The organism is Amycolatopsis sp. CFH S0740, from assembly GCF_004522315.1.
In the GTDB taxonomy this organism is placed as follows: domain Bacteria; phylum Actinomycetota; class Actinomycetes; order Mycobacteriales; family Pseudonocardiaceae; genus Amycolatopsis; species Amycolatopsis nivea.
On sequence record NZ_SDLS01000006.1, the window covers coordinates 276,809 to 392,151 of the forward strand.

At 69.1% G+C, this 115,343-nt stretch carries 88 protein-coding genes and 1 tRNA gene (2 of these 89 running past the window's edge); 55 read left to right on the top strand and 34 right to left on the bottom strand.

The window, feature by feature from the left end; translation table 11 throughout:
- The 10 genes from EIZ45_RS13755 to EIZ45_RS13800 all read left to right on the top strand — a co-directional run.
- A protein-coding gene (locus EIZ45_RS13755) for an ABC transporter permease (protein WP_134663260.1) crosses the window boundary here: on the top strand, window positions 1–2,141 show its 3' portion. The gene continues 433 nt to the left of window position 1, outside the view; only the last 2,141 of its 2,574 coding nucleotides appear in the window; the start codon falls outside the window, past its left edge; it ends in the stop codon at window positions 2,139–2,141.
- A gap of 91 nt (window positions 2,142–2,232) precedes the next feature.
- On the top strand, window positions 2,233–3,909 hold the full coding sequence (locus EIZ45_RS13760) for an NAD(P)/FAD-dependent oxidoreductase (protein ID WP_134663259.1): 1,677 nt from the start codon (window positions 2,233–2,235) through the stop codon (window positions 3,907–3,909).
- 25 nt (window positions 3,910–3,934) lie between these two features.
- Window positions 3,935–4,213, top strand: a complete 279-nt coding sequence (locus tag EIZ45_RS13765) for an acyl carrier protein (RefSeq protein WP_134663258.1) — start codon at window positions 3,935–3,937, stop codon at window positions 4,211–4,213.
- Window positions 4,206–4,775 carry a DUF2786 domain-containing protein gene (locus EIZ45_RS13770; RefSeq protein WP_134663257.1) on the top strand — a complete coding sequence of 190 codons (570 nt, stop codon included), beginning with the start codon at window positions 4,206–4,208 and terminating at the stop codon, window positions 4,773–4,775. Before EIZ45_RS13765 ends, EIZ45_RS13770 begins: the two co-directional genes overlap by 8 nt.
- Window positions 4,772–5,980 (top strand): acyl-CoA dehydrogenase family protein, encoded by a 1,209-nt coding sequence (locus tag EIZ45_RS13775; RefSeq protein WP_134663256.1) that lies wholly within the window; start codon window positions 4,772–4,774, stop codon window positions 5,978–5,980. Before EIZ45_RS13770 ends, EIZ45_RS13775 begins: the two co-directional genes overlap by 4 nt.
- A complete protein-coding gene (gene sbnA, locus EIZ45_RS13780) occupies window positions 5,971–6,951 on the top strand; it encodes a 2,3-diaminopropionate biosynthesis protein SbnA (protein ID WP_051728886.1) in 981 nt (326 codons plus the stop codon). The genes EIZ45_RS13775 and sbnA (EIZ45_RS13780) overlap by 10 nt, the downstream gene beginning before the upstream one ends.
- Window positions 6,948–16,628, top strand: a complete 9,681-nt coding sequence (locus tag EIZ45_RS13785; RefSeq protein WP_134663255.1) for a non-ribosomal peptide synthetase — start codon at window positions 6,948–6,950, stop codon at window positions 16,626–16,628. The genes sbnA (EIZ45_RS13780) and EIZ45_RS13785 overlap by 4 nt, the downstream gene beginning before the upstream one ends.
- Window positions 16,629–16,633: 5 nt before the next feature.
- Complete coding sequence (locus EIZ45_RS13790) at window positions 16,634–17,437, top strand: ABC transporter permease (protein WP_043839323.1); 804 nt, start codon at window positions 16,634–16,636, stop codon at window positions 17,435–17,437.
- A gap of 17 nt (window positions 17,438–17,454) precedes the next feature.
- Window positions 17,455–17,658 carry an MbtH family protein gene (locus tag EIZ45_RS13795; protein ID WP_037812019.1) on the top strand — a complete coding sequence of 68 codons (204 nt, stop codon included), beginning with the start codon at window positions 17,455–17,457 and terminating at the stop codon, window positions 17,656–17,658.
- A gap of 1 nt (window position 17,659) precedes the next feature.
- Complete coding sequence (locus tag EIZ45_RS13800; RefSeq protein WP_134663254.1) at window positions 17,660–18,616, top strand: ATP-binding cassette domain-containing protein; 957 nt, start codon at window positions 17,660–17,662, stop codon at window positions 18,614–18,616.
- Window positions 18,617–18,625: 9 nt separating this feature from the next.
- On the opposite strand, the gene EIZ45_RS13805 is transcribed toward EIZ45_RS13800, so the two are convergent.
- From EIZ45_RS13805 to EIZ45_RS13850, 10 genes are all read right to left on the bottom strand, one after another.
- Window positions 18,626–19,912, bottom strand: a complete 1,287-nt coding sequence (locus EIZ45_RS13805) for an MMPL family transporter (protein ID WP_134663253.1) — start codon at window positions 19,910–19,912, stop codon at window positions 18,626–18,628.
- Window positions 19,913–20,031: 119 nt separating this feature from the next.
- Window positions 20,032–21,009 (bottom strand): 2,3-diaminopropionate biosynthesis protein SbnA, encoded by a 978-nt coding sequence (sbnA, locus tag EIZ45_RS13810; RefSeq protein ID WP_134663252.1) that lies wholly within the window; start codon window positions 21,007–21,009, stop codon window positions 20,032–20,034.
- A complete protein-coding gene (gene sbnB, locus EIZ45_RS13815) occupies window positions 21,009–22,046 on the bottom strand; it encodes a 2,3-diaminopropionate biosynthesis protein SbnB (RefSeq protein ID WP_037812013.1) in 1,038 nt (345 codons plus the stop codon). Before sbnB ends, sbnA (EIZ45_RS13810) begins: the two co-directional genes overlap by 1 nt.
- A 106-nt stretch (window positions 22,047–22,152) precedes the next feature.
- Window positions 22,153–23,523 carry an ATP-grasp domain-containing protein gene (locus tag EIZ45_RS13820; RefSeq protein WP_134663251.1) on the bottom strand — a complete coding sequence of 457 codons (1,371 nt, stop codon included), beginning with the start codon at window positions 23,521–23,523 and terminating at the stop codon, window positions 22,153–22,155.
- A 68-nt stretch (window positions 23,524–23,591) separates the two neighbouring features.
- Entirely contained in the window at window positions 23,592–24,326 is a 735-nt protein-coding gene (fabG, locus tag EIZ45_RS13825; RefSeq protein WP_134663250.1) for a 3-oxoacyl-[acyl-carrier-protein] reductase, read from the bottom strand.
- Entirely contained in the window at window positions 24,323–25,399 is a 1,077-nt protein-coding gene (locus EIZ45_RS13830; RefSeq protein WP_134663249.1) for a beta-ketoacyl synthase N-terminal-like domain-containing protein, read from the bottom strand. Before EIZ45_RS13830 ends, fabG begins: the two co-directional genes overlap by 4 nt.
- On the bottom strand, window positions 25,396–26,649 hold the full coding sequence (locus tag EIZ45_RS13835; protein ID WP_134663248.1) for a beta-ketoacyl synthase: 1,254 nt from the start codon (window positions 26,647–26,649) through the stop codon (window positions 25,396–25,398). Before EIZ45_RS13835 ends, EIZ45_RS13830 begins: the two co-directional genes overlap by 4 nt.
- 5 nt (window positions 26,650–26,654) lie before the next feature.
- Window positions 26,655–26,906 carry an acyl carrier protein gene (locus tag EIZ45_RS13840; RefSeq protein ID WP_037812007.1) on the bottom strand — a complete coding sequence of 84 codons (252 nt, stop codon included), beginning with the start codon at window positions 26,904–26,906 and terminating at the stop codon, window positions 26,655–26,657.
- Between the two features lie 171 nt (window positions 26,907–27,077).
- Entirely contained in the window at window positions 27,078–27,758 is a 681-nt protein-coding gene (locus EIZ45_RS13845; protein WP_235147136.1) for an AfsR/SARP family transcriptional regulator, read from the bottom strand.
- Window positions 27,759–29,449: 1,691 nt separating this feature from the next.
- Window positions 29,450–29,522, bottom strand: a tRNA-Ala gene (locus tag EIZ45_RS13850).
- A gap of 910 nt (window positions 29,523–30,432) precedes the next feature.
- Here EIZ45_RS13850 and EIZ45_RS13855 point away from each other — a divergent pair.
- From EIZ45_RS13855 to EIZ45_RS13865, 3 genes are all read left to right on the top strand, one after another.
- On the top strand, window positions 30,433–32,040 hold the full coding sequence (locus EIZ45_RS13855; RefSeq protein WP_205669943.1) for a coagulation factor 5/8 type domain-containing protein: 1,608 nt from the start codon (window positions 30,433–30,435) through the stop codon (window positions 32,038–32,040).
- A 108-nt stretch (window positions 32,041–32,148) separates the two neighbouring features.
- Window positions 32,149–33,801, top strand: coding sequence for an FAD-dependent oxidoreductase (locus EIZ45_RS13860; RefSeq protein WP_037812004.1), 1,653 nt, complete (start codon window positions 32,149–32,151; stop codon window positions 33,799–33,801).
- Window positions 33,798–35,225 (top strand): ATP-binding protein, encoded by a 1,428-nt coding sequence (locus tag EIZ45_RS13865; protein WP_037812003.1) that lies wholly within the window; start codon window positions 33,798–33,800, stop codon window positions 35,223–35,225. The genes EIZ45_RS13860 and EIZ45_RS13865 overlap by 4 nt, the downstream gene beginning before the upstream one ends.
- Window positions 35,226–35,525: 300 nt before the next feature.
- Here the strand turns inward: EIZ45_RS13865 and EIZ45_RS46800 are convergent, their stop codons facing one another.
- Entirely contained in the window at window positions 35,526–36,839 is a 1,314-nt protein-coding gene (locus EIZ45_RS46800) for a hypothetical protein (protein WP_238607995.1), read from the bottom strand.
- Window positions 36,840–37,063: 224 nt separating this feature from the next.
- On the opposite strand from EIZ45_RS46800, the gene EIZ45_RS13880 reads away from it, so the two are divergent.
- The 3 genes from EIZ45_RS13880 to EIZ45_RS13890 are packed head-to-tail and all read left to right on the top strand — an operon-like array spanning window position 37,064 to window position 39,048.
- Window positions 37,064–37,687 carry a pentapeptide repeat-containing protein gene (locus EIZ45_RS13880; RefSeq protein ID WP_134663246.1) on the top strand — a complete coding sequence of 208 codons (624 nt, stop codon included), beginning with the start codon at window positions 37,064–37,066 and terminating at the stop codon, window positions 37,685–37,687.
- Window positions 37,688–37,735: 48 nt separating this feature from the next.
- Window positions 37,736–38,335, top strand: a complete 600-nt coding sequence (locus EIZ45_RS13885) for a sulfite oxidase-like oxidoreductase (RefSeq protein ID WP_134663245.1) — start codon at window positions 37,736–37,738, stop codon at window positions 38,333–38,335.
- Window positions 38,305–39,048: a ferredoxin reductase gene (locus EIZ45_RS13890; RefSeq protein WP_134663244.1), complete on the top strand. Its 744-nt coding sequence runs from the start codon at window positions 38,305–38,307 to the stop codon at window positions 39,046–39,048. The genes EIZ45_RS13885 and EIZ45_RS13890 overlap by 31 nt, the downstream gene beginning before the upstream one ends.
- Before the next feature lie 13 nt (window positions 39,049–39,061).
- On the opposite strand, the gene EIZ45_RS13895 is transcribed toward EIZ45_RS13890, so the two are convergent.
- Window positions 39,062–41,275, bottom strand: coding sequence for a helix-turn-helix transcriptional regulator (locus EIZ45_RS13895; protein ID WP_240690644.1), 2,214 nt, complete (start codon window positions 41,273–41,275; stop codon window positions 39,062–39,064).
- A 27-nt stretch (window positions 41,276–41,302) separates the two neighbouring features.
- Here EIZ45_RS13895 and EIZ45_RS46805 point away from each other — a divergent pair, with 27 nt between their 5' ends.
- Window positions 41,303–41,722, top strand: coding sequence for a hypothetical protein (locus EIZ45_RS46805; protein WP_240690643.1), 420 nt, complete (start codon window positions 41,303–41,305; stop codon window positions 41,720–41,722).
- Here EIZ45_RS46805 and EIZ45_RS13900 read toward each other — a convergent pair.
- Window positions 41,713–42,855 (bottom strand): molecular chaperone DnaK, encoded by a 1,143-nt coding sequence (locus tag EIZ45_RS13900; RefSeq protein ID WP_037811993.1) that lies wholly within the window; start codon window positions 42,853–42,855, stop codon window positions 41,713–41,715. The genes EIZ45_RS46805 and EIZ45_RS13900 overlap by 10 nt on opposite strands.
- Before the next feature lie 303 nt (window positions 42,856–43,158).
- Here EIZ45_RS13900 and EIZ45_RS13905 point away from each other — a divergent pair, with 303 nt between their 5' ends.
- The 3 genes from EIZ45_RS13905 to EIZ45_RS13915 all read left to right on the top strand — a co-directional run bounded on the left by EIZ45_RS13905 (window position 43,159) and on the right by EIZ45_RS13915 (window position 48,334).
- Entirely contained in the window at window positions 43,159–44,532 is a 1,374-nt protein-coding gene (locus tag EIZ45_RS13905; RefSeq protein WP_037811991.1) for an IniB N-terminal domain-containing protein, read from the top strand.
- A 97-nt stretch (window positions 44,533–44,629) separates the two neighbouring features.
- Window positions 44,630–46,402: a dynamin family protein gene (locus tag EIZ45_RS13910; protein ID WP_037811989.1), complete on the top strand. Its 1,773-nt coding sequence runs from the start codon at window positions 44,630–44,632 to the stop codon at window positions 46,400–46,402.
- 732 nt (window positions 46,403–47,134) lie between these two features.
- Window positions 47,135–48,334, top strand: coding sequence for a GTPase (locus tag EIZ45_RS13915; protein ID WP_167756432.1), 1,200 nt, complete (start codon window positions 47,135–47,137; stop codon window positions 48,332–48,334).
- A gap of 421 nt (window positions 48,335–48,755) precedes the next feature.
- On the opposite strand, the gene EIZ45_RS13920 is transcribed toward EIZ45_RS13915, so the two are convergent.
- Window positions 48,756–49,142, bottom strand: coding sequence for a pyridoxamine 5'-phosphate oxidase family protein (locus tag EIZ45_RS13920; RefSeq protein WP_134663241.1), 387 nt, complete (start codon window positions 49,140–49,142; stop codon window positions 48,756–48,758).
- Window positions 49,143–49,241: 99 nt separating this feature from the next.
- On the opposite strand from EIZ45_RS13920, the gene EIZ45_RS13925 reads away from it, so the two are divergent.
- From EIZ45_RS13925 to EIZ45_RS47365, 6 genes are read left to right on the top strand one after another with little or no spacing between them, the layout of a single operon-like run.
- Window positions 49,242–50,189, top strand: a complete 948-nt coding sequence (locus tag EIZ45_RS13925) for an ABC transporter substrate-binding protein (RefSeq protein ID WP_134663240.1) — start codon at window positions 49,242–49,244, stop codon at window positions 50,187–50,189.
- Window positions 50,176–51,069: an amino acid ABC transporter permease gene (locus EIZ45_RS13930; protein WP_134663239.1), complete on the top strand. Its 894-nt coding sequence runs from the start codon at window positions 50,176–50,178 to the stop codon at window positions 51,067–51,069. Before EIZ45_RS13925 ends, EIZ45_RS13930 begins: the two co-directional genes overlap by 14 nt.
- Window positions 51,062–51,829, top strand: coding sequence for an amino acid ABC transporter ATP-binding protein (locus EIZ45_RS13935; RefSeq protein WP_134663238.1), 768 nt, complete (start codon window positions 51,062–51,064; stop codon window positions 51,827–51,829). The genes EIZ45_RS13930 and EIZ45_RS13935 overlap by 8 nt, the downstream gene beginning before the upstream one ends.
- Window positions 51,826–53,550, top strand: a complete 1,725-nt coding sequence (locus EIZ45_RS13940) for an aminotransferase class V-fold PLP-dependent enzyme (RefSeq protein WP_134663237.1) — start codon at window positions 51,826–51,828, stop codon at window positions 53,548–53,550. The genes EIZ45_RS13935 and EIZ45_RS13940 overlap by 4 nt, the downstream gene beginning before the upstream one ends.
- The gene (locus EIZ45_RS47360; protein WP_134663236.1) at window positions 53,547–54,074 is read left to right on the top strand and encodes an aminoglycoside phosphotransferase family protein; all 528 of its coding nucleotides are present in this window, start codon (window positions 53,547–53,549) and stop codon (window positions 54,072–54,074) included. Before EIZ45_RS13940 ends, EIZ45_RS47360 begins: the two co-directional genes overlap by 4 nt.
- Window positions 54,038–54,436 (top strand): aminoglycoside phosphotransferase family protein, encoded by a 399-nt coding sequence (locus EIZ45_RS47365; protein ID WP_134663235.1) that lies wholly within the window; start codon window positions 54,038–54,040, stop codon window positions 54,434–54,436. Before EIZ45_RS47360 ends, EIZ45_RS47365 begins: the two co-directional genes overlap by 37 nt.
- On the opposite strand, the gene EIZ45_RS13955 is transcribed toward EIZ45_RS47365, so the two are convergent.
- Window positions 54,396–55,562, bottom strand: coding sequence for a macrolide family glycosyltransferase (locus EIZ45_RS13955; RefSeq protein ID WP_134663234.1), 1,167 nt, complete (start codon window positions 55,560–55,562; stop codon window positions 54,396–54,398). The genes EIZ45_RS47365 and EIZ45_RS13955 overlap by 41 nt on opposite strands.
- Before the next feature lie 275 nt (window positions 55,563–55,837).
- On the opposite strand from EIZ45_RS13955, the gene EIZ45_RS13960 reads away from it, so the two are divergent.
- The 6 genes from EIZ45_RS13960 (at window position 55,838) to EIZ45_RS13985 (ending at window position 60,993) form a co-directional block, all read left to right on the top strand.
- The gene (locus EIZ45_RS13960) at window positions 55,838–56,740 is read left to right on the top strand and encodes an ABC transporter ATP-binding protein (RefSeq protein WP_134663233.1); all 903 of its coding nucleotides are present in this window, start codon (window positions 55,838–55,840) and stop codon (window positions 56,738–56,740) included.
- The gene (locus EIZ45_RS13965) at window positions 56,737–57,471 is read left to right on the top strand and encodes an ABC transporter permease (protein WP_134663232.1); all 735 of its coding nucleotides are present in this window, start codon (window positions 56,737–56,739) and stop codon (window positions 57,469–57,471) included. The genes EIZ45_RS13960 and EIZ45_RS13965 overlap by 4 nt, the downstream gene beginning before the upstream one ends.
- A gap of 54 nt (window positions 57,472–57,525) precedes the next feature.
- The gene (locus tag EIZ45_RS13970; protein WP_037811976.1) at window positions 57,526–58,173 is read left to right on the top strand and encodes a hypothetical protein; all 648 of its coding nucleotides are present in this window, start codon (window positions 57,526–57,528) and stop codon (window positions 58,171–58,173) included.
- Window positions 58,166–58,471, top strand: coding sequence for a transcriptional regulator (locus tag EIZ45_RS13975; protein ID WP_037811975.1), 306 nt, complete (start codon window positions 58,166–58,168; stop codon window positions 58,469–58,471). Before EIZ45_RS13970 ends, EIZ45_RS13975 begins: the two co-directional genes overlap by 8 nt.
- 1 nt (window position 58,472) lies before the next feature.
- A complete protein-coding gene (locus EIZ45_RS13980) occupies window positions 58,473–59,792 on the top strand; it encodes a DNA polymerase IV (RefSeq protein WP_134663231.1) in 1,320 nt (439 codons plus the stop codon).
- A gap of 79 nt (window positions 59,793–59,871) precedes the next feature.
- Window positions 59,872–60,993: a CapA family protein gene (locus tag EIZ45_RS13985; RefSeq protein ID WP_370318138.1), complete on the top strand. Its 1,122-nt coding sequence runs from the start codon at window positions 59,872–59,874 to the stop codon at window positions 60,991–60,993.
- 13 nt (window positions 60,994–61,006) lie between these two features.
- Here EIZ45_RS13985 and EIZ45_RS13990 read toward each other — a convergent pair whose 3' ends face one another.
- Window positions 61,007–62,152, bottom strand: coding sequence for an MFS transporter (locus tag EIZ45_RS13990; protein ID WP_134663229.1), 1,146 nt, complete (start codon window positions 62,150–62,152; stop codon window positions 61,007–61,009).
- A 125-nt stretch (window positions 62,153–62,277) separates the two neighbouring features.
- A complete protein-coding gene (locus EIZ45_RS13995) occupies window positions 62,278–63,300 on the bottom strand; it encodes a family 2 encapsulin nanocompartment cargo protein polyprenyl transferase (protein ID WP_134663228.1) in 1,023 nt (340 codons plus the stop codon).
- Between the two features lie 515 nt (window positions 63,301–63,815).
- Between EIZ45_RS13995 and EIZ45_RS14000 the strand changes: the two genes are divergently transcribed.
- From EIZ45_RS14000 to EIZ45_RS14010, 3 genes are all read left to right on the top strand, one after another.
- Complete coding sequence (locus EIZ45_RS14000; RefSeq protein WP_134663227.1) at window positions 63,816–64,577, top strand: DUF4239 domain-containing protein; 762 nt, start codon at window positions 63,816–63,818, stop codon at window positions 64,575–64,577.
- A 3-nt stretch (window positions 64,578–64,580) separates the two neighbouring features.
- A complete protein-coding gene (locus EIZ45_RS47370; protein WP_134663226.1) occupies window positions 64,581–65,840 on the top strand; it encodes a hypothetical protein in 1,260 nt (419 codons plus the stop codon).
- Window positions 65,841–65,931: 91 nt separating this feature from the next.
- On the top strand, window positions 65,932–67,491 hold the full coding sequence (locus EIZ45_RS14010) for an esterase-like activity of phytase family protein (protein WP_134663225.1): 1,560 nt from the start codon (window positions 65,932–65,934) through the stop codon (window positions 67,489–67,491).
- Between the two features lie 6 nt (window positions 67,492–67,497).
- Here EIZ45_RS14010 and EIZ45_RS14015 read toward each other — a convergent pair whose 3' ends face one another.
- Window positions 67,498–68,502 (bottom strand): autoinducer 2 ABC transporter substrate-binding protein, encoded by a 1,005-nt coding sequence (locus EIZ45_RS14015; RefSeq protein WP_134663224.1) that lies wholly within the window; start codon window positions 68,500–68,502, stop codon window positions 67,498–67,500.
- A 222-nt stretch (window positions 68,503–68,724) separates the two neighbouring features.
- Between EIZ45_RS14015 and EIZ45_RS14020 the strand changes: the two genes are divergently transcribed.
- Window positions 68,725–69,183: a DUF4396 domain-containing protein gene (locus EIZ45_RS14020; protein WP_037811965.1), complete on the top strand. Its 459-nt coding sequence runs from the start codon at window positions 68,725–68,727 to the stop codon at window positions 69,181–69,183.
- A gap of 3 nt (window positions 69,184–69,186) precedes the next feature.
- Here EIZ45_RS14020 and EIZ45_RS14025 read toward each other — a convergent pair whose 3' ends face one another.
- Both EIZ45_RS14025 and EIZ45_RS14030 read right to left on the bottom strand, forming a co-directional pair.
- Complete coding sequence (locus EIZ45_RS14025) at window positions 69,187–69,975, bottom strand: hypothetical protein (protein ID WP_240690642.1); 789 nt, start codon at window positions 69,973–69,975, stop codon at window positions 69,187–69,189.
- Window positions 69,976–70,027: 52 nt separating this feature from the next.
- Window positions 70,028–72,904, bottom strand: coding sequence for a BTAD domain-containing putative transcriptional regulator (locus tag EIZ45_RS14030; protein WP_134663222.1), 2,877 nt, complete (start codon window positions 72,902–72,904; stop codon window positions 70,028–70,030).
- Between the two features lie 894 nt (window positions 72,905–73,798).
- Between EIZ45_RS14030 and EIZ45_RS14035 the strand changes: the two genes are divergently transcribed.
- Complete coding sequence (locus EIZ45_RS14035) at window positions 73,799–75,760, top strand: protease pro-enzyme activation domain-containing protein (RefSeq protein WP_240690641.1); 1,962 nt, start codon at window positions 73,799–73,801, stop codon at window positions 75,758–75,760.
- A gap of 54 nt (window positions 75,761–75,814) precedes the next feature.
- On the opposite strand, the gene EIZ45_RS14040 is transcribed toward EIZ45_RS14035, so the two are convergent.
- Window positions 75,815–77,035, bottom strand: coding sequence for an MFS transporter (locus EIZ45_RS14040; protein WP_134663220.1), 1,221 nt, complete (start codon window positions 77,033–77,035; stop codon window positions 75,815–75,817).
- Window positions 77,036–77,136: 101 nt separating this feature from the next.
- Between EIZ45_RS14040 and EIZ45_RS14045 the strand changes: the two genes are divergently transcribed.
- The 7 genes from EIZ45_RS14045 to EIZ45_RS14075 all read left to right on the top strand — a co-directional run bounded on the left by EIZ45_RS14045 (window position 77,137) and on the right by EIZ45_RS14075 (window position 84,130).
- Window positions 77,137–78,510, top strand: coding sequence for a cytosine permease (locus tag EIZ45_RS14045; RefSeq protein ID WP_134663219.1), 1,374 nt, complete (start codon window positions 77,137–77,139; stop codon window positions 78,508–78,510).
- A 43-nt stretch (window positions 78,511–78,553) separates the two neighbouring features.
- Window positions 78,554–79,228: an SDR family oxidoreductase gene (locus EIZ45_RS14050; RefSeq protein WP_134663218.1), complete on the top strand. Its 675-nt coding sequence runs from the start codon at window positions 78,554–78,556 to the stop codon at window positions 79,226–79,228.
- Window positions 79,225–80,250 (top strand): S-adenosylmethionine:tRNA ribosyltransferase-isomerase, encoded by a 1,026-nt coding sequence (locus EIZ45_RS14055; protein WP_134663217.1) that lies wholly within the window; start codon window positions 79,225–79,227, stop codon window positions 80,248–80,250. Before EIZ45_RS14050 ends, EIZ45_RS14055 begins: the two co-directional genes overlap by 4 nt.
- 114 nt (window positions 80,251–80,364) lie before the next feature.
- Window positions 80,365–81,420: an ABC transporter substrate-binding protein gene (locus tag EIZ45_RS14060; protein ID WP_134663216.1), complete on the top strand. Its 1,056-nt coding sequence runs from the start codon at window positions 80,365–80,367 to the stop codon at window positions 81,418–81,420.
- A 25-nt stretch (window positions 81,421–81,445) separates the two neighbouring features.
- Entirely contained in the window at window positions 81,446–82,222 is a 777-nt protein-coding gene (locus tag EIZ45_RS14065) for an ABC transporter ATP-binding protein (RefSeq protein ID WP_037811954.1), read from the top strand.
- A complete protein-coding gene (locus EIZ45_RS14070) occupies window positions 82,209–83,093 on the top strand; it encodes an ABC transporter permease (protein WP_134663215.1) in 885 nt (294 codons plus the stop codon). The genes EIZ45_RS14065 and EIZ45_RS14070 overlap by 14 nt, the downstream gene beginning before the upstream one ends.
- 47 nt (window positions 83,094–83,140) lie before the next feature.
- Window positions 83,141–84,130 carry a YdcF family protein gene (locus tag EIZ45_RS14075; protein ID WP_134663214.1) on the top strand — a complete coding sequence of 330 codons (990 nt, stop codon included), beginning with the start codon at window positions 83,141–83,143 and terminating at the stop codon, window positions 84,128–84,130.
- Window positions 84,131–84,409: 279 nt separating this feature from the next.
- Here EIZ45_RS14075 and EIZ45_RS14085 read toward each other — a convergent pair whose 3' ends face one another.
- Together EIZ45_RS14085 and EIZ45_RS14090 are read right to left on the bottom strand one after the other, a co-directional pair.
- Entirely contained in the window at window positions 84,410–85,864 is a 1,455-nt protein-coding gene (locus EIZ45_RS14085; RefSeq protein WP_134663213.1) for a tachylectin-related carbohydrate-binding protein, read from the bottom strand.
- A gap of 127 nt (window positions 85,865–85,991) precedes the next feature.
- Complete coding sequence (locus tag EIZ45_RS14090; RefSeq protein ID WP_051728879.1) at window positions 85,992–86,528, bottom strand: hypothetical protein; 537 nt, start codon at window positions 86,526–86,528, stop codon at window positions 85,992–85,994.
- 347 nt (window positions 86,529–86,875) lie between these two features.
- Here EIZ45_RS14090 and EIZ45_RS14095 point away from each other — a divergent pair, with 347 nt between their 5' ends.
- From EIZ45_RS14095 to EIZ45_RS14110, 4 genes are read left to right on the top strand one after another with little or no spacing between them, the layout of a single operon-like run.
- Entirely contained in the window at window positions 86,876–91,108 is a 4,233-nt protein-coding gene (locus EIZ45_RS14095) for a hypothetical protein (protein WP_134663212.1), read from the top strand.
- Window positions 91,109–91,155: 47 nt separating this feature from the next.
- Window positions 91,156–91,557, top strand: coding sequence for a hypothetical protein (locus EIZ45_RS14100; RefSeq protein WP_134663211.1), 402 nt, complete (start codon window positions 91,156–91,158; stop codon window positions 91,555–91,557).
- Window positions 91,554–91,946, top strand: coding sequence for a hypothetical protein (locus tag EIZ45_RS14105; protein ID WP_134663210.1), 393 nt, complete (start codon window positions 91,554–91,556; stop codon window positions 91,944–91,946). Before EIZ45_RS14100 ends, EIZ45_RS14105 begins: the two co-directional genes overlap by 4 nt.
- 41 nt (window positions 91,947–91,987) lie before the next feature.
- On the top strand, window positions 91,988–92,269 hold the full coding sequence (locus EIZ45_RS14110; protein WP_134663209.1) for a hypothetical protein: 282 nt from the start codon (window positions 91,988–91,990) through the stop codon (window positions 92,267–92,269).
- 67 nt (window positions 92,270–92,336) lie between these two features.
- Here the strand turns inward: EIZ45_RS14110 and EIZ45_RS14115 are convergent, their stop codons facing one another.
- Complete coding sequence (locus EIZ45_RS14115; protein WP_134663208.1) at window positions 92,337–93,869, bottom strand: DEAD/DEAH box helicase; 1,533 nt, start codon at window positions 93,867–93,869, stop codon at window positions 92,337–92,339.
- A 278-nt stretch (window positions 93,870–94,147) separates the two neighbouring features.
- Here EIZ45_RS14115 and EIZ45_RS14120 point away from each other — a divergent pair, with 278 nt between their 5' ends.
- Window positions 94,148–95,476, top strand: coding sequence for a serine hydrolase (locus EIZ45_RS14120; protein ID WP_167756433.1), 1,329 nt, complete (start codon window positions 94,148–94,150; stop codon window positions 95,474–95,476).
- A 12-nt stretch (window positions 95,477–95,488) separates the two neighbouring features.
- On the top strand, window positions 95,489–97,216 hold the full coding sequence (locus EIZ45_RS14125; RefSeq protein ID WP_134663206.1) for an acyl-CoA dehydrogenase: 1,728 nt from the start codon (window positions 95,489–95,491) through the stop codon (window positions 97,214–97,216).
- A gap of 55 nt (window positions 97,217–97,271) precedes the next feature.
- On the opposite strand, the gene EIZ45_RS14130 is transcribed toward EIZ45_RS14125, so the two are convergent.
- Window positions 97,272–99,650: a Tex family protein gene (locus EIZ45_RS14130; protein WP_134663205.1), complete on the bottom strand. Its 2,379-nt coding sequence runs from the start codon at window positions 99,648–99,650 to the stop codon at window positions 97,272–97,274.
- Window positions 99,651–99,818: 168 nt separating this feature from the next.
- Here EIZ45_RS14130 and EIZ45_RS14135 point away from each other — a divergent pair, with 168 nt between their 5' ends.
- Window positions 99,819–101,315, top strand: a complete 1,497-nt coding sequence (locus EIZ45_RS14135; protein WP_205669931.1) for a chitinase — start codon at window positions 99,819–99,821, stop codon at window positions 101,313–101,315.
- Here the strand turns inward: EIZ45_RS14135 and EIZ45_RS14140 are convergent.
- Both EIZ45_RS14140 and EIZ45_RS14145 read right to left on the bottom strand, forming a co-directional pair.
- Window positions 101,287–102,762: an NAD(P)/FAD-dependent oxidoreductase gene (locus EIZ45_RS14140; RefSeq protein ID WP_134663204.1), complete on the bottom strand. Its 1,476-nt coding sequence runs from the start codon at window positions 102,760–102,762 to the stop codon at window positions 101,287–101,289. The two genes, EIZ45_RS14135 and EIZ45_RS14140, sit on opposite strands and share 29 nt — an antisense overlap.
- An 80-nt stretch (window positions 102,763–102,842) precedes the next feature.
- Window positions 102,843–103,934: a winged helix DNA-binding domain-containing protein gene (locus EIZ45_RS14145; protein WP_134663203.1), complete on the bottom strand. Its 1,092-nt coding sequence runs from the start codon at window positions 103,932–103,934 to the stop codon at window positions 102,843–102,845.
- A 79-nt stretch (window positions 103,935–104,013) separates the two neighbouring features.
- Between EIZ45_RS14145 and EIZ45_RS14150 the strand changes: the two genes are divergently transcribed.
- The gene (locus tag EIZ45_RS14150) at window positions 104,014–105,030 is read left to right on the top strand and encodes an AraC family transcriptional regulator (protein ID WP_134663202.1); all 1,017 of its coding nucleotides are present in this window, start codon (window positions 104,014–104,016) and stop codon (window positions 105,028–105,030) included.
- On the opposite strand, the gene EIZ45_RS14155 is transcribed toward EIZ45_RS14150, so the two are convergent.
- Window positions 105,027–105,629 (bottom strand): TetR/AcrR family transcriptional regulator, encoded by a 603-nt coding sequence (locus tag EIZ45_RS14155; RefSeq protein ID WP_200864558.1) that lies wholly within the window; start codon window positions 105,627–105,629, stop codon window positions 105,027–105,029. The two genes, EIZ45_RS14150 and EIZ45_RS14155, sit on opposite strands and share 4 nt — an antisense overlap.
- A gap of 163 nt (window positions 105,630–105,792) precedes the next feature.
- Here EIZ45_RS14155 and EIZ45_RS14160 point away from each other — a divergent pair, with 163 nt between their 5' ends.
- A complete protein-coding gene (locus tag EIZ45_RS14160; RefSeq protein ID WP_037811929.1) occupies window positions 105,793–106,083 on the top strand; it encodes a hypothetical protein in 291 nt (96 codons plus the stop codon).
- A gap of 78 nt (window positions 106,084–106,161) precedes the next feature.
- Here the strand turns inward: EIZ45_RS14160 and EIZ45_RS14165 are convergent, their stop codons facing one another.
- Together EIZ45_RS14165 and EIZ45_RS14170 are read right to left on the bottom strand one after the other, a co-directional pair.
- Complete coding sequence (locus EIZ45_RS14165; protein ID WP_134663201.1) at window positions 106,162–107,475, bottom strand: MFS transporter; 1,314 nt, start codon at window positions 107,473–107,475, stop codon at window positions 106,162–106,164.
- Window positions 107,472–108,698, bottom strand: a complete 1,227-nt coding sequence (locus tag EIZ45_RS14170) for a M20 family metallopeptidase (RefSeq protein ID WP_037811925.1) — start codon at window positions 108,696–108,698, stop codon at window positions 107,472–107,474. Before EIZ45_RS14170 ends, EIZ45_RS14165 begins: the two co-directional genes overlap by 4 nt.
- 119 nt (window positions 108,699–108,817) lie before the next feature.
- Here EIZ45_RS14170 and EIZ45_RS14175 point away from each other — a divergent pair, with 119 nt between their 5' ends.
- Complete coding sequence (locus EIZ45_RS14175) at window positions 108,818–109,849, top strand: Lrp/AsnC family transcriptional regulator (protein WP_134663200.1); 1,032 nt, start codon at window positions 108,818–108,820, stop codon at window positions 109,847–109,849.
- Here EIZ45_RS14175 and EIZ45_RS14180 read toward each other — a convergent pair.
- From EIZ45_RS14180 to paaI, 4 genes are all read right to left on the bottom strand, one after another.
- Complete coding sequence (locus tag EIZ45_RS14180) at window positions 109,818–110,870, bottom strand: SMI1/KNR4 family protein (protein WP_167756434.1); 1,053 nt, start codon at window positions 110,868–110,870, stop codon at window positions 109,818–109,820. The genes EIZ45_RS14175 and EIZ45_RS14180 overlap by 32 nt on opposite strands.
- A 587-nt stretch (window positions 110,871–111,457) precedes the next feature.
- Entirely contained in the window at window positions 111,458–112,048 is a 591-nt protein-coding gene (locus EIZ45_RS14190; protein ID WP_037811921.1) for a TetR/AcrR family transcriptional regulator, read from the bottom strand.
- Window positions 112,045–113,325: a phenylacetate--CoA ligase PaaK gene (gene paaK / locus EIZ45_RS14195; protein ID WP_134663197.1), complete on the bottom strand. Its 1,281-nt coding sequence runs from the start codon at window positions 113,323–113,325 to the stop codon at window positions 112,045–112,047. The genes EIZ45_RS14190 and paaK overlap by 4 nt, the downstream gene beginning before the upstream one ends.
- Window positions 113,322–113,717: a hydroxyphenylacetyl-CoA thioesterase PaaI gene (gene paaI, locus EIZ45_RS14200; protein WP_037812143.1), complete on the bottom strand. Its 396-nt coding sequence runs from the start codon at window positions 113,715–113,717 to the stop codon at window positions 113,322–113,324. The genes paaK and paaI overlap by 4 nt, the downstream gene beginning before the upstream one ends.
- Window positions 113,718–113,917: 200 nt before the next feature.
- Between paaI and paaZ the strand changes: the two genes are divergently transcribed.
- A protein-coding gene (gene paaZ / locus EIZ45_RS14205; protein WP_134663196.1) for a phenylacetic acid degradation bifunctional protein PaaZ crosses the window boundary here: on the top strand, window positions 113,918–115,343 show its 5' portion. The gene runs 602 nt beyond the window's last position; 1,426 of the gene's 2,028 nt are visible here — the first part of the coding sequence; its start codon is at window positions 113,918–113,920; its stop codon lies beyond the right edge, outside the window.

The following is a 115,343-nucleotide window of genomic DNA, read 5'->3' on the forward strand; positions in this document are numbered from 1 at the left end:
ACGGGCGGGCACCGCAGCGCAGCGGCGAAGTCGTGCTCGACCAGTCGACGGCCGCGGCCACCGGGGTCGCCTCGGGCGGTTCGGTGCAGATCGCCGTGCGCGGCGGGGTCCGGTCCTTCCAGGTGGTCGGAATCGCTGTCGCGGGCGGGAAAATAGCGTCCGACGCGGTGTTCTTCTCCCACGAAGACGCCCTTGCGCTGACACCCGCGACCGGTCAGGTCGACGCGTTCGGCGTGCTTCCCGCCGCAGGCACGGATCCGGCCGCGCTGAGCACCCAGATCGCGAACGTGGTCCGCGACCAGCACGCGGTCGCGCTGACCGGAGTAGCGCGCGGGACGGCCGAGTTCGCGCAGGCGAGCGACGGCGGCGAAATCCTGGTGATCCTGGCCGCGGTGTTCGGCGGGCTGGCCGTGCAGGTCGCGTTGTTCGTGGTGGCCAGCACGCTGGGTCTGTCGGTGCAGCAGCGGCGGCGCGAGGTCGCGTTGCTGCGTGCGGTCGGCGCGACGCCCAAACAGGTGAGCCGGATGATCACCGCGGAGTCGATGGTGATCGGGATCCTCGCGACCGTGCTGGCCGCTTTCCCCGGCGAACTGCTCGGGAACTGGCTGTTCGACCGGCTGTCCGGGTTCGGCGTCTTCGAACCGGTGCTGGCGTATCACCAGGACTGGATTCCGACCGCCGCCGGCGTTCTCGTGGGCCTGCTGTCCGCGTGGGGCGCGGGATTCGTCGCGGCACGGTACGCCGGGCGGACGCGTCCGGTGGAGGCGATGCAGGAACTGGTCTCGCCGAAGCGCTGGCTGACGTCGTTCCGGCTGTGGTGGGGCATTGGCAGCCTGATCGGCGGCGTGGCGCTCGCGTACCTGACGATCACCGTGATGGACGGACCGCTCGCCGCCAGTACGGCCGGACCGGCGGTCACGCTAGTCGCGGCGGCGGTCGCGCTCTTCGCGCCGGGGATCACCCGGGTGATGGTCGCGGTGCTGCGGGTTCCGGTGCGGGCGGTGAGCGGGCTGTCCGGCTATCTCGCGATGGCCAACGCCCGGGTGCGCTGGCTGCCGATGTCCGGTGCGGTCGTGCCGGTCATGCTCGCCACGACGCTGGCCGTGTTCATGCTCTACTTCCAGACCACGCAGGTGGAATCGGCGAAGCAGAAGTACGCGTCGAACCTTTCGGCGGACGCGGTCGTCACTTCGTCGACCGGCGACGTCGGCACCGGGTTGCTCGACAAGGTCCGGGCGCTGCCCGGGGTCGGCACCGCTTCGGCGTACGTGACCAGCAAGGGCTACAACGAGAAGCCGTCGGACTCGAGCCAGGACGAGGACGGGCTGGCGCTGACCGGGGTCACCGGTGACGCGGTCGCGAAGACCCGGGCGTCCGAGGTCGCGACCGGTTCGCTGGATGCGTTGCAGGGCAACACCATCGCGCTCCCGGTCGACAACGCGACCCGGCTGCACGTCAAGGTCGGCGACGAGATCAGCCTGCGGCTCGGCGACGGTGCGCAGGTGCGGTTGCGCGTGGTGGCGACGCTGCGCTCGGCGGCGGAGTTCGCGACGGCGTTGCTGCCCGCGGGCACGCTGGCTCCGCACACGACCGACGGGATCGCGTCGCAGGTGCTCGTCACCGCGGCGGCGGGCACGAGCGTCTCCCAGCTGATGAGCACGCTCGACGGGCTGGCGCAGTCCTCGCCCGGCGTGCAGGTCGCGAACCGGGACACGCTCACCGCCAAGTTCGTGCAGGAGCAGGAAGCGAACGCCTGGGTCAACTACCTCGTGGTCGGCATGATCCTGCTCTACGCGGCGATCTCGGTGGTGAACACGCTCGTGCTCTCGACCGCGCACCGGCGGCGCGAGTTCGGCCTGCAACGGCTGGCCGGGTCGAGCCGGGGCCAGGTGCTCGGCGTGATGGCCGTGGAGGGGATCGTCGTCGCGATCATCGGCGTGGTTCTCGGCACCGTCGTCTCGCTCGCGATGCTGGTCCCGTTCAGCCAGGCGGTGTCCGACAGCTGGCTGCCGTATGGTCCATTGTGGATTTATGGGGTGGTGGTCGTGCTCGCGGTCGTGGTAAGCATGGTCGCCACGCTCTTCCCGACGTGGCTCGCGGTGCGCGGCAAGACCTCGATCGCCATGCTCTCTCCTGAATAGGTGACCCCTGGGCGGCCGCCCGCCGCTGACTGCCCCCAGCTGTCAGCGCGCGGTCAGCCCGGGGTCACCGCCCCGCCGTAGCGTCACCGGCATGAGTCCGAACGAGGCGGGAAGCCCTTCCTGGGACGCGATCGTGATCGGGTCCGGGATCGGCGGCCTCGTCTGCGCCGGCTACCTCGCCGCCTTCGGCCGCCGGGTCCTGGTGCTCGAACAGCACGACGTCGCGGGCGGCAACTGCCACATGTTCCGGCGGCGGCGCTCCTACGAGTTCGACATCGGCGTGCACTACCTCGGCGACTGCGGGCCCGGCGGGCTGCTCCCGTCGCTGCTGGCCGGGCTCGGCGTCGGCGACCGGGTGCGGTTCCGCAGGCTCGACCCGGACGGCTTCGACCGGATCGTGCTGCCGGGCGTGCGTTTCGACGTGCCGGAAGGCTGGTCCCGGTACGGGGACCGGCTGCTCGAGACCTTTCCCGCGGAGGCCGCCGCGCTTCAGGAGTACCTGGCGATCTGCGGCGAGATCGCCGCGTCGGCCCGGTACTCGGCGAGCGCCCGGCCGGTCTTGGGCGGTTCGCCCGCGGTGGTGCGCTGGAGCCGGCGCAGCCTGAGCCGCCTGTTCGACCATTGTGGACTGTCCGCGGCCGCTCGCACGGTGCTGGCCGCGCAGTCCGGCAACTACGCCTCCTCGCCCGCGAACACCGTTGTCGCGGCGCACATTCGCATGCTCGACGATTACCTGACCGGCGGCGCGTACTACCCGGTCGGCGGCGGGCAGATGCTGGCGGCCGCGCTGGTGGAACAGCTCGAAGCGCACGGTGGCCAGCTGCGCACCAAAGCCCGCGCCGCGCGGATCCTGATCGAGGACGGTCGCGCGGCCGGCGTGGAGCTGACTGACGGAGACGTGCTGCGCGCGCCGCTTGTCGTGTCCAATGCGGACTATCGGCGCACCGTGCTGGAGTTGTGCGGCGGCCGGGAAAACTTCCCCGAAGGCGTCGTCCGGCGAACCGAAGACGCGGTCATGCGGCTGCCGCTGGTCACCAGTTATGCGGTGGTGGCCGCGGAACTGCCCGAAGCGTCCGAGGCCAACATCTGGTACTGGCCGAGCGGTGACGTCGAACGTGCTTACGCCCGAACGGAAGCGGGTCAGTTCGACGAGCTGCCGTTCGTGTTCATCTCGTCCGCGTCGCACAAGGATCCCGGCAACACCGCGGTCTGCCCGCCCGGACACACGAACCTCCAGATCATGACCGCGTGCCCGCCCGGCTACGCGCCGTGGGGCGTCACCGATGGACCGGCGTCCGGGCTCCGCTACCGACGCGTCGCCGAATACCGCGCGGCCAAAGAGAAACTCGCCGCCTGTCTGCTCGACCGCGCCGAAGAGGTGCTCGGCCCGTTCCGGGACCGCATCGTCTACCTCGAATCCGCTACCCCGCTCACGCAGGAGCGCTACACGCTCGCCACCGGCGGAGCCGCGTACGGACTGCAGTCCTGGGGCCCGCACGGACGGCGCCCGGACGTGCGGACCGCGGTGGAAGGACTGTTCGTCGCCGGACAGGACGTCCACGGCGGGGGAGTCGTCGGAGCCGCGGTCGGCGGTGCGCAATGCGCCGAAGCGATTCTCGACCGGCCGGTGCTGGCCGAAGCCTACGACGGCGCGGTCTTCGCCGACCGCGCCCTGTTGCCCGAACGCGGCCACGACTGGGATCCGCTGCGGATTTCCCGCGGCCAGGCCCGCCGCGACGCCCGCGGATTCGCTCCGACGGCGCGCTGAACCCCGTGTAAGGAGAAGGAGAGCCATGACTGAGACAACCCAGACCACGCAGACCTTGACGGAGGACCGGGTCGTCGAGGGCATCACCGGCGCGCTGGGCGCGGTGCTCGAACGCGACGTCGCCGACCTGTCGGAGGACACCCGGCTGTCCGACGCCGGCCTCGACTCGACCGGCGTGCTGGAACTGCTGATGCAGCTCGAGGACACGTTCGGCATCGAGTTCGACACCGAGAACCTGGAGATGCAGCACTTCGAATCGGTGCGTTCGCTCGCCGCGTTCGTCATCGCGGAAATCCGTGCCTGACCAGGCGTCGTGGCAGGAGTGCCGCCGCGTCGCCCGGGAGCAGGGCGTCGCGCCCGCACTCAAGCTGCTGCGGACGGGGCCCCGGAACACCGCGATCGCGGCCGTCCCGGCGGGAGAACTGCCCGCCGGGACGGAGATCCTGCGGGAAGCCGATCTTCCCGGCGGCGCGGTCGCGTTCGCCCGGGGACTGCCGGGCGCGCCCGCGGGGCCGGACCTGGTGTGGGTGCGGCTGGGGCTTTCCCAGGCGCTGCTCGACGAGTGTCTCCGGTACTTGGGCGAGCGGCGTTCGGGGGAAGAGTCGTTGCTGCGCAAGCAGATGATCCAGGACTGCCTCGCCACGGCGCTCAACGGCCAGCTCTCGGTCGAAGCGGATCTGCTGGCCGCGGGCGGGACGCTGGCTCCCGCGCGGGTGCGGTATCTGCACCACTTGCTGTCCGATGTGGACCGGAAACTGCTCGGCTTGCTGGGGGCGAAGGGTTTCCTGGCCGGTGGACCGGGTGAGGTCGCCGACGTCTCGGAGCTGCTCGCGAGCGTCCACGAAATGGCCGAGGGGACGACGTGACGGGCACTGTGCTGACCGAACCCTTGCTGGCGCTGCGAGAGCTCGCCGCCGAGTGGGCGACCGGCCTGCGTGCCGCCGGTGCGGTGCTAGACCGCGATCCCGAGGCCGTCGACCAGTTCGCTGACCTGCCCGCGGTGCGCTGCATGGCGCAGCTGCTGGTCCCGGGGGAGTACGGCTCGGAGGGCATCAACGTCGCCGGGCACCGGTTCCACGGGATGACCGCGCTGGAACGGACGGTGCTGCTGGAGGAGTTCGCCCGGGGCGACGCGGGCGCGACGCTCGCCGCACCGGGCGCGTCCATGTCCGGCGTGCTGCTCGACGTTCTCGGCGACGACGAGCAGAAAGCCTGGTTCTACGGCAGGCTCGTCGACCGTCCAACGTGGACTTTCTTCGCGCTCACCGAACCGGACGCCGGTTCCGACGCGAACGCGCTGACCACGAGCCTGACTCCGGGACCGGACGGCGACTTCGTGCTGAACGGCCGGAAACGGTATGTCGGCAACGCTTCCCGCGCAGGCATGGGCGTCGTCTTCGCCCGCACCGCGCCCGGCCCGCTCGGCGTCCGGGCGGTCCTCGTGGACACCGCTTCCCCCGGCTTCCACGCCGAACCGCTGGGCATGCTCGGATTGCGCGGCGCACGATTCTGCGCCCTCGAGTTCGACAACGTGCGGATCCCCGCGAACCGGGTCCTGGGCCGCCATCTTTCCCCGGCCAGGCGCGGGATGTGGGCCGCCACGCTGACGTTCAACCGCCTCCGCCCCGGCGTCGCGGCGATCGCCATCGGCATCGCGCGAGCGGCGCACGAGTACGTCCGGACCGAAGGCGGCCTGCTCACCGGCGGCGCGGCGGCCGAATGGGACCAGCTTGGCTACCGGATCGAGAGCGTCCGGAACCTGGTGCAGCTCGCGGCGATGGAGGTGGACGCGGGCGGCAGCCGCGGCGGGCACCTCGCCTCGTCCGCCAAAGCCGAAGCGAGCAGGCTCGCCGAGGACGCGACCAGGGCGGCCTGCCGGTTCTTCGGGCCGGGCGCGCGCTGGACGCATCCCTTGCTGGACAAGCTGATTCGCGACGCACGCGGCGTCGAATTCATGGAAGGCGCCGCGAACATCCAGAAACTCATCGTCTTCACCGGGCTGCTCGCCGGCAAAGTCGGCCAGGGCGAGTCGTTCCCGGCGCTGAACCGCGGAGGTTTGCCGTGCGGGTGATATCCGCCCCTCAGGAGTTCACCGTCCCGGATCTTTACGTCGACCTGCGCCGGTTCGTCGGCCGCGACCTGTTCGTCAAGTGCGAGGGGTTCAACTTCGCCGGGTCGATCAAGCTCAAGGCCGCGCTGGAGATCGTCGAGCGCGCCGAACGCGACGGCAGGCTGCGCCCTGGGCAGACGATCGTCGAGAGCTCGTCCGGAAACATCGGTGTCGCGCTCGCGATGGTGGCGGCCAGCCGCGGCTACCGGTTCATCTGCGTGACCGACGACCACTGCACGCTGTCCGCGCGGCAGCTGATGCAGAACTACGGCGCCGAGGTCCGCGTGCTGACCGAACCGCATCCGGTCGACGGGCTGGTCGGCGCGCGGCAGCGGCTGGTGGAGAGCCTCTGCGCGGAGCACGAGGACTACGTCTGGCTCGACCAGCACACCAACCCGGGCAACTGGACCGCGCACTACCGGACCACCGGCCCGGAGATCCTGCGCATGTTCCCCGGCCTCGACGTGCTGTTCGTCGGCACCGGCACGGCCGGGACGCTGATGGGCTGCGCCCGGTACCTGCGCGAGGCGCGCCGGTCGATCCGGGTGGTCGCGGTGGACAGCGTCGGCTCGGTGAGCTTCGGCGGCCCGCCCGGACCGCGGCAGATTCCCGGGCTCGGCTCCGCGATCCGCCCGGCGCTGCTCGACGAGTCCTTGGTGGACGACGTGGTGCACGTCGAGGAAACCGAAACCGTGGAGATGTGCCGGACGCTGGTGGGGCACGGGTTCCTGTTCGGCGGCTCGACCGGCACCGTCGTCGCCGGAGCGCTTTCCTGGCTCGCCCGCGAGGACCGCGACCTGACCGCCGTGGCCATTTCCCCGGATCTGGGCGACCACTACCTGGACACGGTCTACCGGGACCACTGGGCCGCCGACGCGCTCGGTCGCGTGCCCGGGCAGACCACCGACCGACTTTCCGAGGTGCCGCGATGACCGCTGTCGAGACCAGCCTGCCCCTGTCCACGGCCCAGACCGACGTCTGGTTCGACGAGCAGCTGTCCGGAGGCGGTCTCGCCTACGCGATGGCCGACTACCTGGACATCACCGGCGACCTGGACGTGCCGGTGTTCGTCGAGGCGTTCCGCCTGCTCACCGACGAGGCCGAATGCTTCCGCGCGCGCTTCTTCGAGGTCGACGGCGAACCGCGCCAGGTGGTCGAGCCGCTGACCGAACTGCCGGTCAGCTTCCTGGACCTGTCCGGCGAACCGGACCCCGAGGCGGCCGCGCTCGCGTGGATGCACGAGGACCTGGCCCGGCCGTTCTCGGTCAGCGATTTCCCGCTGTTCCGCGCCGCGCTGCTCACGCTCGGCCCGCGCCGGCGGTTCTGGTATCTCACCACCCACCACCTGGTGGGCGACGGGTTCAGCGCCGCGATCTGCCACCGCCGGATGGGCGAGCTGTACACGGCGGTGCTGACCGGCAAGGAGCCCGAGGGCCGTCCGCTGCCGCCGTTCCGGGACCTGCTGGAGTCCGAACTCGCCTACCAGAACTCGACGCACCTCGGCCGTGACCGCGAGTTCTGGAGCAGCCACTTCAGCACGGTCCCCGACCTGATCAGCCTGTCCGGCAAGGAACCCGCGCCTGCTCGCGGATTCCTTCGCCGCACGCTCGCCCTGCCCGCCGACGCGGCCGCCGCGGCGCGCAAGGCGGTGGCACAGGCCGGGGTGACCCTGCCGACCTTCCTGCTCGCCGCGATGGCCGCCTACACCGAGCGTCTTTCCGGGATCCAGGACCTGATGCTGACCGTCCCGGTCGCCGCCCGCGCGGGGGTCCGGACGCGGACGATCCCGGGGATGATGGCGAACTACCTGCCATTGAAAATGCAGGTCACGCCCGCGATGACGCCGCAGCTGCTGCTGAAGCAAGCTTCGCGGGAGCTCGCCCGCACGCTGAAGCACCAGCGGTATCACGTCAACCAGATCCGCCGTGACATCGGCGTGCGCAGCGACGAGCGGCGGCCGTTCGGCGGGCCCTTCGTCAACGTGCTGCCCGCGGACCCCGGGTTGCGGCTGGGCGACTGCGTGACCCGGGTGCGGAATCTGTCGACCGGGATCACGAACGACCTGTCGATCACCGTCCTCGACGAGCCCGGCGGCGGGATCGAACTGCACCTCAACGGAAATCCGGACCTCTACGACGAGTCCGGAGTGGACACTCACCTGCACCGGTTCGCCGGGTTCTTGGACCGCTTCGCGCGCGCCGATCCGGACGCGCCGCTCGCCCGCATCGATGTCGCCGACGCGCGGGAGCGCGAGGAACTGCTCGCCGCCGGGCTGGGTGCCAGTGGCCCGGTGGGTGCGGGCGTGGTGGAGCGAGTGCGCGCGCAGGCTCCGGACGCGGTGGCGGTGGTCGATGCTGCTGGTGCGGTCAGCTATGCGGACTTGGTCGGGATGGCCTCGGCGTTGTCGCGGCGGTTGTCTACCGGACGCGTGGTCGGCGTGCTCGCTGGACCGGGGAGTGGCTTCATCTCAGCGGTTCTTGGCGTGCTCGGTGCCGGTGGTGCTTACGTGCCGCTGGATCCGACGCTTCCGTTGGCGCGGTTGCGCGACCTGGTGGCGGACAGCGGCGCGGCCTGCGTGCTCGCGGCCCCGGAATTCCAGGAGCTTGCGGCAGAGCTGCCGGTGGACGTCGTGGAGCTGGACGGCACGGTCGACCCCGAGTTGGTACCGGTGGTCGGCGAGGACGACGACGTCGCGTACGTGATCTTCACGTCGGGTTCGACCGGTCGTCCGAAGGGCGCGATGGTTTCGCGGCTCGGGATGATGAACCACCTGCTGGCGAAGGTCGAAGACCTCAGGCTGGGCGCGTCGGACGTGGTCGTGCAGAACGCGCCGCTGACGTTCGACGTGTCGGTGTGGCAGATGCTCGCGCCGCTGGTGGTCGGCGGTCAGGTCCGCGTGGTGGACCGGCAGATCGCGGCGGATCCGGAGACGCTGTTCGGCTTGGGCATGTCGGTGCTGGAAGTTGTTCCGTCATTGCTCCGGGCGGCGTTGGACTTCTGGGATGCTGGTGGTCCGCCGGAGCTGGCCGGTTTGCGGTGGCTGGTGGTGACAGGCGAGGCGTTGCCGCCGGACCTGTGCGTGCGGTGGTTCGGGTACTTCCCGCAGATCCCGCTGGTGAACGCCTACGGTCCGACGGAGTGCTCGGACGACGTGACGCACGCGGTTCTGTCCAGTGTGGACGATGTGCGTGGGCTGCGGACGCCGATCGGTCTTCCGGTGCGGAACACCCGGCTGTACGTGCTGAGCGACGAACTGCGTCCGGTCCCGGCCGGTGCGGCTGGCGAACTGTACGTCGGCGGTTTGGTGGTCGGTCGCGGTTACGTGGGCGATCCGGGCAAGACGGGGTCGGTGTTCGTCGCGGACCCGTTCGGCGAGCCGGGCACGCGGATGTACCGGACCGGCGACCGCGTGGTGCGCCGCGCGGACGGGGCGCTGGAGTTTATCGAGCGCCGCGACTTCCAGGTCAAGATCCGCGGTCACCGCATCGAACTCGGCGAGATCGAGGCGACCCTGCGCGAGCTGCCCGAGATCGCGGACGCGGTCGTGGTGGTGCGCGACGACGCCGGGACCAAACGGCTCGCCGCGTACCTGGTCGGCACGGAGCCGGTCGACGTCCCGTCCGTGCGCAGCGAACTGCAGCAGCGGCTGCCGGACTACCTGGTGCCGCCCGCGATGGTCGTGCTCGACGCGATGCCGCTGACCGTCCACGGCAAGGTCGACCGGGACGCGCTGCCCGAGCCGGATTTCGCCGCCGAAGCGGTCGGCCGGTCGCCGCGCAACGCCGTCGAGGCCATCCTGTGCGACGTGCTGGCCGAGGTGCTGACGGTGCCGAAGGTCTACATCGACGACAACTTCTTCGCGCTCGGCGGCGACAGCGTCAGCTCGATCCAGGTGGTCAGCCGCGCGCGCAAGGCCGGGCTGGTCATCACCCCGCGCGACCTGCTGGAAGCCCGGACCCCGGCGGCGATCGCGGAAAACGCGGTTCCGATCGGGGACGACGTCGCTCCGGAACCCGCTGCGGCACTGGTCGAACTCGAACCGGGAGAACTTGACGAGCTGCGGGCCGGGCCGGTCGAGGAAGTGCTTCCGCTCGCGCCGTTGCAGCAGGGCATGCTTTTCCACACCGAACTCGATGCCGAGGGCGTCGATTTCTATGCCGTGCAAGCGATCGCGGACCTCGAAGGCCCCTTGGACACCGCAGCCGTCCGAGACGCCTGCGCCACGCTGCTGACCCGCCACACCGCCCTGCGCGGATATTTCCGGCGACGCCGCAACGGGGAACCGGTGCAGCTAGTCGCCGAATCGGTCGAGCTGCCGTGGACCGAAATCGACCTGACCGTGCTGCCGGAGCAGGATCGCGAGGCGGAACTGCAGCGACTGGTCGACCAGGACCGGTTGCAGCGCTTCGATTTGGCGCACCCGCCGCTGGTCCGCTTCACGCTGATCCGGGTCGCGGCCGAGCGATACCGGTTCCTGTGGAGCGCACACCACATCGCCACCGACGGCTGGTCGGTCCCCATCCTCATCGACGAACTGGCCCAGCTCTACGCGGGCGGCGCGACGACCGCGCTGCCCGAGGTGCCGCAGATGCGCGACTACCTCGCCTGGCTGTCCCGCCAGGACGAGGAGGCCGGGCGGAAAGCCTGGCAGGACCTGCTCGACGGCCTGCCCGGCCCGACTCGCGTCGCACCAGACCTGCCCGCCGCCGCGAACCTGCCCGCGACTGTCGAGTTAGCACTGTCCGAAAGCGACACTGCGCACCTCTACGCCTGGGCACGGGAACATGAGCTGACCGTCAGCACGATCGTGCAAGCCTGCTGGGCGATTCTGGTCGGCCGCTTGGCCGGGCAGCAGGACGTGGTCTTCGGCGCGGTGGCCTCCGGACGTCCCGCGGAACTGCCGGGCGTCGAAACGATGGTCGGCATGTTCGTGAACACCGTGCCGGTCCGGGCCCGTCTCGACCCGGCCCGCCCGGTCCGCGAACTGCTCGCCGAACTGGGCCAGCAACAAGCCGCCATGGTGTCCTACCAGCACATCGGGCAAGCGCAACTGAGCGGGGCCATCCCGGACAGCGGCGAACTCTTCGACACCGCAGTGGTGTTCGAGAACGTCCCCGCCGGCGACGGCGGCCCGCTGGTGATGCTCGGCGAGGACGTCCGCGTAGTCGACGCGGTCACGCTCGACTCCCGGCACTACCCGCTCAGCCTCGTCGTGGAACCGCACGCCTCGCTCGTCTTCCGCTTCGACTACCTCCGCGAGGCCTTCGGCGACGACCGCGTCCGCGATTTGGCGCAGCAGTTCCGGGCGCTGCTCGACACGGTGCTCGGCGATCCCGACCGGCTGCTCGGCCGGATCGACGTGGTGGCCGAACCGACACAGACCTTCCTGCTCGGCGCGACCGGCCCGGTCGGTGCAGGCGTGGTCGAACGGGTGCGTGCGCAGAAGCCAGACGCGGTCGCAGTGGTCGACGACTCCGGTTCGGTGACCTACGCGGACCTGGTCGGCTTGGCGTCGGCTCTTTCTCGCCGGGTGCCGCCGGGACGGGTAGCGGGCGTGCTCGCCGGTCCCGGGATCGGCTTCATCTCGGCGGTTCTCGGTGTCCTGGGCGCAGGCGGTGCTTACGTGCCGCTGGATCCGACCGTGCCGCTCGCCCGGCTGCAAGGCCTGGTGGAGGACAGCGGCGCGGCGTGCGTGATCGCGGCCCCGGAATTCCGGGAGCTCGCAGCGAACCTGCCGGTGGAGGTCATCGAGCTGGACGGCGTCATCGACACCGAGCCGACCCCGGTCGTCGGTGTGGACGACGACGTCGCGTACCTGATCTTCACCTCCGGTTCCACGGGCCGCCCCAAGGGCGCGATGGTGTCTCGCCGCGGAATGGTGAACCACCTGCTGGCCAAGGTGGAAGACCTGGCGTTGAAGCCGTCGGACGTGCTGGTGCAGAACGCGCCGCTGACGTTCGACGTCTCGGTGTGGCAGATGCTCGCCCCGCTGCTGGTCGGCGCTCAAGTCCGAGCCGTCAGCCGCGAGACCGCGGCGGATCCGGACGCATTGTTCGGCTTGGGCATGTCGGTGCTGGAAGTCGTGCCGTCACTGTTGCGAGCCGCGTTGGACTTCTGGGACGCGGGCAGCCCGCCGGACCTGACCGGTCTGCGGTGGCTGGTCGTGACCGGCGAAGCGTTGCCGCCGGACCTGTGCGTGCGCTGGTTCGGGTACTCCCCGGACATCCCGATGGTGAACGCCTACGGCCCGACGGAGTGCTCGGACGACGTCACGCACGCAGTTCTGTCCAGTGTGGACGATGCGCAGGGCCTGCGGGTGCCGATCGGTTTGCCGGTGCGGAACACCCGGCTGTACGTGCTGGGCGACGAGTTGCGTCCGGTCCCGCCCGGCGCCGCAGGCGAGCTGTACGTCGGCGGCCTGGTCGTCGGCCGCGGTTACGTGGGCGATCCGGGCAAGACGGGCTCCGTGTTCGTCGCCGACCCCTTCGGCGAACCGGGCACCCGGATGTACCGGACCGGCGACCGCGTGGTCTGCCGGGCCGATGGCGCGCTGGAGTTCGTGGAACGCCGCGACTTCCAGGTCAAGATCCGCGGACACCGCATCGAACTGGGCGAGATCGAAGCCGGTCTGCTGGCGCAGGAATCCGTCACCGACGCGGTAGTCGTCGTGCAGGGTTCCGACGCGGCCAACCGGCACCTGGTCGGTTACGTCGCGGGAACGGCCCGTCCCGAGGACCTGCAAGCTCAGCTGGCTGAGCTGCTGCCCGCGTACATGGTGCCGAGCGCGATCGTCGTACTCGGCCGGCTCCCGCTCACCGCGCACGGCAAGGTCGACCGCAAAGCGCTGCCCGCCCCGGAAAGCCTCACCGGCCAAGAAAAACGCAGCCCGCGCACCCCGGTCGAGGAACAGCTGACCTGGCTCTACGCCGAGGTGCTCGGGTTGCCCGAAGCCGGTATCGATGACGACTTCTTCGAACTCGGCGGCCATTCCCTCCTCGCCACCGCGCTGGTCAGCCGGATCCGGTCGGAACTGAACGTCGAACTGCCGCTGCGGGATCTGTTCGAAGCACGCACCGTGGCCGCGCTGGCCGGACGGCTCGCGTCGGCAGGCCAGGCACGCGCGGCGTTCCGCAAGCTGGACCGTCCCGATCCGCTGCCGTTGTCGTACGCACAACAGCGCATGTGGTTCCTGAACCGGCTCGAAGGCGACCACGGCGGATACACCATCCCTCTCGCCGTCCGGCTTTCCGGCGCGCTGGACCGCTCGGCGCTCGCCGCAGCCCTCGACGATCTGACCGCACGGCACGAAATCCTGCGCACCGTCTTCCCCGACACCGACGGCGTCCCGTTCCAGCGCGTCCTGGACGCGGGGGAGTCGCTGCGCACCGCACCGATGCCCGAGGACCTCGCCGCCGCGCTGGCCGTGGAGGTCGCCCGCGGCTTCGACCTGGCCCTCGACCTTCCGTTGCGCAGCAAACTGTTCGGCCCCGACCAGAATGGCGACCACGTCCTCCTGCTGGTGCTGCACCACATCGCCGGAGACGCCTGGTCCGTCGACGTGCTCGCCCGCGACCTCGCGACCGCCTACGAAGCACGGCTTTCCGGTTTCAGTCCACAGTGGACCGGATTGCCCGCCCAGTACGCGGACTACTCGGTCTGGCAGCACTCCCTGCTGGACGACACCAAGGACGGCGAATCCGCCCGCCTGCTGAAGCACTGGCGGGAAGCGCTCGCGGGACTTCCCGGGGAACTGGCGTTGCCGGTCGACCTGCCGCGCCGCGCTTCCGCCGGCTACCACGGCGGAACCATCGAGTTCGAGCTGTCCTCGACTGTGCACCGCAGCCTCGCACGGCTCGCGCACGAACAAGGGGCGAGCCTGTTCATGGTCGTCCAGGCCGCACTGGCCACGCTGCTCACCCGCCTGGGCGCGGGAACCGACATCCCGCTGGGCAGCCTGGTCGCCGGACGTCCGGACGAAGCCGTGCACGACCTCGTCGGCTTCTTCGTCAACACACTCGTCCTGCGCACCGACACCAGCGGCGACCCGCGCTTCACCGAACTGGTCGCGCGAGTCCGCGACGCCGACCTCGCCGCCTACGCCCACCAGGACCTGCCGTTCGAACGGTTGCTGGAGGCGACGCAACCGGCAAGGTCGATGTCGCGACAGCCGCTGTTCGGAGTGCTGCTGTCCTTCTACGACGTCCCGCCGTCCGAAGTCAGCCTCGGCAGCCTGACCGCGCGACCGGAAATGCTCGCCCCGACACACAAGAAGTTCAAGTTCGACCTGACCTTCCAGCTGGGCCAGCACAAGGGCGAGCGCGGTCTGGAAGGCACGCTCGAATACAACGCCGACGCGTTCACCGCGGAAACCGCACAGCTGCTCGTCGACCGTCTGACGCTCCTCCTGACGGCCGCCGCCGAAGACCCCGGGCAGCCGCTGAGCCGGATCGACTTGCGCACTCCAGTCGAGCGAGTCACCCCAGCGGCACCGGCTCTCGAGGTTCCCGACGGCTTGCTGGTGCCGGGGGATATTGGTCTGCGCGAGCAAGCCAACCGGCTGGCTCGGGCTTTGCAGGCGCAGGGCGCGGGTCCGGGGGAGACGGTGACCGTCGACCTGCCGCCAGGCCGCGACCGCTGGGCAGCGATCTTCGCCGTCCTCGCCATTGGCGCGGCCTGGACGACGAGCGGGCCGTCTCGGTACACCATCCCTGCGGACGTGTCCGGATTCGCCGACACCGACCTGGAGGTGTCGCTGTCCGGAGCGGAGCTGGCGTATCGCGGCGACGCGGTCTTCAGCCGAGATGCCCTGGCCGCGACCATCGCCGCTCTGCTGAAGGAATTGCCGCTCACCGCCGGCGACCGTCTCCTGGCACCGGACACCGAGTTCGCCCTGCCGGTCGTGCTCGCCGCGTTGCACGTCGGCGCGGTGGTGACCGTCGCTCCCGCCGCGGAGATCGCGGAACTCGCCTCGTCGGTGGACCCGAGCGTCGTGGTCCTGACCCCGAGCATCGCGAAAATGCTGGCGCTGCGACCGGGTACCCGGGTGGTGAACTTCGGCGAGAGCTTCCTCGACGGAGCGCTCAACTGCGAAGGCACCGCGGCCTCCGGCTGGCTGTCTCTAGTCAACGGACGCCCGTTCGCACACCGTCACGCCAACGTCCTCGACCAGAGTCGGCAGCCAGTGCCTCGCGGTGGCCGAGGAGAGCTGTACTTGGCTGACGCACCCACCGGTCTCCCCGCCCGCATCCGCTTGGACGGAACCGTCGAAGTGATTCGCGAGGCCCAGGTCCGCGGCTTCGCGGTCCCGCTCGGGCAGATCGAAGCGGCCCTGCATCGCCAACCCTCGGTCGCCGCAGCCGTCGTAATCGCCGAGAACGACGCGCTGATCGCCTATGTTGTCCCGCAATGGGAACGCGGCGTCGACCCGCTAGCCCTGCGGGAAGCGTTGGCCGCCGAACTCCCTGACTACCTGATCCCGACCGCCTTCGCGGAACTGGACACCATCCCAGTCGCTCCGGACGGTTCGCTGGACCGCTCCGCCCTGCCTGCTCCCACTGCGCAAACCAGCCAGGACGACAGCGAAACCGTCGAACTGCTGCGCACCGCGTTCGCGGAGACCCTCGGCATCGCGGACGTCGACGTCCAGACCGGGTTCTTCGAACTGGGCGGCAACAGCCTGCAATCCGTCCGCCTGGTCGCGCTGGCTCGACGAGCCGGACTCCGGCTGACGGTCGCCGACGTCCTGACCCACGGCAGCATCGAACGCCTAGCCGCACTCACCGAACGAGCCGAACCAGATCTGGCGGACCTGCCGGACCCGTTCGCGCCGGTGCTGCCGATCCGGCCGACCGGAACGAAGCCGCCGCTGTTCTGCCTGCACGCCGGACTCGGCCTGAGCCTGCCTTACCTCGGGCTGGCCGCGCACCTGCCGGACCGGCCGATCTACGGGCTGCAATCGCCGGGAATCAGCGGGGCCGAACAGTTCCCGGACTCGGTCGAGCAGGTCGCCGAGGACTATCTGAAGCACATCCGCCGCCTTCAGCCGCACGGCCCGTACCACCTGCTCGGCTGGTCCTACGGCGGTCTGCTTGCCTTCGAGATCGCGGTACGCCTGGAGGCCGAAGGCGAAACCGTCGGCTCACTGTCCATCTTGGACAGTTACCCGCAGGACGGGACCGAAGCCGCACTGTCTCGGCACGAACTGCTCGTCGACTTCCTGGAGCACGTCGGCTTCCACGACACCGAAGCCGGTATCGAGCTGACCCCGGCCGACGTCATCGCCGTGCTGCGGCAGGGAGACAGCCGGCTGGCCGACATCGGCGAGGACCGCATGACACGCGTCCTAGCCGTGATGGACAACAACGCCGCGCTAGCCCACCGGTACCGCCCGACGCGGTTCACCGGCGCAGTGGAACTGTTCGTCGCCGCCGAAGGCCTGACCGACGCCGAGGTAGCCGAACGAGCAGGCCGCTGGGTGCCGCACGTGTCCGGTCCAGTGCGGGCGCACCGGATCGAGTGCGGGCACGAATACCTGATGGATCCCGGGCCGCAGGCGGAGATCGGCACCGCGACGGCCGGAACGCTGGCGAGCAACGAGGAGTCGCAGTGACCACAATGACCACCCCGGCGAACACTCCGCGGGCAGCGGCGCTCGTCGAGACATTCGCACTGGCGGGTCGCCGGTTGACCCACCTGCGCAAGGTGCCGGGCAGGCTCCTCGCGATCACGCTGAATTCGCTGATCACCATGCTCGCCATCGGCTATGTCTTCAAAGGCGCGGTGAGCGTCGAAGGCGGCGGCAGCTATCCGGAGTTCCTGTTCCCGGCCGCGCTCATGCAGGTGGGCCTAGCCGGCGTCGCACCGACCGCGATCGCGGTGGCGATGGATCTCAAGGGCGGCCTGACCGACCGGTTCCGCTCGCTGCCGATCTCCCGTCCCGCCGTGCTGTTCGGCCACACCATCGGCGACGCGCTGGTCGGCTTCGTCGCGCTGGCGATCGTCGCCGGGATCGGACTGGCGGTCGGCGGCCGCGTGCACGCCGGGTTCCCCGCGCTGCTCGCCGGATTGGCCGTGCTCGCGCTGTTCCTCTACGTGATGATCTGGGTCGGCGTGCTGCTCGGGCTGACCATGGGCAATCCCGAATCCATCGACGGCGTCGGCGCGGTGCTGACGCTCGGGCTTTCCTTCCTCTCCAACGCGTTCATGGCGGTCAGCCAGCTGCCGTCGTGGGTCCGGCCGATCGCCGAATGGAATCCGGTCAGCTCCGTCACCACGCTGTGCCGCCAGCTGTGGGGCGTGCCGGTGCCCGCGGACAGTTCGTTCCCCGCCCAGCATCCCGGCGTCGTCGTCGCGGTGACGCTGGTCGTCCTCTTCGCCGCGGCGACCCTGCTGAGCTTCCGCCGTTACCGCCTCGCCTAACCGATCCGGAGTACGCAATGACAAACCCGTTCGACGACCAGAACGGCGCTTTCCTCGTCCTGGTCAACGACGCCCGGCAGTACAGTCTTTGGCCCTCCTTCGCGGAAGTCCCGCCCGGCTGGCGGGTTTCGCTCGGGGAGAGCAGCCGCGAAGAAGCCCTCGCGCACATTTCGGGCCACTGGACCGATCTGTCGCCCGAGAACATCCGGGAAGCAGGCTGACATGACACCGCACGGAGAACTCGCGATCGAAGCCGAAGGGCTCCGCAAACGCTACGGCGACCACGAAGCGCTCGCCGGCGTCGACCTCGCCGTCCCGCCCGGCACGGTGCTGGGCTTGCTCGGTCCCAACGGCGCGGGCAAAACCACCACCGTCCGGATGCTCGCGACCCTGCTCCCGCCGGACGGCGGCCGCGCGCTGGTCGCCGGGCACGACATCGTGCGGGAACGCAAACAGGTCCAGCGGCACATCGCCCTCGCGGGCCAGTACGCCGCCGTGGACGAACTGTTGACCGGCCGCCAGAACCTGGTGCTGCTGGGCCGTCTTCTGCACCTCGGCCGCCGCGGAGCACGCGCCCGCGCGGGAGAACTGCTGGAACGGTTCAACCTCGCCGAGGCGGCCGACCGAGCGGTCGGGACGTACTCCGGCGGGATGCGCCGCCGCCTGGACCTCGCGACCTGTCTCGTGGCGCGTCCGTCGGTGCTCTTCCTGGACGAACCGACCACGGGACTCGACCCGGCGAGCCGGATGGGCTTGTGGACGATGGTCCGCGAGCTGGTCGGCGAAGGCGTCACGGTCCTGCTCACCACGCAATACCTCGAGGAAGCCGACTACCTCGCCGACCGGATCGTGGTCATCGACAAGGGCCGGAGCGTCGCGGAAGGAACCGCGGACGAGCTCAAGCGCAAGGTCGGCCGGGAACGGCTGGAAGTCGCTGTCGCCCACCCAGAAGGCCTCGCGGACGCGGTGGCGGCGCTGACGCCGGTCGCGGTGGGCGTCCCGGTCGTGGACGAACGCCGGTGCAGCATCTCGCTCGAACTGCTCGACGAGAGCGGCGGGATCGCCGCGGCGGCGAACGCGTTGCACGAACGCGGCGTCGCACTGGCGGACTTCGCGCTCCGCAGGCCGACTCTCGACGAAGCCTTCCTCGACCTCACCGGACACCCGACCACGGGGTGATTCCCCGGTTCACTTTCGCGCAGCCCCCGGCCCGGTCCGCCGCCACCAGCGGACCGGGCCGGCTAGCGAGAGCAGCAAGGGCAGCAGTACCAGCCGGATCACCAGCACGTCGATCGCCAGCGCCGCCGCGGCTGCCCAGCCGAACTCGCTCAGCTCGCCGCTGCCGGCGATCCCGAGCGCGCTGAAGACCCCGATCGACACCACGCTGGCACTGGAGATCGCCACGGTGCCGCGGCGCAGACCCTCCGCGAGCACGTGCTGCGGCGACATCCCGGTCAGCGCCTCGACTCGGAAGTGGTGCAGCAGGCAGACATGCATGTCGGTCGTGGGCGCGGCGAGCACCGCTACGAGCGCCACCGGCAGCCAGGCCGGGGTCGGCGGGTTCATGCAGGTGAGCATGGTCAGCGCGAAAAGCGCGGACAGTACTGAAAGCACCGCGGTCGTCAGCGCGACCACGAACGGCCGGAAAGCCGTGATCACCGCCAACGACGTCAGCCCGATCAGCAACGCCAACGGCAACGGCGGCAGCGTCGGCGATTCGAGGTAGCGGTAGACGACGTAGCCGAGCGCCGCGGCAGTGCAGGCCAGCGCGCCGATGAGTCCCGCTGCGGTGCGGTAACGCCAGCTCGCGGGCAGGCGGGCGACGAACCGGGGCAGCCAGTGCCACTGGAACGACCTCTTCACCGGAAGCGCGATCCGGGTCAGCAGCACCGGAAGCAAGGTCAGCGCCGCGGCGGCTTCCACCAGGATGACCAGGACCACGGCCGCCGCCAACCGCATGACCTGCGGCTCGCCGGTCAGATACAGCCCGGTCATCGCGGAAAGCATCGCGAGCCCGGTGACGAGCGCGGTCCGTCCGGCGGTCGAGGCGACGATCTGCGCGGTGTCGGACGCGTCGTGCTTGCCCGGCGGCATCTCCTGCTGCCTGCGGACCGCGAACAGCAGATGGTTGGCGGCGCTCGTGATGCCGGGCAGGAGAACGAGGTTCCAGCTGCCGAACGAACCCGTTCCTTCGGCGACCGCCGTCAGCACGCCGAGCGCGCCTGCCCCGACGGTCGCGAGGTAGCCGAACGCGATCGCGGCCAGCCGCGGCGAACCCAGCACCAGCACCAGCAGCAGCGCGGTGAGCAGGCAGCCGACCCCGAGGACGGAACCGGCGGGCGCCGCGGAGCTGCCGGCCGGGGCGGCGAGGTCTTCGCTCGCCGCCCCGACCAGGAACAGCAGCCACGCGCACAGCACCGGGCCGGGGTGTCCGGCACACCAGCGCGCGAGACGGAGCAGAGGTAGCGTTCGCAATGCCGAACTCCTTGGGCCGCTTCAGGCCTCCCGCCGCGCAGGCGGCAAGCCGGACGGTCTAAGGATGGCTCCTCGTGATCGTGCGCACACTGGGCGTGGCACCTCGATTTCGAGTGGTACTAGCTCCCGAGCGCGGCGGGCGGGGCGAGCGCCGCGTCTCCGTAGAGGTCGGCCACCCACTGGTCGTGGTAGACCGTGTCCAGGTAGCGGTCGCCGAGATCGGGGGAGACCGCCACCGCGGTGAGGCTTTCGCCGTGCTCGTGCCGGTCGAGCCAGTGCAGCGCCCCGGCGACGACGGTGCCGGTCGAGCCGCCGAACAGGAACCCGGCCCGGACGAGCCTGCGGCACATCCGCACGGTCGCGAGTTCCGGCACGTGCACCACATCGTCCACATAGGACTCGTCGAGCAGCGCCGGCCGGACGCCGGTGCCGAGACCGGGGATCATTCGCGGGGCGGCCGGGGTTCCGAAGGTCACCGAACCCACGGTGTCGATGGCCACCACGCGCATTCCGGGACAGTGTTCGCGCAGGTAGCGCGCGCACCCCATCAGCGTGCCGGTCGTGCCCGCTCCGATGAACGCCACGTCGGCACCGGGGAACGAGTTCGCGATCTGCGGTCCGGTGGTGCGGTAGTGCGCCTGCCAGTTTCCCGCGTTCGCGTACTGGTTGAGCCACACCCGGTCGTCGCCCTCGGCGCACAGCCGCCGCACGTGCGCGATCCGCGCGCCGAGCAGCCCGTCTTTCGGATGCGGTTCGGTGATCACGTGCACCTCGGCGCCAAGCGTTTGCATCAGCTGCCGGGCGCCGAGGGTGCAGCGGGAATCGGTGACACAGATGAACCGGTAACCCCGGCTGGTGGCGACGAGGCTCAGCGCCACCCCGAGGTTGCCCGACGAACTCTCCACGAGGGTCGCGCCGGGCCTCAGCGTGCCGTCCAGTTCGGCGGCGTCGATCATCTCTTTCGCTGCTTTGATCTTGATCGAACCAGCGAAGTTGAAGCCCTCGCACTTGAGGTAGAGCGATCGCCCTGTACACCCGCTCAGGTCGACGAACAGGTCGTCGACGTTGAACTCGTGCGGACTGGTGATGATCGGCATCAGCGCCGGCCGTAGCGGTCGAGTTCGAAGAAGAAGTCGCCGACCTCGTGCAGTTCGCCGCGGCGGCGCAGTTCGTCCAGGACGTGCTTGCCGACCGCGAGGTCCAGCACGCCGAGACCGAACGGCGAGAACACCAGCGGCCGGTCGGCGTCCAGGGCGAGTGCCCCGGTCATCACGTCGAACAGGGTGCCGTCGAGGAAGTCGCGGCCGCCGGTGGCCTGTTCGGCCAGGTGCACCGAGGTGTTGGCCTTGAGGCAGTGCTCGACGTCGTCGACCACGTTGGCCGAAGCCAGGACGACCTCGGTGGACAGGTCGCGCAGGGAAACGTTCAGCACGAGCGGGTTGTGGCCGAACCAGGCCGGATCGTGCACGTGCGGTTCCGCGGCCACGGTGGCGAACACGATCAGGTCGCTGCCGCGGATCAGCTCCTCGGCGCTCTCGCGCACCGAGATCCCGCTCGCGCCGGTGCCCTCCAGATAGCCCCGGAAGCCGGCGGCGTGCTCGGCGGAGAGGTCGAACACCGCGGTCTCGTCGAAGTCCCAGCCGGTGCCGAGCAGGAACCGGTGCACGTAACGCGCGATGAGCCCGGTGCCGACGAACCCGAGCCGCCGCGGCCGTTCGCCCCGGCGGCTGAGCCAGTCGGCCGCCAGCGCCGCCGACGCCGCGGTCCGGCTCGCGCTGATGATCGAGCTTTCCATGCAGGCCAGCGGGTACCCGGTCGCCTGGTCGTTGAGGATCAGCACGGCCGAGGCGCGCGGCAGCCCGGTGCGGACGTTCTCCGGGAAACTGGAGATCCACTTGACCCCGTCCACCGCGACCTCCCCGCCGACCGAGGCGGGCAGCGCGATGATGCGCGCGGACGGCCGGTCCGGGAACCGGAGGAAGTAGGAGGGCGGGTTGACGGTCGCCTGCTGCCCGTGCAGCCGGTAGGCCGCCTCGATCAGTTCGGCCAGCTGCTTCTCGGCGCCGTCGAGCACCTGGTGCACCTGTGCTCCGGACACGACGGCGAACTCCGGAACGGTAGCGGTTTCGGTCACAGAACTTCCTTATTCTTCGGCTGGGCGGAAACGGGGGCTAGTCCGGGCAGTCGCCGGGGTTCCCCGCGCGGACCTGCGGCCACGCCCCGGGTCCCCGGCATGGGGATCAGTCCTGCTGCAGGACGGCCAGCGCGCGTTCGACCCGCGCGTCGATCCGGTCGACCTCGGCGGCCGAATCCCCGATGAGCACGCCGTAGAGGCGGCCGGCGAACGGCGCCCCGTCCGCGGTCTGCGCGCCGGCGTTGACGGTGGCGAAGTTGTTCACCAGCAGGCCGCTGCCCGCACCGTCGAAAAGCAGCTCGCCGAGCACGTCGCGGACCCGGTCGAAACCGACGCTGGCGCCGAGCCGCAGCGAGTAGTGCCGGGCCATCGCGGTCTCGCCCGCGGTGACGAAGCGTTCCTGGATCGGCACCTGATAGGTGGACATGTTGTTGCGGGCGTTGATTTCCAGCACCGGGAAGACGCCGCCGTCCGGTTCGACGATCGCGTCCACACCGACGACGCCGTAGTAGCCGTCGGCGGCGAGCTGCCCGCCGAGCGCCTGCGCCGCGGCCCGGATGGTCTCCAGCTGCGCCTCGTCCAGCCGCGGCGGGATCCGGTGTCCTTTGTGGACGCCGTTCTCGGTGATCAGCTCCTTGACGAAGTCGAAGTGCACCGACCCGTCGCGGCTCACAGTGAACTGGTAGTTGAGGTCGGCGCGCTTGTCGACCCACTCCTCGATGACGAACGCGATCCGGTCCCGGCCGTTGCGGCGGGCGGTCGCGGAGATCATCCGGCGCAACCGGTCGAGCCTGCGTTCGTCGGAGACCACCGAGATTCCCTTGCCGGAAACCCCGAACGCCTCCTTGACGACGACCTTCCGTCCGGTGGCGAGCACGGCCCCCGCCGCGGTGACGGCCTCGTCGAGCAGTTCGAGCGTGTCGCAGGCCCAGCCGTTCGGCTGCCGCAACCCGAGCTTCGTCGCGACGCGGCGGCTGTAGATCTTGCTGTTCACCGCCTTGCACCGAGCCGCGTCCGGAGCGGCCAGCGGCAACCCCGTCGCAGTGGACAGTTCTTCCTCCACCGCGGAGACACCGTGCGCGAGCAGATGCGCTTCGTCGGTGCGCAACGCGGAGAGCGCGGCGATCAGCCATGGATCGTGCAGCGCGTCCTGGCTGACCGTGCGCGCCGGATCCGGGTCCGCGATCACGTGGATCTGCGGCAGGTCGAGACCGAGGCCTTCCAGATAGCTGCGGTAACCGGGGTCCGGCGCGTGCTTGAGCACCACGTGGTCCCTTTTCCCGCCCAGCAGCAACGCGAACTCGTCCATGCTGTTGACGACCGCCATGCCGCCCGGGGCGGACACCCGGGGCAGCCCCTGCTCGTCGACCGCCCACTGCTCTTCGACCTCGAAGTTGCCGACGAACACCAGCGGGCGGTCGGCCGTGCCCAGAACCGCGGTCTTGAGCCGCGGGATGAAACCGTTGTCGGCGCTCATGACGTCCTTTCGCCAGCGCACGGATAGGACGCGGCACGCGCTGCCAGCGCTGCCGCGGGAAAGCACAGCTAGACGACGAAGCCGCCGTCGACCTCGAAGACGCTGCCGGTGATGTAGGAAGCGCGGTCGGAAACCAGGAACGACACCAGGTCCGCGACTTCTTCGGGCGTGCCGAACCGGCGCAGCGGGACGGCCCGCAGCATCTTCTCGCGGGTTGCTTCGCTGAGTTTGCCGAGCATGTCGGTCTCGATCAGGCCCGGCGCGACGGAATTGACCCGCACCCCGTACCGGCCGACTTCCTTGGCCAGCGCCTTGGTGAAGCCGAGCACGCCGCTCTTGGCCGCCGAGTAGTTGGTCTGCGTCGGATTGCCGTGCACGCCGGACACCGAGGACAACGTCACGACGCTTCCGGCGCGGCGTTTGATCATCCGGAACACGGCGGGTCGGCACGCGTGGAAAACACCGTCCAGGTTGGTGCGCAGGACACTCGACCAGTCCGGTTCGGACATCAGCGCGAGCGAACCGTCCCGGGTGATCCCGGCCGAGGTGACCAGCGCGTCCGGCGCGCCGAACTCGTCGGCCGTGCGCTCCACCCACGCCGTGACCGCCTCGCCGTCAGCGACGTCGACCTGGCTCGCTTCGACGCGCACACCCAGGTCGAGGACTTCCTTGACGAGAACGTCGGCCGCGGTTTGGTTGCTGTGATAGCAGAACGCGACGTCGAACCCGTCCTGCGCCAGGCGGAGCACGACCGCCCGGCCGATCCCGCGGGAACCGCCGGTCACGAGCGCGGTTCTGCTCATCGCGCACCGCCGAGCTGCAGCAGCGCGCAGGCCACCGAACCGTCGTCATCGCAAGCGGTGACGACGATGTGGTCCTGTTCGCCGTGGTCTGCTCCGTCGGCGATGCTGAGCACCGACGCCAAGCCGAACAACGCGGTCGCCGCCGAGGTGTCGCCGATGAGATCCACCGGCGGCACGCGATCGGTCACTTCGTCGCCGAACAACTGCCGCAGCGTCGCGTCCTCGGGACGGTCCGCCCCCGCGGGAAAGCCGCTCCCGACTGCCGCCCACACGCGGTCCGCGTTGACGCCAGACCGGTTCAACAGCGAGGTCACGGTGGCGTGCAAGGTTCCGGCGAGGTCCCCGTCGAGGCAGATCCGCGAGTCGATGCCGGTCAGCGTCGCCAGCACGCTGCGCGGATCGGCCGAGTCCGCCGGTTCGAGCAGGAACATCGCACAGCCTTCGCCGAGCGTCGCCGCCCCGCCGCGCCGGTGGTGTTCAAGCCAGGACCGCGCGTCGGAATGCTCCTCGGCCGCACCGCACAACACCTGAGCCGCTCGTTCGGTCATCAGCAGCCGGCGAGCGTAGTTCAACGCCTGCAATCCGGTGGTGCGTCCGGCGGCGATCGTCGCGTTGGGTCCCTTGAGCCCGTGCCAGATCGCGGCCTGCCCGGCCGCGCAGTTCATCACGGTGCCGGGAACCGCGGCGGGTTCGACGTGGTCGGGCTGTTCGCCGGTGATCGACGCGCGGGTCAGGTCCATCATGCTCTGCGCACTGCCGGTCGTGGTGCCGAGCACGAAACCGATGTGCTCGCGGTCGCCGTCCGGGGCCAGTTCCATGTCGGCGAGCAGCTGCTGCGCGGCCGCGACGGTCAGTCCGCTGACCCGGTTCATCGCCCGGGTCTTCTTACGCCCGAACATCTCGCGCACGTCGAAACTGGGCACGACCGCCGCGGGATCACCGGGTCCCGCGGTTTCGAGGGCGGGCTCGCGCCGGGACCGAACGCCGTCGGCGAACGCTTCCCGGCCGTAGCCGAAGGGGGAAATGGCGGTCCAGGCCGAGATGACCGGACGGCGCCGAGCCGGTGCGGTCACCGTACGGCCTCCTCTCGGGGTTGCCGCTCGTACCGGCCGAGCAGGACCACGGCGTTGTTGCCGCCGAAGGCCCAGCCGTTGTTCTGCACGATGTCGAGGTCGGCGTCGACGGATTCGTTGGGCACGCAGTCCACCGGGCAGTCCGGGTCGGTGTCGCGGTGGTTGATGGTGGGCGGGATGAACTGCTCGGTGAGCGCGATCGAACAGCCGATCGCGGCCAGCGCGCTCGCCGCGCCCATCGAGTGCCCCAGCATCGATTTCATCGACACGGTGCGCGGCGGCGTCGGCCCGAACAGGTCGCGGATCGCCGCGGATTCGGTCATGTCGTTGGCTTTGGTCCCGGTCCCGTGCGCGGAGATCAGGTCGATCTCGGCGGGTTTGACCCCGGCGTCGGCCAGCGCGAGTTCCATGCAGCGGGCGATCCCGGCCTGATGCGGCGCCACCGGATGGTGCGCGTCGCAGGACATGCCGTACCCCAGCACTTCCGCGTAGATCCGCGCCCCGCGGGCGAGCGCGGAGTCGAGGCTCTCCAGCAGAAGAATGCCCGCGCCCTCGCCGGTGAGGATGCCCATCCGGTTGCGGTCGAACGGACGGCAGCAGTCCGGCGCGATGCTGCGCAACCGGTAGAACGAGGTGAACGTCTTGCGGCACAGCGCATCCGCGCCGCCACAGAGAGCGAACTCGGCGTCCCCGCACCGGATCGCGTCGAGCGAGTTGCCGATGGCGTAGTTCCCCGCCGAACACGCCGTCGCGATGGTCCCGGTCTCGACGTCGGTCAGTTCAAGTTCGCGCGCGATCGACGTGGCCAGCCGGCCCGCGGAAGTCCGGCGCACCAGCTTCGGGTCAAGCCCGGCCAGCCCGGCGGAGAGTTCCTGTGCTACCAGACCGTCGAGTTCGTGCGCTTCGCCGTCGGTGCTGCCCACCGAGACGAGCGTGCGCGCGGCGCGCAGGGTTTCCAGCGGCAGCCCCGAATCCTCGACGGCGAGGCGGGCGGCCGCGGTGGAAAACCGGCTCGCCCGGCCGAGATCGGCGGGGTCGAGCGTGCGGATCCACCGGGAAGGCTCGAAGTCGGCGACCTCGCAGCCGTTGTCGTGGGCGAACCCGGTGGTGTCGAACACCGAGATCGGCCGGACGTTGCTGCGCCCGGCGCGCAGGGCGGAGGTGAACTCCCGGACCCCGATCCCGATGCTCGACACGACACCGCATCCGGTGATGACCACCCGGCGTCCGATACTGGTCGGCTGCGACATGTCGGCTACCAGCTCGCGGATTCCGAGACGACCTCGTACACCGCGCGCAGGTTGGTCATCCGGGCGAACTGCGCCTGGTCGATCGTGACGCCGAACTTCTTCTCCAGCGCGGCCAGCACGTCCATCAGCGACAGCGAATCCGCCTCGTGGTCGTCGGCGAAATCGCTGGTTTCGGTGAGCTCCGCGTCGTCGAGCTCGAGATGCGTGCAGACGATCTCGCGGATCTGCTGCATGCGTTCGGAGACGGCTGTCGTCATGGGGGTCACTCCCGATCGTCAGGGACCGTTACAAGGGATTCGGCCCGAAAACTAGCGGCGAGCGGTGACACCCTTCTGACAGCGCCCTGACGCGACGCCCCCGTAGGCGCGCTGTCAGCAGGCGGTCATCGGGGACTGCCATGCTGACCCGGTGGAAGCGAAAACGACGGTTCAGTCGAGAACCTGGTCCTGCATCAGGATGGACTGGTACAGCCGGCGCAGCCCCGGCCCGGGCTCCAGTCCGAGTTCGGCGCCCAGCCACTTCCGGGTGCTGTGGAAGACCGAGACCGCCTCGCCCTGCCTGCCGTCGCGGTAAAGCGAGATCATCAGGTACTCGCTGAGCCGCTCGCGCGCCGGGTTCTCCGCGACGAGTTGTTTCAGGTCGTGGGAAAGCCCATGATGCTCGCCGACCTGAAGCCGCGCGGAGATCAGGTCCTCCTGCACGGTGAGCCGGCGCTCGTTCAGCTGCTCGGCAGCCAACCGGCAGCGAGTGCAATCGGCCACGTCGAGCAACGCCGGCCCCCGCCAGAGCCGCAACGCTTGCTCGAAGACCGTGATGGCTCCCCGCGGATCCTGCCCGAGCAACGCGGCCCCACGCTGTGCCAAGGCAGAAAACCGATGCGCGTCGACGGCCTCGGCAGGCACGGTCATCAGGTACCCGCTGCTGACCGTCCGGACCACCTCCCGCTCGCCGGTCACGGTGAACACGAGCTTCCGCAACCGCGCGATGTTGGCCTGCAACGCATTGCGCACGTTGGAGACCGGTTTGTCGGCCCACAGTTCGTCCGCGAGCGTGTCCAGGGACAACGGAACCCCCGGCGACAAGGCCAGCAACGCCAACACAGTCCGCACCTTTCGCGACGCGACTCCGTGTCTGCGGCCGGCTTGCCTGAGCGTGACCGATCCCAATAGCTCAATTTCCATATCTACCCCTGAGAAAAATAGCCCGCCTCAAGTGACCCCACGCACCGAGCTGTCGGCCGAGCCGAGCATGTCAGACATTGAAAAGTCGGTCTACCTCCGATTGGGGTAATGAGTTGGCGTCATGCACGACAGTTTCCCGTCGGTAATACGAACCCCGTTCCCATTTGTCGCCCCCGACCTCCCGATGGTGGTGCTGGCACCAGGTGCGACAGTGGTGTTACCTCCACCAGGGGACCCTTCTCCGGCGAATACCTTGTCGTACTCGCCGGTACGGTGTTGAATCAATTATCGCGGCCGGGGCGGAGCCGCATTTTCCGACATGGGGTGAGTTCTATTTGCAGTTCCGGGCAACATTTCTGCCCGTTGCCGCAGCGACGGCGAATGGTTATTTATTAGCGGGCCGGCGACGCAGAGTGTTTCTGTTGTTCCCCAGAGTCGCACCAAGGCATTCGACATCATGAACGCCGCGGCTCGCCTCTCGACTGCTGGGACAATTTGCGCGAGTGTGCAATCGACGCCATCGACTGGTCTAGTTCGCAACAGAGAATTTTGCGAACTTCCACACTTTCGACGGCTTCCCGCCCGCCTCAGCGCGCGGCCACCCTCACCGTCCTTGTCCGCGCTCCATGCCTCGCCGCCATCCGGGCCCTGGCTCCGACGAGCTCGCGAACCACTGCCCCGATCTCCTCGCTCCCCGCGTCGTTGGCGCGACCCAGCCCGTGCGAGCCAAACCGGGCTCCCAAGACGATCACCGTTTCCCCGCCCCGTCGCCCTCGGTACTGACTTCCATGCGGCCTACCGCCGCCTACCGGAGACGATCCCTCCAGGCGAAAACGCGACCCCGCAACGGACTCCGCCGACCATCCCCACACCGCCGCGGCTGGATGACGCCCACCCGGCGATGCTCCACACCGCGCCCCAGTGCGGCCAGCCAACTCTCGGCGTTAGACCCCAGGCGGCACAAATCGGAGCCCCGAGCATGCGTTCCCTCACCCCGGCTTCCTCGACGACCGCGGTCGAGCCCAAGAACCCAACGCCGCCCGCGTGCCACCACCTAGCCCAAGACGATCCCCTCGGGCCCCCGCGAGTCCCGTACTCCCGCCCGGCACTCCCGCTGCGCCATGCGAGCTGACGTCTTCTGCCACAGCCGCAACCGGCCCCCGTCCAAATGCGCCAATCACCCTTGGAGCTCTTGACCGAGCCTCCGCCCTGCCAGAAGAACCGGGCACCTGCCGGAGACACGGCAGCACCACGCGTCCAAGCCGTAACGAGCTAGCCAGCCGCCGCAGCAATCGGTACGAGCTACCGCCCGCAGCTGCTGCCAGAAGGCCGCCCCCATGCACCGCGGCCACCTGCTTCAGAACAATGCGGTTGGACGAGATCACCGCGTCACCGCATGAGCCGCGCCGACACCAGCCACCCGCCCGCGCCCGCCCATTCGCAACATCTGCCAGCGAACCTTCCCAGCTCGACCGCTGAGCTTCCGACGCCAAGCCGCAGACCGGTAGCGCTAACCCATAGCCATCGACCAGGCCGACCGCATCGAATCATGCCCCGGGCATGCAAAAAACCCTCCGGCCAACCTGAACTGCGTGGCCGAAGGGTTCCTGTGCAACTTGTGGAGCTAAGGGGACTCGAACCCCTGACCCCCTCACTGCCAGTGAGGTGCGCTACCAGCTGCGCCATAGCCCCGAAGCAGAGGTGAACTCCGCATCTCGTATGGACATACAGTACACCCCGCCTTCGGTCCCTTCGTCAGGGGGTCGGTTACGCGCCGCGGCCACGCCGGAACGGCGTGCCAAGCTGCCCAAACCCGCCTCCCTGCGACCTGTTCCGAGCGCATTAGTGCAGGTCGACTGCCCTATCTGACTTTTCTTCAGGTTTGCGTTGAAGGTCAGTGTGCCCGCGATTACATTCCTCCGCAGTCGCGACGTCGAGCCGACCCTCGCCACGAGGCGAACCCCACCCCCGGCCGAGGTCGCCCGGCGGTCCCGTCTCGGCAAGGGAGGTGACGATGAATCCCGAATCACGGAGAGTGGCCGCGCTAGCGCCGACCCCTCCGAGTCCGGCGGACTACCCCTGCGGCCGGAACAGCGGAACGCCGTCCCGCCAGCCCCTCGAGACCAACGCTGATGCCTGGCGCGCCCAGACACGGGCGGCGAACGCCCGGCGAACCGCTGCTCGTCCGCCCGTCCCGCTGGCCCGCCCGTACACCGTCACCGGAACAAACGCGCACGATTGGCACTTCCACCTCACCCACAAGGGCGATGCAGAGACGTCCACCCACCCCTCCTGGCACCCCGCGTTGGAACACGAGAGCACCTCGGGAACCCACGACACCGCAGCCCCGCCGCGGCTGCCGTCCACCGAGCCTGACCCGCAATGGCCAGCGCATCCGACTGCTGCAGTTGTCGATCTTGCCTCCGGCCGAGACCGCGACCCGCACCCGGCCGGACTGGCTGCTGGTCACGAGAAGCCGTGGCAGCACGGCCGTCATGACGCCGCCAACCGGTCGTTCACACTGATCTCCGTGGGTGGCACTACTTCTCCGCCGCCGGGACAAGTGGACCTGGGGCCGAACGTCGTCGTTTTCGATCCGTCGATGCCGAGCGCGAGCATCCAGCGCAAGCTCGACGCGATCTTCGCGGAGCAGGAGAAGAACCAGTTCGGCAGTCAGCGCTACGCCGTGCTGTTCAAACCTGGCACGTACTCCAACGACGTGAACGTCGGCTTCTACACGCAAATCCTCGGACTAGGCAGCACGCCCGACGCCGTGACGATCAACGGTGCGGTGCACGTGGACGCGGACTGGTTTCCCCCGAACAACGCGACCCAGAACTTCTGGCGCGGCGCGGAAAACCTGTCCGTGAACCCCGTCGGGGGCGCGGACCAATGGGCCGTATCGCAGGCGAGCCCGTACCGGCGCATGCACGTCCGCGGCGACCTCCGCCTCGACGACGGCGGGGGCTGGTCCAGCGGGGGCTGGATCTCGGACACGAAGATCGACGGGCAGATCCGTTCCGGGTCACAGCAGCAATGGATCTCGCGCGATTCGCACTTCGGCGGCTGGACCGGCTCTACTTGGAACATGGTGTTCGTCGGCGTGGACGGCGCTCCCGCCGGCACCTTCCCGGACCCGCCGTACACGACGATCGACCAGGCCCCGATCGTCCGCGAGAAGCCGTGCCTCCAGGTTGACGAGTCCGGTCACTACCGGGTGTTCGTGCCCGCCCTGCGAAACAACACCTCCGGCGTCACCTGGGAACACGACAGCGCACCAGGCGTTTCGCTGCCGATCGACCAGTTCTTCATCACGAAGCCGGGCGCTACCGCGTCCGAGATGAACGAGGCTCTGACGGCGGGCAAGAACCTGCTGATCACCCCAGGCGTGTACCGCCTTGATCAGCCTCTTCACGTGACTCGTCCGGACACCGTCGTCCTCGGCCTTGGCATCGCGACCTTGATCCCGGACGGCGGGATCACTGCGATCAACGTCGACGACGTGGACGGAGTGAAGATCGCCGGCTTGCTGATCGACGCCGGAACGACCTCGTCGGCCACGCTCATGCAGGTCGGCGATCCCGAGTCGAACGCGGACCACTCGGCGAACCCGACCTCGCTGCACGACGTGTTCTTCCGCGTCGGCGGCGCTGCCGCGGGCAAAGCGCATACCAGCCTCGTAATCAACAGCAACGACGTGATCGGCGACCACCTGTGGCTCTGGCGAGCCGACCACGGCGCCGACGACAGTCACGTCGGCTGGAACTCCAACACCGCCGATACCGGCCTGGTGGTGAACGGCAACGACGTGACCGTCTACGGGCTGTTCGTCGAGCACTTTCAGAAGACGCAGGTGACCTGGAACGGAAACGGCGGGCGCACCTACTTCTTCCAGAACGAGATGCCCTACGACGTCCCCGACCAGGCAGCCTGGATGAACGGCGGGAGCGCGGGCTACGCCGCGTACCAGGTCGCCCCGGATGTGACCAGCCACGAAGCCTGGGGTCTCGGCAGCTACTGCTTCTTCGACACGAACCCGTCGGTGTCCTGCTCGCACGCCTTCGCCGCTCCGGTCGCGCCTGACGTGCGGTTCCACGGCATGGTGACGGTTTCGCTCAACCACCAGGGAACGATCACCCACGTGATCAACGACCTCGGTGCGAGCACCCCGTCGGGGACGAAGCCGGTGAACTTGGTGCGCTATCCATAGCCGCCACCTGAACAACCGGTGCCCGCCGCGGTGGCGGCCGCGACGGGCACCGGTCCCTGGTTCTGTCGTTTGCCACGGCAGCCGACGGGACACCGTAGGCTGTGCCGTGTGAGCCAGCCGATCCTGATGACCGTCGACGACGACCCCGCCGTTTCGCGGTCGGTGGCGCGCGACCTGCGTCGCCGCTACGGCAAGGACTACCGCGTCATCCGTGCCGATTCGGGCGCCGACGCCCTCGACGCACTTCGCGAGATCAAGCTGCGCGGCGACGCCGTCGCGGCGATCCTCGCCGACTACCGCATGCCGCACATGGACGGCATCGTCTTCCTGGAGAAGGCGATGGACCTCTTCCCGAACGCCCGGCGCGCGCTGCTGACGGCCTACGCCGACACTGACGCCGCGATCCAGGCGATCAACGTGGTCGACGTCGACCACTACCTGCTCAAGCCCTGGGACCCGCCCGAGGAGAAGCTGTACCCGGTCATCGACTCGCTGGTCGAGACCTGGCTCGCGGTCGGGGATCGTCCGGTGGAAGAGACGAAGCTGATCGGGCACCGGTACTCGGCACCGTCGTTCCGGATGCGCGACTTCCTGGCTCGCAACGCCGTCCCGTACCGCTGGTACTCGGTCGACGACGAAGAAGCCGGCCGCATCCTCCAAGCCGCCGGCGCGTGCGAGACCGACATCCCGGTCGTGGTGACGCCGGACGGCACGGTGCTGAAACAGCCATCGGGAAGCGAGATCGCCGATGCGGTGGGCCTTTCTACGCAGCCCGCGCAGGACTTCTACGACCTGGTGGTGATCGGCGGCGGTCCGGCCGGACTCGGTGCCGCCGTTTACGGCGCTTCCGAAGGACTGCGGACCGTGCTGGTCGAGCGCAAGGCCACCGGCGGCCAGGCCGGAACCAGCTCCAGGATCGAGAACTACCTTGGCTTCCCGGACGGAGTGTCGGGCGCGCAGCTCACGGATCGAGCCCGCCGCCAGGCGCAGAAGTTCGGCGCTGAAGTGCTTACGGCTCGCGATGTCGTGGGTCTGGAGGCGCGCGGCTCGAGCCGGGTCGTGACCTTCGGCGACGGATCCGAGATCGCCGCGCACTCCGTGATCCTTTCCAGCGGCGTCAACTACCGAGCGCTGGAAGCCGAGGGAATCGCGGAGCTGACCGGCCGGGGCGTCTACTACGGCTCCGCTGCGACGGAAGCACCTGAGTGCTCGAACGATCACGTGTACATCGTCGGCGGCGCGAACTCCGCCGGTCAGGCGGCTGTGTTCTTCGCCCAGCACGCCACCGACGTGACGCTGCTGGTGCGCGGCGCGTCGCTTGAGTCGTCGATGTCGCACTACCTCATCGAGCAGATCGCTGCCATCGAGAACGTCCACGTTCGCACGCACACCACGGTGGTCAAAGCGCATGGGGACGATCACCTCGAGTCCATCACGGTCTGCAAAGACGGCGTGACCGAGAAACTGGACACGGAACACCTCTTCATCTTCATCGGAGCCGCTCCGCGCACGGAGTGGCTGGGAAAGAGCGTCCTCCGGGACGCCCACGGATTCGTCCGGACCGGCCCAGACCTCGTGGAGGACGGACGCAGGCCGCCGGGATGGAGCCTGGACCGCGATCCGCATTACCTGGAGTCGTCAGTGCCCGGCGTGTTCGTGGCCGGAGACGTGCGCTCGCAGTCGGTGAAACGCGTGGCGTCCGCCGTCGGCGAGGGCGCCATGGCCGTGACCCTGGTCCACCGTTACTTGGAGGAACAGTGACTCAGCCCGCCTTGTCGCGCGAGGAACTGCGCGGACTGTTCTTGTTCGAACATCTCTCCGACGCGCAACTCGACTGGATCGAGCAGAACGCGGTGCGCGAGGAGTTCAAGGCCGACTCCGTGGTGATCCGCGAAGGCGACCCGGCCACGTGCTTCTACGTCCTGCTCAACGGCGCGCTGCGGATGACCCGCGTGGTGGCCGGCGCCGAGGTCGAGATGAAGCGGTCCGATCAACGCGGTTCCTACTGCGGCGCAACGCAATTCTTGGCCTACCAGGACAGCGAAGCCACCTACGGCGCGACGATCTACGCCGTCAGCGATCTGACCTTCCTCACGCTTCCCGCCGCGGAGTTCGCCGTCGAATTCCGGCAATGGTTCCCGATGGCGGCGCACTTGCTGGAGGGTATGTACCTCGGCTGGCGCAATACCGACGCGCTGGTGTCGTCGCGCCGCAGGCTCGTCGCCCTCGGCGAGTTGTCCGCGGGGCTCATGCACGAACTCAACAACCCGGCCGCAGCTGCGGTGCGGGCCACGGCCGCGCTGCGCGAGCGAGTCGCCGGCATGCGGCACAAACTCGCGATCCTGGCGAAGAAAGACATCGACCCGAACCTGCTCGAGTTGCTCCTCGACGTGCAGGAACGCTTGGTGAAACAGGTCGGCGACGCACCCAAGCTCTCCGCGATGCAGCAAGCCGACCGCGAGGACGAGATCGGCGACTGGTTCGACGACCACGGCATCGACCAGGGCTGGGACCTCGCCAGCATCTTCGTCGCTGCCGGACTCACGCCGACGAACCTCGACCACGTGCTGGAATCGGTAGGCGAAGGACTGCTCGACGGCGCGATCCGCTGGCTCGCGTACGCGCTCGAAACCGAGATGCTGATGGGCGAGATCGAGGACTCGACCAGCCGGGTGTCCACGCTCGTGGGCGCGGCGAAGCAGTACTCGCAAATGGATCGCGCCCCGCACCAGTTCATCGACGTCCACGAAGGACTCAACTCCACGCTGGTGATGATGTCGGGCAAGCTCGGCGAGGGCATCCGCGTGGTCAAGGAATACGACTGCTCGATCGACCGGGTTCCTGCCTACGCCGCCGAACTGAACCAGGTGTGGACCAACATCATCGACAACGCCGTCGGCGCCATGGGCGGCGAGGGAACGCTGACCCTGCGCACGTGGCAGGTCGGCAAACAGGTGCGCGTCGAGATCGGCGACACCGGCCCGGGGATCCCGGAAGAGGTGCGCCAGCGCATCTTCGAGCCGTTCTTCACGACCAAAGGCGTGGGCGAAGGCACCGGTCTCGGGCTGGACATCTCGTGGCGGATCGTCGTGGAACGGCACTCGGGCGACATCAAAGTGACGTCGGAACCGGGTGACACGCGGTTCGAGGTCTGCCTTCCCGTGGAGGAGCAAGCGTCGCTCTGAACGCGCGGTTGCCCGCGGATGCCCGTCATGAGGCTGGGATCTTCGGGTTCTTCGGAGCAGTTCTGCGGTGGTTGTCATCGGCGGTATCCCCTCGGAGCGAACTGACGGCTCGATTCCGAGGTTAGCCGACCGCACCGACAGGATTTCGGGCTGTTTTCGAGTTTCCCTTGTGCGCCAACGGTTTTCGATCTTTCCCTGATCGGGTGATGATTGGGAACGCATGTTCGAGCACTCTGGAACACGGCAGCGCCGCGCCCATTGCTCGGACCCGCAGGGGGTCCGGTGGGCGCCGCCGCCGGTTCAGGGGAGGGACCGTGATCCGAATCCGGGAAGTGTCAGTGTCATTGCCGCTGTCGTCAGCCAGGTCAGCAGGTCCGGCAACGGAATCCGGGCGAGCCGTCCAGGCCATTCGTCGGCTGCGATCGTCAGTGCGAGCTCGTCTTCGCCAGGCCGGATTCCGGTCAGGCGCAAGCCTTTCGGCAGATCCGGCAGGGGAAGCACGATCGGCTGGATCCGCTTCGGCGGCCGCCTCGTCCACCGTCCGAGGCAGAGCGAGATCGGGGTCAGCACTATTGCTTCGTCTTCGATGTCTGCGGCGAGAGTCAAATATCCCCAGCGCGGACGTTTCCGCCAGCGCACTCGGAACCCTTCCGGATGCGGTGTCGCGATCAGGTCCGGACGTGCCGCGGCGACCCGATCCCGCACCACGGTTCCGCTCACTTCTATCTCGAGTTCGACAGATCCGGGAATCGCCGCTGGCGAAGGCAATCCTCGAAGCCGCACGTCCTTGGCGAGCACGGTCACGCGCCGCAACGGAATGCGTTCGACGTCTGGCTGCGCAGGCGGTCCGACAGTTGGCCGCGTTTCAGGACCGGCTTCGCGAGCGGCGGGCGCCCGTCCGGAGCTGCGTCGAGAAGTCGGTCGCTCGGATTCGTGCGGTCCCACGTTTGCTGCGTCAGGTCCCCAGATGGGTTTCCATGCTGCGGCACCTGGTGTGGCTTCCGCGATTCGGCGATCGCCTTGCGCCTGAACAGAATCCGACGATGCCGTGTTCTCTCGTGGACCGGATGAGCGTGCGTCAGTTCGGCCGTCGGCGGGCCGCGCGAGGTGAGCAGGCGCAAGCCCAGCCGCATCTGGCGGGCCGTCCGTCTTGTGCGTTTCGCCGACGGGGGTGCCCGTCGCAGCAGGCATGCCGGACGCGTCCGCGGTGGTCGGGTCCTTCGTTTCACCACGCGCGTTCGACGCTGCTGAGGCCGCTGCAGTTCGAGACGAGCGGGCAGTGCCGGCAAGGCTGCCAGCGCCGTGCGCAACGGGGGCCGCCGAGCTGTTCGGAACGGGCCAGTCGACATCTTCCGCGACGATGCGGACGTCTCCCACCCGACCGGTGGCCAGACGAAGCGAGTCCGCTGGATAGTCGAGTTCGGTGAGAGTCAGGCCGACCTCGTGGCCTTGCACTGTGGTCGTAAGGCGACGGCCCACCAGTTGCTCGGTGACGGTTCGGGCGAGCGCGGCCGGGGTCGCGGGCACTGTGGGCAGCAGTGCCCGGCCCGCGGCTGCCAGGCCCGACAGTTCGGGCCAGGGCACCCAGGCATCGAACCATCGGCCTTCGCTCATTCGGCCATCGTATGGCTGTCCCGAGAAGACCGCTCCTCGCTGTGGCATGAGCCGCGTAACGGACGGCAAGGGGCCGATCACTCAAGCCACCGGAGCAGTCAGCAGCCCGGCAGCCGCTCCGGACTCGGCGATCCTGGCCGCCACCAGCCAGAATTCCGTCGCAGCGAGCCGCTTGACGTCGCGTCTGGCACCCGATCAGCAGGGCGGCGAACTAGGCTTGCCGAATGTCCGAACCCGACCACGAGCCGTCCGACATCGAGACAGTCGAAGGCCGCGTTTACCGGCGAGAAGACTGGTACGCGGAGGAGTTCACCGCGCGTCGGTTCGTGCGCTGTGAGTTCCATCAGGTCGACCTGACCGAGGCAGTCACCCGCGGTGTCTCCTTCCTGGACTGTGTGTTCGGAAACGTCCAGTTCAACGCCTCCCGGCACACCGACTCTGCGTTCACCGGCTGCGTGTTCAAAGGATGCAACCTGTTCGATGCCGAGTTCACGGGCTGCAAGCTGGTCGGCAGCCGCTTCCAGGACTGCGACCTGCGGCCGTTGCGCGTGACCGGCGGAGACTGGTCTTTCGTCGGCTTGAACAGTGCCGACCTGCGTGGAGTCACGTTCCAACAGGTGCGCATGCGCGAAGCGGACCTCACCAAGGCGAAGTGTTCGGGAGCAGTGCTCACCGACGTGGATTTGTCCGGCGCGGAGCTGCAGGACGTCGACCTGACGCGCGCCGAACTCCGGGGCAGCGACCTGTCGTCACTCGATCTGACTCGTGCGTCGCTGACCGGCGCGATCGTGTCCCCGGAGCAGGCGGCGGTGCTCGTCACGTCGCTCGGACTGCAGGTCCGCGGGTAGTCTCGCTTCTGGGGAACCGAGCCGTCGGGTATGTCCGGAGGGAGCGCGATGGGAGTCGTCACACCAGGCTTCACCGGACGCGCCCGCGGTGCCAATCCGCGGCTGCCGCCAGGGCAGTATCTCGCCGAAGACTTCCCGGTTCTCTCAGCCGGGCCGACTCCTCGAGTGAGCACAGAGAGGTGGGAGTTCGCGGTAGTGACCGAGAGCGGCGAACGCCGCTCATGGTCGTGGCCGGAACTGATGGCGCTGCCGAGCGAGAAGATCACCGTCGACATCCACTGCGTCACCCAATGGTCCAAACTGGACACTCATTGGCGCGGCGTCCCAGTGGACGCGCTCGTCGGGGATCTCGATACGGCCGCTGATTACGTGATGGCGCATTCCTACGGCGGCTACACCACAAACCTTCCGCTCGCTGATCTCCTGGGCGGACATGCCTGGATCGCCTACGAGTACGGCGGTAAGCCACTCACTCCGGAACACGGCGGCCCGGCTCGGCTGTTGGTGCCGCACCTCTACCTCTGGAAGTCTGCGAAGTGGGTGCGCAAGCTGCGGCTCGCTACGAAGGACGATCCCGGCTTCTGGGAAGCAGCCGGCTACCACGACTACGGAGATCCATGGCGGGAACAGCGGTATCAGGGCGACTAGCGTGGCGCGTCGCTCGGCTCGCCGAGATCCGGCAGGAGACACCGACCGCGCGCACCCTGGTCTTCGACATCCCAGGGTGGCCGGGTCATCTCGCGGGACAGCACGTCGACGTCCGCCTCACCGCAGCCGACGGCTACACGGCACAACGCAGCTACTCGCTTGCTGCACCGGCGAACGGAGACCGAATCGAACTGACCGTGCAACGGGTAGCCGACGGTGAAGTGTCCGAACACCTCACCGGCCCCTACGCGGTCGGTGACCCGGTCGAAGTCCGAGGCCCGATCGGCGGCTGGTTCGTGTGGCGTCCCACCGACGCGACTCCGGTGCTGCTTGTGGCCGGTGGCGCAGGCATCGTCCCTCTGATGTCGATGATTCGGGCCCGTCGCGAAGCTGGCAGCAAGGCACTGTTCCGGCTGGTCTATTCGCTGCGTACCCCGGCAGAGCTGTACTACGCCGAGGAGCTCCGCCGACCCTATACAGGCTTGGACGTCACTTACGTCTACACGCGGGAACTCCCGGAAGGGCGATCCGGCATCCCGCGGCGCATCGACGTCGCCACATTGAACACCGCTGCGTGGCCGGTTGACTTCGGTGCCACCACGTACATTTGCGGGCCGACCGGCTTCGTGGAGACCGCAGCGGACATCATGCTCGCGTTGGGACATTCGCCGCAGTCGATTCGGACTGAGCGTTTCGGCCCCAGCCGGGACTGAGGCCGTCAACGAATCAGTGCACGGTCGGTTTGGAGAGGAGTTCGCGCAAGGTCGCTAGCAGCTCGCGACGATCTGCCGCACCGAGTTTGCCGCGGATGCGGGCCATGTGGTGTTCGACAGTCTTGCCGGAAATGAAGAGTTTGCTGCCGGCTTGTTTGTAAGTCAGGCCGTCGACGACCAGGCGGGCGACCTCAAGCTCGCGTTCGCTGAGTGCGCTCAAGCCGGTCGCCGCGCCCGGTGCCGGGGCGGCGGACTCAAGACGTCCGGTCGTGCCTTGGAACTGCCGAGCTGCTTCGAGGAGTTGGACCATCGCCTTGCGATCGGAGGTGCGAATCGCGGCTTGGCCCGCCAGCCGGGCCGCGTCCCAGCACAGGTCCAGTTCATGAAGTTCCGCGGCTGCTGCGGAGATTTCGCCTGGATCGAACGTGCCGCTGAGAACCGCAAGCCAGCATCCAGCGGCGCGGGCGAGCGCGGCCGGATAGCGGCCGCAGTCGGCGAAGTGGTTCAGCGCTGCCAGTTGCTGTTCGGCAGTGGCGCGGTCTTCTGTGGTGATCGCGGCGTGCAACTCGTGCCAGCACAGCGAGACCGTCCACAAAGGAGGGTTTCCCAGTCGGTCAAGCATTGCGTGCGCGCGTTCTAGTCGGCGGGACAGCTTGGCGTGCGCACCGGTCCGAGCGGCTGCGATTGCCAGTTCTCCCAACGGGAGCAGCGTAAACAGGTCCACTTGCTGACGCATGGACGCCTGATACGCCCGTTCCCACGACTGTTGCAGCCCGACCAGGTCGCTCGCTCGCCGGGCGAGGCCGAGTTCCAGTGTCGCGAAGAACAGTTCGTCACGGGCCTCAAGCTTGGTGCCAGCGACGGCGTCGCGGTGTTCCGTCGCGGCGGCAAGATGGCCGCCGGTCATCGCGACCCAGCCGAGAATCAGCCGGTGTCGGGTGGCAAGCAGGTCGCCGCCGACGCTGCTGGCTAATGCTCGTTCCAGCACCGACTCTGCGAGCGCCAGTTCGCCTGCGTGCAGGCCCGCGAGTGCAGCGAGTGCGGCCGGACTGTCCGGAAGGGGTGCGCCGCCGACTGCTGGTTCGAGCATTGCTGCGGCGCCTACGAGTGTCGGGAGCGCCTCTGTTCCGCAACCGACCACCGATTCCACGATCCCGTTTGCTGTTCGCGCAGCGGCACCGGTGAACAATGTCGGCGCGGCTCCAGGCATCGGGACGTTGGCGACAGTTTGACCGTCGGTGGTCTGGCCGGTTCCGACGAGGGCAATCGTGGCGAACGCGTCCACCGCGCCAGGGCCCACCCAGCGATAGCTTTCGCCATTCGGTTGGGGCTGTCCGGAGAACGCGGGATTGCCGTTGGGAGCGGGAGCGGGATCGGTCGGGGCTCCAGCAGCGTCCGCGCGGTGGGGGAGTGCGGAGGCTTGAGAGTCTGTCGAGCTGGCTAGTGTCCATTGGGTTGCCGCTTGGTGGTTCGTTGCCGCCGTAGCGGGACCTTCGTTGCTGGAGTCATGGCCGCCGGAGTTGGATGACGGAGTGGCCGCATGCTGACGGGACCAGTTGTCCGTGGCTGCGGCCCAGCGGTACAGCTCTGCAGTTCGGGCCAGTTCGCCGCGGTGAGCCAGGACTGTCGCGGCGATCTCGGCTCCGGCGGCTCGTGCTTCCGGATCTTCGCCGGACAGCATGCCGTCGCCCAGGCGGAGGGCGGTGTCCAAGTCTCCGGACAGTGCGGCGGCGCGGGCCCAACCCATCGTGGTCGCGGCGTCGCGGGCACCAGCTTCGGCGGCGGCTTCGAAGAGTCGCGCGGCATGTTTGGGGTCGGTGGGGAGTGCTTCGCTCGCGGCGGTTGCGAATGCGGTTGCTGCGGAGGCACCGGAGCTGCCGGCGTCGAGCAGAGACGTCGCGAGGTCAAGTACGGGCAGGCCCCGAGTCAGTTGTACTTCCACGAGTTGCTGCAACACAGCTAGGCGTCGAGCGGGTGGTCCGTAAGCGCGTACTGCTTCGGCGGCGGCAGGCAGGAGAATGTCTTCAGCATCAAGGAGGCCCGTCGCGCGGGCACCGTCGACGACTTCGGGCAGTTCGTCTGGTGTGCGCTCCAGCAATGAACACAGCAGGTCGAGGTTGCGGGCTGCGCCGGCTTCGGCGGCGATGAGGTAGCGGAGGACGTCGTCGTCGAGTGCTGCTAGTTCGGCGCGGAAGTCGGCGAGACGGCCGGTGACGACCCGTTCCACGAGACGAGGGACACCGCCGGTGCTCGCGTGCAGGGCGGGGGCGTCCGCAGTGCGGCCGGTGAGTTGTTTCGCGAGCTTCCCGACTTCGTCGACGGTCAGCGGCGGCAGCAGCAGTGTTTCGCCGAGGGACCGCAACGCTTGCGCGCGAGGGTTCGGACGATGTGCCACCACGAGCGGTCCCTCTTTGGCGGCCGCGAGCATGGTGAGCCTGGTCAGGTCTTCGTCGTCGAGCTGGTCTGCGTCGTCGACGACCGTGGCCTCGACACCTGCTTCGCGGTAGCTGCGATCGAGAGCGCCCAACAAGGCAGTCTTGCCGTAGCCGCCCGGCGCGACGACCACGAGCCGGACTGGGGCCGCGGGGGTGTCGGCGAGTTGTTCAAGGAGGCGGCGGGCTGCGGGGTGGACGGCGTCGTTGCCGGTTTTCGCCAGCAGTGCGTTCAACAGTGACCTTCACCGGAGGGAGCTGTGGCTGGGTGGGCGCACGAACTCAGGACAGGGGGACGGGGAGAAACGGGTTCCTTGTCGGCGGTCGCTTCGTGTGACGTGAGGACCGCGATCAGGATCGAGGAGCTGATCGCCAGTACTGCCGCCGCGGCGGCGAGCGGTCGCCATCGACGCAACAGTTTGGCAGCGCCCTCGGGCTCCGGCAGCGTGAATGGAGTGATCTCCACCGGCGGCCGCTCGGGTCTTTCCGGAAGTTCGGGTTCGCGGTCGACTCGCGGCAGCAACGTGGTTTCGGGGGCGGGGGCTTCCCTTCGCGCGAGAGGCCTCGTCCGTTGGCTGGCGAGGATCCCGGCCCCGATGGCCGCCGTATCGGCGGGTTGGGGGCCGGTAAAGAACGGGCAGGGCAGACGTCCAGGGCGAGTGCCCGGGCCGGGTTCGCCGCAGAACACGATGCCAGCCAGTGACTCCGGGGCGACGTTGGCCGCCTGCGCGAGGCCGAACGCCGTCTTGACCGCGGAACCCGGCGCGACGCCTTCCGTGCTGTTCCGGGCGATCCAGCCGCTGGCTCCCGAAGCGGTCGCCAAGGTGACGGTGACGCCGTCCGGGCCGAACTCGCACACCGCGGCTGTTCGGTCGCCCGCACCGGGTTCCGGGAGGTGGGCGTAGAGCGCGGCGACCGCGCTGGGAACGAGGGTGACCGCGGTGAAACCGGACTCCGTCAGCGACTGGCGCAGGAGTTCGCGTCGGTAACCGCCCCAGTCACCGGGGTGGGTGACGACGAGCTGGCGCGGCGGTTCGCCGGTCTGGCTGGCTGCGACGTCGGCGATGCCTTCGATGAAGACGGTGGTCAGGGACTCCGGGGTGAACGGTTCGCTGCCGATGAAGACCGGCACGTCGTCACCGATGCGGCGATGGAAACCGGTGATCAGGCGGGAGGGCACGGCGGCGCCGGCTTGAGTTGCCGCGTCGCCGGTGAGCAGGTATCCCTCGTCGTCGAGGAAGAGTGCGGTCGCGGTCGCCGGGGAGGTCTCGCCCAGCCACAACGGCTCGGGATCGTCCCACCGGTCACCTTGCCTGCGACGGAGCGCGGCGTGGGTCCGGGCAGCGCCGAGGTCGATGCCGAGCACGTAGGGCACCGCCGCTTCCTCCCTTCGTCGCAGTCAGGTTCGGCCAAGGGGCGTAACTCACTGAACGGATACGCATCCTCACCCGTTCGGGTCAGACGGGCAAGAGTGGGGTGGGATTTAACCCAACCGGGTTCCGCGTGTCCGATCCCCTAACTCCCTAACGATCTCATATCGACCCCCTAACGGCTGAGCGAGGCGCGACTGGGTGTAAACCCCGATGTGAGCGGGGGTGCCCCGTCCCTACCTTGGGCGCCACGCCCGGCCGGGGAGGGCCGGGCATTCCCCGTAATCACTACAAGTGGAGATCCCCCCATGGATTCGGTGCAGACTCTGCACGACTTCACGCTCACCTTGCTCCAAGACCCGTCCGCGCTCGCCGCTTTCGGCCAGGACCCGCAGGCAGCGCTGGCCGCTGCTGGGCTGGGCGACATCAGCGCCGCCGACGTGAACGAGGTCGCGCCGCTGGTGCTCGACTACGTGCCGGTGGACCACCTGGCCTCGCTCGGCCAGCTGCCCCAGGCGGGCGACCTGACCACTGCGCTCGGCGACGGCCCGCAGGGCGCGATCGAGCAGCTGCAGGCACTGACCGCTTCGCTCGGCGTCTCGGCTGGTGGCGCGGAAGCGTCCGCGGCTACGCCCGGGCTTCCGGGCCTCGGCGAGCTGCCGGCCGTGCCGGGCGTGGGCGAACTGCCCGGTCTCGGCGAACTGCCGGGCGCGGGCGCGCTGCCTGCTGTCGGCGACGTTCCGGGTCTCGGTGACCTGGCGGGTGCGGTGCCCGCCGGAGACCTTCCGGGCCTCGGCGAACTGCCCGTCGTGAGCGACGTGGCTGGTGCTTCGGCGCTGCCCGCCGCCGGTGAGCTGCCGGGCCTTGGCGAGCTTCCGGCAGTGCCGGGTCTCGGCGAGCTGCCGGGCGTCGGCCAGCTGCCCGGCCTCGGTGAACTGCCGGGTGCCGGTGCTCTTCCGGGCGTCGGTGCGCTGCCTGGTGTCGGCGACGTCGCCAGCGCGGTTCCGGCGCTGCCGACGGCCGGTGAGCTGCCGTCGGTTCCGGCTGTGCCGGGTGTCCCGGCCGTTCCGGGGCTGCCCTCGGTGCCGGGTCTTGGCGACGTGCAGAACGCTGCCGCGTCCGTCACCGCGCTGGTGCAGAACCCGACCAGTGCACTCGCCCTGGGCAACGACCTGGCCAGCGGCTTGGACTCCAGCGCGGTCGCGCAGGCGAGCGGGCAGGCGGCCACCGCGGCCGACGGTGCCATCTCGCAGGTGCAGCACGTCGGCGGCGAGCTCGCGGCGGCTTCCCCGGTGAACGTCAGCGACCTGCCGGTCGCGAACTCCGCCTCGCAGGTCGCCGACCACGCGACCGAGGCCGGCGGCGGGATTGCCGGGCACGTCAGCGACGCGGTCGGGACCGTCACCGAGAACGTCGGCAGCCTGAGCAACACGCTCAGCGCCAACGGGCTGAACCACGCGGTGAACGGCGTGACCCAGCAGGCGCACTCGCTCATCTCGCACGGCGAGTCCGAGCGTTCCGACGCCGCGACCGAGACGCACACCGGGACCGACGCCGGCGTCGGCATGGTGCACGACACCGTCTCGACGGTCTCCGACCTCGGGCACCAGGGCCTCGGCCTTGACCTGCACGCCGGTGCGGAGACCTCGCACGGCGGCGGTGAGCTGCACATTTCCCTCTGAGCAAGGGTAATTCGGGGGTGGCTCCGCGGTCTGGGTGCGACCGCGGAGCCACCACCCGGTTCGGATACTCCCCGTACACGGGGGACACTGGTTCGCCGTGACGGCTCCAGCTTGGCTCGAAGTGCTCGCCGAGACCTCGGATGCCTGCCGGACGCACGGCCGCGAAGACCTGGCGCAACGCCTTCGCCGGCGTCAGGACCGGCCTCCGGGGGGCACGCGGGTCGCTGTGCTCGGCTTTCCCAAGCAAGGCAAGGGCTACCTGGTCAACGCGGTGCTCAACGCGCCGGTCTGCCCGGTCGGCGACGCGGCGACTCCCGCGGTGCCGATCGAAGTCGGGTACGCGGCCGAACCCGGCGCGACGCTCGTCGGACGCGCCGACGAACGCATCCCGGTCGAGATCGAGAAGCTGACCGGCGAGGTCGGTGCCCGGCCTGCCGGGTCGCTGCGACGAGTCGAGGTCGGCGTCCCGCGCGATCTGCTGTCCGCAGGCCTGGTGCTCATCGACACCCCCGCGATCGGCGACCCGAGGTCGCCGCGCACAGCTGCCGCTCTCGACGTTCTCGCGGACGCCGACGCGGTCATTCTTGTTTCCGACGCAGCCGCTCCGCTGGATCAGGCCGAGCTGGCGCTGGCGCATCACATCCGGACTTGGTGTCCGCACGTGGTCATCGCGCTGACCAAGATCGACGTCAGCGCCGGATGGCGCACGGTCGCCGAACAGAACCGGACCGCGCTCTCCGCGGCCGGGATCGACTCGCCGGTGCTGCCGGTGTCGGCGACGGTTCGGTTCGCCGCGGCCAAGGGCGGTGACCAAGACCTCAATGCGCGGTCCGGCTTCCCGGAGTTGCTTTCCTGGATCGCGACGCAGGTTTCGCGACCGGCCGAGAGTACGGCCGCATTGCTCGCCGCCGTGAGTGTGCGCGCGGCCGCGGCCGAGCTAGTCGAGACGTTGCGAGCACGCGCCGAGGCGGCCGGGCAGGAAGCAGGCGTCGACCAGACGACGTTGCTGCAGCGTTCGCAACGTCGCGCCGATGAGCTGCGCCGACGCAACAGTCGCTGGCAGAACCTGCTGGCTGACGAGATCGCCGACCTGCAGTCCGACGCGGAATACGACCTGCGCGAACGCACCCGGAAGATCGTCGAGAGCATCGACGAGACCTTCGACCGCGGAGACCCGGTGAAGGTGTGGGACGAGTTCGGGCCGTGGCTGGACAGCACGCTCGCGGAAGCCGTCGAGACGACTTACACGTTCGCGGCCGAACGCGCGGAGTGGATCGCGCAGGCGGTCGCGGTGAGCTTCGGCGCGCAGTACGACCTGCCGGAATTGGCTTTGACCGACTCCGGCGCGGACCGGATCGCCGAGGTGCGGCAGCCGCGGATCGAGCGGTTCAAGATCGGGCAGAAGGCGTTCACCGGTCTGCGCGGTTCGTACGGCGGCGTGCTGATGTTCGGCCTGGTGACCGGGTTGGCGGGGCTGCCGCTGATCAACCCGGTGTCGATCGGTGCCGGCGTCGCGTTCGCCGCGAAGACGATCAGCGACGAGGGCGGCATGCGGCTGCAACGCCGGCAGGCGGTGGCCAAGATGACCGCGCAACGGCACGTCGACGACGTGTTCCTGCGGTTCAGCAAGGAATGCCGCGACGCGATCCGCCACGTGCAGCGACGGTTGCGGGACCACTTCACCGAGCTCGCGGACAGTCTCGCCGACGAGCTGACACGGGAACGCGAGATGATCATCGCCGGGTCGGCCGAGCGGGAACGGCGCAGCGCGGCGCTGCGGCGGGAGATCGACCGGCTGGCGGGGTTGCACAAGCGGGCTGGGGAGCTGGGGATGCTGGCTAATCGGGTGCCCAAGGAGTTGCCTGCGTGACCTTGGCCTGGCGGCGTGGGTTGTGGCGGCGTTCGCGCTTGGACAGATCGGTGATACTGGGCTGATCAGAGGCGGTGGAGTTGCCTGCATGGCTTCGACGGCGGGCTGGGTGCGGTGTTTTTGGCGGTGCTGGCGGCTTTTGTGGGCTGGTGATGCTGGCCGGTCGTCTCGTATGCGGAGGGGGCGGCGGTTAGTTGTTGTCTGCGTGACGTCGGATGGGGTGCCGGGCGTCGCGCGCGGCGGCTCTCTGGGTGGGCTTAGTTCTTCGGGCGGGACAGCTGAGGGGAAGCTGGCCAATCGGTCGTTATGGAGATGGTTGCGACTTCGGGTGGCTGCGGCGTTTGGTACTGGCCGGAGGAGGCGCGGTTTCTGAGCGCTGGCGACCGTGGTCGTGAGCGGGGTTCCGCATTGTGAGAGTGGGTTGGTCTTTGGCGCGGTGAGGCGTTTTGCTGCAGTGAAGGCGGTTTGGTGGGCGGGGGCGGGTCGCGCGTGGGTCGGATCAGTTAGTGACGGCATGCTTCGGCGGCGTCGCATCGCGGGAGCGGAGCCGGGAGACGTGGCCGCGTGGTGGAAGATTCGGAAAGTGCCCTTCTTGGGCGGTTGAGGGCGTTTCGGGAGATGTCTGCGGGGTTGATGGTGGCGGGCTTCGGGATTCGGTGAGCGGGGCGTTGCCGGGTAGTCGAGGATGTTCGGGGCTGTGCCGGGTGAGTCGAGTGAGGAGTGGTGTCGCGCGTGGGTGAGGACGTTCGGGCTCTTCTGGCGGATGCTTGTGCGTACTACCGCGACAGTCCGAGGGCTTCGGCGTTGCTGGGGGAAGCGCTTGACCATCTCGACGAGCCGCTTCGGGTGAGCATCGGAGGGCCTGCGGGGACGGGGAAGTCCACGTTGGCTGCGGCGTTGGGGGATTGGCCGACGCGGGCGTTGCGCGATCTGGAGTTTCTCGATGCGCCGCTGCCGTCGACGCTCACTGACGCATCCGTACGGCTGCTTCGCCACCTTGAGCCCGACCAGTTGGCAACGTTGCGTCCGACAACGCCTTCAGCGTTCGCGCGGCAGACGGCCGTTGACACGATCCTTGTGCTTGCGCGCGCGGACGAGACCGGTGCGGGGCGGATTGACGCACTGCTTACCGCGAAGCAGATTGCGCGGCGCGCGTGGCGCGAAGATCCACTGTGCAGCGGGTTCCAAGGCGTGATCGCGGTGGCGGCGCAGCTTGCGTACGGGGCGCGCGCGTTCACTGATGACGAGTTCGAGCTTCTCGCGGCCTTCGCGGCGGTGCCTCGTGAGGAGTTGGAGCGGTATCTGCTTTCGGTGGATTCCTTTACTGATCCGGCGTTTCCGGGGCCGGTGTCCGTCGAGACGCGACGGTCGTTGGTGGTTCGTTTCGGGCTGTTCGGGGTGAAGCTTGCGCTGACGCTCATCCGTACGGGCTGCGATGATCGGGTGAAGCTGTCGACGGAACTGGTGCGGCGCAGCGGTCTTGGCGAGCTTCGCGACACTATTGCGGGTTGTTTCGCTGCGCGTGCAGATGCGTTGCGCGCTCGGACTGCGTTGATTCGGTTGGAGACAGTGTTGAACGCGGAGCCTCGACCGCACAGTGATCGGCTTGCGGCGCGGGTTGAGCGGTTTTCGGCCGGCGCGCATGACTTCCGCGAGTTGCGGCTGATCGCGGACATTCGTGGCGGACGTACGGCTTTGGCGGGGGAGTCGGCGGAAGAGGCTGTGCGGTTGCTGGGCGCGGAGGGGACGGCGTCGGAGGAACGGCTGGGACTTGCGGCGGGTACGGATCCACGCGAGATGTATGAGGCCGGTCTTGACGCGGTGATGCGCTGGCGGCATGAGGCGGAGCGGCCGGACCGGGCGTTGGCGGAGCGCGCTGCGGCGCAGGTTGTGGTGCGCAGTGCGGAAGGGTTGCTGGCGCAGTTCGTTTGACCGGGGCAGCCGTCCGGGACGATCGCCCAGGACGGTCGGCCGGGACGACTGACCGAGGCGACTGACCGGAGAGGGCGGCCAGGGCGGTCGCCCGGGATGACTGACCCGGGCGGACGACTGGGACGGTCGCCCGGGGCGACTGACCGGGGCGGACGCCTAGGACGTTTGGTCAAGGCGACCGACCTACGCGACTTGACTGGGCAGTCGATCAGGGCGGGCGCCCGGGGCGGCCGACCGACTGAAGCAACGGGCTGGTGCGGCCGATGGTGTGGCTGATCAGGGCGATCGAACAGGGCAACCGGCCAGGGTGACCGACCGGGACAACTGACCAGGGCGATCGACCGGAGCAACCGGCCAGGGGGACCGGCCGGGACAACTGACCGGGGTGACTGACCGGGGCGGTCGGCCGGATCCCGGAACATCAGGCGTTGCCCAGCACCCGTCCGATGGTGAGTTCCAGGACCACCCGCTGCGGGTTTTCCCGCGGCTTCCGGTACCGCTGGGCGTAGCGCTCTTCGGCGTCGTGGACGGAAGCGGCGTCGTCGAGGAGGCGGATTCGGCCTTCCAGCGTGGACCAGGTCCGGCCTTCGAACTGGCATACCGCGGCGGCCAATCCGGTGTCGCCGGCGGCGCGGATGAGGCGGGCCTTGTACGAGGTCCCGGAGGCGATCACGCGGGCGATGCCTTGGTCGAAGTCGACCGTTACGCCGACCGCTACGACGTGTGGCGTTCCGTTGGGGCGGACCGTCGTGAGCGACGCGAGCCGTCGTTCGGTCCAGAACTGGCGGAAGCTCTCGTCGAGGGGCATGTCCGCACGCTAGACGAGACAGAAATTCAACTGCTTGTTGACCTCTTTAACAACCAGTTGTAGCGTTCCGCGGAACCAACGACGTCCTGGAGGATCCGCATGTCGTCGCTTCGTTCCCGTGCCTGGCAAGCCGCTTTGCTGGGCGGTCTGCTCGTGTTCGCCACCGCCTGCGGAGGAGGTCCTGACGGGGCCGGCGGCGGGCAGCAGCAGAAGCCGAGCGCTGTTCCGGACAACACCGCGTTGCTCGGGACGATCAAGGCCGATCCGCAGCTCGCCGAGGGGTTGCCGCCGGCTGTTGTGCAGGCCAAGACGTTGCGGCTGGCGTCCAATATCCAGTCGGCGCCGAACAACTTCTACGCCGCGGACGGCAAGACTCCGATTGGCTACGAGGTCGATCTGGCCAAGGCGGTCGGGGCGAAGCTCGGGGTGACCGTCGCGTACCAGGACCTGGCGTTCGGTTCGCTGATCACGAGCCTGCAGTCCGGGCGCGTCGATCTGACCATGGCCGCGATGAACGACACCAAGGAACGACAGCAGCAGATCGACTTCGTCGACTACTTCTCGTCCGGCATCACGATCATGATCCGCAAGGGCAACCCGGACGGCATCACCGGGCCGGACACGTTGTGCGGCAAGAACGTGGCAGTCGTGCAGGGCACCAGTCACCAGAAGTTCGCTACGGCGCAGAGCGCGAAATGCACTCAGGCGGGCAAGCCTGCCACCACGGTCACCGCGACTGACAGCGACAACCAGAACCAGAATCAGCTGCGCACCGGTCGCGTCGCGGCGATCCTGAACGACCTGCCGAGCGCGGTCTACATCTCGCGCACCGCGGGCGACGGCAAGTTCTTCGAGGTCGTTCCTGGCCAGCCGATCGAAGGCGGGCCGTACGGGATGGGCTTCGCGAAGAACAACTCGAAGCTGCGCGACGCCGTCAAGCAGGCGTTGCAGTCGCTCGTCGCCGACGGCACGTACGGCAAGATCCTGCAGTCCTGGGGCGTCGAGCAGGGCGCGATCAAGGAGGCGGCCGTCAATGGCGGAAGCTGAACCGCTGCCGATCGTCCGGCTGCGGCATTGGGGTCGCTGGGTCAGCGCGGTGGTGATCGTCGCGCTCCTGGTACTGCTGGGTTTCGCGCTCGCGCAGGCGCAGATCGACTGGGGTTCGGTACCCGACTTCGTGTTCTACCGCGTGATGGCGCTCGGCCTGCTCAACACCGTTGTGCTGGCGGTGATCGCGCAGGCGGTCGCGATCGTGCTCGGCATCCTGATCGCGTTGCTGCGGCTCAGCGCCAACCCGGTCGCGAAGTGGTTCGCGGCGGCCTACATCTGGCTGTTCCGCGGGCTTCCGGTGTTGTTGCAGATCCTGATTTGGTACAACCTGGCGCTGATCTTCCCGACCGTCTCGATCCCGCTGCCCTTCGGCGGCTACCTCGTGCACGAGCCGACGAACGTGCTGATCAGCGCGTTCACCGCGGCGCTGCTCGGGCTGGCGCTGAACGAGAGCGCGTACATGGCGGAGATCGTCCGCGCCGGGCTGACGAGCGTCGACGCCGGGCAGACCGAGGCCGCGAAATCCATCGGCATGACGCCTGGCGCGACGCTGCGCCGGGTCGTGCTGCCGCAGGCGATGCGCGTGATCATCCCGCCGACCGGCAACGACTTCATCAACATGCTCAAGGGCACGTCGATGGCGTCGGTGATCGGCGTGACCGAGCTGATCCACGCGGCCAACAACATCTCGTCCAACAACCTGCTGGTGATGGAGACGCTGATCGCGGCGGCGATCTGGTACATGGTCGTGGTGACCGTCGCCGGGGTCGGCCAGCATTACCTTGAACGGTCGTTCGGGGCGGCTGACCGGAGTCCCGTCGCGCGGGTCGGGAAGGCGTTCAAGGGGATGCCGCTGGTGAGGGGTGCGCGTGTCTGAACCGCTGCTGAAAGCTGTCGGGGTCCGCAAGAACTACGGGCACACCGAGGTGCTCAAGGGCATCGACCTGGAGGTCCGCAAAGGACAGGTGGTGTGCCTGCTCGGGCCGTCGGGAGCGGGGAAGAGCACGTTTCTCCGCTGCCTCAACCATCTCGAGACGATCGACGGCGGCCAGGTCTGGGTGGACGGCGAGCCGATCGGGTTCAAATTGCGCGGCGGCAAGCTGTACGAGCTGCGGGAGAAGGACGTCGCCCGGCAGCGCCGGGACATCGGCATGGTTTTCCAGCGGTTCAACCTGTTCGGGCACCGCACAGCGCTGGAGAACGTGGTCGAGGGACCGGTGCGGGTGCTCGGCGTCGACCCGGCGAAGGCCCGGAAAGAGGCGCTGGACCTGCTCGACCGGGTCGGGCTCGCGGACCGAGCGGGCGCTTACCCAGGGCAACTGTCCGGCGGGCAGCAGCAGCGCGTCGCGATCGCCCGGTCGCTGGCGATGAAGCCGAAGCTCATGCTGTTCGACGAGCCGACGTCCGCGCTGGACCCGGAGCTGGTCGGGGAGGTGCTCGCGGTGATGGGTACGTTGGCTCGGGAGGGGATGACGATGGTGGTCGTGACGCACGAAATGGCTTTCGCCGCGGAGGCCGCCGACGAGGTGGTGTTCCTCGCCGACGGCGCGGTGGTCGAGACCGGGCCGCCGGAGCGGGTGCTGAAGTCCCCGGAACACGAGCGGACGCGGCAGTTCCTCGCGCGGGTCCTGTCGTGACCCGGATCCCGCCCCGGTACCTGCTCCAGTTCGACGAGCCCGCGGGCTACCTGGACTTCGCGCGGTTCGGGCCGCCGTCGCACGCCGTGCTCGACACCACCGCGCGGCTGCTGGAGGCCACGACCAAGGCCGGTCCGTCCACTGTGGACGAAGTGATGCGGCAGGAGATCCGCGCGAAGGCAGCGGCCGCGCGGCTCTGCGGCAGCGACACCGACCACACCGTCCTGCTCCCGCACACCAGCCTCGGCCTGTTCCAGGCGGCGTTCAACAGCCACGGCGAAGTGCTCGTTTCGGCCGCGGAGTTCCCGGCCAACACGTACCCGTGGGCGCGCGCCGAGCAGGCCGGACGGGTGCGGATGCGGCGGCTGGAAGGCGGTTACGTCACTCCCGATCGGCTCGCGGAAGCGCTCACGCCGGAAACCGCAGTCGTTTCGGTGAGCGCGGTCGATTTCCGCACTGGTTACCGGGCTGATCTCGCCGCGTTGCGCGAGGTGGTGGGCGATCGGCTGCTCGTGGTCGACGGGATCCAGGGTTTCGGGGTCGTCGACGCGCCGTGGGAGGTCGCCGACGTGCTCGTGGTCGGCGGGCAGAAGTGGCTGCGGGCGGGCTGGGGCACCGGGTTCGCGGTGCTGTCCGACCGGGCGCTGGCGCGGATGGACCCGATCCTGTCCGGCTGGACCGGCGCGCGCGACCCTGGTTTGTTCGACAACGAGATCCACCCGGCCGACCCGACCGCGGCGAGCTGGTCGATCTCGAACCTCAGCCCGGTCACGTCCGGTGCGTTCGCGGCGGCGCTCGAACTGGTCGAGGAAACCGGCGTCGCGGCGATCACAGAACGGATCGGCGAACGCGTCGGCGAGCTTGAGGACGTGCTGCGCTCACTCGGCGCAGAGATCGTCTCGGCGACTGAGCGGCGCGCCGGGATTCTCGCGTTTTCGTTGCCGGACAAGCCCGCGGAGCAGGTCGGGGCGGCGTTGACGGCGGCGGGGATCGCGGCGACCGTGCGTCCGGAACATGTCCGATTGTCGCCGCACGCGTCGACCCCCGCCGCGGCTGCCGAGCTGGTACGGGACGCGCTGGAAACACTGCTGCGCCCGCGCCGGGTCGTGCCGGTCGCGTCGGCTGCGGGCACGGCGACGCATGAGCTGCTCACCGCCCTGATCCCGGCGGTGGACGGACTGGCGGCGATGCTCGGGCCGGGCAACGAGGTGTTGCTCCACGACCTGTCACGGCTGCCGGATTCGATCGTCGCGATCGCGGGGAAGCTCACCGGCCGTTCGGTCGGCGGGCCGATGACGGATCTGCTGCTCGGGCTCGTCCGGCGCGGCACGACGCAGGACCTGACCAACTACCGCACGCACAGCCCGGACGGGCGCGAGATCCGTTCGTCCACGTTGTTTCTGCGCGACGCCGACGGGACGGCGATCGGGTGCCTGTGCGTGAACAGCGAACTGCCCGCGGCGGCGCAGACGTCGGAGGAACGGCGGGACGAGACGTTCCTGCCGGACGTCGACAGCCTGCAGCGGTTTCTCGTCGGACGCGCGATCGGGAAGTCCGGGATCCCGGTGGAGCTGATGAAGAAGCGGCACAAGTCGGCGGTGGTCCGGGAGCTGGACGAGGCCGGGTATTTCCTGATCAAGGACGCGGTGGACCACCTGGCCGGGCAGCTCGAGGTGACGCGGTACACGATCTACAACTACCTCAATGAGATCCGGGGATGACGAGGTTCGCCGTGCCGCCCGGATTGGCTGTGGCGGTGCGGCGGCGGGAGGGCAGCGCGGGCGAGGCTTGGTTGCGGGAGCTGCCCGAGCTGGCCGCGGCGGCTTGCGCGCGGTGGGGGTGTCGGATTGCGGGGACTCCGCTGCATGGGGAGACCGCGATGGTGCTGCCCGTCGAACGTGGCGGGCAGGCCGCCGCGCTCAAGATTTCGTTTCCCCATCCGTGTTGTGCCGAGGAAGCTGCGGCGTTGGAGCACTTCGACGGTGCCGGAGCCGTGCAGCTGCTGGCGGCCTCCGCGGATCGTGCCGCCCTTTTGCTCGAACGCGTCGGCCCCGCGACGCTGGAAACGGTGCGCGCGGAGGAAGCGACCGAGATCGCTGGCGAGCTGGCCCGTCGGCTCGCGGTGCCCGCGCCGGCCGGGACGCGGTCGCTCGCCTCGACGCCCGGCCGTGGCTCGCGCAGCTGGAACAACTGGCAGCACCAGGGCTGTTGCCGACGCGCGAGGTGGACTGGGCACGCGAACTGATCACCCAGCTCGCCGAGGACCGGACTGCCACGATGTTGCACGCCGATCTGCATTTCGGGAATGTGCTGCGGGCGGAACGGGAACCGTGGCTGGCGATCGATCCGATCGGGTGGCGTGGGACAGCGGCTTTCGACGCGTTCACCGTGGTTGCGAAAACCACGCCGACACGCGACCTGGCCGGGTTGATCACGCGGTTTTCCCATGCCGCACAAGTGGATCCGGAGCTGGCGGAGCGATGTTGCCAGGCCCGGGCGGTCACTGCTTATCTGCACCAGGAGCACGTCGGCGGTGAATGGTTCGACCGCGACGTGCTCCTCGCGCTTATTTCAGGAACCTCTCCACCGCGTCCGTGGCCGCGGTAATCCCGCCGTTGGCTCGGATTTCCGCGCGCAGCTCAGCCAGCCGCGCGGCGACGTCCGGCGAACTGCTGACCTCATCGACCGCTTCGCGCAGGGATTTGGCGGTCACCTGGTCCGCGGGCAGATGCTTGCCGACTCCCAACGCTTCCAGCTGCGCGGCGTTGCCGAACTGGTCGACGGCTTGCGGGATGGCGACCGTCGGGACGCCGTACCACAGGGATTCCGTGCAGCCGCCCATGCCGGCGTGCGTGATGAAGGCGGACGCGACGTCGAGAATTGCCAGCTGTGGCACCGTTTCGTGCACCTCGACCGACTCCGGCAGCGGGCCTAGATCGTCCTTCGAGACGTGCTTGCCGATGGAGAGCACGACGTGCCAGTCTTCGAACTCGGTGATGCAGTGCCGGTAGACGTCCAGTTGGTCGTTGTATGCGGTGCCGAACGACACGAGCAGCACGGGTTTGCCGTCGGACGGCGGCGTCCAATGCTCCGCTGCGCGCGCCGGGTCGAGGCACGGGCCGACGAACTGGACCCGGTCTTCCGGCACACGGTCGGCGTTCGGCTGCATCGCGCGCGGGATCAGCGACAGGATCGGCACCGGTCGCGCGAGCCACGTCCAGGCGTCTTCGGTCACTCCGTTTTCCGCCAGCCACTCGGTAAAGGCGCGGTGGTAGTCCACTCCGGACGGTGAGGTGCGGATCGGTTTGAGGATGTCGGCGAGTTCCTCCTCGTAGCCGTCCCAGGCGACGTAGGTGGGGGAGAGCTGCACCGCAGGCACGTCGTAGCGGAGGCCGAGCAGCGGTGCGCCGAGGCCGCCGATGTCGTAGAGCAGCAGGTCCGGGCGGTCGTGGTCGAAGGTTTCGATCAGCCGCGGGTGGATCGCGACGGCCTCGTCGAGGAAGACGCGCATTGCTTCGGCTGGGTCTTCCGGCCATTCCGCGTCCGGGCCGAGCGGGAAGATCGTGGGATGCGCGACGACGTCCGCGCCGGTCGCTTCGACGAGTTCGGAGAGCGGTTCGCCGACGACGTAGCTGACCCGGTGCCCGCGCCGCACCAGCTCGCGAATGATCCCCAGCGATGGGTAGACGTGGCTCGGCGCGGAGCAGCCGACCATGACGATGTGCTTGCCCATAAGGCGAAAGTGTCCTTTCCGGACGAGATGCGGTCCGGCACGCAGAGCAGGGGCCGCCCGGTGGCGGGCGGCCCGGAAAGTCGTGCCGGGATCAGGACAGGCGGCAGCGGGCGAAGATCGTCATGAATCCGGACGGTAGTGCGGGTGATCGCGGGGAGCAACCGGATTAGCCGGGCCGTGCTTGCCATCGTGAACGACTCGGTGTTGCCCACCACTTTTCAACACAGTCGACTTTGTGTTACAAAGTTCAGGACAGCGAAGCACTGGGGGACGAGATGACGGAAGCGTTCAGGCTGACCGGCCTGGTGAAGCAGTTCAAGCAGGTTCGCGCGGTCGACGGCGTGTCGGTGACCGTTCGGCGAGGTGAGGTCGTCGCGTTGCTGGGGCCGAACGGCGCGGGCAAGTCGACCACGATCGACATGTTGTTGGGGCTTGCCTCGCCGGACGAGGGGAGCGTGCGGGTGTTCGGCGGTTCGCCCCGGGCGGCGCTCGATTCCGGGCGGCTCGCGGCGATGGTGCAGAACGGGTTCTTGCTGCGGGACGTCACGCCGGCCGAGCTGGTCGAGTTGCATCGGTCGATGTTCGAGAATCCGCTGCCGGCCAAGGAGGTCTACGCGCGGGCCGGGATCGGGGAGTTCGCCAAGCGGCGGTGCGGGAAGTTGTCCGGCGGGCAGCTTCAGCGGGTCCGGTACGCGCTCGCGCTCACCGGTGACCCGGAGCTGTTGGTGCTCGACGAGCCGACGGCGGCGCTGGACGTCGATGCTCGACGCGAATTCTGGGCGTCGATGCACGAGTTCACCGCGGCGGGGCGGACTGTTCTGTTCGCGACGCATTACCTCGCCGAGGCGGAGGACTACGCGGACCGGGTCGTGTTGATGCGGCACGGGAAGGTCGTCGCGGACGGGGCGGTCGACGAGGTGCGCGCGAATGTGTCCGGGCGAGTGATCAGGGCACTCGTACAGGGCGCTCGCCCGGAAGCCCTGGCCGCGCTCGACGGGGTCGCCAGGGCGCGCGTACAGGGCGATCGTACGGAACTGGCCTGCACGGATTCCGACCTGGCGATCCGGGCGCTGATCACGGCGTTTCCCCAGGCCAGCTCGATCGAGATCACCTCCGCGGGCCTGGAGGAAGCGTTCCTCGCCCTCACCTCCGACGAGCCGCAGGGAGCGCTCCGATGAACCTCGTCTACCTCCGCCTGGAGATCCTGCGCATCGTCCGCAGCCCGCAGTTCGCGTTGTTCACCATCGTGGTCCCGCTCGGCATGTTTCTCCTGTTCGGCGGGTTGTTCGGCGACCAGGTCGGGCCGGACGGCATCAAGGCGAGCGTCACCACGATGATCAACATGGGCGCGTACGGCGCGATGAGCGGCGCGTTGTTCACCGGTACCCGCGTCGCGACCGAGCGGACGGACGGCTGGCAGCGGCAATTGCGGCTCACGCCGATGCGCGGGCCCGGCTATCTCGCGGTGAAGATCGCGTCCTCGATGGCGATGGCGTTGCCGGTGGTTCTGGTGATCTTCGTGGCCGGCGCATTGCGCGGGGCACAGCTCACCGCGGCGCAGTGGCTGCTCAGCGGGGTCTCGTTGTGGCTGGGCGCGCTGCCGTTCGCGGTGCTCGGGCTCTTGCTCGGGTTGTTCGGCAAGGGCGACACGGTCGGCGCGATGACCGGCGCGTTGATGCTCCCGCTCGGCGTGTTCGGCGGGTTGTGGATGCCGCTGTCGATCTTGCCGGAATGGATGTCCGCGCTCGCGCACTTCTTCCCCACGTACTGGCTCGGCCGCGTCGGCACGCTCCCGGTGGACCACTCCGGCGGGCTCGGTCTCGCGGTCGGCGTGCTGGCGGCGTGGCTGGTCGTGCCCGCGCTCGTGGTGGTGCGGCGGTTCCGGCTGGGCCCGGTGAAGGTCGCGTGACGTGTTAGCTTCCGTGCTGCATGCGGGGTCAGTACGGGGGAAGGGCGGTCCGGGGTGAACAACGACGCGGGGGACCCCGTCGAGGACGAAGGCGAGCCGCTGTCCGTGGCGGAATCGCTGGAGCTCATCGCCCGGCAGAACGAACGGACGCGCCGGGAGCTGCGAGTCAGCCCGGCGCGTCTGTTCGCCGTCTGGGCCTTCGCCTGGCTGGTCGGCTGGGGGCTCGTCTACCTCTCCGACGAGCGGTCGGCGGCGCTGCTGCCCGGCTGGGTCGCGGGCATCGTCGTCGCGGTGCTCATGGTGGGCGCGATCGTCTACTCCGCTTGGCACGGCAGCAAAGGCGGCCGCGGGATCCGCGGGCCGTCCCGGCGGATCGGCGCGATGTACGGCTGGGCATGGATGATCTCGTTCGCCGGGATGAGCCTGATCGACATCCGGATCACCAAACTCCTCCCCGAGGGCTCGGACCTCGTGCCGCTGCTGTGGTCCGGCACGTCGCTGCTGCTGACCGGCGCGCTCTACCTCGCCGGCGGCACGCTGTGGCAGGACCTGCGGCAGTACTTCCTCGGCGGCTGGATCATCGTGTGCAGCGGGGCGAGCGTCCTGGTCGGCGTGCCGGGCAACTTCCTCGTCCTCTCGCTCGCGGGCGGCGGCGGATTCGCGGTCGCGGCGCTGGTCTATGTGGTGCGGCCTCGTGACTGAGCTGCCGGAGCTCGACCCCGTCATCCACGCCCAGGCGCGGCTGCGCGTCACGGTCGCGCTCGCCGGGCTCCGTCCGGCCGACCAGATCACCTTCCCGCGGCTGCAGCAGTTGCTGGAGATGACCGCGGGCAATCTCTCGACGCATCTGCGCAAGCTCGAGGACGCCGAGTACGTCGAGATCACCAAGGCTTACGAGCACCGCACGCCGGTCACTCTGGTGCGGCTCACGAGCACGGGCCGCGCCGCGTTCGAGACCTACACCAAGGCGTTGCAACGGCTCCTGGACGCTGGAACCTGACATGTCTCGCTGGGTCGTGCACTTGGACCTCGACGCGTTCTACGCCTCCGCCGAGCAGCTCACCCGGCCGACGCTGCGCGGACGCGCGGTGGTGGTCGGCGGCACTGGGCACCGCGGCGTCGTGGCCGGAGCGAGTTACGAATCCCGCGAGTACGGCGTGCGGTCCGCGATGCCGATGTCCCAAGCTCGACGGCTGCTGCCGGCTGGCGGCGTGGTGCTGCCGCCGAGGTTCCGGTTGTACGAAGTCTTGAGCAAGCAGGTTTTCGACGTCGTCGGCGAGGTCGCGCCGGTGCTGGAACGGATTTCCCTCGACGAGGCCTTCGCCGAACCGCCCGCGCTGGCCGGTGCGTCGGTCGAGCAGGTGACCGAATGGGCTGAGGAGTTGCGGGCGCGGATCCGGGAACGGACCGGGCTGACTGCGTCGATCGGCGCGGGGACCGGCAAACAGGTCGCGAAAATCGGCTCGGATCGCGCGAAGCCGGACGGTCTGCTCGTCGTGCCGCCGGGGACCGAACGCGAGTTCTTGGCTCCGCTGCCGGTGCGCGCGTTGTGGGGGATCGGGCCGGTAGCGGAAGCGAAACTGCGCACGATCGGTGTCCTCACGTTGGGCGAGCTGGCGGCGTTGCCGGAGCCGGACGCGGTGTCGACGCTCGGTGGTGTGGTCGGCCGCGACCTGCGGCGGCTGGCGAGCGGGTTCGACGACCGTCCGGTCGCGGAACGGGGCGAAGCCAAGCAGGTGAGCGCGGAGACGACCTTCGACGTCGACGTGGTCGATCTCGTCCGATTGCGTGCTGAGGTAAGGAAAATCGCGGCTGGTGCGCATGCTCGGCTGGTGAAAGCGGGTCGAGTCGCGCGCACGGTGGTGATCAAGCTGCGGCATACCGACATGAGCACGGTGACCCGCTCCGAGACCACCGCGTCGCCCACCGACGACCTCGAACAGCTTGCGGCTACCGCGGAACGGCTGCTGCTCGACCCGCAGGAGTTCGGCGGAGTGCGGCTGGCGGGCGTCGCTTTCAGCGGGCTTTCGGTGCCGCATCAGGACGCGTTGTTCAGCTTGACCGTGCCCGCCGCGACCGAGGAGCCGGTGGTCACTTCGGCGCCGTCGCCGGGCGGGAGCGCGCCGGTGTCGTCGTCGGGATGGCGTCCGGGCGACGACGTGGTGCACGCCGAGCACGGCACGGGCTGGGTGCAGGGCGCGGGGCACGGCCGGGTGACGGTGCGGTTCGAGACGCGCACGTCCGGTCCGGGCGTCGCGCGGACGTTCGACCAGACCGACCCCGCGCTGACTCGCGGCGAGCCCGCTGACTGCCTAGCCTGAGCGTTTCGCCTGGTCACGACCGGGTTGTTAACCCACAAGAGTGATGAGGAAGGATGTGCCGGGCAGTCGGGCAAAGGGGATGATCATGACGAACATGCGCCGCGCCGCCGCCCTCGCCGGGGTCGCGCTGATGCTGACGGCGTGTGGGAGCGAAGCCGCCCCGCAACGGCCCTCGGCCGGACCGTCGTCGTCGGCGGCCGCATCGCCGGACTCGTTCACCGTCGTGGCGACCGGGGATGTGCTGATCCACCCGCGGCTCACCGAGCAGGCCGAGGCGGACGGCGGCGGGAAGATCGACTACCGGCAGCTGTTCGCCGGGGTCAAACCGCTGGTGTCCGGCGCGGATCTGGGGATCTGCCATCTCGAAACGCCGCTCGCGCCGGAAGGCGGGCCGTACAGCGGGTATCCGTCGTTCAGCGCGCCGCCGGAGATCGCGGACGCGTTGAAGGACACCGGGTACGACACCTGTTCCACCGCGTCGAACCACACGCTCGACCAGGGCGCGGCGGGTGTTCAGCGGACGCTGGACAAGCTCGACCAGACCGGGCTGAAGCACACCGGGTCCGCGCGTTCGGCGGAGGAGGCGGGGAAACCGCTGATCCTGGACGTGCACGGGGTGAAGGTCGCGCAGCTGTCGTATTCGTTCGGGTTCAACGGGATCAAGCGGCCGGCCGGGAAACCGTGGCTGGCCAACGAAATCGACCCCGACGAGATCCTTGCCGCGGCGCGCGATGCGAAGGCGGTCGGGGCGGAGGTCGTGATCGCGAGCCTGCATTGGGGCGTCGAATATCAGCACGACGTGACTGCCGAGCAGAAGCAGTTGGCGCAGAAGCTGACGGCGTCGCCGGATCTCGACCTGATCGTCGGACATCACGCGCATGTGGTGCAGCCGTTCCAGAAGGTCGGCGGCAAGTGGGTGGCGTTCGGGCTCGGCAACGAGGTCGCGCGGCACGACGAACCTCGCGGATCCACGGAGGAAGGAGTCGCGGCCCGGTTCAGGTTCAGTCGGGCGGGCGGGAAGTGGACGGTGGACAAGGCCGAGTACGTGCCGACGCTGATCGACCTCGGGCCGCCGATCCGGTTGCGGGACCTGACGACCGCGCCGCCGACGGAGCGTGGGAAGGAAGCACTCGGGAACACCGACCAGGTGGTGCTTTCCCGGGGCGCCGGGGACGACGGGTTGAGCCGACCGGGGCGGTGACGGTTCCGCGGTTTCAGGCGGCCGACGGCTCGGGTGCTTTCCAGAACAACACCAGGCCGCCGGTGATGGTGCCGACCATCACCAGTACGCCCAGCGCGTCGAATCCGGACCAGGTCAGCAGCGCCCCTCCCAGCGCGGCTCCCAAGAGGTATCCGGTTTGAGTAATCGCGGTCCTCGCGGTCATCATCGCGTCTGTTCGAGTCGGTTCCACCTGTGTGCCGATAAAGCTGGCGACGGGGGTGCGAACTCCGCAGAACGCCGACATGACGCAAAACAGGACGGCTAGCAGTGCGGCGGGAAGAGGGAGTAAAAAGAGCGCTCCTCCCGTTATCGACATGCCTGCGGAGGAAGTGATGATGGCGGCTTTCGCGCTCGTTCTGGAGAGAAGGTTCTTGACGCGGCTGGAGATGATGAAGAACATGCTGGCGCCGAGACCCAGGCAGACGCCTGCGAGGGTTTCCGACAGCTGACCTCGTTGGATCAAAAGCGGGCCGACGAAAGTCATGGTGGCCGTCCAGGCGGTGTAGGCGGCCAGTTCGGCGAGAATCCACATTCGAGCTGGCTTCGCGGCCAGCAGTTGCCATACTGTTGATCTTTCGCTCTGGCTTTGCGTCTTGGTTGGGGGCACGTATCGTGCGCACCACATCGCGGTCAGGGCAAATCCTGCTGGCAGCAAGAAGGAAAACCGCCAGCTGAGCGTCTGGGCGAACAGTCCGGAAAGAGGGTTGATCGCTACCCAGGCCAGTGAGTTTGCTGCTGCCACGAGGCCGAGTGTTCGCACGGGGGACTCAGCGGCAGCGGCACCCGAGAACGAGGCGGAAAGAAGAAATGACACCGCCAAACCGACGATGAGATGTGCTAGCCAGAAAATCCACAGCGACGCGGAAAGTCCTACGACGAGGCAAGCAGCAAGCGAGAGCAGTCCGCCTGTTTGAATTGCTCGCCGTACTCCGATCTTGCTCAACCTCGGGCTGAGCCAGAAAGACGAGACAACTGCCGCGACGGCCGCTACCGCGCGAGCTTGGCTCACGGTACCCACGGATGCGTGGAACGATTCGGCTATGCGAACCATTGCTGGCGCCAGCACAACCATGAGAGATTGCGACGCCATCGAGGCAAGCATGAGTCCGGCAATGCGACGCGACTCGCGGTTGGCCACTGGCGAACCCTACCGCAGGCGCCGCCTTATCCGCCGCGTCTCAGCGGCCTGCGGCGGCTCGGCACGAGCTCCGAGTGGCAACCCTGGTGAAAGGGTGTTTGCCCGGATGCTGCGGTTCGCTCCCCTCAGTGGTCCCGGCGGGTGATGAGCTGGGCGATCGCGGTCAGTTCGGCCGTCGCGCGGGCGGCTGGGTGGGCGGCGGTGAGGGCGGTCAACGCGTCGGTGAGCAGTTCGTCTGCTTGAGCGTGGCTCCAGGATCGACCACCGGCTTCGTCGATCAGGGCCGCGGCTTTCGCGAGGCAGTCGTCCGGCAGGGGCTGTCGGTACAGCATTGCCAGTTCCTGTCCGGCTGACGTGCCTGAGGTGAGCGCCGCGACCACGGGGAGGGATTTCTTGCGGCTGCGCAGGTCCGAGTAAACCGGCTTTCCGGTGACTGCTGGGTCGCCCCAGATGCCGAGGAGGTCGTCGACGTGTTGGAAGGCCAGGCCTAGCGATCGGCCGAAACGGCTGAAGCGTTCGACGTGTTCGCCGCGGCCTCCGACTACCAGCACGCCGAGGGTGCAGGCCGCGCTCAGCAGGGCTGCCGTTTTGCCTTGGGCCATTCGGACGCATTCCGCCACTTCGACGTTCGTTCGCTGTTCGAACGCCAGGTCCTCGTGCTGGCCGTGCAGCAGGTCCAGCACCGCGGTGCTCAGCAGGCGGGCAGCGGCTGGGCCGTCCGCGGACAGGACGTCGAAGGCCAGCGCGAGCAGGGAATCTCCGGCCAGCACGGCTTGTCCGGTGCCGAACACGGTCCACGCGGTGGGGCGGTGCCGCCGGGTGCGGTCGCCGTCCATGACGTCGTCGTGCAGCAACGAAAAATTGTGGGCCAGTTCGACGGCCACTGCGGCGGGGATCGCGTCTTCCGGGTCTCCGCCGCAGGCTTCCGCGCACAGCAGCACCAGCGCCGGGCGCAGGGCTTTGCCGCCGGAGGCGCTCGTGGCCGTTCCGGTTTCGTCCCACCAGCCGAGGTGGTAGCCGGCGATCCGGCGCATCGACCCGGGCAGCCGGTCGACCGCCGCCCGCATCGCCGGTTCCCAGCGGCCCCTGCTCCAGTCCAGCACCTCGGCCACGGAGCGGGCCCCGGTGCGCGCGTCCACCGTCGTCATCGTTCTACCGCTTCCGGACGCAGCGCGGCGGCCACAGTGGACAGTGCGGAGGGGCTCGGGACGATCACTGCGAAACCACCTAACGTCGAAAACGCCGGAACACGGCGGAGCGGTGTTTTCCGGGAGAGGAATGCGAATGGTAAGCGGCGCCGCGCATCAACTTAGCAAGAAGGATGACCTCGACAATCACTCGATCGGGTAGGCGCGTTCGATTCACCTGTTTGCCGAAGCTCCTTTTCGGACATTGCCGGTGCTGTTGTCCGGCCGACAACGAGAAGCGCGTCACGGTGGGTCTGCTGCCGTAACCCGGTCGAGTGCGCGCCAGCGGTATCCGAGGCGTTTCCCTTGCCGAGCAAGAGCAATCGAGGGAACGCGTACCCGGCCCGCTGCTCCGATCCGGCGAACCGCGCGGGCGGTGGACGGCCACCCGGCTGAATCGCGGGTGGCGCCGTTGTCCGTTCCGGAATCGGCTGGATAGCGTCGGCCAGCGTATTCACCCGCGCGAAAGAAACCGGATGAACGTCTACGTGACCGGGGTGTTCTGGGTCGTCGGCGCGGCGATCGCGGCGGCGGTGATCGGCTATCTCGTCCGGCGCTTCGGCTGGGACGAGGGCCGCCGCGACAACAACGACGCCGCGGGCCAGGTGTTCACCATCGTCGGCGGGCTGCACGCGGTGCTGGTCGCGTTCGTGCTGATCTCGCTCTTCGACGCCGTCACGGCCACGCGCGAGGGTTCCTACACCGAGGCGGAGGGCCTGGTCGCCGCCACGTGGTCGGCCGAGGCGCTGCCCGGCGACACCGGCGAGCAGGTGCGGCGCCTGGCCATCGCGTACGCGACGACAGTGTCGAAGCAGGAGTGGCCCCGGCTCATCGACAACGGACCAGTCCCGGACACCGGCTGGACGCAGCTCGACCAGATGCGCCGCGTCGTCGCCAACGCGCAAGCCAGCGACGACTGGACGAACGACCGGAAGAAAGACGCCGCCGCCCAGCTCTGGCAGGTCTACCAGGCCCGGCAGACCCGGCTCACCGGCGCGGAAACCGACGGCGTCGGCTCGGTCATGTGGTTCGCGCTCATCCTCGGCAGCGTCATCTCGATCCTGCTGCCCAACCTCTTCGGCGGCACGCGGATGGCCGCGCACCTGGTGATCGTGTCGACGCTGGCCGGCACGATCGTGCTGTTGTTGTACGCGATCTTCCAGCTGCAGAATCCTTACGCCGGCGGCGCGAACGTGCATCCGGACGCGTTCACCTCGGCGATCTCGCGGCTCGGCTGACCGGTGCGAGGTTCCCGGTACCTGACTGTGGTGGCCGCCGCGGCCGCGGTCGCCGGGCTGCTCGTCGCGTCGGGGTGGCTCGCTCCGGCTCGCCAGCGCGCGGCCGCGGCGTCCTGCCGGGTGCTTCAGGTCGAAAGCCGCGACGGGCAGTCGTCCGACATCGTGCGGTTGACCTTGCCCTCCGGTGCGCGACATCTGTTGCACCACAGTCCCTTCGCGCTGAATGCCATTGCGTATTCGTCGGCGCAGGACGTGACGTACGGCGTCGCCGACGGGCGCTTCCGCGACGGCTGGCACGCGATGCGGATCGACTCCGGCGGCGAGTTGACCGACCTCGGCGGGGTCGGCCGCGACACGCACCACGGAGTATGGAGCTGGGTGACTGGCGCGACGGCCGGGGCGATGTCCGGCAACTCCTGGTACGTGAAGCGGGCGACCAGTCTGTACACAGTGGACGTCGACCCGCACAGTTCCGGTTATCTCACCGCGACTGGGCCGGTGTTGCTGCATCCGTGGTGGCTCGCGTCCGGAGTGGACGATTTCGCGTACAACTCCGAAGACGGCCTGCTGTATGGGGTTTCGTCCACGGGCGAGGGCGCGGTGGTCACGGTGAATCCGGTGACCGGGAAGGTCGCGAAGGTGCCGGGGGAGCGGTTTCCGGAGGCGACTTACGGTTCGGTCGTGTTCGGGCCGGACCGCAAGCTTTACGCGACCGCGAACTGGGTCGACGGGCGGAGTGTCACTTACCGGCTGGACGGCGGTTCCGCGGTCGAGGTGAGCACTGGGCCGCCGATGGTCATGTCCGACGGGGCCGGGTGTTTGGCGGAACCCCCGCCTCCGCCACCCCCGCCACCCCCGCCACCCCCGCCGCCTCCGTCGTCCTCGGCCCCGCCGACGACCTCGTCCCCGCCGACGCCACCGCCATCCCCGACGTCGTCTCCGTCCCCGACGCCATCGACCTCGGCGAGCCCCACACCGTCGTCCACCCCACCGTCCTCATCGTCACCGCCACCCATCACGCCGAATCCGGTCACCCCCACCCCGTCCCGGCAACCGCCGGACGCGATCATCCCGCCCATCCCGATGCCGCAGCCCCCAGCGCCGTCGCGCGCCGCCCCGGTGAAGGCCATCCCGAAACTGCCCGAGAAACGCGCGGCGAGAGCACACGACAACGTCAAGAAGCAGCGCCGCTGGGGCATCACCGCGGTCCTGCTGATCGTCGGAGGAGGTGCGGTAGCGGCTCGAGCACGGCGCGCTCGTTAACGCGGCAGTCGTCTCGATGACGGACGCTGTCCAACTCGGCCGTCAAGACTCCCCCAGGCGTCGAAACGACGCCAGAGGAGGAGAAAGCCGAATGAAAAGCGTGAAGATCGGGTTGGTCGCGCTGGTGCTGCCGCTGGCCGCCGCGGGCCCGGCCGAGGCCAAGGGCCGTCCGGACGACCATTACCGGGTGCGGGCCGGGCACACGCTGCAGGTGCGCGGCGACGCGCAGCGCGACGGTGCGGTGGTGCGGCATACCGATCCCGGGCACGGCGCGCTGACCATCGGCCCGGACGGGTCGTTCCGCTACACGCCCGCTGCAGGGTTCACCGGACGCGACACGTTCACCTACACCGTGAGCGACGCGGTCCGGCTGTACCCGACGGACTTACCGCCGCTCGGCACTGTCGGCGGCGTCAAGATCACCGGCGGCGGGTACGGGTCCGCGCTCACCCCGGTGCCGGGTTCGCGGGACGAGTTCTACGGGCTCACCGACCGCGGGCCGAACGTCGACGCGCCGGACGGGTCCAAAGTGGAGCCGCTGCCGTCGTTCACGCCCGCCATCGGCAAGTTCCGGCTCAAGGGCGGGAAAGCTGTGCTGGAGCGGAACATTCCGCTGCGCGCGGCCGACGGATCGCCCTACAACGGCCAGGTCAACACCCTGGCGAACACCGGCGAGACCATCGTGGACCGCAACGGCGCGAAACTGCCCGCGTCGCCGAACGGTTACGACTCCGAAGGGCTCGTCGCGCAACGCGACGGGACGTTCTGGGTGTCGGACGAGTACGGCCCGTTCATCACGCACTTCCGCGCGGACGGCCGGGCGATCGAGCGGCTCTCGCCGTTCGACGGGTCGCTGCCGAAGGAACTCAAGAACCGCGTGCCGAACAAAGGCATGGAGGGGCTCGCGCTCACTCCGGACGGCTGGACGCTCGTCGGCATCATGCAGTCCGCGCTGCAACAGCCGGATCTCACGAAGAAGCCCAGCAAGGTTCCCGCGCTGCGAATCGTGACGGTCGATCTGAAGACCCGCGCCACGCACGAGTACGCCTACCTGCTCGACAACCCGGACGAGACCGGCACCGCGGTCTCCGAGATCACCGCGCTGTCGGCGACCCGGTTTCTCGTGGACGAGCGCGACGGCAAGGCCGAGCCCGGCGCGTACAAGAGGCTGTTCGAGATCGACCTGAGCAAGGCGACCGACCTTGGACCCGCGGCGAAGGTGCCGGGCGCGACCTACGACGCGGCGAAGGGCGGCCTGCTCGTCGACGGCGGCAAGAGCATCGAGGCGTACGTCGGCAAGGCCACTACCGCGGAGGCTCAGGATGCGCTGGCGAAGGTCGGGGTGACGCCCGCGGCGAAGAAGCTGTTCCTCGACGTCGGCGGCCTGGTGACCGGGCTCGACCCGAGCGGCGGTTTCTTCGGGCACGACAAGGTCGAAGGCGTCGCGACGACCGACGGCGGCCGCACCGTGGTGATCAGCAACGACAGCGACTTCGGCATCGACGGCGTCGCGAACTCGGCGGCTCCCTACACCCTGCACGCCAAGACGCAGCCGAACGGTCGTCAGGACGACGGCGAGTACCTGAAGGTGGACATGACGAAGCTGCCGGCGCGGACGCGCACGTTGACCGTGACCATTGACGTGCGCTGAGGACCGTCAGTACTTGAACTGATCTACGTTGTTCTGCGTGATCAGCAGGGGATCGCCGAGCAGGACCGTCTGGGTGGCCGCGTCGTAGCGCACCGCGGGGAGCTCCGGGCTCACGTTGTTCTTGGGCCGGAGCGGGGCGCCGGTCGCGAGCTGCTCGGCGGTCCAGGCGGTGAGGTAGCCGAGGGATTCGACGTTCCACAGCACCGTCATGGAGCAGGAACCGTCGACCAGGTACGGCTTCATCGTCTGCGGCGTGCCCGTGCCGACGGTGAAGACCTGGCCGATCTTCTGCTGATCACGCACCGCTCGCGCGATTCCGGGCGTCGCCGTGGTGCATTGGCCGATCATGCCGGTGAGCTTCGGATGCCGGTTGAGGATCTCCTTCGCCAGCTTCGTGGCGGTGGTGGTGTCCTCGTCGGCATACACCGTCTCGACCAGCTTCGCCTGCGGATAGCGTTGCGCCGCATACGTTTTCTCGGCTTCGATCCAGGAGTTGAGGTTCGCCGCGGCGCGCCCGCACGAGACGATGGCGTACTCGCCGGTGCCGCCGGTTTTCTTCATCAGCGAGTCGACCAGCGCCGAACCGATGCCCTCGGCCGTCGTCTGGTTCACGAAGACCTCGCGCTGGGACCCGGCGGCGTCGGTGTCGGTGGTGAGCACGTGAATGCCCTTCGCCCGCGCCTCCGCGATCGTCGGGGCCAGCTGCGCCGGATCGTTCGGGGCGACCGCGATGACGTCCACGCGTTCGGCGATGAGCTGGCGCAGGATCGCCGTCTGCGCGGCCGGATCGACCGACGCCGGGGCACGCAGGAGCCACTTCGCGCCGAGCCGGTTGGCGGCCGCCATGCCGCCGGCGTTCATCGCGTCGAAGTACGGGATGCCGCCGATTTTCGGCACGAAGGCGATTTTCGCCTGCTCCGGGGGCGAGTCCGACAGAACTGGCGAGCAACTGGCCGCCATCGCCGCCGCGGTCGCCGCACCCAGCACGAGCGTTTTGGTCCGCCCTCGCATCCCCCACCGTTCCCCGGCTATGTGACCTGGCAGCCGAAGGTAGGGCCAGTGACGGCAGGGGGTCAACCGAACGCGACCAAACGGTTACGCAAGCGAGTTCAACCGCCGGACGGCGCAGCCTCGCCTCCGCCCGTCGGCTGGTTGGCGCGGCAGTGGCGGGCGACAGTCATCACATCGGGCGACCTTGCGTTCTTGATACCCCCAAGGGGTATAGTCGCCAGCATGAACGAACACCAGCACGGAGCGTCTTGGTCCACCGCCGCCCAGGCGACGCTGCACTGCCTCACCGGTTGTGCCATCGGCGAAGTGCTCGGCATGGTTCTCGGCACCGCGCTCGGCCTGCACAACGCGGCCACTGTGGTGCTGTCCATCGTGCTGGCGTTCGTCTTCGGCTACGCCCTCACCATGCGCGGCGTGCTCAAGTCGGGCCTCGCGCTCGGTGCCGCCTTCAAGGTCGCGCTCGCCGCCGACACGGTGTCGATCGCGGTCATGGAGGTCATCGACAACACCGTGGTCGTGGCGATCCCGGGCGCGATGGACGCGGGATTGTCGAGCGGCTTGTTCTGGCTGTCGCTGGCGTTGTCGCTCGCGATCGCTTTCGTGGTCACGGTTCCGGTCAACAAGTGGATGATCGGCCGCGGTCGCGGGCACGCCGTCGTGCATGCCCACCACCAGCACTGAGCCTCAGCAGGACGGCACGGCCGCGTCGGCTCGGAGGTAGGCCCCGGACACGTAGTGCCCGGGGCCGATCCGGTTCCAGCGCGTGGTTCCGTCCACCGGATCGCCTTGTACGGAACACTCGATCGGCACCTGCGCGGAGTCGGCGGCCAAGCCGGCCGATGGCGCGTCGTTGCTCGCGGACGTGTGCACGACCAGCGGGGCGCCGCCGGTCACCACGCCGGTGGCCGGAGCGCTGCCGGTCCACAGGAAAGTGACGTCCACGTAGCTGCTGCCTTTGAGGCCGAGACCGTCCCAGAACGTGCCGTCGGCCAGGTCGAGACCGGCTGGATTGCGCACGGTGCGGCCGCGTTCGTCCTTGCCGCCGTTGAACCCGTCTTGGTACGCCGCTTGCGCTTCCGGCACGCCTTGCGGCAACGAACCGAACGTCGCGCGCCGGTCGGCGGGGTTCCAGTAATCGTCGTGTTCGTTCCACGGCCCGACATCCCACACCGGCGCGTACTCGCAGTGGGTGCCGTCGGTGCGGCAGACCCGGACGGTGAAGGTCCCTCTTCCCTTCGAGGACACCGTTTTCGTGGACGGGAGCGCGACGAAATGGTCCCGTTCCGTGATCCGGTGCCCGCTCGAAGTGGTGCCGCCGACGAGCCCTTCGCGGGTCGCGTAGAGGCGGTAGGTCAGCGGTCTTTCCAGCGCTCTCCTGCCGTGCTTGGGTTTGGCGCCAGCGGGAGTCGGAGTCGACAAAGCGATAACCGCCACCGCGAGAAGGACGTGACCAGCCGCTTTCCTGGTGTTCATCTGCGCATCGTGGCCCGGCGCGCGGGTTTGGCCGCGCAACCGGGCCCGCGCGTCAGGCGGACACGATCCGGTGCGGTCCGGTCTTGCGGGGCTGGTCGTCGACCGGGGTGCCGGCGGACAGCTCGCGGCGGATGGCCCGGGCGCGTTCGGCGTAGCTGCGGGACCGTTCCGGCTGGCTGAGCGCGGAGTGGAGTTCGCCGAGGAGCTGGGACACCTCGGCCTCGGACCGGCGGTCTCCGTTGCGGCGGTGCACGCTCAGCGAGTTCACCAGCAGCAGTTGCGCGTGCGCGAGATCGCCGCTGTACAGGCACAGTGCGCCCAGGTTCTGGTTCGCGTAGCCGACACAGTGGTCGTCGCCGAGATCGGTGAACACGGCGATGGCGCGCGTGACGTGTTCGCGGGCTTCGGCGAGATTGCCCTCGCGCTGGTTCAGGAGCCCGAGTCGTTGCAGCGCATGGGCTTCCCGGTGCCGGTCGCCGATTTCGCAGGACAGCTCGAGCGCGTCGGTGTACCAGCGGCGCGCGGTCGCGTAGCACTTGCGCGCGACCCAGATCGACCCGATCGCGATCCGGATCACCGCTTCGCCGTGCGGATCGCCCGCCTCGCCGAACAGCCGGAGCGCTTCGTGGCACGGTTCGAGCGCGCGGTCGGTTTTGCCTTGCATCCGCAGCACGGTGCCGAGACCGGCGTACGCCTCGCCGAGTCCTTGCTGGTCGCCGATCCGTTGGTACAGCTCGCGTGCTGCCTCGAAGGCGACCATCGCGTCCGCGTCGTTGTCTTGGTACAGCAGGACTTGGCCGAGGTTGCGCTGGACAACCGCCTCGCCGCGGATCGCGCCCGCCCGGCGCGCCGCTTCCAGCGCGATCAGGTGGGTGGCGTGCCAGTCGTCTTGGTGGCCGCGGAGGTCGAAGTACGGCGTGAGCGCCACGGTGAGCCGCCAGGTCAGGTCGTCGAACCCGCGTTCGGCGGCAAGCGCGACGGCGGCGACGCAGGTGGCGCGTTCGGCGGCGAACCAGGCGGCGGGGTCGGTCAGCAGACGGTCGGCTTCCGGCGGCAGGGGCAGGTCGGTGTCGTCGTGGTACTGGCCGAAGAAATGGATCGGCATGCGTTCGGCGGCTTCTACTGCCAGCGCCAGGTATCCCTCGAGCACGCGGCCGATCGCGGCGCGGGTTTCGCCGGGCTCGGCCAGTTCCGCGGCGTAGACGCGCAGGAGGTCGTGCAGGCGGTAGCGCGGTTGTCCCGCGACGTCGGTGGCGACTAGCTCCACCAGGTGGGCGTCGACGAGCACGTCGAGGACGTCGTCCGCGGACGGGCGGCCCAGGACCGCGGCGACTGCCCAGGCGGGGAATTGCACCGGGCCCAGCGCGCCCAGCCGACGGAAGGCCGCGGCGGCGGACATCGGCAGGAGGTCGTAGCTCAGAGTTACGCTCGCCCGGACGGCCAGATCGCCGACGCGCAGCTCGTCCAGGCGGCGGTGTTCGTCGTGGAGGCGGTCGGCGAGGATGCGCAAAGACCAGGTGGGCCGGTGGGTGAGTTTGGCGCCGGCTACCCGGATCGCCAGGGGCAGATGTCCGCATTGGCGCAGGATCGCCGCGGCGTCTTCGGGTTCGGCGGCTACTCGTTCGTGGCCGACGATGCCTTCCAGCAGCCGCGCGGCTTCCGGCTCGGGCAGGAGATCGACGTCCACCGGCATCGCGCCGGCGAGGTCGGGCAGGCGGATCCGGCTGGTGACCAGCACGGCGGACGCGCCCGCGCCGGGGAGCAGCGGGCGTACCTGGGCGGCGCTGCCCGCGTCGTCGAGGACGATGCACATCCGGCGGCCGGCGAGCTGGGAACGCAGGAGCGCGGAGCGTTCGGCGAGGTCCCGGGGAAGGCCGGAATCGGGGATGCCCAGGGCGCGCAGGAGTTCGGCAAGGACGCTCATGGGCGAGCGCGGCGACGACGAGGTCCCGGCCAGGTCCACATGCAACTGTCCGTCCGGGAAAACGGTGCGGACGGCGTGCGCTACCCGTACGGCGATTGAGGATTTGCCGATGCCGGGTGCGCCGGAGAGGACGACGATCGTGGGGCGTTCCGCTTCGGCGTGGTGGCGGAGTTTCGCGACCAGGTGCTCGATGACTTCGACGCGGCCGGTGAAATCGGGCAGATCCAAGGGGAGTTGGCAGATCGGCGGGATTTTGGCGCAGGGGACTTCGAGGGTGGTGCGGAGTTCGCGGAGTGCGGCGCCGGGGCTCGCGGACAGTTCGTCGGCGAGGGTTTGTTCGACCAGTTCGTACGCTTCCGCGGCTTCGGTGGTGCGGCCCGAGTCGCGCAGGGCGGTGATGAGGTGGTGCCAGAGTTCTTCGCGCAGCGGGTGTTCGGTGACGAGGGCGCGGAGTTCGGCGATCACTTCGTTGTGGCGGCCCAGATCCAGGCGGGCGCGCAGGCGTTGTTCCTGCACTGCCAGGCGCAGTTCGTCCAGTCGCGCGACAGTGGGTCCCCAGGTGGGGTCGTGGGGGAGGCCTTCCAGTACTTCGCCGCGCCAGAGGGAGTGGGCTTGGTCCAGCAGGGCCAGTGCGGTTTCCGGGTCGTCTTGGGATTCCCAGGCTTGGGTGGCGAGGCGGGTGAAGACGAGGTGGTCGAGTTCGTCTTCTTCGACGGTGAGGAGGTAGCCCGACGCTCGGCTGGTGATGCGGTCGGCGAGGTCGGGGGAGGTTTCCGCCAGGCGTCTGCGCAGAGAGTGGACGTAGGTGCGGATGTTGGCGGCCGCGGAGCGGGGGGCGGTGGTCGGCCAGAGGACTTCGACCAGGGCTTCGGTGGACACGACGATGTTGGGCTGGAGGGCAAGCGCGGCCAGCAGCAGACGGGGCTTCGGGCCGCCCAGCGGTACGGCCCGGCCCTCGGCGATGACCTCCAGCGGCCCCAGGATCCGGAAGGTCAGCGAAATCAATTTACCCGCCTTGGCGGCAAGGTCCCCATGGTCGGCATGCTAGGAGCGTTTGGGGCGGTTGCCTAGATCCACTGGGGGAGGAATACCCCATATGGGGTGATATCGGGGGTGGATGTTGCTTGGTGTTCGGCTGGGGTGGGGTGAATTGTTTTCATGTGCGGGCCGCGGGCGGCTCGTCGCCTGGCGGCGACATTGCGCCCGTCTTGGTTGCGTGGGGCACCCCGAAGCTTGATTGTGCTGACGGTCTGGGGGTGCTTGTCAAGGCGGGAAAGATGCCTTGACAAGCACCCCCAGGCCGCAGATGGGCTTCGTATCGGGGTGCGGGGGAGGGGCTGGGTGCCTCGCTCGTTGGGTGCACCGGTGCGGGTTTGGTGGGGGTGGGGGCCTGCGCCCCAATGTGGCATTGGGTGCATGGGACGCACCCAATGTGGCGTTCGGTGCGTGGGATGCACCCAATGCGGCATTGGGTGCATCGCGGGTGGGGGTGGGCTGGTGGTGGGTCGTGAGGGTTCCCCTCACGGAATCAGAGTCAATGTGGGTGGCCCTCATGGCGACTTGGGCAATGCGCTCGGCAGATGGGTGAGGTTCTGGTGTTGCTGAATGGGATTGTGCGACCTTCGTAGGTGGTGTTGCTGGCCGTCTAGTGCTGGGAGGGGGTTGTGGGGGAACGGGCATTCTTCTGATTTCTGGACATTCCGCTGTGGACAGTGCGGATGAAACGGACTTTGGTCGCAGTTGTCCCTTTGGTCGCGATGAGGGGAGCAGATAACGGTTCCGCACCGGGGAGCCGGATGCTTCCCTGGCGGGCCGGGCAGTCCTAATCTCGTTCCGGCGGCAGGCGGGGGTCGAGGGGCCGCGCAACACGAGGGAGTTGCTGTGCGTAGAAGCGTCACCATGTTTCTTTCGCTTGCGGTGGTGGGCGGTTTAGCCGCTTCGCCCGCCGTGGCGTCGGCTCAGGGGCGGGCGGACATTCCGCAATCGCACCCGGTTTGGGCCAATCCGCAGTCCAAGGTGGCCGACACGGCCGGGTCGTCCACTATGGACTTTCGGGTTTACTTGAACCTCAAGGACCAGGGCGCGGCCGAGGCCGCCGCGCAGTCGGTGTCCGATCCGAACAGTCGCAACTACCGGCACTACCTGTCGCCGGACCAGGTGCGGGACCGGTTCGCGGCTACCGACCAGACCGTGTCCGCCGTGAAGAACTGGCTGTCCGCAAGCGGATTCGGCATCGGCGAGGTGCCGTCCAACCGGGCGTACGTCGAGGCGACCGGTACCGCCGATCAGGTGCAGCGCGCGTTCGCCGTCACCCTGGGCAAGTACCAGGTCAAGGGGCAGACGTTGCGGGCGGCGGACAAGGACCTGTCCGTCCCGGCTTCGCTGGCGAACGACGTGCTCGGCGTCGTCGGCGTCGACCAGGCGACGAACCTCTTCAAGCCGGACCACACCGACGGTGCGGACCCGACCGCGAAGAAGCAGTCCCGGGCGCAGGCCAGCCCGTCGACCGCGCCGCCCAGCAACGGGTTCCGCAATTCTGGTCCGTGCAGCGCCTACTACGGCGAGAAGACCGACACGACCGACCCGGCGTACAACGGCAAGCAGCTTCCGTACGCGCCGTGCGGCTACACGCCCGCGCAGTTGCGTTCGGCCTACGGGCTGGACCAGGTCGCGAAGTTCGGTGCGGACGGCCGCGGCACCACGATCGCCATCGTGGACGCCTTCGCGTCGCCGACGATCTACGCCGACGCCTCGGAGTACGCCAAGCGCAACGACCCGGCGCACCCGCTTACCCAGCAGCAGTTCAAGCAGCACATCTTCCCGCCGAACCCGGTGCTCGAGCCGCCGGACCAGTGCGACGCTTCCGGCTGGTACGGCGAGGAAACCCTGGACGTCGAGGCCGCGCACGGGCTCGCGCCGGGCGCGAACATCCTGTACGTCGGCGGGCAGGACTGCGAGGACCTCTCGCTCGACACCGCGCTGAACTACGTCGTCGCGGGCCACAAGGCCGACATCATCTCCAACTCCTACGGCGACACCGGCGAGGACATCCCGGCCGCTGAGGTCAAGGTGTTCAACCGCATCTCGCTGCAGGCGGTGCTCGAGGGCATCGGCGTGTACTTCTCCTCCGGCGACAACGGCGACGAGGTCGCGCGCCTCGGCACGCCGTCGCCGGACTTCTCCGCCTCGGCTCCGTGGGTGACCGCGGTCGGCGGCACCTCGCTGGCGGTCGGCAAGGACGGCAAGCGGATCTTCGAAACCGGCTGGGAGACCGGCAAGTCGACGCTGACCAACGGCACGTACACCCCGGCGTTCCCGGGCGCGTTCAACGGCGGCGCGGGCGGCGGCACCAGCCGGCTGTTCGGCCAGCCCTTCTACCAGAAGGGAATCGTGCCGGACGCGCTGTCCACGAAGAACCAGACCGGCGGCGCGAAGGGCCGGGTCGTCCCGGACATCTCCGCGATCGCCGACCCCAACACCGGCTTCCTGGTCGGCCAGACGCAGACCTTCCCGGACGGCGTCTACTACGACCAGTACCGGATCGGCGGCACGAGCCTCGCGTCGCCGGTGTTCGCGGGCGTGATGGCGGTGGCCGACAGCCTCGACCACTACCACCACGGGTTCATCAACCCGGTGCTGTACCAGCTGACGTCGCGCACGTCGGCGATCCACGACGTGCAGCACGTCGACGGCGCGGTGCAGCGCGTGGACTTCGCCAACGGGGTCGACGCCACGGAGGGGCTGAAGACCTCCGCCCGGGTGCTCGACTACCCGAATCTGACGATCCACACGACCAAGGGCTACGACGACGTGACGGGCCTCGGCTCGCCCAACGGAGTGGCGTTCCTGTTGCTGGTGTGACCGAGGGGTGAAGGAAGGGCCTGCCGGGATTCCCTGGCAGGCCCTTCCTTGCGTTCACGGCACGCGGACCGGCGGATGCCGCAGCGCGCGGACCGCGGGCGAGCGCAGCGGGGACACCGCGGCGACAGCGATGACGATCCCGCCGACCAGCACCACCTGCGGCGCGCCGAACGCCGCCCCGAGCGGTCCGGCCAGCAGTTCGCCGAGGGGGATGCCCGCGTAGGAACCGAAATCGTCGAAGGCGGCCATCCGCGACAGCAGATGCCCGGGGATGTTCTCCTGCATCGTCGTGTCCCAGGCGACGCCCATGACACCCGCGCAGAACCCGGCGATGAAGGTGGACCCCGCCAGCACCGCGAAACCCGCGTGCAGGCCGAGCGCGATCAGCGGCAGCACGGTCAGGGCGGCACTCGCGAGCCCCAGCGGCAGCAGCCGGCGCGGCGCGAGCCGGTACATCACCAGGCCCGACAGCAGTGCGCCCACCGCGCGCACGCTCAGCACCACGCCCCAGCCGGCCGCGCCGATCGTGTCCTGCGCGATCCCCGGCCCGAGCACCAGCCAGCCGCCGGTGAACACGATGTTGTAGACGGTGAAGGCGCTGACCACCCGCCACAGCCACGGGATCCGCCAGAACTGCCGCCAGCCGGTTCGCACACTGTGCAAGACGCTGTCCGGCTCGGAGTGCTCCGCCGGGGGCAGCGTGATCGCCTGGTAGAGCAAGGCGGCGAGCACGAACGACACCCCGTCGGCGGCGATCGCCCAGCCGCCGCCGACCGTGCCGACCAGGACCCCGGCGACGGCCGGACCGGCCACCTTGGTGAGGTTCCGCCCGGTGGCCAGCAGCGAGTTCGCCTGGCGCAGCGATTCCGCCGGGACGATCTGCGGCACGATCCCGCGCAGCACCGGCGTGGTGAACGCGGTGCAGACCCCGCCGAGGAACTCGGTGCCGGCGAGGGCGGCCAGCGAGTAATTGCCGGTGAGCAGGATGGCCGCGGCGACCAGCTGCGCCACGCCCGCGCCGAGGTTCGACAGCCGCAGCACGCGGTTGCGCGGGAACCGGTCGCCGACCGCGCCGCCGACGAGCAGGAACGCGAGCCGCGGCACGATCCCGGCGGCGAGCACGACGCCGAGGTCGGTCGGGCTGCGGCTGCTGCCCAGCACCGCGAACGCCAGCGCGACCGGGGTCATGGCGCTGCCCAGCAGCGAGACCAGTCGTCCGGTGTAGAAAACGGCGAATGCGCGATGGCGCAGCGGAGTGCGCGGTCTTTCCCCCACCCCGCGATCTTGGCGAGAACGGGTCGGGAACGCCACAGAGTATTGGCGCGGCTGGGTACTCCGGTTCAGACTCACGGGTCAGCCGGGAGAAAGGGCACGAAATGAGCGGGATCGACGCCGAGGTCTTCGGGGGCCGAATGCCGTCTGGAGCAGGGGATTTCGCGATCGAAACGCACGGAATCACCCCGATCCCGCACGCGAACCGGTTCGGGCGGCCGTGGCGGCTCGCGGGCGTGTGGTTCGCCCCGAACCTCACCATGACCGCCGTCTTCACCGGCACCCTCGGCGCGACGCTCGGCCTCGGTTTCACCACCGGGTTCGTCATCGCGCTGATCGGCACCGTGCTCGGTTCGCTGCCGGTCGCGTGGCTGTCCACCTGGGGTCCGCGCACCGGAACCGGCCAGCTGCCGCTCGCGCGACTCCCCTTCGGCCGCGGCGTCGTGCTGCCCGGCCTGGTGCAATGGCTCGGCTCGATCGCGTGGGACGCGCTGGTCGGGCTGTTCGGCGGCGAGGCGCTGGCGCAGCTGACCGGGCTGCCGTTCTGGGCGGCGGTGCTGGTGGTGCTGGTGTTGCAGTGCACGCTCGGCGTGTTCGGTTACGCGGTGATCCACCGGGTCCAGGCCGTGATGAGTGTGGTGCTGGTTGTCGCATTTGTCGCGCTCGCGGTAAAGGTGGTGCTTGATCACCCGATCACGTTCGTCGATTCCGCGACCGGCGGCGATTTCGCCGGAGCCGTCGTGCTGTTTTCCACCATTACGCTCAGCCTCGCAATTTCGTGGGCTCCTTATGCGTCGGATTTCAGCCGTTACCTGCCCGCCACGACCCGGTCGAGCGGCGTCTTTTGGTACACGCTGCTCGGACTGACCGCGTCGTACGCGATCGGCGAGGGCATCGGTCTCGCCCTCGGCACGGCATTGGGCGACCAGACCGCCGCCGGGGTGTCGACGCTGCTCGGCGGCGGCGTGCTGGGTGCGGTGGCGCTGCTGGTGATCGCGCTGGCGGCGGTGTCGTCCAACGCGATGAACGACTACAGCGGCTCGCTCGCGTTGCAGACTGTCGGCGTGCGGGTGCGTCGTCCGGTGTCCGCGGTGGTCGTGACGGTGCTGGCGTTCGCGTTGATCCTCTGGATGCACAGCGGCGATCTGGCGGCGAAATTCCAGAACGTGCTGCTGGTGGTGAGTTACTGGATCCCGCCGTTCCTCGGTGTCGTCGTGCCGGACTGGCTGCGGCGCACCCGTCGCGGCCGCGAGGTCGACGTGCTGGCTGAGCTGCGCCGACCGGTTCGCAGCTGGGCCGCGCTGGTGGCGTTCGTGGTGGGCTTCGCGGCGGCGGTGCCGTTCATGAACACGACTGTCTACACCGGACCGGTCGCCGCGGCGCTGCACGGGGCGGATCTGGCCTACTACGCCGGGTTCGTGGTTTCGCTTGTGGCGTATCTGGCGCTGCGCGGCCGCCGACCGGTTGACCTCCAGTAAGGTAGAGGTCGCACGCTGGCAGGTGCCTACTTCTGGAGGGACCATGCCAGTAGCTGTTGTCACCGGCGCTTCCGCCGGTCTGGGCCGGGCGCTCGCCTCGGCTCTCGTCCGTCGCGATTGGACAGTGCTGGGCACCGGACGCGACCCGGGGACGCTGCGCGCGGCCGCCGCGGACCTCGGGTTCACCCCGGTGCCCGGCGACGTCACCGATCCCGTGCATCGCGCCCAGCTCGCCGAAGCCGCCGGACCCCGGCTCGATCTGCTCGTCAACAACGCCAGCACGCTCGGCGTCAGCCCGCTGCCGCCGCTGGCCGAGTACCCGCCGGACGAGCTGGAAACTGTCTTCCGCACCAACGTTTTCGCGCCGCTCGCGCTCGCCCGGCTGCTGTTGCCCGCGCTCGCCGCGGCAAAGGGAGTGCTGGTGAACATCAGCTCCGACGCCGCCGTGGAGGCGTACGAGGGCTGGGGCGGCTACGGTTCGGCGAAGGCCGCGTTGGACCACGTGAGCGCGGTGCTGGGCGTGGAAAACCCGGACATCGCGGTGTATGCCGTCGACCCCGGGGATCTGCGCACCGCCATGCACCAGGCCGCATTCCCCGGCGAGGACATCTCGGACCGGCCGCTGCCGGAGACCGCGGTACCGGCTTTCCTGCGGCTGCTGGAGGAACGTCCGGCGAGCGGCCGCTTCCGGGCAGCGGATCTGCAGGTGCAGTCATGACCGCACCGCGCACCCGGTTCGACCTGGCCGCGGACCGCAGCGCGTCCGCGCCGCCCGAAGCGCGCGGCCTCGCCCGGGACGAAGTGCGGCTGCTCGCTGCCGGTCCGGAAGGCGTGCAGCATGCCGTTTTCCGTGATCTGGCAGCGTTCTTGAATCCCGGCGATCTGTTGCTAGTCAACACTTCCGGCACGCTGGCCGCCGCGGTCGACGCCGTCAGGGACGACCACGTCATCACCGTCCATTTCTCCACTGAGCTGGATGACGGCACCTGGGTGGTCGAGCTTCGCGCTCCCGGCGGCCCGCTCCTCGACGGACGCGCGGGGGAGCGGCTCAGGCTGCCCGCCGGTGCCGTCGTCACGTTGCGCGAGCCGCACGTCGCCGGGGCGCAACGGTTGTGGCGCGCGAAGATCGAAGTAGAAGGCGAGGTCCCGCGGTATCTCGCGAAGGTCGGGCGGCCGATCCGCTACGGCTATGTCCCGCGCGCGTGGCCGTTGCCGAATTATCAGACTGTGTTCGCGCTCGATCCGGGTTCGGCGGAGATGCCGAGCGCGGCACGGCCGTTCACTGCGGAATTGGTCACACAACTCGTCTCGCGCGGTGTGCTGTTCGCACCGATCTTGTTGCACACCGGCGTCTCGTCGCCGGAAGCCGGGGAACCGCCGTACGGTGAGCGATTTCGCGTTCCGGCCACGACTGCGGCGTTGGTCAATTGGGTGCGTGACCAGGGTGGACGCGTTATCGCAGTAGGGACAACGGCGGTGCGCGCGATCGAATCCGCCGCGAATCCCGGGGGACTCGTCACCGCGGCTGCGGGCTGGACCGAACTGGTTCTCGGCCCGGACCGGCCGGCGCGTGCCGTCGACGGTTTGCTCACCGGGCTGCACACGCCCGAGGCTTCCCACCTGCTGCTTCTCGAAGCGGTAGTGGGGCCGGAGCTGGTGCAGCGGGCTTACGACGCGGCGGTGCGGCGGGAGTATCTGTGGCACGAGTTCGGCGATGTCTCGCTCCTGGCAAGCAGGTGAGGCCCAGGCCTGTCAAGTAATCCCGCACAATTTCCCGGGATGCGGATGCATATGCAGTCTCGCGGGTGAACGTGTCATTCTCGCCCCGTTCCGCTGACCGCGAAAGGGCCATTTGTGCGTACATTTCCGCGAACCCGATTGCTCGCTTCCGCACTCGCCGCTGTGACGGTGCTCGGGGCGCTCGCCGGGTGTTCCCGCGCGGACCGCACCGAGGCCGCGACCAACCAGGGCGCCGCCGGGGAGGTGCGCGTCGGCTTCTTCCCGAACGTGACGCACACGCCCGCGCTGATCGGGGTCAAGAAGAACTTCTTCGCGCAGAACCTCGGCGGCACCAAGCTCACGACACAGACGTTCAACGCCGGTCCGTCCGAAGTGAACGCGCTGCTCGGCGGTTCGCTCGACGTCGCGTTCATCGGCTCCGGGCCGGCGATCAACGCCTTCACCAAGTCCAAGGGCGCGATCCAGCTGGTGTCCGGCGCGGTCACCGGCGGCGCGCAGCTGGTGGTCAAGCCCGGGATCACCTCGGTCGACCAGCTCAAGGGCAAGACGATCGCGACGCCGCAGCTGGCCAACACCCAGGACGTCGCGCTCAAGAAGTTCCTCGCCGAGAAGCACCTGACCGGTCAGGTCAACGTGACCAACCTGGACAACCCGAAGACGCTCGACGCGTTCCGCAAGGGCGAGGTCGACGGCGGCTGGCTGCCCGAACCGTGGTCGTCGCGGCTGATCGCCGACGCGGGCGCGAAGGTGCTGGTCGACGAGAAGTCGCTGTGGCCGCAAGGCCGGTTCCCGACGACCGTCGCGATCGTGCGCAGCGAATTCCTCAAGCAGCACCCGGACACCGTGCGCGCGCTGCTGAAGGGCGAGCTGCAGGCGATCGACTGGGCGAAGAAGAACCCGGCCGAGGCGAAGACCGTGGTCAACGGGGCGCTCAAGGAGCTGTCCGGCAGCTCGCTCAGCCCGGCCGTGCTCGACCGCGCGTTCGCGAACATCGAACTGACCACCGACCCGGTGCCCGCGCAGTTCCCGCAGCTGGCGAAGGACTCGGTGACCGCGGGCGTGGTCGACCAGGTGGTGGACCTCAAGGGGTTCGCCGACTTCGGCCCGCTCAACGAGGTCCTCAAGGCACAGCAGCTGCCCGCCGTCAACGCGCCCGAACTGGCCAAGTGACGTCCCGACCGGAAGGCGATCCGCGATGACCACCACCCTGGCCCGGCCAGTGACCGCCGCCGTCCACCTCGACCGCGTGGGCAAGGTGTTCGGCTCCGCCGGCAACGCCGTGACCGCGCTCGACGGGGTCGACCTCACCGTCGAACCGGGCGAGTTCGTCTGCCTGCTCGGCGCGTCCGGCTGCGGCAAGAGCACGCTGCTGAACCTCGTCGCCGGTCTCGACCAGCCGTCCGCCGGCGAGATCACGCTCACCACCTCACGGCCCGCGGTGATGTTCCAGGAAGCCGCGCTGATGCCGTGGCTGACCGCGTCCCGGAACGTGGAACTGCCGCTGCGGCTCGCTGGCTTCGGCCGTTCCGAGCGCCGGGAAAAGGCCGCTGAGCTGCTGGACCTGGTGCGGCTGAGCGACGCGGCACGCAAGCGTCCGCACGAGCTGTCCGGCGGGATGCGGCAGCGGGTCGCGCTGGCCCGCGCGCTGGCCGCGACCCACCGCGTCGGCGGTGACGACGGCAACGCGCTGCTGCTCATGGACGAACCGTTCGCGGCGCTCGACGCGATCACCCGCGACGTGCTGCAGAGCGAGCTGCTGCGGGTGTGGCGCAGCACCGGTACGTCGGTGCTGTTCGTGACCCACGACGTGCGCGAGGCGGTCCGGCTTGGGCAGCGCGTGGTGCTGCTGTCGTCGCGGCCGGGCCGCGTGGTCCGCGAGTGGGACGACGTGCCGTCCGCCGACGCCGAACTGCTGGCCGAGGAGATCACGGCCGATCTGCGAAAGGTGATCAGCACCCATGCCGCAGCCTGATCAGGCGGCCCCCGAGCTCGACGAAGCCGTCGGCGCCGGCCTGGACCGGCTCGACACCCCCACCGGCGCGCGGCCGGCTTCGCTGCGCCGCCGGTTCGTGCGCGGATTCCTGCCGCCCGTGGGCGCGCTCGTGCTGCTGGTGATCCTCTGGCAGATCCTGTGGGCCGCCGCGTTCTGGCCGGAGACCACGCTGCCCGCGCCGCTGGACGTCTGGGGCGAGTTCTGGAGCACGGTCACCGACGGTTCGGTCTTCGGCTTCATCTGGACCTCCGTGCACCGCGCCGCCTTGGGTTTCGCCGCCGGAGTCGTGCTCGGCACGCCGCTGGGCATCCTGGTGGCGAAGGTCCGCGTGGTGCGCGCCGCGATCGGGCCGCTGCTGAGCGGATTGCAGAGCCTGCCGTCGGTGGCGTGGGTGCCCGCCGCGGTGATCTGGTTCGGCATCAACGACGCGGCGATCTACTTCGTCGTGCTGCTGGGCTCGGTCCCGTCGATCGCGAACGGCCTCGTGTCCGGCATCGACCAGATCCCGCCGATCCTGCCGCGCGTCGGCAAGGTGATGGGCGCCGGCCGCCTCGCCGCGGCCCGGCACATCCTGCTGCCCGCCGCGCTGCCCGGGTTCCTGGCCGGGCTCAAGCAGGGCTGGGCGTTCTCGTGGCGTTCGCTGATGGCCGCGGAACTGATCGCGCGCTCGCCGAGCCTCGGCGTCGGGCTGGGGACGTATCTCAACGACGGGTCCTCGTACAACTCGATGCCCAAGGTGATCGCGGCGATTTTCCTGATTCTGTTCGTCGGGGTGGCGATCGAGCTGATCGTGTTCCGTCCGCTGGAACGGTCGGTGCTGCGTGCGCGGGGCCTGACGACGTCACTCTGAGTACCTGCCCGAGCGCCGCTCGCGGGTGCCAGACAGAATGCTGGACCATGACTTCCGGGCTGTTCGCGCTGGCTTCCGTGCTCGTGTTCGTCGTACGGTTCGCGCGCGAGCCGCGGCGGGTCGGCAACGCGGTGTGGTTCCTGATCGCGCTCGGCTTCACCGGATTGTGGCTGCTGTCGTTTTTCAACCACGTCGAATGGGCGCAGACCGCGATCATCGTGGTGGTGGCGCTCGTCGGCGGGCTCGGCGCTTTGGCACTGCCGTGGGCACTGATCGCGAACGGCGTCGTAATGCTGCGCCGGGAAGGCCGGCGGCTCGCGAACCTGTTGTCGCTGCTGGCCGGGCTCGGTCTGCTCGCGGTGTTCGCTCTCGCGGTGAGCTCGCTCATCTTCGACGATCAGCCGTTGCTGCGCGTGGCCGCGATGGCGGTGCTGCTCGTGACCGGTTATCTGGCGTTCCTGTTCACGGCGCTGCTGCTGTACTCGATCCTCTACAGCCGGGTCACCCGCCGCGCCAGTGCCGGAGCGGTGATCGTCCTCGGCTCCGGGCTGCAGGGCGACCGGGTGCCGCCGCTGCTGGCCAGCAGGCTCGACCGCGCGGTGCAGGTGCAGCAGCGGTCGCCGGGAGCGTTGCTGGTGGTGTCCGGTGGGCAAGGCGCGGACGAACTGACGTCGGAAGCGGACGCGATGGCGCGGTATCTCCTCGCGGCGGGGGTTCCGGCGGAGCAGATCGTGCTGGAGGACCGGGCGACGACCACGAGCGAGAACCTGCGGTTCAGCGTCGCTTTGCTTGCGCAGCGGGGGTTTTCCGGGCCGATCCTGGCGGTGACGAACAACTACCACGTGTTCCGGACCGCGGTGCTGGCGCGGCAGCTGGGATTGCGGCTCAACGTGATCGGCGCGAAGACGGCGTCGTATTTCGTGCCGAGCGCGTTCTTGCGGGAGTTCGTCGCGCTGCTGCTGGAGTACCGGAAGACGAACGCGGCGGCGTTACTGTTCTTGGGCGTGGGGCCGTTTTTGCTGTACCTGATGAGCTGATCAGACGGCGCGCACCCGGATCGCGCGCCAGTGGCAGCCGTCCTGCTCGGCCCGTTCGACGGTGAACCGCACCTGGTCGCCCGCGGTCAGGAACCGGAACCCCCCCAGCCTCGATCATCGAGTAATGCGCCCACACCGGCCCGTCGACGGCCGCCGATTCGAGGATGCCCCAGCCCTCGTCGACTTCCCAGCGCACGACCTTCCCGAGATGTTCCACGACGGCCAGCTTAGGCAAGGACCGCCGTGCCGCACAGGGAATTACGGCACGGCGATCCTGTTCTAACGAACCAAGGTGCAGGAATTGCGTTGCGCCTCGACGTCGGAGAACTGCTGCCACCCGCCGTCGCCGATCACGGTCGGGCCGGGGGACCAGGTATCGCTGTAGGGCAGATAGCGGTACCAGCGCAGTTCGCCCTTGCCGGTGACGGTGTAGAGGACATCCGCGCCCGCTGAGGTGATGCGGGTGAACGCGTTCCAGCCGCCGTTGCCGACGAGCTTCTTTTCCTGTGCCCACTTGTGCCCGGCCTCGTCCCAGGCGTAGCGGTACAGGAAGCCGTCGGTGCTGCGGGCGTAGAGCACGCCGTCGCCGCCGCCGGTGATGAGGTTGTAGGAATTCCAGCCGGTCCCGAGGGTTTCGGACGACCAGGTCTTGGCGGCGGTGTCGTAGCGGCGGCGGGAGAGCGAGCCGTCCGCGTTGACGACGTAGATGTCGCCGCGGCTGTCGATGGTGATGCGGTTGTGGTTGGCCGCGTTGTCGAACCCGGTCCAGCCGGTGGCGACAACTGTGCGCGAGTCGGGTGTCCAGCCGGTGCCGTTCCACTGGTAGCGGTAGACGTCGCCGTTCGCGCGGATGCCGTAGAGCAGCCCGTCGGGTCCGGCGAGGAGCCGGACGTAGCCGTTCCAGCCGCCGGTGCCGATCGTGGACTGGCGGGGATCCATCGGACCGCCGTCAGTCGGGTTCGGATGCGGGTAGAGCTGCAGGTCGCTGGTGACGGCGAAGAGCGGAACCGTTGTCCGGCACTGGATGGCCAGCTCGGGCGCCTGCGCGCGGATCCAGTCGACGAGGTCGTCGGTGCGGGTTTCGACGCTGCCCTGGCGGGTTTCGGTGACGGCGAGGCAGCCGTGCTGCCACGACCGCGAGCTGATCCCGATGAGCTCGGGAGTGTTGTTCGCCGTGGTGCGGATCGCGGGACCGCCTGCGTCGCCGAGGCAGGTGTCGTGCCCGTCGGCGTTGGTGAGGCCGAAGGCGGTGGCAGCGACCGACGCGGTGGTGAACGGCGAGGTCGTGGCCTTGTCCGGAACCCAAGTGTCGGAGGTGCGGCCGAAGCCGGCGACGGTGAGCGTTTCGCCCGCTGTCGGCGCGGTCCGTCCCAAGGAGATCGGGGTGACGTTGGCGATCGGGGTGGCGAGCTTGGCCAGCACCAGATCCCGATCCGGTCGCGGAATCAGGGTTGCGACCTTCGCCGTGGCAGCGCCTGCCGTGACGGTGACCGGGCTTGCCGGTGTCCCGGAACCGGCTGGCACGCAACCGCTGGCGGTGACGATCCACTGCGGTCCGAGGAGAACGCCGCTGCAGCCGTGCCCATCGGCAGCGACGCGAACGACGAAGTCGAAAGCCTTGTCGGGGGCGGGAGTTCCGCCGCTGATGGCGTCCGCGGGCGGGACGATCAACAGGCCTGCCGCGACTGCGGCCGAGGCAGCGACGGCCAGCCTGAGGCGTAGGGGAGTAGTCACGGCAACGCTATCGATCTTGGGACCGCGGCATTACCGGATGTGCCGGTGAGCGGGAGTGCTATTCCCGGCTGCCGGGACCGTCGAACGGAAACTGCCGGAGAAACAGTTTCCGCTCGACGGTGCTCAATCACGAGGACGCGTCCAATTGGAGCAAGGTGGTCGGCGCGCCGGGCGGGTTGGTCCCGACTCCGACCTGAGTCGTTCCGCTCGGATTCACGTCGACGGTGCTGTGCTGCCCGCTGTCGGTGGTCAGTTCCGCCCGCACCTTGTGGCCCGCGCCGGAATTGATCCCGTCGCCGCGGATGGAATAGACGGCCGGGATTTTCATCGTGAGATGACCGGTCGGCGCGATCACGTGGAAGCACACGCGCCCGTCGCTGCCCTGCCCGACCGGATCGCTGGTCCGGACCTGGATCAGGCCGACCGTGTCCGGGCCGGAGGGGCAGGCGGCGAACAGGATGTGCCCGTCGCCGGAGAGCAGCTGGACGTGGTAGTCGGCGAGGATCTGGTCCGCACCGGGGTAATGGAAGTCCTCGACGATCGCGGGCTGCTGGTCCTCCGCGGTGGCGGCGGACCCGGTGCCCAGGGTCAAGGTCGTGGCCGCGGCGGCGCAGACCGCTGCCGCGGCGGTGGCCGCGATGCCGGACTTCGTTCGGGTCGACAAGCTCAAAGGTTCCCCCTTGCGGACTAATAAACCGTGGCAAAGCGAGTAGTGAACCCGGTTCGGCGTACTGGTTCCGGCGATCCTGGCGCGCGTTTTTCGGTGGAATCGGTCCCGGTGTTAGCAAGAATGTGATGCGGTTCACTTCTATTATTTTGGAAAAGGAATCGTAAAGTGTTCTTGACCGGGTTTCGGTTGGTAACTTTATGAATTCGAAATCGCTCGCGGGTGCTCGCGGCTGGCTAGTCTCGGGCGGAGACGCGTGGTGATCGGACGGTCACCGGGGATCGCGTGGCATTTCACAGGGGGAATCGATGCGTACGGCGAAAGCCCGCTTTCGTGCTGCTCTGATGACGTTCTTGACCGCCTCCTTGGCCGCGGGAACGGTGCAGGCCCCGGCCGTCGCGGCCGAGGCGCCGCGAGCAGCGGCTTCCGCCGCGCCGGCGGGCAGCACGGATACCGATCGGGCCAAGACCTGGCGGTTGTGGCAGTTCGGCGGTCCGGCGACCAAACGGGACGCGGCGGTCGCGCTGGTCGGTTCCGACGCGGACGTCACGCGATTCCTCACCGCGCAGAAGGACGTCGACGCGTCCATCGACCGGAGCATCCACGTCAACCAGCTGATGTCCTCCGGCGGCGTCGCGACCCGGACGGCCGCGCAGAAGGCACTGGACGCCAACAGCGACGACGCACTCGAAGCGTTCCTCGACACCGGCTGGGAAGGCGCGCACGAGAACGATCTCGCGCTGCGCGTCAACCAGATGATGGCCGCGGGCGGGCCGCAGCTGAAGCAGGCCGCTCAGAAAGCCTTGGACGCCAACAGCGAAGAGGCGTTGCGGACCTTCCTCTCCACCGGCTGGAAGGTTCCGTTCGGGACCGATCAGGCGGTCCAGGTCAACCAGGAAATGGCGGCTGGCGGGCCGGAGGTGAAGAAGGCCGCGCAGCAGGCGCTGGACGCCAACACCGACGACGCCCTCACCCAGTTCCTGGCCATCGATCTTCCGGTCGCGCAAGCTCGCGACGCTGAAACAGCGACCATCGCCGACCTCGTCGCCACCGCCAACTCGGCTTCCGCGCAGGCCGCGACCCAAACTCAGCTGGCGAAACAGGAATCCGACCGCGCAGTGGCAGAAGCGGCTGCCGCGGCGAAGGCCGCGCAAGCCGCCAAGGACGCAGCGGCGGCCGCGCAGGGACATGCCGGTCAGGCAACCGAGGCTGCTTCGCAGGCTGCGTACGCCGCAAACCAGGCCGCGATCACCGCTCGAGAGGCGATCGGGGCCGCGAACGCTGCTTCGCGCGCCGCACACACTGCGGCCGCGGCGGCGTCTCGTGCTGCCGCGGCGGCTTCCCGCGCGGGACAAGCTGCGTCGAATGCGTACGACGCAGCTGCGCAGGCATCGCTCGATAAGGAGCACGCGGACGTCGTGCGCAATGCCGCGCAGACCGCGCGCGATGCCGCTGTAGGTGCGGAGAAAGCAGCTGGTGCTGCCCGCGCGGCGCGGACGGCGTCGCAGCAGGCGGAGAACGCGGGTGCCGCTGCACACGATGCTGCACTGCAGTCAAGCAACGCTGCCGCTGCCGCCACGGATGCCGCTAACAACGCTGCTGCCGCAGGCGCGGACGCCCGTCAGGCGCAAGCCGCGGCAGCGACGGCTCGCGCGCAGGCGGCCCGCGCCGTCTCGGCGGCGAACGCGAGCCAGTCGTGGGCGCACGAGGCCAGCGATGCCGCCGATCAGTCCGCGAATGCGGCGCACGCGGCTGCCCTAGATGCGAACGCCGCTGCGCAAGCGGCCGACGACGCGGCGGCACATGCGGGCGAGGCAGCGGACGCGGCGAAGAAAGCCACCGAGCACGCGAACGCCGCGACAGCCGCCGCGAACGCCGCGGTCACTGCTGCGAACCAGGCCATCCACATCGCGCAAGCCGCGCGCAAGGCGGACGACGACCGGATAGCGCAGGCCAGCCAAACGGCGGACGACGCCGCCAAATCAGCGTTGGCTGCTTACGCCGCACAGCCGAAACCGAAGCGGTGGGACGTCGACCAAGTCAGTACCTGGGACGCGGAAACCACCCGGTTGATCGCCGAAGCGACGGCGGCAGGCGCTCCGCGGGCCACGGTGCTCGCCGACGCGCGCAAGGTCGCGCTGACCCTGGCCGACACCGGAGGACAGTGGACGAAGGCGGCCGCGCAGGCGGCGCTCGCCGCGACCGACGACGAGGCGATCGACTTCGTCACCACCGGTGTGCAGGCCGCCGCCGGACAGGACGACCGGTCGATCCTCCGGCAACTGTGCGAAACAGCGACGACCGGTTTCCAGAACGCGGCGAACACCGCGCTCGCCGGCAGCGACGCTCAGGTACGCGACTTCCTGCGCAGCCGGGATTACGCGGGCCGGGAGCAGGACGACGCGCTGCAGGTCAACCAGATCATGTCGGGCGCTCGCACGGCCGGGCGCACGATCGTCGTCCAGTACGCGCAGAAGGCGCTGGACACGAACACGGACAAGGCTCTGCGCGACTTCCTCGATGTCGGCCAGTACACGGCTCTCGGAATCGACGACCAGGTCAAGGTCAACCAGGTCCTCTCCGGTGCCCGGAACGCCGGGCAGCGCGAGGTGGCCGCCGGAGCGCAGGCCGCGCTGGACGGACCGCCGACCCTGGCCCACGAGTTCTTGGCTGTCGGGCAGTACAGCGCGGCGCGGCGCGACCAGAACACTGCCGCGCACAACGCTGCGATCGATTCCTTGCTGGCCCAAGCGTCCCGCGCGGCCGCGAACGCGACTCACGACGCCAATGAAGCGCAGGCCGCAGCCGCCCGCGCCCGTAACGCGGCGGACGACGCGAACAGGTACGCACAAGAGGCCAACGCGGCCGCCGCCCAAGCCGCGGACTACGCGAAGACCGCGCAGGCGGCCGCCGACCGCGCAGCCGCGTCCGCTAAGCAGGCGCAGGATTCCGCGAACGCCGCCGCTCGGGCAGCGGCCTCCGCGGTCGCTTCCGCGGACGCGGCCGGCCGCTCGGCGGCCTGGGCGCAGCATTCCGCGCAGGTAGCCGCGAACTATGCCCGCGAGGCAGCGGATTCAGCCGCGACCGCGCATCAGATGGCGGTCGACGCGGGCAAGGACGCCCACGATGCCGCGGTCGCCGCTCAGCAGGCCTGGGAGGCCGTCGCCACCAAGGCGAAGGCGGAGAAACAGCAAGCGATCCAGGACCGGCAAGCGTCCTGCCGAGACCAGTACCGGTCGCACGACTCGCTGCTCTACCTGAACAACCAGGACTGCAACCTGCTGTTCTCCGGCAGCAAGGCCGACCAGGAGCGCATTCTCGCGCACCTGCAAGAGGTCTGCCGGAACATGAACCCGGCAGGCAGCGCCGACACCGCGCGCTGCCTCGACCCGCACAACCTGCTGAGCTCCAACTTCGCGGCCCGGCCGTTCGACGGCTCCGGTCAGGAACTCTCCGAGTACGGCGGCTTCGTCCTGATGGGCTTGGTCGCACTGGCCTGCCCGGAATGCGACCTGGTCGAACTCCTGGGCGGGGCGGTCGCCGACCTGGCGGACGGGGTCGGACTCGGCGAAATCTTCGCCGGGGACCTGCTCGACGCGGCCATGGGCAGCGCGCTGGACACGGTGACCTCGCGGGCCATCGCCGCGGCCGGCGAGGCCGGTGACCTAGCCGCTGAGGCGGTCGCGGAAGCGGCGCAAATGGCCAGGGTGGCGCAAGAGCTGTCGGAAAACCCGTTGCTGTGCGGGCTGAACAGCTTCACGCCCGAGACGCGGGTCTTGATGGCCGACGGGTCGGCGAAGCCGATCAAGGACGTCCGCGTCGGGGACGCGATCACCAACGCCCGCCCCGACGACGCGACGCGGCAGCAGCACACGGTGGCGCACATCAGCGTCACCGACACGGACACTGATTTCGTCGACCTGCGCATCGACACCCCGGCCGGCCCCCGGACGATCACGTCGACCGCGCACCATCTGATCTGGAACACCGGTGCCCATGCGTGGACCGCCGCGGCCGACCTGCGTCCCGGCGACCAACTCGACACGCCGGGGGACGGCCATGCCCGGCTGATCGACAGCCGCCGGTACACGGCGAACAGCCGGACGTACAACCTGGCGATCAACACCACGCACACGTTCTACGTGCTGGCCGGCGAGACGCCGATTCTGGTGCACAACGGGGCCAAGTGCATCGAAGAAGTCGAACCGGGAATCTTCCGCTACGACGACGGCTCGATCCGGACGTCGGACGGCAAGTTCGCGGGAACCGACGGGACGAACGTCGGGGCGGACGCGGAGAAGGCGGTGTGGGACGCACTCGAGGCGGATGGATTCAAGGTTGTCCGTGGCCGGGTGTACACCAAGGGGAACGGCGACCAAATCCGGGTCTACGACGGTGCGGTCGATCTCGGGAACGGCCGCTATCGCGGGCTGGAAATCAAGAGCGGCAACGCGAAAAAGACTACTGCGCAGAAGCGGTTCGACAATTGGGTCACAGCGGGCAATGTCGCGAGAGGCATCGGAAATTCGATTGGCTTTGCTATCGTCGACGTCGAGTTGAAGCAGGTCGGCGGCTGACCCGGTAGGACCGGGCGGCCGCGGCGGATTCGGGCAAGGTGGGCAGCATGTTTTCGACGAGTCGGGCCCTGGTCTCGAGAGGGTTGGCCGAGTACGGCGAAGAGGCGGTGGCCGAGTGGGTTTCCGGATGCGATGACGACGACTTCCATCGGGTGTGCGGCGTCGCGGACTGGCTCCTGTCAGACCCCTCCGGCTGTCTGCCCGAGGCCGGGTTCACGCCGGTGGCCGCCTCTTCGATCGCCGCGGTTTTCGTGCATGACGGGCATCCCAGGAAGCTCGCCAGGTCCCGGAGGCGGAAGCTCCCGGAGCTGTCCAGGGAGGAAGCTCTGAAACTGTCTTTTTCCGGTTCTCCGAGTTCGCATGACTTGGCGGTAAAAGGCAATTTTTACGGGGTGACCGAGGAATTCAAGTCGTTTTGGCAGCAGGCGCGGCGTCCGGGGCGTGCATGATCTCGGCAACAAGAGGCCTTATTCGACGAGACCTGCTCGAGTACGGCGAGGACGCCGCGGCCGAGTGGGTCGTCTCGTGTACCGACGACGAACTGCTTCGGCTGGGCTGCATCGCTGGCTGGGTCTCGCACAACGGCCCGTCGACGCCTTCCGGCGCGGGAATGATGTTCAGCAAGGCGTTGGCGATCGGCGCGGTGTGCGTGCACGAGGGGAAGCCGCGCAAATTGGCGCGGGCTCGGCGGAAGAAGCTGCCGGAGTTGTCGGAGGAGGAGCGTCGCCGCATTCGTGCGGAAGACTATCCGTACGCTTTGTCGTTGGAAATCCCGCAGGATTACGGCATGACGGACGAAATCAAGGAATTCTGGGCTGATCCCGGGCCCGTGGGGTGAAGGCGACGTTGCGGGCGTCCAACGGCGTCCAGGTGAAAGGCGTGTCCGAGGACAACGTCGTCGCCGTGCTGGAAGCCATGGCACGGGATGGAAACGCGGTCATCTCCAGCGACGCCGATCCGGACAACGTCTTCATCCAGGTGTGGCTTCGCGACAACGGCGTGTACCAGCTGGAATACCGGGACGGAAAGCCGACCAGTCACTACCAGACGCTGACTGTCTCGCGGGACAAGGTCGCCGCCGCCATCGTTGGTTGGCTTGCTGACGACGACTCCTGGAAAGAAGCCTTCCAGTGGAAGGACATCGGCGACTGGTTCGCCTGATTTCCTCCGCACAGCAAGGCGGGCCGGAGACTGAACAAGCTCATCTCCGACCCGCCCGGTGCACATCTCAGGACTCTGACTGACGCCGTCCGCTCGAGCCGTTGCGGCGGTTTCGCGGCGGCTGGCCCGATCCGCGACGGTCAGCGCCAGCAGCGCGACGCCCAGCGCCCTCCGCGCCGCGGCGACCGGCACCCGTACCGCGACGCTGGTCTTCCCGGCGGGCCTGACCTGGCTGCCGCTCCGTGGAACGGGCTTCACTGCCCTGTCGAGGTCCGCCGCGGCCGCCGGAGCGGCGGGGCTGCGAACCAGTCCGCGCGCCGAGTCCGCCGCGGTTTTCCGAGGGGGCGCCGCGGCGGCGGCCGGTGCCCGGTGCGGCACCGGAGGCGGTGACCGTCTTCGGACGGTTGTCCACCACGGGGCGACGCGGCGAAGCGGTGAACGAGCGGTCCCCGGGGGCGAGTTCGGCCAGCAGCGGGTGCGTCGGCGAGATCCGCGTGGTGGTCGGCGAGATCCCGGCCTTGCGGGTGAGCGCACGGACGTCCGAGACCTGCTCGTCGGTCATCAGGGTCACCACGGTGCCCGACGCGCCCGCCCGTGCGGTGCGGCCGGAGCGGTGCAGGTACGCCTTGTGCTCGACCGGCGGGTCGGCGTGGATTACCAGCGTGACGTCGTCCACGTGGATGCCGCGGGCGGCGATGTCGGTGGCCACCAGGGTTTTCGCGGTGCCCGACGAGAAGGCTTCCAGGTTGCGCGTGCGCGCGTTCTGGCCGAGGTTGCCGTGCAGTTCGACCGCGGGGACGCCGCTCGCGACGAGTTTGCGGGTAAGGGCCTTCGCGCGGTGCTTCGTGCGGGTGAAGACCAGGGTGCGGCCGGGAGCCGCGGTCAGGTCGACCAGTACCGGCAGGCGGTGGGTTTCCTCGAGGTGCAGCACGTGGTGCGTCATCGTCGAGACCGGGGACTGCGCCGAGTCGACGCTGTGCAGCATCGGGTCGTTCATGAAGCGCTTCGCGAGCACGTCGATGCCGTTGTCGAGGGTCGCGGAGAACAGCAGGCGCTGGCCGCGCTCGGGGGTGGCCGCCATGATGCGGCGGACCTCGGGCAGGAAGCCCAGGTCGGCCATGTGGTCGGCCTCGTCGAGGACGGTGATCTCGATCTTGTCCAGCTTCGCTTCGCCGGAGCGCATGTGGTCGGCGAGCCGGCCGGGGCAGGCGACGACGATGTCGACGCCGTCGCGCAGGCGGGTGATCTGCGGGTTCGCGCTCACGCCGCCGAAGATCGTGGTGGCCTTGAGGCCGAGCGGGCGCGCCAGCGGCACGATCGCGGCCTCGATCTGGGTGGCCAGTTCGCGCGTCGGGGCGAGGATCAGCGCCCGCGGACGGCCGGGGCGGCGCCGCGTGGGCCCGGCGGCGAGGCGGGCCAGCACGGGCAGCACGAAGCCGTAGGTCTTGCCGGAGCCGGTGCGGCCGCGGCCGAGCACGTCACGGCCCGCGAGCGTGTGCGGGAGCGTGGCGGCCTGGATCGGGAAGGGCTCGGTGACGCCCTGTGCGGCGAGCGCGTCGACAAGAGTCTTGGGCAGGCCGAGTTCGGTGAAAGTCGTCATGGGTTGGTGCGGACGCGACAGCGTCCCGTATCTCCGTACGTAGCGCGGTTGTCCTGCCCGGCGCGGCCTCGGGTGGCTGCGGCGCGTGGTCGTCGACAACAGTGAAACGCGGTCCGAGGCAGAACTGAGCGGACCGCATCGCCCACTATACCGTCCCAAGATCCAGCGGGCTACGTGATATCGCCCGCAGGCCGCCACGCGCGAACCGACGAAGCGGGCGCGCGATGTTCGTCCGTTTCCACCATCGCCGCCGCGCACGCGGGTGCGAGGCTGGCCGCATGAGCACAGACGAACTCCGGGGACTGCTGGCGGAATGGGCGCGAGAAGCGAAAGTTCCCGGCGTCTCGGCCGGAATTTTCCACGAGGGCACGGAAACCCTGCTGACCGCGGGAGTGTCCAGTGTGGACACGGGAGCGCCGGTCGACGACGGCACCCTGTTCATGATCGGCTCCACCAGCAAGACGTTCGCCGCCGCCGCGGTGCTCGTGCTGGTCGAGGACGGCGTGCTCGAACTGGACCGGCCGGTGGTCGAGTACCTCCCGGAGCTGAGGCTCGTCGACCCGCTCGCCACCAAGACGGTGACGCTGCGCCACCTCCTCACGCATTCGTCCGGCTTCCTCGGCGACATCGAGGTCGACACCGGATGGGGCGACGACGCGCTCGCCCGCGCCGTGGAGCAGTTCGCCGAGCTGCCGCAGGTGTTCCCGGTCGGCGAGGTGTTCTCCTACTGCAACGCTGGCTTCCTGCTGGCCGGCCGCGTCGCCGAGGCGGTGTCTGGGGGCACTTACGAGGACCTGGTCCGCACCCGGCTGCTCGAACCGCTCGGGATGACCGACTCGTACTTCCAGCCCTGGGAGGTGCTGACCCGGCGGCACGCGGTCGGGCACGCGCTGCGCGAGGACGGTCCGGCGGTCGCGCACACCGTCGGCATCTCGCGGGCCGAAGCCGCGGCCGGCGGCCTCTGGTCGACCGCCCGCGACCAGCTGAAATGGGCTCGATTCCAGCTGACCGGCGCGGACGTGCTGAGCGACGAGACCCGCCGCCTCATGCACGCCGCGCAGCGCACGGGCGCGCTGCCGTTCGAGGAGGTCGGGCTGTCCTGGCTGCGGCTGAGCCACGGCGACGCCCAGGTGGTGCGGCACGGCGGCAACATCAGCAACCTGCAGCTGTCGGAGTTCGTGATGGTGCCGAGCGAGAACCTCGCGGTCACCGTCCTCACCAACAGTGCGGGCGGCGGCGCGCTCGGCCCGCGGATCGTCGACTGGTGCCTGGAGAACGTGGCTGACCTGCCGAAACCGGGCGGTCGTCCGACTCGGGCAGTCGACCCGGGCGACTGCCCTGGACGGTATCGGACCGGCTCGCTCATCTTCGAAATCACCGAACGCGACGGCTCGCTCTGGGCGCAGATGATCCTCGACACCGAGGATCCGGACATCCTCTCCGCGCCGCCGTTCGAGGTCGTCTTCGTCGACGACGACGTGCTCGCCCGCGCCTCCGACACCAGCAGGCCGAGCGCGCGTTTCCGGCGTGATGACCACGGCCGGGTGGACGCGGTGGAGTTCGGCGGGCGCACCGCGCTAAAGTTACCGGGCAGTAATATCGGCTGACCTGGAGATGCGATGAGCGAAACGGCGACAGCGCTGCTGAACCCGCGCGACTACGACGCCCGGAAGTTCGACCCGGAGACCCAGCGACTGCTGCGGGCGACGATCGACTGGTTCGAAGCGCGCGGCAAACGCCGTCTCGCGCAGGCGTATCACGACCGCGAGTTCTACGCCGACTTCCTGGAGTTCGCGGGCAAGGAAGGCCTGTTCGCCACGTTCCTCACCCCGGCCGCGGATTCCGCGGGCGACCCGGACAAGCGCTGGGACACCAGCCGGATCGCCGCGCTGGCGGAAATCCTCGGCTTCTACGGGCTCAACTACTGGTACCCGTTCCAGGTCACCGTCCTCGGCCTCGGACCGGTGTGGCAGAGCGGGAACGCGGCCGCGCGCAAGCGTGCCGCGGAGGCGCTGGCCGAGGGCGGCGTCGGCGCGTTCGGACTGTCCGAAAAGGAGCACGGCGCGGACATCTACTCGTCCGACCTCGTGCTCACCCCGGACGGCGAGGGCGGCTACCGCGCGAACGGGTCGAAGTACTACATCGGCAACGGGAACTGCGCGCGCACCGCTTCGGTGTTCGGCCGGATCGACGGCGTCGAAGGACCCGAGCAGTACGTGTTCTTCTACGCCGATTCCGAGCACCCGAACTACCACGTCGTGAAGAACATCGTGCCGTCGCAGATGTACGTCGCGGAGTTCCGGCTCGAGGACTACCCCGTGCGCGCCGAGGACATCCTCCACACCGGAGCGGAAGCCTTCAGTGCCGCGCTGAACACGGTCAACATCGGCAAGTTCAACCTGTGCTTCGGCGGCATCGGGATGGCGACGCATTCGCTGTACGAGGCGATCACGCACGCGCAGAACCGGATCCTGTACGGCAACCCGGTCACCGATTTCCCGCATGTGCGCCGCGAATTCGTCGAGGCGTACGCGCGGCTGACCGGGATGAAGCTGTTCTCCGACCGCGCGATCGACTACTTCCGCTCGGCGAACCAGCAGGACCGCCGCTACCTGCTGTACAACCCGATCACCAAGATGAAGGTGACCACCGAGGCGCAGAAGGTGATCGGGCTGGTCGCGGATGTCGTGGCGGCCAAGGGTTTCGAGGCCGACACTTATCTCGCGATGGCCAAGAACGACATCGACGGCCTGCCCAAGCTGGAGGGCACGGTCGCGGTGAACCTCGCGCTGATCGCGAAGTTCATGCCCGCGTACCTGTTCGCGCCGCAGGAATACCCGGCGGTGCCGACCCGCGACGACGCCTCCGACGACGACTTCCTGTTCCGCCAAGGCCCGGCGCGCGGGCTGTCGAAGATCCGGTTCCACGACTGGAAACCGGCGTACGAGAACGCGAAGCACCTGCCGAACGTCGCCCGCTTCACCGAACAGGCCAACGTGCTGGTGCGGCTGCTTTCCGAGGCGACGCCGGACGAGGCGCAGCAGAAGGATCTGGACTTCGGCCTCGCGCTGACCGAACTGTTCACGCTCGTCGTGTACGGGCAGCTGATCCTGGAGCAGGCTGAGCTGACCGGCGTGGCAGACGATGTGCTGGACCAGCTGTTCGCGGTGCTGGTGCAGGACTTCAGCGTCGCCGCGGTCGATCTGCACGGCAAGTCGAGCTCCACGGAGAAGCAGCAGGAGCTGGCGCTGGCCGGGCTGCGGAAGCCGGTCGTAGATGCCGAGCGGTTCGGTCGCGTGTGGGAAAAGGTGCGCGAGCTTTCCGGCGCGTACGAGATGAATCCCTGAGCCCATACAACGAAAACGGCCTCCCGAGCAGTTCGGGAGGCCGTTTTCCGTTGTGCTACTTGCCGAATCCGGCGCGCCGCAGCGCGTCCGCCATCGCGCCGCCGCCCCCGGAGTCACGACGATCCCGGCCGCCGCCGCGCTGCTGCGGCTGGTTGCGGCGCTGACCGCCGCCGCCCTGACCGCCGCCACCGCCCTGGCCGCGATCACGTCCGCCGCCACCGCCGCGGTTGCTGGCAGCGCCGGGCTCGTCGTCCAGGCGCAGCGTCAGCGAGATCCGCTTGCGCGGCACGTCGACGTCCAGCACCTTCACCTTGACGATGTCGCCCGGCTTCACGACGTCGCGCGGGTCCTTCACGAAGTTCTTCGACAATGCGGAAACGTGCGCGAGACCGTCCTGGTGGACACCGACGTCGATGAACGCGCCGAACGCGGCCACGTTCGTCACCACGCCCTCCAGGCGCATGCCCGGCTTGAGGTCGCCGATCTTCTCGACGCCCTCGGCGAAGGTGGCGGTCTTGAACGCCGGACGCGGGTCGCGGCCCGGCTTCTCCAGCTCGGACAGGATGTCGGTGACCGTCGGGAGCCCGAAGGTGTCGTCGACGAACTCCGCGGGCTTCAGCGCCTGCAGGGTCCGCGCGTTGCCGATCAGCTCGCGGATGCCGGTGCCGGTGCGGTCGAGGATCCGCCGCACCACCGGGTACGCCTCCGGGTGCACCGAGGACGCGTCGAGCGGGTCGTCGCCGTCCGGGATGCGGAGGAAGCCCGCGCACTGCTCGAACGCCTTCGGGCCGAGGCGCGCGACGTCCTTGAGCGCGGTCCGCGAGCGGAACGGGCCATGGGAGTCGCGGTGCGCCACGATGTTCTCCGCGAGCGAGGTCGTGATGCCCGAAACCCGGGTGAGCAGCGGGGCGGACGCGGTGTTCACGTCCACGCCGACCGCGTTCACGCAGTCCTCGACGACCGCGTCCAGCGAACGCGACAGCGACACCTCGGACAGGTCGTGCTGGTACTGGCCGACGCCGATCGACTTCGGGTCGATCTTCACGAGTTCGGCCAGCGGGTCCTGCAGCCGGCGCGCGATCGAGACCGCGCCGCGCAGCGAGACGTCCATGCCCGGCAGTTCCTGCGAAGCGAACGCCGAAGCCGAGTACACCGACGCGCCCGCCTCGGAGACCACGGCCTTGGTGAGCTTCAGCTCCGGGTGCTTCTTGATCAGCTCGATGGCCAGCTTGTCGGTCTCGCGCGAGGCGGTGCCGTTGCCGATCGAGATCAGGTCGACGTTGTGCTTCCCGGCCAGCACGGCCAGCTCGGCGATCGACTGGTCCCACTTGTTCGCCGGCTGGTGCGGGTAGATGACGTGGGTGTCGACGACCTTGCCGGTCGCGTCGACCACGGCCACCTTCACGCCGGTGCGGAAGCCCGGGTCGAGGCCCATCGTCGCGCGGGTGCCCGCCGGGGCGGCCAGCAGCAGGTCGCGCAGGTTCGCGGCGAACACGCGCACGGCGTCGTCCTCGGCCGACTGGCGCAGCCGCATCCGCAGGTCGATGCCAAGGTGCAGGAGGATCTTCGTGCGCCAGGCCCAGCGCACGGTGTCGCCGAGCCACTTGTCGGCGGGGCGGTCCTGCTGGCTGATGCCGAACCGGGCGGCGATGCGCTGCTCGTACTCGGTCGGGCCGACGCGGACCGGGGCGTCCTCGGCGACCGGCTCGGAAGGCTCCATCGACAGGTCGAGGATCTCTTCCTTCTCGCCGCGGAGCATCGCGAGGATCCGGTGCGAGGGGAGCTTGGTGTAGGGCTCGGAGAAGTCGAAGTAGTCGGAGAACTTGGCCCCGTCGGTCTCCTTGCCCGCGCGGACCTTCGAAGCCAGGTGGCCCTCGGTCCACATCTTCTCGCGCAGCTCGCCGATCAGGTCGGCGTCCTCGGCGAAGCGCTCGACCAGGATGGCGCGCGCGCCGTCGAGGGCGGCCTGCGCGTCCGCGACGCCCTTGTCCGCGTCGACGAACACCGCGGCGGCCGCCTGCGGATCGGTCGTCGGGTCGTTCAGCAGGCCGTCGGCCAGCGGCTCCAGACCGGCCTCGCGGGCGATCTGCGCCTTGGTGCGCCGCTTCGGCTTGTAGGGCAGGTAAATGTCCTCCAGCCGCGACTTCGTGTCCGCGGCGAGGATCTGCGCCTCGAGCGCCTCGTCCAGCTTGCCCTGGCTCCGGATGGACTCCAGGACCGCGGCGCGGCGCTCGTCGAGCTCGCGCAGGTAGCGCAGCCGCTCCTCGAGCGTGCGCAGCTGCGCGTCGTCCAGCTCTCCGGTGACTTCCTTGCGGTACCGGGCGATGAACGGCACCGTGGACCCCTCGTCGAGGAGGGTCACGGCGGCCTTGACCTGCCCTTCGCGCACCCCCAGCTCTTCGGCGATCCGCTGCTCGACCGACTGCACGCTCAAAACCAGGCTCCTGCTTCGTCTCGGGTTGCTCCGAGCCTGCATTGTGCCGCTGCCCGCCCCGCGCGCCGCGCATGGCCCGCCGAAGCACCTCCGGAAGTTCCTTGACATCCGTATTGGTCTAGTCCATTTTGAGGTGATCTGGCTCACTGCCCCTGCGGAGGTCTGCCCGTGTCCCCACACCCGTCCCCCCGGCGGCTGCCCGCCCTGGTGTCCCTGCTGGCCTCGGTCGCGCTCGCGCTCGGAGTCACCCTGGCCCTCGGCACCACCAGCGCGTCGGCCGCGAACATCCTCGCCAACCCCGGCTTCGAGAGCGGCTCGCTCTCCGGCTGGACCTGCACCGGCACCTCGTCGGTCGTCTCGACCCAGGCACACGACGGCAGCCACTCGCTGAGCGCGGCGCCCTCCGGTTCCGACACCGGGCAGTGCTCCCAGCAGGTCACCGTGCAGCCCAACACCGCGTACAAGCTGTCCGCGTGGGTCCAGGGCAGCTACGTCTACCTCGGCGTCTCCGGTTCGGCCGTGCAGAACACCTGGACGCCCGGAGCGACCGGCTGGCAGCAGCTCAGCCTGAGCTTCACCACCGGCTCGTCCACGAGCCTCACGGTGTACCTGCACGGCTGGTACGGCCAGCCCGCCTACCTCGCCGACGACGTCAGCCTCGACGGCCCGGGCACCCCGCCCACGACCTCCACTTCGCCGACGACGCCCACGACCCCGACCACCCCGACCACGCCGCCGACGACCACCACGACCAGCACCCCGCCGCACAACGGCGACCTGCCGAAGCACATCCTCACCGGCTACTGGCAGAACTTCGACAACGGCGCGAAGACCCTGAAACTCGCTGACGTGCCCACGACGTACAACGTCATCGCGATCGCCTTCGCCGACGCCACCACGACGCCCGGCGCGGTGAGCTTCACGCTCGACCCGGCGTTGTCGTCGAAACTCGGCGGCTACACCGACGCGCAGTTCCGCGCGGACATCAAGACTGTGCAGGCACGCGGCCAGAAGGTGATCATCTCGGTCGGCGGCGAGAAGGGCACGATCAGCGTCGGCGACAGCCAGTCGGCGAGCAACTTCGCCAACTCGGTGAAGCAGCTGATCTCGACCTACGGCTTCGACGGCGTCGACATCGACCTGGAGAACGGCATCAACGCCACCTACATGGGGCAGGCGCTGCGCAGCATCCACGACGGCGGCGGCTCGGTGATCACCATGGCGCCGCAGACGATCGACATGCAGTCCACCCAGGGTGGCTACTTCCAGCTGGCGCTGAACGTCAAGGACATCCTCACCGTCGTCAACATGCAGTACTACAACTCGGGCGCGATGAACGGCTGCAACGGGAACGTCTACTCCCAGGGCACCGTCGACTTCCTCACCGCGCTCTCGTGCATCCAGCTGCAGGGCGGACTGCGGGCCGACCAGGTCGCGTTCGGGCTGCCGTCCTCGGGCTCGGCCGCGGGCGGCGGGTACCAGTCGCCGTCGAACGTCGTGTCGGCGATGAACTGCATGGCCAAGGGCACCGGCTGCGCTTCGTTCAAGCCCTCGACGACGTATCCGGAGTTCCGCGGCGCGATGACCTGGTCCATCAACTGGGACGCGTCGAACGGCTACTCCTTCGCCACCACGGTCAGCGCGGGCCTGAAGAACCTGCCCTGATCGAACGCACCAGGTAGTCGGCCGGGTCGAGTGCCCTGGTCCGGCGGTCGTATTCGGTGACCAGCCCGGGCCAGTTGGTGCTCACCCGGCCGTTCTCCTGCCGGTACCAGCTCGTGCACCCGCTCCAGACGCTGTGCGAGAGCCGCGCCTGCACCTCGCGGTCGTAGCGCTCCTCGACCTCGGCGCGCACCTCCAGCGACGCCACGTCCGGCCGGGCGAGGTGCTCGACGGCCTGGCGGAGGTAGCGGGCTTGCCGTTCGATCATGTAGATGATCGAACCCGCGCCGAGGTTGGTGTTGGGGCCGTAGACGCAGAACAGGTTCGGGAATCCCGGCACCGTCATGCCGAGGTACGCCCGCGCGCCGCCGCTCCACGCCTCGGCCAGCGACCGTCCGTCGCGGCCGAACACCTTCATCGGGCCGAGGAATTCCGTCGCCTTGAATCCGGTGCCGTAGATCAGCACGTCCGCCTCGTGCTCGACGCCGTCCGCGGTGCGCACGCCGCGCGGGGTGATCTCCTTGATCGAGGACGTTTCGACCGACACGTTCGGCTGGGCGAGCGCGGGCAGGTAGTCGTTGGTGAACAAGATCCGCTTGCAGCCCAGCGGATAGTCCGGCTTGACCTTGCGGCGCAGCGTGCGGTCCTTGAGATGACGGCGGCGCAGTTGAGCGGTGCGCAGCTCGAAGGCCTTGGTCAGCACCGGGTGCCGCGTCATGCCGTAGGTCGCGTACTCGGCGAGCAGGAAGATCCGCGCGCGGCCGAACAGCTGCGTCTTCGGCACGCGACGGAAAAGCCGCTTCTGCCAGGCTTTGTAGCGGCCGTCGTTCTTGGCCATGATGTAGGGCGGCGTGCGCTGGAAGACCGTGACGTGCGCGGCTTCCTTGCGGATCTCCGGCACGAACTGGATCGCGCTCGCGCCGGTGCCGATCACCGCGATCCGCTTGCCCGCCAACGGGATTTCGTGATTCCACTCCGCGGAGTGGAAGGCCGCTCCCGCGAAGGTTTCGCGGCCGGGGATCGACGGCAAGGCGGGCCGGGAAAGCTGGCCGACGGCGGGCACGAAGACGTCTGCCTCGAAGGTTTCGCCCTGTGCGGTCTCGACGCGCCAGCGGCCGTCGTCGTAGGTCGCGGACGTGACCTCGCGGCCGTACCGGATGTGCGGTTCGATGCCGTATTTCGCGATCACGCGTTTGAGGTAGGCGTGGATGTCCGGCTGCATCGCGTACCGCTTCGGCCAGTCCGGATTGGGCTCGAAGGAGAACGAGTACAGCGGCGACGGGATGTCGCAGGCCGCGCCGGGGTAGGTGTTCTCGCGCCACACGCCGCCCGGTTCGGCCGCCCGCTCGAGGATCGTGACGTTCGGGAAACCGGCGCGCTTCAGCTCGATCGCGGCGCCGATTCCGCCGAACCCGGTGCCGACGATCAGCACCGACGGGGTGTCGTCCATAGGCCGAAGTTACGCAGGCGGCCGCCGGTGCGGAAGGCACGAACGGCCACTCGATCGAGAATTCCGGCCAGCGGACGCGGCTACCCGGGCACGACCTGGACCTCGTGCGTCTTGCCGGGCTCGGCCCACGCGAGCAGCTTTCGCGCGGAGCTTTCCAACGCTGCCGTGTTGTGTTTCGCGAGCCGTTCAAACGGGGTGAGGACCATCGTCGCCGACGCGCGGCTGGTGGTGGTCTCCCAGATTCCCCGGACCTGGCCGTCGACCAGCAGGGTGCCTTTGACCAGGCCGTTGATGGTGATCACGCGTTTGCGGTGCTCGTCGCTGATCATCCGGGTGCGGTCGGCGTAGGACAGCAGCGTCTGGTCGAACGGACCGAGCAGCCTCGTCGGCGCGGGCGTGTCCTCGTCAGGCAGCGTCGCGTCCGGCAGGTCGTAGAGCGTGCGTCCTTCGGGGTCGAGGTACGTGCGCAAGTCCATCTCCTCAACCACCTCGCCGAGCTTCGTGACGCCGGCCCAGGCCTGCACGTCAGCCACCGACGCCGGGCCGAACGCGGCGAGATAGCGGCGGACCAGTTCGGCGGCGGACTGCTCCGGCGCGTCGACGCCGTCGAGCCAGTGGTCCGCGACCTGGTAGGTGGGCTGCCCGGCCTTGCCCCACACGCCGCGCGGCGGGATCTGCACGAGCGGCAGGATGGCGCGGACCAGGAACATCAGCGACCCGGCCGGCGTCTCCGGATAGTGCTCGACCAGCGCTTTGCCGAGCTGATCGCTCGAATACGGCCGCTCGCGCAGCAACTCGCTGGTCGTCTTCGCCACCGCGTCGTGGTCGAGTTTGGACAGCGGTTCCCGATGCTGGTTGGCCGCGGTCAGGGCGCGGTCCATGACGATCTGCACCAGCGGCCGCCACGCGAGCGCGTCCGCGGCCGGGACGAGGTGCACCGTGCCGCGCATCAGCACCATCCGCACCACGCTGCGGTCGAGCAGCAGATTCGCGAGATCGTCTGGCTGGAAGCCCTGCAACCGGCACCACAGCGCGTAGTACGGCGGGAACGGCGCTTGCGCTTGCAGTCCGGCGAGGTGGGTGACGGCGTCGAGCACCGGCATCTTGGCGGGCTTCAGGAGCAGTTGCCGGTGGAGGGTGGCGCGGTTGAGGACGCGGTGGGAAAGGTGCACGGCGGGAGCTTAACGAGCAACCCGGACAGTTTTGGCCCTCGAACGCACGCGGGCGGGCAGTTGATCCATAATTCCGGCCATGGCCGAGCTAGCCGCACCCGCCATCCGCGACTGGGACTACCCGCGCGGCACGGCGAGTGTGCTGCTCATGCACCGCTTCGCCGAGGAACGCGGCGTCTCGCTGCCCGGAGTGCCGGTCGAGGAACTGCGCGCGCCGGATCGGCAGCTCGACGCGCGGCAGGAGCTGGCCGTCGTGCGGGCATTGCTGTCGACGGTCGGCTCGGGCGACGACGTCGCGCTCAGCCTCGGCTGCCGGTACCGCGCGACGACGTTCGGCATCTTCGGGTTCGCCTGCATCAGCAGCCCGACGATGCGCGACGCGATGGTGTTCGCGTTGCGCTACCTGGATTTGTCCTTCACCTTCTGCATTCCGCACGTCGAGCTGGACGCCGCCGGACTCCGCCTGGTGCTGGACGATTCGCGGGTGCCGGACGACGTCGCCCGGTTCCTCGCGCTGCGCGACCTGTCCGCGATCTGCACCGTCATGCGGGACCTGCTGCCGGAGATCTCCTTGGAACGCCTGGAGTTCCGCTTCCCGTCGTCGTCCTTTGTGGACTCTTATCGGACGGCCTTCGGCGTCGCCCCGGTCTTCGGCGCGGCCGAACACCGGGTCACCCTCGATCCGGAGCTGCTGAACCTTCCGCTGCCGCAGGCCAACGAGCAAACCGTCGCGTTGTGCGCCGCGCAGTGCGACGCTCTCGTCGCCCGCCGCCGCACGCGCTCGGGCGTCCCGCAACTGGTGCGCGAACGACTGGTGCGGCTCGGCGGCGCGGACGCCGGGATGGACGAGATCGCCCGTCAGCTCACCCTCAGCACGCGAACCCTGCGACGGCGGCTGACCGAGGCGGGTACCGGTTACCGGCAACTGCTGGACGAAGTCCGGCAGACGCTCGCGGAAGAAATGCTCGACACCGGCGTGCTGTCCGTCGACGACGTCGCCCTGCGCCTAGGCTACGCCGAAGCGTCGAGCTTCATCTACGCCTTCAAACGCTGGACCGGGACGACTCCGGCCGCGTACGCCCGCCGCAACCGTTAGTTCTTTTGCGCCAGCACCGCCGGATAGGTGACTTCCAGCAGCTGCACCAGCGATTCCACCAGGAACGCGCGCAGTTCGGCCCGCTCCAGCGTGCCGCGGACGAGCCACTCCCGGGACGCGGCACGCAACATCCCGCCGTACGCGCGGATCATCGCCCGCAGCTGCGGATGCCCGTTCTCGGGCAGCTGGGCGGCGGCGAGGACGCGGTCGGCGGCGATCTCGTCCGCCTCGCGCATGATCCGCTCGACCTCCGGGTCGTGCGCCGCGTCGATCACGGTCAGCCAGGCGTCGCGGTTGCGTTCCACGACGTCGATCCACCGGTCGATGCCGACCTCCAGGCGCAGCCGGGGCGGGCCGTCCGGAAGCGCGTCGACGACCGGGGCGGGCACGATCGTCATCTGCCGCACCACTTCGAGGTACAGCTCGCGTTTGCCGCCGAAATAGTGGTTGATCAGCGGCCGGGCGACTCCCGCGGCGGCCGCGATGTCCGAAGTGGACACCGAGGAGTAGCTGCCGGCGCCGAAGCACCGCCGGGCCGCGGCGAGGATCTCGGCGCGGCGCTGCGCGGGGTCCAGCCGCCGCCGAGATCCGCTGTTCACCGGGCCAGCCTCGCCGCCGGGCGAGGTCGTTGTCAACACGTTGCGAATCGCCCGGCGGCGTCGGCGCCGGATGCCGTTACCCAACCGGAACAACCGGCCGGTAACTCCGGCCGCCCCGGGCGCGACCTTCAGCCGGGGGACGTGGGGCGAGCGGGAGCGGGCGATGGACGGCACGGACCAGCAGCCGCGGCCGTCCGGCCGATGGGTCGGGGTGCGGTTGCACTACCGGCATGTGCGGATGGACGACCGGCCGTGCGCGACCGGCTGCCCGGAGGACGAGCTGACGGTTTCGTATCCGGGGATACTGATCAGCAGCTACGACGACGGCGAACTGGTGGAGGAACGCTGGGTGCCGCTGGGAGCGGACCCGAGCGAGGACGACGACGAGGCCCTGATCGAACAGCTGCGCGCGGCGCTGTGGTGGCAGCTGGGCGAGACTCAGGCGGACAGCTGAAGCACGCCGACGGCCGTGCGGGGAACCCCGCACGGCCGGGTGGCGAACTGTCCACAAGAGACGGACGGTGGCTTCGCCCTACGCTCCTGACCCGGTGACCGCCCGGTCGGCCGCTTCCGTCTTCTCCCGCAGGTCCACGCCCCGGGTTTCCGGCAGCGTGAACACCACCAGCGCGCTGATCACCATCAGCACGATCCCGTAGACGATGAACAGCGACGGATGTCCGTTACCGGCGAACAGCGTCTGCAAGTACGGCGCCGTGCCGCCGAACGCCGCGACCGCGATCGAGTACGGCACTCCGACGCCCACCGCGCGGATGCGGGTCGGGAAGATTTCCGCGTAGACCGCCGGGCCGATGGAGGAGAACCCGGCCATGAAGATCAGCGCGATCGACATCGCCACGAACAGCTGCCACGGCTCGTGCCCGACCATCGCGTTCAGCGGGAAGCTCAGCAGGAGCAGGCCCGCGATCGCGATGAACAACACCGGCTTGCGGCCGATGCGGTCGGACACGATTCCCCACAGCGGCAAGGCGATCAGGAAGACCACGTTCGCGAACACGCCCGCCCACAGCGCGCCGGTCGGCGGGACGCCGCGCACGGTGATCGCGTACGACGGCGCGGCGACGGCCCACATGTAGTAGATGACCGTCGCGCCGACCGTCAAGCCGATGACCTGGGCGAGCAGCTTCGGGTTCTGCTTGATCGTCTGCCAGATCTGGCCCTTTTCCTTCTCCGCGTCCTTCTTCGCCGCCTGGAAGACCTCGGTCTCGCGCATGCGGAGCCGCACGTAGAGCGAGTAGATCCCGAAGACGCCGCCGAGGATGAACGGGATCCGCCAGCCGAAGGAGAGCATCTGCTCGTGGGTCAGCACGCCGGAGAGGACCGCGCCGAGCAGGGTGCCGACGAGGACACCGCAGGTGCCGGAGAAGTAGATCAGGCTCGACCACAGTCCGCGGCGGGCCGGAGGGGCGACCTCGGCGATGTAGGTCTGCGCGGACGGCAGCTCGCCGCCGTGCGCGAGGCCCTGTGCCAGCCGCGCGACCACCAGGATCACCGACGCCCACACGCCGATTTGGCCGTACGTTGGGGAAAGCCCGATGACCAGGCTGCCCGCGGCGGCGATCGCGACGGTCAGCGCCATCGCGAGCTGGCGGCCCTTGCGGTCGGCGATCCAGCCGAACACCCAGCCGCCGATCGGCCGCGCGGCGAACCCGACCGCGAATACCGCGAGCGTGCTCAGCAAAGCCGAAACCGCGCTGTGGGCGTTGAAGAACTGCGCGGCGAAGAACGACGCGAACGTGGCGTAGACGTTCCAGTCGAACCACTCCATCGCGTTGCCGGCACCGAGCCCGAACAGGGTGCGGCGACGGTCTGGGACCACAGAAGTCATCGCAATGCTCCTTCGGCGAACCGGTCGAGACGGCGGACGGCGAGTTCGGCGTAGACGGTGGCGGCGCGGGACAGCACGGACGGGTCGAAATCGGCGTACGGGCTGTGGTTGTTGGGCGCGGTGTCCGGTTCGAGGCCCGGCATCAGCGCGCCGAGGCCGAGGAATGTGCCGGGCACCGCGGCGAGCACGCGGGAGAAGTCCTCGGAACCGGCGACCGGGTTGGGCAGATCGGTGTAGTACTGCTCGCCGATCGTCTCGCGGACGACCTCGGCGCCGAACGCCGTTTCGTCGACATCCGTTACGGTCACTGGATATTCGTTCTCGAACACGACGTCAGCGGTGACGCCGTTCGCCCGCGCGACACCGTCGATCGTCTCGCGGATCGTGGTGTCCAGCAGGGCGGCGGTGTCGTCGGAGAAGCAGCGGACGGTGGCCTCGAACTCGGCGGTCGCGGGGATGACGTTGCGTTTCGTGCCGCCGCGGATGACGCCGACGGTGAGCACCGCCGGGTCGAAGATGTCCAGGCGGCGCGTGATCATCGTCTGCAGCGCGGTGATCATCGCCGCGGCGGCGGAGATCGGGTCCTTGGCACGGTGCGGCATCGACCCGTGGCCGCCTTCGCCGTGCACGGTCACGACCAGCTTGTGCGAGGCCGACATCAGCGTCCCGGGACGGCTCGCGAACTGGCCGCTGGGCAGCATCGACGAGAAGACGTGGAGCCCGTACGCGGCGTCGACGCGTCGGCCGGCGGCGTCGAGCACGCCTTCCTTCAGCATCACGCCCGCGCCGTCCCAGCCTTCTTCGCCGGGCTGGAACATCAGGACGACGTCGCCGTTGATCCGGTCGCGGTGCGTGTGGAGCAGCCGAGCCGCGCCGACCAGCGACGTGGTGTGCAAATCGTGGCCGCACGCGTGCATCGCGCCGTTGGTAGCGGCGAAATCGAGCCCGGTCGCTTCCTGGACCGGGAGCGCGTCCATGTCGGCGCGCAGCAGGACCGTGCGCGGCTGAGCCGAATCCCGGGCGGAGCCTTCGCCGCGGAGCACCGCGGTCACCGACGTCGTGCCGGTTCCGGTGGAGATCTCCAGCCCGAGCCCGTCGAGCTCGCGCAGGACCCGTTCCTGGGTGCGCGGCAGGTCGAGGCCGATCTCGGGCTCGCGGTGCAGTTCCTGGCGCAGCCGCGCCAGGTCGTCCTGCTGGCTGCGGGCGTCTTCGTGGAGGTCCACCGGCTCGGCTCCTCTTCGTCGGGGAACGGCGTCTTGGTGGTCGAGTGTGCGAACTCACGCCTGATATCGCGTTAGAGTTGTCGGAATCGTTCGCGAACCAGCCCTCTGGAGAAAAAACAATGATCGACTCACTGGAGGAGGAAGACTTTTCGCTCATCCATGCACTGCAACTGCGCCCCCGCGCCACCTGGACGCAACTGGCCGCGGCGCTCGACTCCTCCCCGGTGACGCTGGCCCGGCGCTGGGAACGCCTGCGCGACGGGGGAGCGGCGTGGGTGACGGCGTATCCGCACGTGCCCGGGCTGTACCAGGTGCAGGCCGCGTACGTGGAAATCCGCTGCGCGAGCGGCCAGGTACGCGAGCTGATCCGGGAGCTGGCGACGTGGCCTTCGGTGGCCAGCATCGAGGAAGCTTCGCGGGAATACAGCCTGGTGCTGACCGTTTTCGGCCTCGGCCTGCGCGACCTGTCCGCCTTGCTGCTGGACGCGATCCCCAGCCTGCCCGGCGTGCTCAACACCCGCTCGCACCTGGCGTCGCGACTGCATGTTGAAGGCAGCTCCTGGCGAGTAGGCGCGCTGGATCGGCGGCGCGTGCAGGCCCTGTCGCAACTGCCGTCCATCGGCGGCGGGCGGATGGCCAAACTGCAGCCGTGGGAAGAGCCTTACGCGCCTTTGACTGTCGCCTTGGGCGAGGACGGTCGACGCAGCGCCGCGGATCTGGCGCGGATCACCGGACGTCCGGTCTCGACCGTGCGCCGCCAGCTCGGACACCTGCTGAACGCCGATGCTTTGACGTTCCGCTGCGAGATCGCGCAGGGACTGACGCCGTCGCCGATCGTCGTGAACTGGTGGTGCCAGGTGCCGGTCGCCCACGTGTCGACGTGCGTGGATCGCTTGCGCGCCAACCCGACCGTGCGGCAGATGGCGAGTTTGCCCGGGCCGGCGAATCTTTTGGTGACCACGTGGATGCGGTCGATCGAGGAATCGATGCGGATGCAGGAACATCTGGAACAGGACCTCGCGCCGCTGTCGGTGGTGGACTCGGCGCTGATCCTGCGGACGGTCAAGCGAATGGGCTGGCTGCTGGACGATTTGGGGCGCAGCACGGGGTTTGTGGTGACTATGCCCGCTCCGGCTCGGGAGGAGCGCTGAGCGAGCCGGTGAACTCTTGCAGGTGGACGTCGGCGCCGCGGAGCTGACGGAGGAACTCGACGGCGTCGGGCAGCAGGACGCGGCCGGAGACGGTCAGGGCGGCCAGCTGGGGGAGACGGTGGCCGGAGGCCAGGAGACGGGTGAGCTGGTTCGCGTCGAGGGTGAGTACGCGCAGGGTGGGTAGTTGGGCTAGTTGGTCGATCGCCGGGATGTCGAGTCCGGAGATGGCAAGCCGGGTGAGGTTCGGGAGGGTGGCCAGCGGGGTTAGGTCGACGGGGTGGGTGAGGTCGATGAGGGTGAGATCCCACAGGGTCGGATGCCCGGCGAGCGCCTTGAGGTCGGCCTGTTCGGCAGCGATGGTGAGGGATTCCAGGAGCGGCAGGTTCGTCACCGTGGGAGTCACGGTTTTCGCGCCGCGCACGCCGATGTCGCGCAGCGAGCCGAGCGGCTCGAACACGGTCAGGTCGAGGTCGCCCTCGTGGCGGAGGTAGCAGGCCTGGACCAGTTCCGGATGTTCGGCACCGGCGATCGCCTCAGCCGGATCCGCCCGATCGCGAACGCTCTCGGCGGGGTCCCGCACCGGCAGACCGGTAAAGGACGCGTGGACCTCGATCCGGTGATCGCCTTCGTGCAGGGTGTACCGGCCCGCGCGCAGCGCTTTCAAGACCTCCTCGATCATTTCAGCGACCGAGGTGCCGACCAGGCGCGGCGTTTCGGAGAAGTCGCCGTACGCGAGCACTTGGCCCGGCTTCCCCTCGATGTCCGGATCGAGGTCGACAGCGAGATACTCGCCGCCGTGGTTGCCGCCGAAGGTCACCCACCAGTCATTGCGGAACACGCGCTTGAGCCGCCCCGGCGGATCGGCGTCGAACACGGGGCAAGTGTCTTCCAGCGGGCTGTCGAACGAGACTCCGGCGCATGAGCCGGGCAGGCCGTCGTGGTACTCCCTGACCAACGTCTCCAGGGAATCGTGGGCGTAGTAGCTGAGCAGCCCGGTCTCACCGGAATCCTCGCCGACCAACCGGAAAGCGCGCGCAGGTCTTCCGGCAGCCGAACCCCGACCTGAGTTTCCGCCGCGGCGATTTCCTCCTCGCTGGCTCCGGGAGCCCAGTCGGGGGCGTGTCCCGTGATCGCGGTGTATCGCTCGGCGAACTCTCCGACGAGAGCGCCGACTTCCCGCAGTACCGCCGGATCGGTCGGTCTCCCGGTCGGCTCGATGCCCGCTGGTCTCGGCATGCCGGGCACTGGGTGCCCCGGGTAGCGGAAATCCGGGTCGAACACGAAGCGGGCCCGCTCGGTCAGCAGCTCGATGTCGGAGCTGAACGAGAACCGGTAACTGCCGTCCCGGCGCAGCCGCATTTCGTACACTCCATGCGGCAAGTCGGGCGGGAACACCCCGAAGGTGTCGACGTACAGGTTCGGGTCCTCCGGCGGCCCCTCGTCCAGCCACTCCGCGGCCCGTATTCCCCGGCCGTGCCACGATATCTGCAGCACCGCATCCGACCGGCGGCCGCCGACCGCGTTGCGGACCCGTTCTGCCAGAGTCCGCCCGATCTCCCCCAAGTCCACAAGATCAGCCTAGCGAGAAACGCCCGCCGACAGAGGGGATCAAGCACGCAATCCGTCGAACGCCATCTTGCACACCGCGTCCGCCAGTTCCTCCGGGGACGACCCCCGCCGCGGCCGGTACCACTCGATCAGCGAGTTCACCGTGCCGAACAGCAACCGTGCCGCGATCGCCGGGTCGATGTCCGGCCGGACATCGCCTTCCGCCTCGGCCTGCTTGACCAGATCCGTCACCAGATGATCGAACTCGCGCCGCCGCGCCAACGCCGCTCGCTCGGCCTTCGTATTGCCTCGCACCCGCAGCAGCAAAGTTACGAACGGCAGCCGATCCGCCAGCACCAGCACGCTTCCGCGCACCAGGTGTTCCAAGCGGTCGATCGCGCGCCCGTCGAGAGCTTCCGTCGATTCCGCGACCTCGAACAGTCCGTCCAAGGCCCGGCCCACCGCCAGCCGCAGCAGTTCTTCCTTGCTCGGCACGTGGTGGTAGATCGCGGATTTCGTGATGCCGAGCTTGCGCGACAGGTCCTCCATGCTGGTCCCGTCGTAGCCGCGGTCGTTGAAAAGCTTGACCGCGACCTGGAGCAGCGACTCCAGGTCGTAGCCAGGCCGGCCGCGGCGGGCGGGGGCGGTCACGAGCGTTCGTCCAGCACGCGGCGCATTTTACCGAGCGAGCGCTCGAGGGTGTCCGGGTCCACGACTTCCACCGAAACGCTCACGCCGACGCCGTCCTTCACCCCGGCGGCCACCAGCGCGGCGGCAGCGTTCCGGGCTTCGGCGGTCGTCTCGGCGCGGGCTTCGACGCGCACCGTCAGGTGGTCCAGGCGGCCTCGGGTCGAGCGGACCAGCTGGAAGTGCGGGCTCAACCCCTCGGTGCGCAGCACGATTTCCTCGATCTGCGTCGGGAAAACGTTGACCCCGCGCAAAATGATCAGGTCGTCGCTGCGGCCGGTCACCTTCTCCATCCGGCGGAACGCGGGACGCGCGGTGCCGGGAAGCAGGCGGGTCAGGTCGCGGGTGCGGTAGCGGATGATCGGCAGCGCCTGTTTGGTCAGCGACGTGAACAGCAGTTCGCCGCGTTCGCCCTGGGGCAGCACCTGATCGGTGAACGGGTCGATCACCTCGGGGAAGAAGTGGTCCTCCCAGATGTGCAGGCCGTCCTTGGTTTCCGCGCATTCCTGCGCGACGCCGGGGCCCATCACCTCGGACAGGCCGTAGATGTCGACCGCGTCCAGCGCGAACCGTTCCTCGATCTCGGACCGCATCTGCTCGGTCCACGGCTCCGCGCCGAAAATGCCCACCTTCAGCGAACTGGCCCGCGGGTCCACGCCCTGGCGCTCGAACTCGTCGAGCAGCGTCAGCATGTACGACGGCGTGATCATGATGATTTCCGGCTTGAAGTCCGTGATCAGCTGGACCTGCCGGGCGGTCATGCCGCCGGACGCCGGGATCACCGTGCAGCCGAGCTTTTCCGCGCCGTAGTGCGCGCCGAGCCCGCCGGTGAACAGGCCGTAGCCGTACGCGACGTGCACCTTGTGCCCGGGCCGTCCGCCCGCGGCGTGGATCGAGCGCGCCATCACGGTGGCCCACGTGTCCAGGTCCTTCTCGGTGTAGCCGACGACGGTCGGCTTCCCGGTGGTGCCGCTCGACGCGTGCAGCCGGCGGATCTGGTCCTGCGGCACGGCGAACATCCCGAACGGGTAGCTCTCGCGCAGGTCGGCCTTGGTGGTGAAGGGGAACTTCGCCAGGTCGCCCAGTTCGCGGCAGTCGTCGGGGTGCACCCCGGCGTCGTCGAACTTCTTGCGGTACAGCGGGACGTTCTCGTACGCGTGCCGCAGGGTCCACTGCAGCCGTTCGAGCTGGAGTGCGGCCAGCTCGTCGGCGCTGACGTTTTCGGCGAGGGTGGGGGTCACTGTGCTTCCCGGGTCTTCTCGATGACGCGGCTGCGGCCGCGGAATTCGGCGACGACTTCGGGCCCGCCGGGGGTCTCCCGGTGCACCGTGACGTCGTAGATGCCGTTGCGGCCGTAGCGGGTGCGCTCGGCGGCCGTCGCGACGAGGTGGTCGCCCAGTTTTCCGGCGGCGACGAACGAGATCTCCGCGCCCGAGGCGACGGTGACCGGCCCGTGCGTGTTGCAGGCCAGGGCGAAAGCGGTGTCGGCGAGCAGGAACACGTAACCGCCGTGGGCGATGTCGTGCCCGTTGACCATCGTCTCGGTGACCTTCATCGTGGCCACCGCCCTGCCGTCGGCGGCCTCGACGAGTTCGATGCCGAGGGAGCGGGACGCCTCGTCGGTGTCGAACATGGCGTGCGCGGCGTTGCGGGTCACGAGCTAGCCCTCCGGGACGGTGACTTACTGACCGAATGGCCGGTAATCCCGGCTGGAGCCCAGTAAAGGCCGCGACTCCGGCGGTGTCAAGCAATGCGGGGGTTCCGATCAGCCGGGAGAACGGCTATCCTGCGAATTACTGAACGTCCGGTTGGTAATTCGGCGAGAGGGTCGGCATGGTTCTGCTCCGCAGCTACGTCTCCGGGGGATGGCACACGGCGCCAGGCGAGGGCGCCCCGCTGCACGACGCGGCGACCGGGGAGGAAGTGGCCCGGATTTCGTCGGAGGGGATCGACTTCGCCGCGGCGCTCGAGTACGGCCGCGAAGTCGGCGGTCCGGCGCTGCGGAAGTTGACGTTCCATCAGCGGGCCGCGCTGCTGAAGTCGCTCGCTTCGCACCTGCGCGAGCACCGCGAAGAGCTGTACGCGCTGTCGGCGCGCACGGGTGCGACGCTCGGCGACTCGAAGTTCGACATCGACGGCGGCATCGGCGTCCTGTTCAGCTACGGCTCGAAGGGCAAGCGCGAGCTGCCGAACGACACCGTGTACGTCGAGGGCGCGGTCGAGCCGCTGAGCCGCGGCGGCACGTTCGTCGCGCAGCACATCGCGACCCCGCTGCAGGGCGTCGCGATCCAGATCAACGCCTTCAACTTCCCGGTGTGGGGTCCGCTGGAGAAGTTCGCGCCCGCGTTCCTCGCCGGCGTGCCGAGCCTGATCAAGCCGGCCAGCCAGACCGCGTACCTGACCGCGCGGCTCGTGGAGCTGATCGTCGAGTCCGGCATCCTGCCCGAGGGCACGGTGCAGTTCGTCGCGGGCAGCGTCGGCGACCTGCTCGACCACGTCACCGCGCAGGACCTGGTGTCGTTCACCGGTTCCGCGTCCACCGCGCAGAAGCTGCGCGCGCACCCGGCGATCGTGCGGAATTCGGTGCGGTTCAACGCCGAGGCCGACTCGCTGAACTGCTCGATCCTCGCCCCGGACGCCCGGCCGTCGACGCCGGAGTTCGATCTGTTCGTCAAGCAGCTGACCACCGAGATGACGGTGAAGGCGGGCCAGAAGTGCACCGCGATCCGCCGCGCGTTCGTTCCGGCCGAGATGCTGGACGACGTCGCTGAAGCGGTCAGCGCCCGGCTCGCCAAGGTGACGGTCGGCAACCCGAACGCCGAGGGCGTCCGGATGGGCGCGCTGGCCAGCCTGGAGCAGCGTGAAGAAGTACGTCGTTCGCTGAAGGCCCTGCTCGACGCGGGCAGCATCGTCTTCGGCGACCCGGAGCACGTCGACGTCGTGGACGGCGACGAGGCGACCGGCGCGTTCATCTCGCCGATCCTGCTCAAGGCCGACCCGGAGCGCGCCGAGCCGCACGAGGTCGAGGCGTTCGGCCCGGTGTCCACGCTGATGCCGTACACGTCGGTCAAGCAGGTCATCGAGTTCGCCGCACGCGGCGGCGGCAGCCTGGCCGGGTCCGTCGTGACCGGCGACCCGGTGTTCGCCCGCGACATCGTGCTGGGCGTCGCGCCGTATCACGGCCGGCTGCTCGTGCTCGACAGCGAAGACGCGAAGGAATCCACCGGGCACGGTTCGCCGATGCCGCAGCTGGTGCACG

What these genes read in the sequence shown, in the direction of transcription:
- EIZ45_RS13760 (WP_134663259.1), top strand. Translation starts at nt 2,233, where the DNA reads ATGAGTCCGAACGAGGCGGGAAGCCCTTCCTGGGACGCGATCGTGATC.
- EIZ45_RS13765 (WP_134663258.1), top strand. Translation starts at nt 3,935, where the DNA reads ATGACTGAGACAACCCAGACCACGCAGACCTTGACGGAGGACCGGGTC.
- EIZ45_RS13785 (WP_134663255.1), top strand. Translation starts at nt 6,948, where the DNA reads ATGACCGCTGTCGAGACCAGCCTGCCCCTGTCCACGGCCCAGACCGAC.
- EIZ45_RS13790 (WP_043839323.1), top strand. Translation starts at nt 16,634, where the DNA reads ATGACCACCCCGGCGAACACTCCGCGGGCAGCGGCGCTCGTCGAGACA.
- EIZ45_RS13795 (WP_037812019.1), top strand. Translation starts at nt 17,455, where the DNA reads ATGACAAACCCGTTCGACGACCAGAACGGCGCTTTCCTCGTCCTGGTC.
- EIZ45_RS13800 (WP_134663254.1), top strand. Translation starts at nt 17,660, where the DNA reads ATGACACCGCACGGAGAACTCGCGATCGAAGCCGAAGGGCTCCGCAAA.
- sbnA (WP_134663252.1), bottom strand. Translation starts at nt 21,009, where the DNA reads ATGCCGATCATCACCAGTCCGCACGAGTTCAACGTCGACGACCTGTTC.
- EIZ45_RS13820 (WP_134663251.1), bottom strand. Translation starts at nt 23,523, where the DNA reads ATGAGCGCCGACAACGGTTTCATCCCGCGGCTCAAGACCGCGGTTCTG.
- fabG (WP_134663250.1), bottom strand. Translation starts at nt 24,326, where the DNA reads ATGAGCAGAACCGCGCTCGTGACCGGCGGTTCCCGCGGGATCGGCCGG.
- EIZ45_RS13835 (WP_134663248.1), bottom strand. Translation starts at nt 26,649, where the DNA reads ATGTCGCAGCCGACCAGTATCGGACGCCGGGTGGTCATCACCGGATGC.
- EIZ45_RS13840 (WP_037812007.1), bottom strand. Translation starts at nt 26,906, where the DNA reads ATGACGACAGCCGTCTCCGAACGCATGCAGCAGATCCGCGAGATCGTC.
- EIZ45_RS13855 (WP_205669943.1), top strand. Translation starts at nt 30,433, where the DNA reads ATGCCGAGCGCGAGCATCCAGCGCAAGCTCGACGCGATCTTCGCGGAG.
- EIZ45_RS46800 (WP_238607995.1), bottom strand. Translation starts at nt 36,839, where the DNA reads ATGAGCGAAGGCCGATGGTTCGATGCCTGGGTGCCCTGGCCCGAACTG.
- EIZ45_RS13880 (WP_134663246.1), top strand. Translation starts at nt 37,064, where the DNA reads ATGTCCGAACCCGACCACGAGCCGTCCGACATCGAGACAGTCGAAGGC.
- EIZ45_RS13885 (WP_134663245.1), top strand. Translation starts at nt 37,736, where the DNA reads ATGGGAGTCGTCACACCAGGCTTCACCGGACGCGCCCGCGGTGCCAAT.
- EIZ45_RS13890 (WP_134663244.1), top strand. Translation starts at nt 38,305, where the DNA reads ATGGCGGGAACAGCGGTATCAGGGCGACTAGCGTGGCGCGTCGCTCGG.
- EIZ45_RS13905 (WP_037811991.1), top strand. Translation starts at nt 43,159, where the DNA reads ATGGATTCGGTGCAGACTCTGCACGACTTCACGCTCACCTTGCTCCAA.
- EIZ45_RS13920 (WP_134663241.1), bottom strand. Translation starts at nt 49,142, where the DNA reads ATGCCCCTCGACGAGAGCTTCCGCCAGTTCTGGACCGAACGACGGCTC.
- EIZ45_RS13925 (WP_134663240.1), top strand. Translation starts at nt 49,242, where the DNA reads ATGTCGTCGCTTCGTTCCCGTGCCTGGCAAGCCGCTTTGCTGGGCGGT.
- EIZ45_RS13930 (WP_134663239.1), top strand. Translation starts at nt 50,176, where the DNA reads ATGGCGGAAGCTGAACCGCTGCCGATCGTCCGGCTGCGGCATTGGGGT.
- EIZ45_RS47360 (WP_134663236.1), top strand. Translation starts at nt 53,547, where the DNA reads ATGACGAGGTTCGCCGTGCCGCCCGGATTGGCTGTGGCGGTGCGGCGG.
- EIZ45_RS13955 (WP_134663234.1), bottom strand. Translation starts at nt 55,562, where the DNA reads ATGGGCAAGCACATCGTCATGGTCGGCTGCTCCGCGCCGAGCCACGTC.
- EIZ45_RS13960 (WP_134663233.1), top strand. Translation starts at nt 55,838, where the DNA reads ATGACGGAAGCGTTCAGGCTGACCGGCCTGGTGAAGCAGTTCAAGCAG.
- EIZ45_RS13965 (WP_134663232.1), top strand. Translation starts at nt 56,737, where the DNA reads ATGAACCTCGTCTACCTCCGCCTGGAGATCCTGCGCATCGTCCGCAGC.
- EIZ45_RS13980 (WP_134663231.1), top strand. Translation starts at nt 58,473, where the DNA reads ATGTCTCGCTGGGTCGTGCACTTGGACCTCGACGCGTTCTACGCCTCC.
- EIZ45_RS13985 (WP_370318138.1), top strand. Translation starts at nt 59,872, where the DNA reads ATGATCATGACGAACATGCGCCGCGCCGCCGCCCTCGCCGGGGTCGCG.
- EIZ45_RS13995 (WP_134663228.1), bottom strand. Translation starts at nt 63,300, where the DNA reads ATGACGACGGTGGACGCGCGCACCGGGGCCCGCTCCGTGGCCGAGGTG.
- EIZ45_RS14000 (WP_134663227.1), top strand. Translation starts at nt 63,816, where the DNA reads ATGAACGTCTACGTGACCGGGGTGTTCTGGGTCGTCGGCGCGGCGATC.
- EIZ45_RS14010 (WP_134663225.1), top strand. Translation starts at nt 65,932, where the DNA reads ATGAAAAGCGTGAAGATCGGGTTGGTCGCGCTGGTGCTGCCGCTGGCC.
- EIZ45_RS14015 (WP_134663224.1), bottom strand. Translation starts at nt 68,502, where the DNA reads ATGCGAGGGCGGACCAAAACGCTCGTGCTGGGTGCGGCGACCGCGGCG.
- EIZ45_RS14020 (WP_037811965.1), top strand. Translation starts at nt 68,725, where the DNA reads ATGAACGAACACCAGCACGGAGCGTCTTGGTCCACCGCCGCCCAGGCG.
- EIZ45_RS14025 (WP_240690642.1), bottom strand. Translation starts at nt 69,975, where the DNA reads ATGAACACCAGGAAAGCGGCTGGTCACGTCCTTCTCGCGGTGGCGGTT.
- EIZ45_RS14035 (WP_240690641.1), top strand. Translation starts at nt 73,799, where the DNA reads ATGTTTCTTTCGCTTGCGGTGGTGGGCGGTTTAGCCGCTTCGCCCGCC.
- EIZ45_RS14045 (WP_134663219.1), top strand. Translation starts at nt 77,137, where the DNA reads ATGAGCGGGATCGACGCCGAGGTCTTCGGGGGCCGAATGCCGTCTGGA.
- EIZ45_RS14050 (WP_134663218.1), top strand. Translation starts at nt 78,554, where the DNA reads ATGCCAGTAGCTGTTGTCACCGGCGCTTCCGCCGGTCTGGGCCGGGCG.
- EIZ45_RS14055 (WP_134663217.1), top strand. Translation starts at nt 79,225, where the DNA reads ATGACCGCACCGCGCACCCGGTTCGACCTGGCCGCGGACCGCAGCGCG.
- EIZ45_RS14065 (WP_037811954.1), top strand. Translation starts at nt 81,446, where the DNA reads ATGACCACCACCCTGGCCCGGCCAGTGACCGCCGCCGTCCACCTCGAC.
- EIZ45_RS14070 (WP_134663215.1), top strand. Translation starts at nt 82,209, where the DNA reads ATGCCGCAGCCTGATCAGGCGGCCCCCGAGCTCGACGAAGCCGTCGGC.
- EIZ45_RS14075 (WP_134663214.1), top strand. Translation starts at nt 83,141, where the DNA reads ATGACTTCCGGGCTGTTCGCGCTGGCTTCCGTGCTCGTGTTCGTCGTA.
- EIZ45_RS14095 (WP_134663212.1), top strand. Translation starts at nt 86,876, where the DNA reads ATGACGTTCTTGACCGCCTCCTTGGCCGCGGGAACGGTGCAGGCCCCG.
- EIZ45_RS14100 (WP_134663211.1), top strand. Translation starts at nt 91,156, where the DNA reads ATGTTTTCGACGAGTCGGGCCCTGGTCTCGAGAGGGTTGGCCGAGTAC.
- EIZ45_RS14105 (WP_134663210.1), top strand. Translation starts at nt 91,554, where the DNA reads ATGATCTCGGCAACAAGAGGCCTTATTCGACGAGACCTGCTCGAGTAC.
- EIZ45_RS14115 (WP_134663208.1), bottom strand. Translation starts at nt 93,869, where the DNA reads ATGACGACTTTCACCGAACTCGGCCTGCCCAAGACTCTTGTCGACGCG.
- EIZ45_RS14120 (WP_167756433.1), top strand. Translation starts at nt 94,148, where the DNA reads ATGAGCACAGACGAACTCCGGGGACTGCTGGCGGAATGGGCGCGAGAA.
- EIZ45_RS14125 (WP_134663206.1), top strand. Translation starts at nt 95,489, where the DNA reads ATGAGCGAAACGGCGACAGCGCTGCTGAACCCGCGCGACTACGACGCC.
- EIZ45_RS14140 (WP_134663204.1), bottom strand. Translation starts at nt 102,762, where the DNA reads ATGGACGACACCCCGTCGGTGCTGATCGTCGGCACCGGGTTCGGCGGA.
- EIZ45_RS14150 (WP_134663202.1), top strand. Translation starts at nt 104,014, where the DNA reads ATGGCCGAGCTAGCCGCACCCGCCATCCGCGACTGGGACTACCCGCGC.
- EIZ45_RS14160 (WP_037811929.1), top strand. Translation starts at nt 105,793, where the DNA reads ATGGACGGCACGGACCAGCAGCCGCGGCCGTCCGGCCGATGGGTCGGG.
- EIZ45_RS14165 (WP_134663201.1), bottom strand. Translation starts at nt 107,475, where the DNA reads ATGACTTCTGTGGTCCCAGACCGTCGCCGCACCCTGTTCGGGCTCGGT.
- EIZ45_RS14175 (WP_134663200.1), top strand. Translation starts at nt 108,818, where the DNA reads ATGATCGACTCACTGGAGGAGGAAGACTTTTCGCTCATCCATGCACTG.
- paaI (WP_037812143.1), bottom strand. Translation starts at nt 113,717, where the DNA reads ATGTTCGACACCGACGAGGCGTCCCGCTCCCTCGGCATCGAACTCGTC.